This window comes from Ruegeria sp. Alg231-54 (assembly GCF_900143525.1).
In the GTDB taxonomy this organism is placed as follows: Bacteria; Pseudomonadota; Alphaproteobacteria; order Rhodobacterales; family Rhodobacteraceae; genus Ruegeria.
Genome location: NZ_FREZ01000016.1, coordinates 1 through 90625, shown reverse-complemented (window position 1 = coordinate 90625; position 90625 = coordinate 1). Strand labels below are relative to the sequence as shown.

84 protein-coding genes and 2 pseudogenes are annotated in these 90625 nt (G+C 53.5%); 56 read left to right on the top strand and 30 right to left on the bottom strand.

The window, feature by feature from the left end:
- Positions 1 to 445, top strand: a pseudogene (locus DHN12_RS21210) (transposase); the annotation flags it as partial.
- A gap of 499 nt (positions 446 to 944) precedes the next feature.
- Here the strand turns inward: DHN12_RS21210 and DHN12_RS21200 are convergent.
- On the bottom strand, positions 945 to 1805 hold the full coding sequence (locus DHN12_RS21200; protein WP_108861960.1) for an ImmA/IrrE family metallo-endopeptidase: 861 nt from the start codon (positions 1803 to 1805) through the stop codon (positions 945 to 947).
- A 44-nt stretch (positions 1806 to 1849) separates the two neighbouring features.
- Here DHN12_RS21200 and DHN12_RS21195 point away from each other — a divergent pair, with 44 nt between their 5' ends.
- On the top strand, positions 1850 to 2182 hold the full coding sequence (locus DHN12_RS21195) for a helix-turn-helix domain-containing protein (RefSeq protein WP_234416723.1): 333 nt from the start codon (positions 1850 to 1852) through the stop codon (positions 2180 to 2182).
- Positions 2183 to 2713: 531 nt separating this feature from the next.
- On the opposite strand, the gene DHN12_RS21190 is transcribed toward DHN12_RS21195, so the two are convergent.
- The 6 genes from DHN12_RS21190 to DHN12_RS21165 form a co-directional block, all read right to left on the bottom strand.
- Positions 2714 to 3523, bottom strand: a complete 810-nt coding sequence (locus DHN12_RS21190; protein WP_108861958.1) for an NAD(P)-dependent oxidoreductase — start codon at positions 3521 to 3523, stop codon at positions 2714 to 2716.
- The gene (locus tag DHN12_RS21185; RefSeq protein WP_108861957.1) at positions 3511 to 4410 is read right to left on the bottom strand and encodes a hypothetical protein; all 900 of its coding nucleotides are present in this window, start codon (positions 4408 to 4410) and stop codon (positions 3511 to 3513) included. Before DHN12_RS21185 ends, DHN12_RS21190 begins: the two co-directional genes overlap by 13 nt.
- 51 nt (positions 4411 to 4461) lie before the next feature.
- Entirely contained in the window at positions 4462 to 5457 is a 996-nt protein-coding gene (locus tag DHN12_RS21180; RefSeq protein ID WP_085823832.1) for a substrate-binding domain-containing protein, read from the bottom strand.
- Between the two features lie 56 nt (positions 5458 to 5513).
- Entirely contained in the window at positions 5514 to 6500 is a 987-nt protein-coding gene (locus tag DHN12_RS21175) for an ABC transporter permease (protein ID WP_234416726.1), read from the bottom strand.
- Between the two features lie 2 nt (positions 6501 to 6502).
- On the bottom strand, positions 6503 to 8056 hold the full coding sequence (locus tag DHN12_RS21170; RefSeq protein ID WP_234416722.1) for a sugar ABC transporter ATP-binding protein: 1554 nt from the start codon (positions 8054 to 8056) through the stop codon (positions 6503 to 6505).
- A gap of 148 nt (positions 8057 to 8204) precedes the next feature.
- A complete protein-coding gene (locus DHN12_RS21165; protein ID WP_108861954.1) occupies positions 8205 to 8876 on the bottom strand; it encodes a GntR family transcriptional regulator in 672 nt (223 codons plus the stop codon).
- Between the two features lie 106 nt (positions 8877 to 8982).
- Between DHN12_RS21165 and DHN12_RS21160 the strand changes: the two genes are divergently transcribed.
- From DHN12_RS21160 to DHN12_RS21100, 13 genes are all read left to right on the top strand, one after another.
- Entirely contained in the window at positions 8983 to 9852 is an 870-nt protein-coding gene (locus DHN12_RS21160; protein WP_108861966.1) for an SMP-30/gluconolactonase/LRE family protein, read from the top strand.
- A gap of 26 nt (positions 9853 to 9878) precedes the next feature.
- Positions 9879 to 10913: a sugar ABC transporter substrate-binding protein gene (locus tag DHN12_RS21155; protein ID WP_108861953.1), complete on the top strand. Its 1035-nt coding sequence runs from the start codon at positions 9879 to 9881 to the stop codon at positions 10911 to 10913.
- A gap of 84 nt (positions 10914 to 10997) precedes the next feature.
- The gene (locus DHN12_RS21150) at positions 10998 to 12521 is read left to right on the top strand and encodes a sugar ABC transporter ATP-binding protein (RefSeq protein ID WP_108861952.1); all 1524 of its coding nucleotides are present in this window, start codon (positions 10998 to 11000) and stop codon (positions 12519 to 12521) included.
- Positions 12518 to 13519, top strand: a complete 1002-nt coding sequence (locus DHN12_RS21145; protein ID WP_108861951.1) for an ABC transporter permease — start codon at positions 12518 to 12520, stop codon at positions 13517 to 13519. The genes DHN12_RS21150 and DHN12_RS21145 overlap by 4 nt, the downstream gene beginning before the upstream one ends.
- Position 13520: 1 nt before the next feature.
- Positions 13521 to 14309 (top strand): SDR family NAD(P)-dependent oxidoreductase, encoded by a 789-nt coding sequence (locus DHN12_RS21140; RefSeq protein WP_108861950.1) that lies wholly within the window; start codon positions 13521 to 13523, stop codon positions 14307 to 14309.
- Positions 14310 to 14331: 22 nt separating this feature from the next.
- Entirely contained in the window at positions 14332 to 14826 is a 495-nt protein-coding gene (locus DHN12_RS21135) for a lactoylglutathione lyase family protein (protein ID WP_108861949.1), read from the top strand.
- On the top strand, positions 14819 to 15850 hold the full coding sequence (locus DHN12_RS21130) for a C-terminal binding protein (protein ID WP_108861948.1): 1032 nt from the start codon (positions 14819 to 14821) through the stop codon (positions 15848 to 15850). The genes DHN12_RS21135 and DHN12_RS21130 overlap by 8 nt, the downstream gene beginning before the upstream one ends.
- Before the next feature lie 12 nt (positions 15851 to 15862).
- Positions 15863 to 16552 carry an RraA family protein gene (locus tag DHN12_RS21125; protein ID WP_108861947.1) on the top strand — a complete coding sequence of 230 codons (690 nt, stop codon included), beginning with the start codon at positions 15863 to 15865 and terminating at the stop codon, positions 16550 to 16552.
- Complete coding sequence (locus tag DHN12_RS21120) at positions 16533 to 17453, top strand: 2-dehydro-3-deoxygalactonokinase (protein ID WP_108861946.1); 921 nt, start codon at positions 16533 to 16535, stop codon at positions 17451 to 17453. Before DHN12_RS21125 ends, DHN12_RS21120 begins: the two co-directional genes overlap by 20 nt.
- Positions 17450 to 18076 (top strand): 2-dehydro-3-deoxy-6-phosphogalactonate aldolase, encoded by a 627-nt coding sequence (locus tag DHN12_RS21115; protein WP_108861945.1) that lies wholly within the window; start codon positions 17450 to 17452, stop codon positions 18074 to 18076. The genes DHN12_RS21120 and DHN12_RS21115 overlap by 4 nt, the downstream gene beginning before the upstream one ends.
- Positions 18073 to 18774: an SDR family NAD(P)-dependent oxidoreductase gene (locus DHN12_RS21110; protein ID WP_108861944.1), complete on the top strand. Its 702-nt coding sequence runs from the start codon at positions 18073 to 18075 to the stop codon at positions 18772 to 18774. Before DHN12_RS21115 ends, DHN12_RS21110 begins: the two co-directional genes overlap by 4 nt.
- A 9-nt stretch (positions 18775 to 18783) precedes the next feature.
- Positions 18784 to 19302 (top strand): 2,4'-dihydroxyacetophenone dioxygenase family protein, encoded by a 519-nt coding sequence (locus DHN12_RS21105; RefSeq protein WP_050606110.1) that lies wholly within the window; start codon positions 18784 to 18786, stop codon positions 19300 to 19302.
- A complete protein-coding gene (locus DHN12_RS21100) occupies positions 19283 to 19696 on the top strand; it encodes a methylglyoxal synthase (RefSeq protein ID WP_108861943.1) in 414 nt (137 codons plus the stop codon). The genes DHN12_RS21105 and DHN12_RS21100 overlap by 20 nt, the downstream gene beginning before the upstream one ends.
- 24 nt (positions 19697 to 19720) lie before the next feature.
- Here DHN12_RS21100 and DHN12_RS21095 read toward each other — a convergent pair whose 3' ends face one another.
- From DHN12_RS21095 to DHN12_RS21080, 4 genes are all read right to left on the bottom strand, one after another.
- Positions 19721 to 20866, bottom strand: a complete 1146-nt coding sequence (locus DHN12_RS21095; RefSeq protein ID WP_108861942.1) for an alpha-hydroxy acid oxidase — start codon at positions 20864 to 20866, stop codon at positions 19721 to 19723.
- A gap of 45 nt (positions 20867 to 20911) precedes the next feature.
- Complete coding sequence (locus DHN12_RS21090) at positions 20912 to 22195, bottom strand: TRAP transporter large permease (RefSeq protein ID WP_108861941.1); 1284 nt, start codon at positions 22193 to 22195, stop codon at positions 20912 to 20914.
- A gap of 10 nt (positions 22196 to 22205) precedes the next feature.
- Entirely contained in the window at positions 22206 to 22691 is a 486-nt protein-coding gene (locus DHN12_RS21085) for a TRAP transporter small permease (RefSeq protein WP_108861940.1), read from the bottom strand.
- A gap of 78 nt (positions 22692 to 22769) precedes the next feature.
- Positions 22770 to 23768 (bottom strand): TRAP transporter substrate-binding protein, encoded by a 999-nt coding sequence (locus tag DHN12_RS21080; protein WP_108861939.1) that lies wholly within the window; start codon positions 23766 to 23768, stop codon positions 22770 to 22772.
- Positions 23769 to 23885: 117 nt separating this feature from the next.
- Here DHN12_RS21080 and DHN12_RS21075 point away from each other — a divergent pair, with 117 nt between their 5' ends.
- The 7 genes from DHN12_RS21075 (at position 23886) to DHN12_RS21045 (ending at position 32139) form a co-directional block, all read left to right on the top strand.
- Entirely contained in the window at positions 23886 to 24557 is a 672-nt protein-coding gene (locus tag DHN12_RS21075; RefSeq protein WP_108861938.1) for a GntR family transcriptional regulator, read from the top strand.
- Between the two features lie 918 nt (positions 24558 to 25475).
- Positions 25476 to 27098, top strand: a complete 1623-nt coding sequence (locus DHN12_RS21070) for an Eco57I restriction-modification methylase domain-containing protein (RefSeq protein ID WP_108861937.1) — start codon at positions 25476 to 25478, stop codon at positions 27096 to 27098.
- Positions 27095 to 28270 carry a DNA (cytosine-5-)-methyltransferase gene (gene dcm, locus DHN12_RS21065; RefSeq protein WP_108861936.1) on the top strand — a complete coding sequence of 392 codons (1176 nt, stop codon included), beginning with the start codon at positions 27095 to 27097 and terminating at the stop codon, positions 28268 to 28270. Before DHN12_RS21070 ends, dcm begins: the two co-directional genes overlap by 4 nt.
- 3 nt (positions 28271 to 28273) lie before the next feature.
- Positions 28274 to 29581, top strand: coding sequence for a DUF3883 domain-containing protein (locus tag DHN12_RS21060; protein ID WP_108861935.1), 1308 nt, complete (start codon positions 28274 to 28276; stop codon positions 29579 to 29581).
- A gap of 33 nt (positions 29582 to 29614) precedes the next feature.
- Positions 29615 to 30343 (top strand): hypothetical protein, encoded by a 729-nt coding sequence (locus DHN12_RS21055; RefSeq protein ID WP_159090107.1) that lies wholly within the window; start codon positions 29615 to 29617, stop codon positions 30341 to 30343.
- 285 nt (positions 30344 to 30628) lie between these two features.
- Positions 30629 to 31096 (top strand): ABC transporter permease, encoded by a 468-nt coding sequence (locus tag DHN12_RS21050; protein ID WP_306418421.1) that lies wholly within the window; start codon positions 30629 to 30631, stop codon positions 31094 to 31096.
- Positions 31096 to 32139, top strand: a complete 1044-nt coding sequence (locus tag DHN12_RS21045) for an ABC transporter ATP-binding protein (RefSeq protein WP_108861933.1) — start codon at positions 31096 to 31098, stop codon at positions 32137 to 32139. The genes DHN12_RS21050 and DHN12_RS21045 overlap by 1 nt, the downstream gene beginning before the upstream one ends.
- Positions 32140 to 32254: 115 nt before the next feature.
- Here the strand turns inward: DHN12_RS21045 and DHN12_RS21040 are convergent, their stop codons facing one another.
- The 4 genes from DHN12_RS21040 to DHN12_RS21025 all read right to left on the bottom strand — a co-directional run bounded on the left by DHN12_RS21040 (position 32255) and on the right by DHN12_RS21025 (position 36645).
- Entirely contained in the window at positions 32255 to 32962 is a 708-nt protein-coding gene (locus DHN12_RS21040) for an IS6 family transposase (protein WP_108861932.1), read from the bottom strand.
- Positions 32963 to 33078: 116 nt separating this feature from the next.
- Entirely contained in the window at positions 33079 to 33969 is an 891-nt protein-coding gene (locus DHN12_RS21035; protein WP_159090105.1) for a DUF2950 family protein, read from the bottom strand.
- A gap of 1 nt (position 33970) precedes the next feature.
- Complete coding sequence (locus DHN12_RS21030) at positions 33971 to 35299, bottom strand: DUF3300 domain-containing protein (RefSeq protein WP_108861930.1); 1329 nt, start codon at positions 35297 to 35299, stop codon at positions 33971 to 33973.
- Positions 35300 to 36390: 1091 nt separating this feature from the next.
- Positions 36391 to 36645, bottom strand: coding sequence for an SH3 domain-containing protein (locus DHN12_RS21025; protein WP_234416724.1), 255 nt, complete (start codon positions 36643 to 36645; stop codon positions 36391 to 36393).
- A 502-nt stretch (positions 36646 to 37147) separates the two neighbouring features.
- On the opposite strand from DHN12_RS21025, the gene DHN12_RS21020 reads away from it, so the two are divergent.
- From DHN12_RS21020 to DHN12_RS21000, 5 genes are all read left to right on the top strand, one after another.
- Complete coding sequence (locus DHN12_RS21020) at positions 37148 to 37408, top strand: hypothetical protein (protein ID WP_058279031.1); 261 nt, start codon at positions 37148 to 37150, stop codon at positions 37406 to 37408.
- A 12-nt stretch (positions 37409 to 37420) separates the two neighbouring features.
- Complete coding sequence (locus DHN12_RS21015; RefSeq protein ID WP_058279030.1) at positions 37421 to 38737, top strand: site-specific integrase; 1317 nt, start codon at positions 37421 to 37423, stop codon at positions 38735 to 38737.
- A gap of 237 nt (positions 38738 to 38974) precedes the next feature.
- Positions 38975 to 39178 carry an AlpA family transcriptional regulator gene (locus tag DHN12_RS21010; RefSeq protein ID WP_233493500.1) on the top strand — a complete coding sequence of 68 codons (204 nt, stop codon included), beginning with the start codon at positions 38975 to 38977 and terminating at the stop codon, positions 39176 to 39178.
- Between the two features lie 65 nt (positions 39179 to 39243).
- Positions 39244 to 41910, top strand: a complete 2667-nt coding sequence (locus DHN12_RS21005; RefSeq protein WP_108861929.1) for a hypothetical protein — start codon at positions 39244 to 39246, stop codon at positions 41908 to 41910.
- A gap of 482 nt (positions 41911 to 42392) precedes the next feature.
- On the top strand, positions 42393 to 43025 hold the full coding sequence (locus DHN12_RS21000; protein ID WP_108861928.1) for a hypothetical protein: 633 nt from the start codon (positions 42393 to 42395) through the stop codon (positions 43023 to 43025).
- Positions 43026 to 43066: 41 nt separating this feature from the next.
- On the opposite strand, the gene DHN12_RS24515 is transcribed toward DHN12_RS21000, so the two are convergent.
- Together DHN12_RS24515 and DHN12_RS20995 are read right to left on the bottom strand one after the other, a co-directional pair.
- A complete protein-coding gene (locus DHN12_RS24515) occupies positions 43067 to 43729 on the bottom strand; it encodes a hypothetical protein (RefSeq protein WP_058279027.1) in 663 nt (220 codons plus the stop codon).
- Positions 43730 to 44346: 617 nt separating this feature from the next.
- Complete coding sequence (locus DHN12_RS20995; protein WP_165821544.1) at positions 44347 to 44874, bottom strand: HdeD family acid-resistance protein; 528 nt, start codon at positions 44872 to 44874, stop codon at positions 44347 to 44349.
- A gap of 321 nt (positions 44875 to 45195) precedes the next feature.
- On the opposite strand from DHN12_RS20995, the gene DHN12_RS20990 reads away from it, so the two are divergent.
- Together DHN12_RS20990 and DHN12_RS20985 are read left to right on the top strand one after the other, a co-directional pair.
- Positions 45196 to 46737: a phospholipase D family protein gene (locus DHN12_RS20990; RefSeq protein ID WP_108861926.1), complete on the top strand. Its 1542-nt coding sequence runs from the start codon at positions 45196 to 45198 to the stop codon at positions 46735 to 46737.
- A gap of 94 nt (positions 46738 to 46831) precedes the next feature.
- On the top strand, positions 46832 to 48421 hold the full coding sequence (locus DHN12_RS20985; RefSeq protein WP_058271949.1) for an MFS transporter: 1590 nt from the start codon (positions 46832 to 46834) through the stop codon (positions 48419 to 48421).
- 437 nt (positions 48422 to 48858) lie between these two features.
- Here the strand turns inward: DHN12_RS20985 and DHN12_RS20980 are convergent, their stop codons facing one another.
- Positions 48859 to 49815 carry an ROK family protein gene (locus tag DHN12_RS20980; protein WP_373455769.1) on the bottom strand — a complete coding sequence of 319 codons (957 nt, stop codon included), beginning with the start codon at positions 49813 to 49815 and terminating at the stop codon, positions 48859 to 48861.
- A 60-nt stretch (positions 49816 to 49875) separates the two neighbouring features.
- Positions 49876 to 50058 (bottom strand): annotated as a pseudogene (locus DHN12_RS25270) (winged helix-turn-helix domain-containing protein); the annotation flags it as partial.
- A 186-nt stretch (positions 50059 to 50244) separates the two neighbouring features.
- Here DHN12_RS25270 and DHN12_RS20975 point away from each other — a divergent pair.
- The 15 genes from DHN12_RS20975 to DHN12_RS20905 all read left to right on the top strand — a co-directional run bounded on the left by DHN12_RS20975 (position 50245) and on the right by DHN12_RS20905 (position 64785).
- A complete protein-coding gene (locus DHN12_RS20975) occupies positions 50245 to 51264 on the top strand; it encodes a sugar ABC transporter substrate-binding protein (RefSeq protein WP_108861924.1) in 1020 nt (339 codons plus the stop codon).
- A 116-nt stretch (positions 51265 to 51380) separates the two neighbouring features.
- Positions 51381 to 52451, top strand: coding sequence for an ABC transporter permease (locus tag DHN12_RS20970; RefSeq protein WP_108861923.1), 1071 nt, complete (start codon positions 51381 to 51383; stop codon positions 52449 to 52451).
- Positions 52451 to 53233: an ATP-binding cassette domain-containing protein gene (locus DHN12_RS20965; protein WP_050605881.1), complete on the top strand. Its 783-nt coding sequence runs from the start codon at positions 52451 to 52453 to the stop codon at positions 53231 to 53233. The genes DHN12_RS20970 and DHN12_RS20965 overlap by 1 nt, the downstream gene beginning before the upstream one ends.
- Before the next feature lie 338 nt (positions 53234 to 53571).
- The gene (locus DHN12_RS24920; RefSeq protein ID WP_159090102.1) at positions 53572 to 53901 is read left to right on the top strand and encodes a hypothetical protein; all 330 of its coding nucleotides are present in this window, start codon (positions 53572 to 53574) and stop codon (positions 53899 to 53901) included.
- 93 nt (positions 53902 to 53994) lie between these two features.
- The gene (fsa, locus tag DHN12_RS20955; RefSeq protein WP_108861921.1) at positions 53995 to 54648 is read left to right on the top strand and encodes a fructose-6-phosphate aldolase; all 654 of its coding nucleotides are present in this window, start codon (positions 53995 to 53997) and stop codon (positions 54646 to 54648) included.
- Positions 54649 to 55137: 489 nt separating this feature from the next.
- Positions 55138 to 55950 (top strand): hypothetical protein, encoded by an 813-nt coding sequence (locus DHN12_RS20950; RefSeq protein ID WP_108861920.1) that lies wholly within the window; start codon positions 55138 to 55140, stop codon positions 55948 to 55950.
- Positions 55951 to 56251: 301 nt separating this feature from the next.
- Positions 56252 to 57652 (top strand): selenium-binding protein SBP56-related protein, encoded by a 1401-nt coding sequence (locus DHN12_RS20945; RefSeq protein ID WP_058278337.1) that lies wholly within the window; start codon positions 56252 to 56254, stop codon positions 57650 to 57652.
- A 3-nt stretch (positions 57653 to 57655) separates the two neighbouring features.
- On the top strand, positions 57656 to 58324 hold the full coding sequence (locus DHN12_RS20940) for a hypothetical protein (protein WP_058278338.1): 669 nt from the start codon (positions 57656 to 57658) through the stop codon (positions 58322 to 58324).
- Between the two features lie 558 nt (positions 58325 to 58882).
- Positions 58883 to 59269: a Fur family transcriptional regulator gene (locus DHN12_RS20935; protein WP_058278339.1), complete on the top strand. Its 387-nt coding sequence runs from the start codon at positions 58883 to 58885 to the stop codon at positions 59267 to 59269.
- A gap of 27 nt (positions 59270 to 59296) precedes the next feature.
- The gene (locus DHN12_RS20930) at positions 59297 to 59941 is read left to right on the top strand and encodes a DUF2796 domain-containing protein (protein ID WP_058278340.1); all 645 of its coding nucleotides are present in this window, start codon (positions 59297 to 59299) and stop codon (positions 59939 to 59941) included.
- Positions 59942 to 60640, top strand: coding sequence for an ABC transporter ATP-binding protein (locus DHN12_RS20925; RefSeq protein WP_058278341.1), 699 nt, complete (start codon positions 59942 to 59944; stop codon positions 60638 to 60640). It abuts the gene before it with no gap.
- Positions 60637 to 61887 carry an ABC transporter permease gene (locus tag DHN12_RS20920; RefSeq protein WP_058278342.1) on the top strand — a complete coding sequence of 417 codons (1251 nt, stop codon included), beginning with the start codon at positions 60637 to 60639 and terminating at the stop codon, positions 61885 to 61887. Before DHN12_RS20925 ends, DHN12_RS20920 begins: the two co-directional genes overlap by 4 nt.
- A gap of 239 nt (positions 61888 to 62126) precedes the next feature.
- Positions 62127 to 63362 (top strand): hypothetical protein, encoded by a 1236-nt coding sequence (locus tag DHN12_RS20915; protein WP_159090101.1) that lies wholly within the window; start codon positions 62127 to 62129, stop codon positions 63360 to 63362.
- 4 nt (positions 63363 to 63366) lie between these two features.
- The gene (locus tag DHN12_RS20910) at positions 63367 to 63906 is read left to right on the top strand and encodes a DUF3299 domain-containing protein (protein WP_058278468.1); all 540 of its coding nucleotides are present in this window, start codon (positions 63367 to 63369) and stop codon (positions 63904 to 63906) included.
- A gap of 171 nt (positions 63907 to 64077) precedes the next feature.
- On the top strand, positions 64078 to 64785 hold the full coding sequence (locus DHN12_RS20905; protein ID WP_058278344.1) for an IS6 family transposase: 708 nt from the start codon (positions 64078 to 64080) through the stop codon (positions 64783 to 64785).
- A gap of 136 nt (positions 64786 to 64921) precedes the next feature.
- Here the strand turns inward: DHN12_RS20905 and DHN12_RS25265 are convergent, their stop codons facing one another.
- Both DHN12_RS25265 and DHN12_RS20895 read right to left on the bottom strand, forming a co-directional pair.
- Positions 64922 to 65542 carry a class I SAM-dependent methyltransferase gene (locus DHN12_RS25265; RefSeq protein WP_108861918.1) on the bottom strand — a complete coding sequence of 207 codons (621 nt, stop codon included), beginning with the start codon at positions 65540 to 65542 and terminating at the stop codon, positions 64922 to 64924.
- A 224-nt stretch (positions 65543 to 65766) separates the two neighbouring features.
- The gene (locus tag DHN12_RS20895) at positions 65767 to 67353 is read right to left on the bottom strand and encodes an alpha/beta-hydrolase family protein (protein WP_234416720.1); all 1587 of its coding nucleotides are present in this window, start codon (positions 67351 to 67353) and stop codon (positions 65767 to 65769) included.
- 409 nt (positions 67354 to 67762) lie between these two features.
- On the opposite strand from DHN12_RS20895, the gene DHN12_RS20890 reads away from it, so the two are divergent.
- Both DHN12_RS20890 and DHN12_RS20885 read left to right on the top strand, forming a co-directional pair.
- On the top strand, positions 67763 to 68470 hold the full coding sequence (locus tag DHN12_RS20890) for an IS6 family transposase (RefSeq protein WP_108861917.1): 708 nt from the start codon (positions 67763 to 67765) through the stop codon (positions 68468 to 68470).
- Between the two features lie 1003 nt (positions 68471 to 69473).
- Positions 69474 to 71108 carry an amidase family protein gene (locus tag DHN12_RS20885; protein ID WP_159090100.1) on the top strand — a complete coding sequence of 545 codons (1635 nt, stop codon included), beginning with the start codon at positions 69474 to 69476 and terminating at the stop codon, positions 71106 to 71108.
- A gap of 116 nt (positions 71109 to 71224) precedes the next feature.
- Here DHN12_RS20885 and DHN12_RS20880 read toward each other — a convergent pair whose 3' ends face one another.
- Positions 71225 to 71674: a MerR family transcriptional regulator gene (locus DHN12_RS20880; RefSeq protein ID WP_234416719.1), complete on the bottom strand. Its 450-nt coding sequence runs from the start codon at positions 71672 to 71674 to the stop codon at positions 71225 to 71227.
- 31 nt (positions 71675 to 71705) lie between these two features.
- Here DHN12_RS20880 and DHN12_RS20875 point away from each other — a divergent pair, with 31 nt between their 5' ends.
- Positions 71706 to 72029, top strand: a complete 324-nt coding sequence (locus DHN12_RS20875) for a hypothetical protein (protein WP_108861915.1) — start codon at positions 71706 to 71708, stop codon at positions 72027 to 72029.
- Positions 72030 to 72033: 4 nt separating this feature from the next.
- Complete coding sequence (locus DHN12_RS24915; protein WP_108861914.1) at positions 72034 to 72252, top strand: GDCCVxC domain-containing (seleno)protein; 219 nt, start codon at positions 72034 to 72036, stop codon at positions 72250 to 72252.
- A 93-nt stretch (positions 72253 to 72345) separates the two neighbouring features.
- On the opposite strand, the gene DHN12_RS20865 is transcribed toward DHN12_RS24915, so the two are convergent.
- From DHN12_RS20865 to DHN12_RS20855, 3 genes are all read right to left on the bottom strand, one after another.
- Positions 72346 to 74271, bottom strand: coding sequence for a DUF3604 domain-containing protein (locus tag DHN12_RS20865; protein ID WP_108861913.1), 1926 nt, complete (start codon positions 74269 to 74271; stop codon positions 72346 to 72348).
- Between the two features lie 436 nt (positions 74272 to 74707).
- Complete coding sequence (gene gntH / locus DHN12_RS20860; protein WP_234416717.1) at positions 74708 to 75829, bottom strand: guanitoxin biosynthesis MBL fold metallo-hydrolase GntH; 1122 nt, start codon at positions 75827 to 75829, stop codon at positions 74708 to 74710.
- A gap of 220 nt (positions 75830 to 76049) precedes the next feature.
- Positions 76050 to 76619, bottom strand: a complete 570-nt coding sequence (locus DHN12_RS20855; RefSeq protein WP_108861911.1) for a TetR/AcrR family transcriptional regulator — start codon at positions 76617 to 76619, stop codon at positions 76050 to 76052.
- Between the two features lie 114 nt (positions 76620 to 76733).
- On the opposite strand from DHN12_RS20855, the gene gntH (DHN12_RS20850) reads away from it, so the two are divergent.
- The 3 genes from gntH (DHN12_RS20850) (at position 76734) to DHN12_RS20840 (ending at position 81085) form a co-directional block, all read left to right on the top strand.
- Positions 76734 to 77930 carry a guanitoxin biosynthesis MBL fold metallo-hydrolase GntH gene (gene gntH, locus DHN12_RS20850; protein WP_108861910.1) on the top strand — a complete coding sequence of 399 codons (1197 nt, stop codon included), beginning with the start codon at positions 76734 to 76736 and terminating at the stop codon, positions 77928 to 77930.
- 127 nt (positions 77931 to 78057) lie between these two features.
- Positions 78058 to 79809 (top strand): hypothetical protein, encoded by a 1752-nt coding sequence (locus DHN12_RS20845; protein WP_159090099.1) that lies wholly within the window; start codon positions 78058 to 78060, stop codon positions 79807 to 79809.
- Positions 79802 to 81085, top strand: a complete 1284-nt coding sequence (locus DHN12_RS20840) for a HupE/UreJ family protein (RefSeq protein ID WP_108861908.1) — start codon at positions 79802 to 79804, stop codon at positions 81083 to 81085. The genes DHN12_RS20845 and DHN12_RS20840 overlap by 8 nt, the downstream gene beginning before the upstream one ends.
- 123 nt (positions 81086 to 81208) lie before the next feature.
- Here DHN12_RS20840 and DHN12_RS20835 read toward each other — a convergent pair whose 3' ends face one another.
- Positions 81209 to 81841 (bottom strand): tyrosine-type recombinase/integrase, encoded by a 633-nt coding sequence (locus DHN12_RS20835; RefSeq protein WP_108861907.1) that lies wholly within the window; start codon positions 81839 to 81841, stop codon positions 81209 to 81211.
- 297 nt (positions 81842 to 82138) lie between these two features.
- On the opposite strand from DHN12_RS20835, the gene DHN12_RS20830 reads away from it, so the two are divergent.
- Positions 82139 to 84190, top strand: a complete 2052-nt coding sequence (locus DHN12_RS20830; RefSeq protein ID WP_234416716.1) for an amidohydrolase — start codon at positions 82139 to 82141, stop codon at positions 84188 to 84190.
- Between the two features lie 493 nt (positions 84191 to 84683).
- On the opposite strand, the gene DHN12_RS20825 is transcribed toward DHN12_RS20830, so the two are convergent.
- Both DHN12_RS20825 and DHN12_RS20820 read right to left on the bottom strand, forming a co-directional pair.
- Positions 84684 to 85256, bottom strand: a complete 573-nt coding sequence (locus DHN12_RS20825) for a hypothetical protein (protein ID WP_159090098.1) — start codon at positions 85254 to 85256, stop codon at positions 84684 to 84686.
- Between the two features lie 188 nt (positions 85257 to 85444).
- The gene (locus DHN12_RS20820; protein ID WP_108861905.1) at positions 85445 to 85891 is read right to left on the bottom strand and encodes a GFA family protein; all 447 of its coding nucleotides are present in this window, start codon (positions 85889 to 85891) and stop codon (positions 85445 to 85447) included.
- Between the two features lie 109 nt (positions 85892 to 86000).
- Between DHN12_RS20820 and DHN12_RS20815 the strand changes: the two genes are divergently transcribed.
- The 3 genes from DHN12_RS20815 to DHN12_RS20805 all read left to right on the top strand — a co-directional run bounded on the left by DHN12_RS20815 (position 86001) and on the right by DHN12_RS20805 (position 87719).
- Positions 86001 to 86303: a nuclear transport factor 2 family protein gene (locus tag DHN12_RS20815; protein WP_108861904.1), complete on the top strand. Its 303-nt coding sequence runs from the start codon at positions 86001 to 86003 to the stop codon at positions 86301 to 86303.
- Positions 86300 to 87007 carry an IS6 family transposase gene (locus tag DHN12_RS20810; RefSeq protein ID WP_108861903.1) on the top strand — a complete coding sequence of 236 codons (708 nt, stop codon included), beginning with the start codon at positions 86300 to 86302 and terminating at the stop codon, positions 87005 to 87007. The genes DHN12_RS20815 and DHN12_RS20810 overlap by 4 nt, the downstream gene beginning before the upstream one ends.
- 169 nt (positions 87008 to 87176) lie before the next feature.
- Positions 87177 to 87719: a hypothetical protein gene (locus DHN12_RS20805; protein WP_108861902.1), complete on the top strand. Its 543-nt coding sequence runs from the start codon at positions 87177 to 87179 to the stop codon at positions 87717 to 87719.
- Positions 87720 to 88203: 484 nt separating this feature from the next.
- Here DHN12_RS20805 and DHN12_RS20795 read toward each other — a convergent pair whose 3' ends face one another.
- A complete protein-coding gene (locus DHN12_RS20795) occupies positions 88204 to 89742 on the bottom strand; it encodes a hypothetical protein (protein WP_159090097.1) in 1539 nt (512 codons plus the stop codon).
- A 295-nt stretch (positions 89743 to 90037) separates the two neighbouring features.
- Positions 90038 to 90208 (bottom strand): hypothetical protein, encoded by a 171-nt coding sequence (locus DHN12_RS24505; protein ID WP_159090096.1) that lies wholly within the window; start codon positions 90206 to 90208, stop codon positions 90038 to 90040.
- Positions 90209 to 90298: 90 nt separating this feature from the next.
- On the opposite strand from DHN12_RS24505, the gene DHN12_RS20785 reads away from it, so the two are divergent.
- A partial coding sequence (locus DHN12_RS20785) for a DDE-type integrase/transposase/recombinase (RefSeq protein ID WP_159090095.1) occupies positions 90299 to 90625 on the top strand: 327 nt, incomplete at its 3' end.

Genomic DNA, 90625 nt, shown 5'->3' with positions numbered 1-90625 from the left:
TGAAGAACAATGGCGATACGCACGACCTATGGCGGCTGTGGATCACGAAGGCGAGGTGCTGGAAAGTTATGTGACCAAGCGCCGTGACCGCAAAGCTGCGTTGAAATTCCTCAGAAAATCAATGAAACGCTACGGTCAACCTGAATCCATCGTGACGGACAAACTGCGGTCTTATGGCGCGGCGATGAGAGTTGTCGGGAACGGTAGTTGGCAAGAGACCAGCCGCTGGCTGAACAATCGGGCCGAGAATTCCCATCTGCCATTTCGACGACGAGAACGTGCGATGCTCCGCTTCAGGCAAATGCGATGTTTGCAGAAGTTCGCCGCAGTTCATTCTTCCGTCCACAACCATTTCAATCAGGAACGCGCCCTCTACAGCAGAGACAATTTCAAGCTCACCCGCGCCGCTGCTCTCTCCGAGTGGCGCCAACTTTGTTCAGCATAAGTTCCGGCATTTAGGGGTAAACAGAGACTGGTTCGAATTGGTCTGACAGCACCGCCACTTGGTACTTATGTGGCGACAAATAGTTTTGCCTTTTGCGACAGGACTTTTCCTTTGCGCCGCATAGCTTTTCCTTCTGCCAAATGGTTACGTTGAGCATGTTTCCCCATAAAAACCGGTTTTGTGCGAAGCCCTTCAGGGCGCTCTTCTCCAAAACCTGCTCCCGGCGAGGGTTGGGGGTAGCAAGTGCAATACAATTCGACAGGGTGGTGCGGCCCACAGGAGTTCGCCGAGGACACGGCCCTATCTAATTGTATTGCGGGCGCGGGGGGACGACGTCCCCTAGCTCTGATGTTCTGCAGGTCCGGCGGGAAGCAGACATTCGATGCGCGTGCAAAAGAATCCGCGTCTTACTGGCAAGACAGACCTTGAGAACATTTGAGCCAGGGGCTCTTCAATTCGTCAGTCAGCTACGCCGGTCACACTACTTGCAATGACATGGCTATCGCCGGAAAGATTCTGATAGCTTATCGAATGCGTCCTCTTCAACCTCATCAGCGTGGTAAACCGGCTCTTTGCGTGGAAGATGAAGTAGCGTCATCTCTTGTTCATAGCACTTGGACGAAATGCACATTTCTATGACCGGTTCATCAAACCAAACACCTGAGGGCTGGCTAATCCCATCAACCGCCTCTTGGCGATAGTCCTGAGTTACAGCGGTTGCCGACGCTGGGAGTTCGTACATGGTTTTCCGAGTCTTGATGAAATGCCCTGTCTTTAGCGCCGCCTTACTGGTCTTTGCCCAATGTGCATAACCCTCGTTGGAAACGACAAGCAGGGCACGTGTTTCCGTGTATTCAAGCCACCGAAGTGTGGCTGCCGTGAGGGAAACGCCATATCTGTCAGCGATTGTCCCCAAGTCGTCGAAACTCGGAACTGTCTTTGATGAAATCTGTCTGCGAAAGTCGTGGAATGGCATCAACAGGTTGGCAGCAAACTCATCTGCTTCATGCTCAATGTCTTCGCCTTCCCGCCGCAAAACACTACTTTCATCACAATAGATCCCACCGTCAAATCTGTCGTCTTCATCGATCAGCTTTCTATGGAGAACGTAATGGCCAAATTCATGACCCAGGGTATAGGCTCGACGTCCTTCTGATTGATCTTTGTGAGATACAATTGTCCATTCACGGGGTTTGCTTTCCCCATATACGAGTGCTCCCATACATCCCGGGATATCTCTCTTCAAAACCTCACGGATCGGCGATTCAGGCGCGGTATGAGCAGAGTATTCTAAAGCAAGATTGGCGATGTCGACGGGACCGCGGTCAAACCTGTCAGTGCCGAGAACCTGGTCCAACATCAGAGTGATCTGATTGGATTGCTTTATTGCTAAAGACTGCGTGTTTGGAGGCACTCTCAGTCTTTCTTTTCGGTCAGTGTTTTTGCGATTGCCCGCAATTGGTCATCTCGCTGGCTCAATACGGGACCATGCGCTTCAACGAGATCAAGCGAAACCTAGGCATTTCGCAGCGAATGCTGAGCTTGACGCTGAAGGAGTTGGAACGGGATGGGCTTGTGAACCGGACCCAATATCCAACGATCCCGCCCAAGGTCGAATATAATCTGACTCAGATGGGGCAGTCGTTTCGCGAGCCGGTCAGCGCCTTAAGCTATTGGGCATTGGAACACTTGAGCGAGATTGATGCCGCACGGGAAGCGTATGACAAGTCTGACTGAAGCCAGACAATTTCCCGAGAACCACTGTTTTTTGATAGGAGACATTGATGCTCCCGCAGCGAATTGCCCCTTTGTCCGCTACTTTATCTTCGCCCTCTAAGTAGCTCACCGCGCCCCGAACGAATGGCAGGTTTTTCCGCTGCCTAGCAGCGCCGAGAACCACGCAGGCGCAGCGATTTTCGCGCTGCGTGTGCGCACAGCACAAAATCACTATGACTGCCTTGGGCTCTTCGCTGACTTTCTCTGCAAACAGGATCAATGACTGCAATTCGGCGATTGAAGTAGTGGTTCGTTTGGTCCGCTTGGGGGGCTGAGCACTCAACCAGAGATCGCTTCACATAAAACCGCTTCAACGATGTGCGCAAGTCGTCATCGAATCATCAAACATCCAATGGTTGCGGAATCTGGTGCTCGTTATGTCGCTCTCCGTCTACCGCGAAGCAGACAAAGCTGACCTTTTCAGCGCTTACTTCGATGCGAGGTTTCGTAAACTGGTTGCGCAACGCAACAACAATGCTCGGATCTTGTACTCTACCAATCCGGGAAACGTGTCGCGAAAAAGCTGGGGAGTCGGACTGTAAACAGCCGCTGCAGCATGGATCTCAAGGAAATGCCCACTGTTATTTTTGCGGGGCTTCCATCCTCTGGAGAGTAGCCAATCGTTTGTCGTGTTTCGGTGATATCCCAGCGCATACCTGGGTTATCTGACATTAGGTTTAGGGCTGCGAAGGAAATATCCTTGGCATCTATTGCGGCGCGCATTCCGCTTAGAAAGTCCCGATCACTCAACCACATTTCCTGACCCCACCGGCCCATCGCCATGTGTGTGCCGGGTTGGTTGCCGTGAGTCCATTGCGTCCAGCCGATGCGCAAGCAGATGACCGACAGTCCGTGATGCTCAGCGAAATAAGCCCCTGTCCGTTCACAGAATAGCTTTGACATGCCGTAGGCGTTTACTGGCCCTGGTGGTGTCGTGCTGTTGAGCACCTGATGCGTGAACCTTTTGTCGCCGTGAACCCAGTTGGAGCTGGCAAGAACTACTCGGCTGACGCCCATGGCTGCCGCATGGTGATAGAGAGAAAGAGTTGCATCCATATTGTGTTTGATCGCGGAGGCCCAGGTGGCGGCTGGCTCTCTATCACCAGCAAGATGCACGATAACATCCACACCCTTTAGCAAACTGACCCAACTGCTGTTGTCGGAGAGGTCTGCGGTGTGAATGTCGGGATGGTCAACGGGACGGATGTCGATGCCAGAAACGATATAACCGGGGTCGCTTTCTAGCGTGTCGAAAAGTTTGCGGCCGAGATGCCCACCAGCGCCTGTGATCAGGACATGCATGACATGAATTCCTTGTTGCTTGTGAGACTCGCTGGCATTTGCTGTGTATCGTCTGTCAATAATAGGAACGTCTGCCGAAAACTCATTGTTTCATTTGGTTCGAGGTCGTGCACGGGTGAGTGCCATTCAGCTTCGCAGTAGGCGTAATCGCCCGAATTGAAGACCTCGAACGGACGGTGATGCGCAAATCGGTCACCCTGTTGAGGTTCTGGTACTGAGCACATCAGCAAGGGGCCATCGGTTCCGCACCGTATCAGCGTTCGGTTGTTGGGGTTCTGTAGCCCGATCTTGAATTCCTGCAGTCTTCTACAATCTGCGACCGTGCCGCTGCCGCGCGTTTCAACCATCCCTTCTGAAGAGCCGAAAACAGGGTAAAACGCAGGGTGATCCATTTCGACTCCGATCTTGGCTGGAGTGTTAAGCATCATGACTGACCAAATGCCGGTCAGGCGAGAGGAAGTGCCGCGATTGGCAACGATATGTTCAATGTCCCAGCTGTTTTCAGAAGTCAGTGTGATGCGACGCGAAACAGATAAGTGAGATATGGGACAGACGGCGCTGGTCATGTCGATGCGAGTGCTGGTTCTAGAAGTGATCTGATAGGAGCCGCTGTCCAGCACGGGAAACGGAGCGCCGTTTTCCCAAGACGAGTCCGGGGCGATCCATGTCTTCTCGCCTCCCCAAAGTGGAAAGCCAAATTGTGGAGAGCGTGTAGGCAAATCGGCGAGCCGGGTGTCGTCCACCTCCACTCCGTCAAGATCTGGGTTTTGAAAGAGGAGTGAGCGCCCTTGAATACTCACGTCCCACAGACGGCCTCCGATGTCTGGCAGGAGTGTCAGCCTTAAATCGCCCTGCTGTAGCTGCAGAACACTCCATCTGTCTGGCATGTTTGCTCCCTGACTATGTCCCAGCGCGACAAGCCGCGCCGGGATGACAATTTAGACGTGCTTAAACTGTGCAACATTCTCGGATGTGATCGGCATCACCCCGGTTTCGACGCGCTCAGGCAGCGGGTTGATCCCGGCGGCCTTCCAATCCGGCAAAACCTTCAACGCATCGGTATTTTGCCAATGCATCATGTGGAAGGCGAGAAAGATCTCCAGATAGGATTTCTGAGCCACTGCGCCGTGAATTGTGCCGTCTTCGATATAGGGAAGCATATCATCATTTCGGTCCATCGCGACGATCTTGATGTCCTTGCGACCCGCCTCGTTGACCGCTATCGCAGCGCCTTTGCCACTGTCACCGTCTGTACCGCCGATGCCAACAATATCGGGATTTGCCTGAATGGCCTGAAGATAGGCTGTCGGAGCATAGGACGGGTCGGCTTTGTCGTTCACAACATCGACGACTTCGATATCCGGGTATTTCTCAGCGAAGACTTGTTTGTAACCCTCGACCCGTTCCAGCGTGGAAGGAGCAGGGAACGTGCCGAGAATGACCTTCCCCTTGCCGCCAATCGCTTGTGCCAGCATCTCGCCGCCGACACGTCCTGCCTGAACGCCGTTGATCCCAAGGAAAGTGGACCGGGGGCTGTCAGGAATGTCACCGATACAGCATGTGACTGGAATCCCGGCCTCGACCGCGCGTTCTACGCCTGGGGCCAGAGTGGCCGGATCACCGGGGAAGATAAGGATGCCTGCGGGACGTCTTGCGATCAGTTCATCCAATTGGCGTGCTTGTGCGGCCGTGTCGAAATCCAAGGGGCCCGTGAATGTGGCCTTGATGCCCATCAGTTCCTCAAGGTCTTCCATTGCATTTCGATAGTCCACCCAGAACGGCACCTGCGTGACGATGGACAGGAACACATACTCCTTGCCGGCCGCTTGCGCCATGGCTTCTTTGGACAGCATGGGCAGTCCGAACGCTGCGGCCAATCCAGCGGTGGTGCCCGCTGTCAGCAGCCTGCGCCGATTCACGTTCAATTCAGTCATCGTAGTCTCCCTGTTTTGGATCTTTGGTTGTTGTTGAGTTTTGGAAAGCTTCGGGATTAGCCCCGTTTGCTTCGGATCAGCATGTCCAAGGCGACCGCTGTAACGAGTACACCGCCGATGACGATCATCTGCCAGTAGATCGATACAGCCAGCATCGTCATAGTGTTGTTGATCAACGCAACGAAAACGACGCCGAGGAAAGCACCAAGAATAGTACCTTCGCCGCCGCGTAGAGATGCGCCACCGATGACAGCCGCTGCCAGAACCTGAAGTTCGATACCGTTTCCTGCCGTGGGCGTGCCGCTCATCAGGCGGGAGGCCAGCAATACACCCGCCAAAGCAGCCAGAATACCGGTCAGTGCGTACAGAATGATACGCACGCGTGTGACATGGATGCCTGACAACATCGCGGCCTTTTCATTGGCGCCGATGAAATAGACCTGACGGAAAAAGCGCGTATGGCGGACGGCCAGATCAAACAGAACGACGAGCAGAATGGTGAACAAGACGATTACCGGAAAGCCGCCTATGTCAGCTTTGCCGATCCAGGCAAATGATGCCGGCAGGCTTGAGACAGAAAAACCTTCGGTCAGGACAAGAGCGATGCCTCGCGCGATCGACATCGTGCCGAGGGTCGCGATAAGCGGATTGATCCCGAGGCCGGTCACGAGCAAACCGTTCACTACCCCGACAAGTCCACCCAACACTAATCCGCATACCACAGCGAGCGGAATTGGCATGCCAGTCAAAAGCAGCATGGCTACGACGGTAGAAGACAAAGCCATAACCGATCCAACGGAAAGATCGAACCCGCCGGATGCAAGTAGGATCGCCATACCGATCACGATGATCGCGGTGGGGGCCATGCCCACGGCCACGGCTCGAAAGTTCGAGAAGCTGAGGAAATAGGGATTAACGTTGGACATCACGATGATGATGGCGGTGATCAGAACGATCAGCGTCAGTTCACGAATATCGACAAAAGCTTGTAAAACACGGCGCAGCAGCGGACGCTTCATGGGCAAGTTGGCTTGAGCGGTCATGGTCACGTCGCGACTCCTGATTGATTGGTTTGGGGTGCGTCCACAATTGGAACGGAATTTCCGGCGGCCATTTGAAGAAGCGTGGTTTCGGTTGCCTCGGCGGCTGCGATGTCTCCCATGAGGCGACCGTCGTGGACGACAAGGATGCTGGTTGAGAGAGAGACAAGTTCGGGAAAATCGGATGACACGACGAGGATGGCCATTCCCTCGGCTGCTCGACGCAAAAGTTCCGTGTGGATCTGGAATTTGGCTCCGACATCGACCCCTTTTGTGGGCTCCTCAATGATCAGAAGAGCTGGCGCGCGTTTGAGCCACTTGGCCAACATAATTTTTTGCTGATTGCCCCCTGAGAGATCACCAACAAGTTCGTTAATCCCGCTGGTTTTGACACTGAAGGCGTCAATGGCTGTTTGGCTGGCTGCTTTGATCGAGCCCGAACGCATGAACCCAGCAGACGCATGATCGGAAAGACTGGCCGCGATCAGGTTGTCGCTGAGTGATTGTTCCAGAAAGAGGCCTTCAGTCTTGCGTTCTTCGGGAACAAACCCGACCCCAGCACGCATCGCCTGCCGCAAGGACGCAAAGTTAACAGGCTTGCCGTGAAGTCTGATCTCCCCGGTCGCGCCATGCATCAACCCGACAATCGATCGAACAATCTCGCTGCGGCGAGCGCCCATCAACCCTGCCATCCCTACAATCTCTCCGGCTTTAATGGAGAAAGAAATGTCTTCGAATTCATCTGGATGGGTTAATTCTTGGACATGCAAAACCTCTTCGCCGTTAACCTTACCTGACCGCGTGACATCACCGGGGTGAGCGCCGCCGATCATCTCGGCGACGACTTGTTCCTGAGAAGTTTCCGAAACCGGTAAAGTGCTGATGTGGCGCCCATCTCGCAAGACGGTAATGCGATCCGAGATCTGGAAAATCTCGGCCATATGGTGGCTGACATAGACGATGCCAATCCCTTTTTTTGTCAGGGACTTTAGGACTTCAAATAGTGCGTCTACTTCGTCGGGTGCCAATGCCGATGTCGGTTCATCCAGCAAAAGGACGCGGGAATTCAACGACAGAGCCTTGGCGATTTCAACAATCTGGCGGGAGCTGATCGGTAAGTTTTCCACGGGTGTTGAGACGTCGATATCCAGACCGAATTCCGCCAGCAACGCCTCCGCTCGGCGGCGCAGTTCGGGCCAGTCAACTACGCCGAACCGGGTGGGTACGCGGCCCGCGTAGATGTTTTCCGCAACAGAGAGCGCGCCAGCGAGGCTGAGCTCTTGGAAAACACAGCCGATGCCCAGGGATTGCGCATGCGACGGGCTTTCGACCCGCTGTTCCTTGCCGTCGCACAGGATACGCCCAGCAGAAGGTTGGTGAAGTCCATAAAACAGGCCGAGACAGGTGGATTTTCCGGCGCCGTTTTCCCCGCATAGCGCGTGAACTTCGCCGGGTCTCAATTCAAAGTCGACGCCATCCAAAACAATGTTCGTGCCGAAGCTTTTGCCAACCCGATCCAGCTGGATCAGTGGCTGTAGCCCCGGTGAGTCAGGTTTCATTGCTGGCGTCATACAAGCTTCCTCCCGCCTTTTGATTGGCATCTGATATCTCAGATGTCAACTGAAAAAGAAAAGACCGTGAGGTGCCCAAAAAGAAAGGGGCGGCGCCGTTCTGGCCCGCCCCCGTCACAACGAAGCTACGTTTTTGCTAGGATGCGGTCGCTCCTTCGAGGACGATGGCGGCGCTTTTGTAGGCTTGTCTGGTGCGGTCAATATGCGCTGTGAGAAGAGATTTGATTTTGGCCATGTCGCCTTCGCGTACGGCAATAGCGATTTTCGAATGCTCATCGAAGGAAAGCTCAGTATGCTGTGGAAGCTTCGCCAGATGGGTCCGCAATGCGGCAATCTTACCGATGTAGCGTGTATAGCTGGCCGTCAGATAGTCGTTCCCGGCATGTTCGAAAATCAACTGATGAAACGCCGTGTCCAGTGAAAGGTAGCCCTTTTCATTGCCTCGACTGCGTTCCTTTTCCATGTCCTTCACGACCCGCTGCATGTCATCGGCAAGACCTTCTGGGTTCCTCGATAACGCCAGTTCAAAGGCGGCAGTCTCGATAGCCTGTCTGAAGTCGCAGATCTGAGTCACTTCCGGCTCAGACAGCGAAAAAACGCGTGCGCCTTTTTGAGGCTCGATACTGACCAACCCTTCGTCACGTAGTTGAGCGAGTGCTTCGCGGACTGGCGATTTCGATACGCCCAGCTCTTCGGAGATTTTTCGCTCCGACAAAACCTGACCCATTTTCAGGGAGCCATCGATAATACTATTCCGCAAATGTTCCAGTGCGAGTTCACGCAAAGACTTGGGTCTCTCAAGCGCCATCTGAGGATATCTCCAAAAAAAGGTGTTGCCAGATGCAAGATATCTGATACACCAGATTAGGCAAGCTGGTATATCAGATATCAGAATGTACCAAGGAGATCAAAAAGTGCGCGCAGAGTTGGTCGTCGATTGTAGGAACCAGCACGGGGAAGGGATTTTCTGGAATCCCGTCGATGGTCTTGTCTGGTGGGCCGACATTGAGGGCTGCGCGCTTTGGTCATTTGATCCTGCAACGTCAGAGACAGCATTTCATGAGATGCCAGAGCGCGTGTGTTGCTTCGCGCCGCGCGCGTCTGGCGGTCTGATTGTTGCTTATGCGGATCGAGTTGTCTTGTTCAATTCGCCCAATAGCGAGGAAACCCTCGTGACGCGATTCGAGCCGAACAATCCGGAGACACGGCTGAACGACGGGCGAACCGATCGCCAGGGGCGATTGATTGTTGGAGGCATGAACGAAGTTTCTGGCAAGGCCGACTCGTCGGTCATCTGCGTCGATACAGATTTGAGTGTACAGACGATCATCGAAGGAGTGTCTTGCGCTAATTCGACTTGCTTTACTTCCGACGGTGAGACGATGTTCTTCGCGGATACCCCGGATCGGGAAATCGTCGCATTTGATTACGACACCCGTAGTGGAACCGTTTCGAACCGTCGGCAGCACGCTTCTTTCAATGATGAGCCTGGCTTGCCTGATGGGTCCTGTGTCGATGTCGAAGGGGGCGTCTGGAACGCCGAATGGGAAGGCCATCGCGTTGTTCGCGTCGCATCTGACGGCACGATAGATCGCGTGATCGAGGTGCCGGTTTGGAAGCCCACCTGTTGCGCTTTCGGTGGCCCTGATCTCGACACGCTGTTCATCACGACCTCAAGGCTGATGAGTGACGAAGCAGCTTTAACAAAAGAACCGGAATCCGGCGGCCTCTTTGCTGTGACACCTGGCGTTCGTGGCGTGATCGACGCGCCATTCAAAGGATAACCAACGAAATTCTGGAGGAGAAAACTATGTTGAAAACGCTTATGACCACTACGCTTGCTGCGGGGTTCGCCACGCTGGCAACGGTCGCTCTGGCGGAGAATTATCCGGCACCGGTTCCACTTGAGGACGGGGCACAAGCGCCAATCGATGCGATAGAACCCAAGAACGAAACGTTCCGGATCGCGTATATGCCGCCGGCGACTGAGTTCAACTACTACATCGCCATCGGTGAAGGCATTAAAGCGGTTGCTGCTGAGGCCGGGGTCGAAGTCTTCATGCTTGCGCCCCAGTCCGGTGCGGACATCAATGGCCAAATGGGTATGATCCAGGATGTACTGACGCAGGATGTGGATGCGATCATCTTTGGAACGCATGATGAATTTGCTGCGGCGCCGCTACTTAAGCAGGCCGTTGACAAGGGCATGGCTGTTTTGATGATCAACTCGGACATCCCGAACTTTCCGACTCCGATCCACGGTGTGGTCGGGTATTCTCAGCGCAATGGTACTCAGGCCATCGCTGATTGGGCCATCGAGACCTATGGCGATCAACCATTGAAGGTCGGCATCATCGAAGGGCAGCCAGGGTATCACTCAACCGAGCGGGTCGGTGGCTTTCTTGACGGCATTGAGGGCAACGACAACTTTGAAGTCGTTGTATCCATCGATGGCAAATGGAACGTCGAAGGCGGCAACACAGCTGGCATGGATATCCTGCAGTCGAACCCCGATCTCGACATGATCTTTGCTGCGAATGACTACATGATCATTGGAGCATCCTTTGCTGCGAAAGCACTCGGCCGTAATGACATCGTTCTATTGGGCAATGATGGCGACACGTCCGGCCTTGAAGAGATCGCGGCGGGCAACATCACGGCAACCGTCAACACCTCACCGTTTTTGATGGGTAAAGCGGCTATGCACGCAACCATTGATGCGCTCAACGGGTCCTATCCCGGCGGCTGGATCGAAACGCCCACATCAATTGAAGACAAAGACGGTGCAATCAGCGTGCTGCAAGAGCCAGAAAAGCTCTTCCCGCAGCCGTCCAAAGAATACTGAACTTTCTCCCCGCTTCCCGGTGGCGCGTGCGCGTGCTGCCGGGTCGCAATTCAACCGAGTTCCCCTTTTGTCGAGGCAATCGCAATGACACCCGCAACGCCACTTTGGGAATTTGTCGATATCACTAAGGCCTATCCTGGGGTATTGGCGAATGACAAAGTCTGCATCCGGCTTATGCCCGGTTCCATTCATGGGCTGCTGGGTGAAAACGGCTGTGGCAAATCGACCATGATCAAGACGCTGTCCGGCGTGCAGCAACCCGATAGCGGTCAAATCCTGCACCATGGCAAGCCGGTCACGATTAGCGACCCGCAGGCGGCACGTGAACTGGGTGTCGCAACAGTTTTTCAGGAATTCTCGATCGTACCCACCTTGTCGGTTGGCGAAAACATCTTCCTTGGCAATATGCCTCGGTCCCGCTTTGGCGTGATCGACTGGGCCAAGGTCCACAACGAAGCCGCTCGTGTTTTGGCGGAAATGGATGTCGATGTTTCACCCGAGGCCATAACCGGCTCGCTATCGGTGGGCGAGCAACAACTGGTCGAGATCGCGAAGGCAGTCGCGATGGACGCCCGCATGATCATCCTGGATGAACCGACGGCGGCATTGGGTGAAGATGAAATTGAGCGCCTGCACCAGTTACTGCGCAATATGCGCGAACGCGGCACAGCCATTCTCTATGTTTCGCACAGGCTGGATGAGGTTGAACGGATCGTTGATGAGGTGACGATCTTGCGCAACGGCTGTGTTGTGCGCGCAAGTGGCGAGACCAACATCAACGTCTCTGAGATTGTCAGCGCAATGGTCGGTGAGGACATTGGTGAGCATTATCCCAAGGAGCAAAACGCGACCAAGGATATTGTGCTGGAGGCGGCGGGTCTGGCCACCAATTCGGGCGTGAAAGATGTATCGTTTTCGTTGCACCGGGGTGAAGTTCTTGGCTTGGGTGGCGTATTGGGCAGTGGCCGCACAGAAATCGCTCGCGCCCTGTTCGGGACAGACGAGCTGACGGGCGGACAGATAACACTTAACGGTAAGCCGGTTCGCTTCCGCCGGGAAATCGATGCGATCCGTGCTGGATTGGCCCTTGTTCCGGAGAACCGTAAGTTTGACGGGTTGTTCTTCAATTTCCGCGCAAGCGGGAACGTAACCGCAGCCTCCCTCGGCGGGCTTAGCCGGTTCGGCGTGTTGAACCTTAAGGCGGAAGAGCAAGCTACCCATGACCTGATCCGCGATCTGGAAATCTCGACCCAGGCTGAGGAAAAGACGGTTAACTTCTTGTCTGGTGGTAACCAGCAGAAGATTGTGATTGCACGCTGGCTGTTCTCAGCCTCTGACATCCTGATCCTTGATGAACCGACGCAGGGGATCGATATCGGCGCCAAGATCGCTGTTTACAAGCTGATTAACAGGCTCACGCGGGCGGGAAAATCGATCATTCTGATCAGTTCAGACCATGATGAGTTGCTTGCGATGAGCGATCGGATTGCCGTCGTGCAGCACGGAACGATAGTGCGCACGGTCGATGCATCCGACCTTACTCATGACGACCTTGTGCGCGCGTCCGCCGACACTCCTCAATCCAAGCCTAAGGAGGCTTTCGCATGAAGCGGATCTTTGACACCCAGTTGATCGGACCATTTGCAGCAATGGTGATCGTCGCACTTATCGTGGCACTTACGACGGAACGCTTCCTGAACCCGGGCAACCTATCTAACTTGTCGCTACAGGTAAGCATCGTGGCCTTGATCGCAATCGGGTCTACTATCGTGATCTTCGCTGCGGGCATCGATCTGAGTTCCGGGTCTATGGTGGCTTTGCTGACCATGATCCTTGCGCAGATGTTGAAATTTGTCGGCATTCCACTGGTTCTGGCGTTGCCACTCATTCTCTTCATGGGCGGATTGCTTGGTCTGTTCATTGGGCTGATAACAGCCTACGGGCGTATCCCGTCTTTCATCACAACATTGGCGGCGTTGATTGCCTTCAGGGGCCTTGCGCTGACCTTCAACAATGGGTCTCCGATCTTCTCGCTGGATCCGGCGCTAGAGCCAATCTTTTACGGCAAGCTGTTCGGCGTTCCGATGCCTTTCTTCTACCTCGTGTTCTTCTACGTCCTTGCCGCGTTCACTATGAACTTCACGAAACTCGGCCGTGAGATCTATGCCGTGGGTGGTAACCCAGCTGCTGCCGTTCTGACGGGTATCAACGTACGTAAAGTTCAGACGACAACATTTGTCATCGCAGGTTTCATGACTGCGGTTGGTGCGATCCTGATGTCAGCGCGCCTCAACTCTGGTTCGCCCAACTATGGCCAGACGCTGGAACTGCAGGCCATTGCCGCTGCTGTTGTCGGCGGAGCCAGCCTTGCAGGCGGCCGCGGCAACATCCTCGCCACGCTGATGGGGGCGATGACAATCGTTATCGTCCAGAATGGTTTGAACCTAAACGCTGCGCCATCTTCGGTTCAAAACATCGTGTTGGGCCTGATCATTCTGTTGGCCGTCGGCATAGACATGTGGCGCGCGGAGATTTCGGGCTTGATGGGTCGAATGTTCGGCCGCACTTCATCGCAGCAGTCATCTAACGTCAAGAAGGAGGCCTGAGATGGATCTGGGGCTCAAAAATAAACTGGTCCTGGTGACTGGTTCAGGTTCCGGCATAGGCAAAGCCACTGCGCGGGTCTACCTGGAAGAAGGCGCGCGGGTCATCGTGCATGGCCTGACCGAGGCGGAAGTGTTCGACTGCGTCGACGACCTGTCATCACTGGGCAAGGTCGAAGGCATTGCGGCCGACTTAACCAAAACCACTGATGCGGAAACTCTGGCAGAGTTTGCCCGCGAGCGCGGTGCGGTGGACGTTCTTGTGAATAATGTTGGCATCTTTTCGGTCAAACCGTTCGAGGATCTCACGGATGACGACTGGATGCATTACTTCAACATCAATGTCCTGTCCGCCGTTCGGATGAGCCGGATTTTCCTGCCTGAAATGCTTGGCCGGGATAAGGGATCTATCATCAACATGGCCAGCGAAGCGGCAGTGAAACCACTACCTCAGATGGTGCATTATTCTGTCACTAAAACTGCCATGTTAGGTCTGACACGTGGCATGGCAGAACTGACAAAGGGGACAAAAGTCCGGGTTAACTCGATCCTGCCTGGTCCAACTTGGACCGAAGGTGTCGAAGCCTATTTTGACGGCCTCGCCGATCAAAAGGGTGAGCCGCTCGACACGATCGTCGACAATTACTTCAAATCAGATGAGCCCACATCGCTCATACAACGCTTTGTCCAACCAGACGAAGTCGCCCGCATGATCGTCACGATCTCTGCAAGCACAGCCTCCAATGGTTCTGCGCATCGGATCGAAGGCGGCATCGTTCGCAATATTCTTTAACTGCTAACTGGAGGAGCCCTACATGGCCGCTCTCACTTTCTCTCACATCGGCATCACAGTTCCCGACCTGGAAAAAGCCGTGGAGTTCTATTCCAAGGCGTTCGGCCTGTACGTGCTGATGGAACCAACTGAAATCCTGCATGACGAAAGCGCCATCGGTCAGATGTGCGACGATGTGTTTGGGGAAGGTTGGGGAAGCTTCCGCATCGCGCACTTGTCAATGGGCGACGGTGTTGGCATTGAATTGTTTGAGTTCCCGAAGACCGTCGAAGAAGAACGCCCGTTCGAATATTGGCGGCGTGGCTTGTTTCACTTCTGCGTACAGGACGAGGATCTGGAAGGCCGCATCAAGGTTATCGAAGACCTGGGCGGGCGCCAGCGCATGAGCCAAGTGCGCAAGTATTACCCAGGTGAAAAGCCCTATCGCATGGTCTATATGGAAGACCCGTTTGGCAACATCTTCGAGCTCTACAGCCACTCGTACGAATTGACCTATTCGGCGGGTGCTTATGACTGATCGCGCCGACTTTTCCCCCAGAACGGACAAACCCAAGGTCGTGATAACCGATTACGACTTTGGTGATGTTGCCGTTGAGACGGAAATCCTGGAAGCCGCGGGAGCCGAGGTGATTGCGCTTCAGGCCAAGCGCCAGGAAGACCTGTTCGATGTCGCGCCGCATTGCGCAGCGATGATGAACCAATATGCCCGGATCGGGAAGGAAACGATTTCGCGGATGCGGAACTGCGAGGTCATCGCGCGTTATGGCGTAGGCGTAGATATCGTGGATGTCGGCACAGCAACGGAAAAAGGCATCCTCGTTACCAACGTGCAAAACTATTGCACCGAGGAAGTTGCCGATCACGCGATTGCCCTTTGGCTGACCTTGGCGCGCAAGTTGCCCGACTATGATCGGGCCACTCATGCAGGGGTCTGGCAGTGGCAAAGCGGGCAGCCGGTCTATCGGTTGCGTGGGCGGACGATGGGTGTCGTTTCGCTGGGTAAAATCGGGCAAGCCATCGTTGCGCGGGCGCAATCTTTCGGAGTTACGGTCATCGCTTACGACCCGTATTTGCCAAGAGAAGTCGCCGCGAAGATTGGGGTCGAGCTGGTGAGCAAGCCCGAATTGTTAGCGAGGTCCGACTATATCCTGATGCAGGCGCCGATGACGCCGAACACGCATCACTTTTTGTCGGATGCCGAATTCTCGGTCATGAAACCCGGCGCGATACTCGTGAACACTGGACGCGGACCAACGGTCGACAACAAAGCCCTGTTCCGGGCGCTGACCGAAGGCCATTTGGCCGCTGCAGGGCTCGACGACCCCGAAGAAGAGCCGGCAAAGCGCGCCAACTGGACGCCTGATGACAACCCGTTGTTCACACTGCCCAACGTCCTCGTAACACCACATGCCGCCTACTATTCCGAGGAATCGATACACGCAGCGCGGGTTACCGCGGCTACGCAAGTGGCCAAGGTCCTGACAGGACAAAACCCCGACTACACAGTCAATGCCGACGCATTGGCCGTATCTACCGCATAACAGGAGACAAGAATGCCAGACGTCAGCACGGACCTTAGGGTTTTTAATGATTTTGAAAGAAACCCGGAACTTCTCAAAAAATTCGACAAGGTGTTGGAGGCGTACTCCGCTGCTGCCATTTTTGCGGATGTGCAGTACCGAACAGGCGTGATGGACAGCGCCATCAAGCCCGCTTTCCGCGCCAAGGTGACTGGCCAGGCCGTGACGGTCCAGCTTTCAAAAGGTGATCTGGTCGACCCATTGCGAGCGCTTGAAATGGGACAACCCGGGGACGTGATCGTCGTGGACGCGGGTGGTGATCGCCAAACGTCAGTCTGTGGCGGCCTCATGGGTGGCCTGGCTAAGAACCGTGGCATCCGCGGCATGATCGTTGATGGCACCGGGCGCGACACAGATGAGCTGGAAGACATCAATTGGCCAATCTGGACGCGCGCGATCACGCCGCGCGGAACGCACACGATGTTCTCGGAACGTAAAGAAGAACTTTCGATCAATGTGCCAATCGCCTGTGGGGGCGTCGTGGTAAACCCCGGAGATTTCATTGTAGCTGATCTTATGGGCGTCGTCGTGGTTCCACAGGAAATTGCCGAAGAAACCGTGCGCCTTGCTCAAGAGCAAGCTGACCGTGAGGAGGAAACCCGTAAATGGGTGGCCCAAGGCAAAACCGTTGAGGATCTGCTAAATGAATTCGGTCGCATCTGAGCCAGCGCTGATCGGCGTAGATTGGGGCACTTCATCGTTTCGTGCATTTCTAATTGGTGCGGAGGGCGACGTGATCGATGGGGTCTCGTCGCCTGAAGGTATCATGCAGGTTGCGGGACAAACCTTTGAGGCGGTCCTTGATCGTCTCATCGGCCCTTGGGTCGCCAAGGCTAACCTGCCGATCCTGGCATCTGGCATGATCACCAGCCGCAATGGCTGGGTAGAAACGCAATACGCTGAAATGCCGCTGGGTGCTGGCGGTCTTGCGCGAGCGTTGGTCCCGCACGAAGCGGCCAACGGAGCGCGCATTCATTTTGTGACAGGTGCTTCGACAGAACATGCCGGAGGACCGGACGTAATGCGCGGCGAGGAGACTCAGATTATCGGGGCATCTTCACTAGGCTTGAGCGAAGGTATGTTTGTGATGCCAGGAACGCACAGCAAATGGGTTAAGGTTGCGGATGGGAAGATCGTGGATTTCTCGACCTACATGACAGGTGAGATCTTTTCGGCGCTGAAAGAACACACGATCCTTGGCACCTTGATGAAGGAGGACGCCTTCAGCGAAGGCGCATTCGTGATGGGCGTCAAGGCGGGCCTCAGTGGTGAGTCGAACCTGCTGCACAGCCTGTTTCATGTTCGGACGCTTCCTCTCATGGGCAAAATCCCAAAGGTTGCCACGGCCGACTACTTGTCGGGCTTGTTGATCGGGACCGAGGTTGCTGCCGCGACCGGCGAAGTAAAAGACGTCGGCACGATCACTGTTGTTGGACGCAGCGACTTGTCCGACCGATACGAAATAGCGCTTCGAACTGCTGGTTTCGACAGCCGTCGCGCGCCAGATGATATCGTTGCGAAAGGGCATTTTCTGATTGCTCGCGCTGCGGGGTTGGTCGGATGATTGACCTCACCGCAGCTCTTGCTGAGAACCCGCTGATTGCGATTTTGCGGGGGCTGGCACCAGAAAATGCGCGCCCGGTGTCTGATGTGCTCTTCGATGCCGGGTTTCGGATTATTGAAGTGCCGCTCAACTCACCGGACCCGCAGGAATCGATTGCGCAGATCGTTACGAAACATGGCGCTCAAGCCATAGTCGGCGCTGGCACAGTGTTGACTACGGATCAGGTCGGGGCAGTCGCAGATGCAGGCGGGCGGATCATCGTGTCGCCTAATATGAACCCGAACGTCGGGCGCGCGGCTGTCGCACGGGGTCTGTATTGGTGTCCGGGCGTCATGACCCCCTCCGAGGCCTTTACGGCATTGGATATCGGAGCCTCGGTGCTCAAATTCTTTCCGGCGGAAATGGTGCCCCCCGCTGCCATAGCGGCTATGCGCGCCGTATTGCCTGCAGACGCAGTCGTCGCTGCGGTAGGTGGCATAACGCCGGATACGATGGCGTCGTATCATGCTGCGGGTGCAGATGGATATGGGCTGGGCTCCGCGCTGTTCAAACCGAGCTATACATTGGATGATATCGGCAGGCGCGCGCGCGCCTTCACCAGTGTATTGGAGGAACTTGGATGAAACAGGCCCTTGTAACGGGCGGTACGCGAGGGATTGGTGCGGGTGTTGCACGGTCGTTGGCAGACGCAGGTTGGTCCGTCATTGCCGCATCCGCCTCCCAATCCGAATTGGATGCATTCGAGCCTCAGGACGGGTTAAAGGTGCAGCTCTTGGATGTCACCGACCAGACGTCCATCAATGATGTATTCGGCGAACTCACGGGTTTCGATGCCTTGGTGAACTGCGCAGGTATTCTTTTGCGTGGCGAAGAATATGACATCGACGTCTTCGCCAAGGTGCTAGATGTGAATCTGACAGGCACCATGCGCTGCTGTCTTGCCGCGCATCCATTGTTGGCTGAAGCGAGTGGGGCCATCGTCAACACCGCCTCTATGCTCAGTACCTTTGGTGGGCCTTTGGTTCCGGCGTATTCCGCTTCTAAGGGCGGCGTGGCACAGTTGACCAAGGCGCTCGCAGGTCGCTGGGCCGAAGACGGTATCCGGGTCAATGCCATCGCGCCGGGTTGGATTGAGACAGAGATGACCCAGGGCCTTCGGGAAGACCCTGAAAGAACAGCGGGGATCATGGCGCGTACGCCTATGAAACGCTGGGGAAAACCCGAAGAGGTCGGCGCGCTTGTGCAGTGGCTTTTGAGTGAAAACGCCGGCTTTGTGACCGGATCGATCTATCCGGTCGATGGCGGCTATCTCGCTATGTGAGGAAAATCAATGAATGACGACGACACCGCCCGAATGCCTTATCAATTGCCGTTCCCCAAGGATGCGCAAGAAGAAATCGTTATCCCGAACGCGATGAGTGAGGACGACAGGCTATGGGTTCCGCAGGCCGAAAACGTCTGGTTCCGGCCGCTCTGTCTGAACCGCTCGCAAGGCTATTGGATGAACCTTCTCAAAGTGCGCAAAGCTGGAGTTCTTTCGCGGCACCGCCATCCGCAACCTGTCCACGGCTTTGTCCTGAAAGGACGTTGGCATTATCTGGAACATGATTGGGTGGCGGAAGAAGGGGGATATGTCTTTGAGCCGCCGGGCGAGACACATACTTTGGTCGTCCCGGACGATGTCGAAGAGATGGTCACATATTTTCAGGTCAATGGCGTGATGTGCTATGTTGATCCGTGGGGCAAGGTCACTGGCTACGAAGATGTCTTTACCAAGATTGATCTGTGCCGAAAACACTTTGCGGAAGTAGGACTTGGAGAAGACTACGTTGAACAATTTATCCGGTGACGCGCCGCGTTTCGCGCTAGTAGCTCATGATGCGCGAAAGGACGAAATCGTTGATTGGGTGGGTCTGCAATTGGCTCGCCTGTCCAGAGTACAAATCTTTTCGACTGGGACCACCGGCAGTCGCATCAAGCAAACCTATCCAGAACTGGATGTGACCTGCCTGAAAAGTGGACCACTCGGAGGCGACCAACAGATCGGCGCTATGATCTGTGAAGAGAAACTGGATGCACTGATTTTCTTCGTCGACCCTCTGTCGCCCATGCCACATGATGTCGACGTTAAGGCTCTGACCCGTCTCGCAACAGTGTATGATCTGCCAATGGCATGTTCGCGCTCAACCGCGGATCTGATCGTCAAGGGGCTGATTGACGAGGGTGACAACGCGCCTGCGTGATACGCCACGCGCCGCAAGCGCCGATCAGCCAGTTCTCAGAAGGTGCTCTGCCAGACTGCCGAGGTTTTCGCTGCCGAGCTGGCTCATGTTGGCCTCAATGTCAGCCTTCAGGATGTGAACGAGATGGTCGACCCCTCGTGCTCCGAACGCTGCAACGGCATATTGAAAGGCGCGTCCGACCATGACGAAATCTGCACCTTTCGCCAGTGCGCGCATGATGTCCAATCCCCAGGCCACGCCAGAGTCGTAGATCAGTGGCACATTTGTTCCGACTGCTTCGCGGATGTTCGGGAGTTGGTCAATCACAGCGGGTCCGGCTTCGAATTGACGCCCGGAGTGGTTTGAGACCCAGATGCAATCCACGCCGTCGGCCACCATTTTTTGCGCGTCCTCCGGCCGCAGAACACCCTTGACGATCAGGTGACCCTTCCATTCCTGCCGTAGTTCGCGCAGGTAGTCCCAATCTGGAATCCCACGGATCAGAGCGCCTGCATGGGTAAAACTTTCTCGTCCGCGGGTCGGGACGTAATCGTCAAAGAACCGCATACGTGGCATGATGCCCTCGCGCAGATGTGCAAGGCACCAGGCGGGTCGTGATGCCATTTCAGTCAGCGTGCGCAGGTCAGCTTTTGGAGGCACCGTCAGATTGGCGCGGCGCTGTCGTTCGCGCCGGCTCTCTTCTGGAACGTCCACCGTGATAATCAGCGTATGAAATCCCGCTGCCTTAATCCTCGGCAGCATCGCGCGGCGCAGATCGGCGGAGTTCACCGGGTAATGCTGAAACCATCCGTTTTTGCCAATGTAAGGTGCCACATCTTCCGGTGAAGCAACCGCCACGCTGGACAACGAAAACGGAATATTGTGAGCAACCGCTGCCTTTGCAAGCATCCGCTCTGCTCCTGCCCACATTAGGCCGGACATGCCTACCGGTGCTATCCCGAATGGCAGATCGTAAGTTTGACCCATCAATGTAGTCTGCAGGTCGGCCTTTGTTCGGCCGCATAGTACACGCGGCATGAATCCGATGGCATCAAGTGCGTCCCGGTTGACCTTCAACCCCAGCTCCCGGCCGGTCGCGCTGTCGAGGTATTCGAAGGCAAACTTCGGAATGCGCTTTTGTGCGGTTTTCCGAAGGTCTTCTATCGACGGGTGGGAAAGGTCCAGATCCATCCGGGTCCTCTGTTCGTTGTCTAACGTTTGAAGCTCCTCAGTCGGTCACCAAAGGGATGGCAGGGCCAAGGAAATTGCGGGCACATAGGTGATGAACATCAACAAGATCAGCATGCCGACAAAGAATGGCAGGATCGCCCGGCTTAGGCTTTCGATGGAAACCTTCGAAATGCTGCTGGCCACGAACAGGTTCACACCCAATGGCGGCGTGCAGAACCCAATGGCCAGGTTGACCGTCAAGATGACACCAAAAACGATCGGATCGACACCCAGCGCGGTTGCAACCGGCAGCAGGATCGGCGTCATGATGATGATCGACGAAATCGTCTCCATGAACATTCCGATCACCAACAACAGCAGATTGATCAGCAACAGGATGATGATTGGGTTGTCGGACAGGCCGGTGATCGTTGTTGCGAGTTCTGTCGGGATTCTTGCGAGCGTGATCAACCTGCCAAAGGCGGTCGCCATGATCACCAATATCAGAATGGTCCCGCTGGTCTTTGCACTGCCCGCCAAAACCTCTGGCAGGTCCTTGAGGGTGATGTCGCCATAGACGAATATGCCGATGAAAGCGGCATAGACTACGGCCACGGCACCGGCTTCGGTTGGGGTGAAGATACCGCTGTAGATGCCCCCAAGGATAATTACCGGTACCAATAGCGCCCAGATGGAAGACCGGAAGCTCTGCCAGACGCCCGGGCCTGAGAACGTAGTCGTCGATTGCTGAACAACCTCGTCCTTTCGCAGCAGAACACGAGCGACCAACATGAACATGAGGGCAAAAAGGATTCCGGGAACAACGCCTGCAAGAAACAGTTTGCCGATCGAAACTTCAGCAGTAACACCATAGATGATGAAGGGAATACTTGGCGGGATCATTACACCGATCATTCCTGAGGATGCTGTCAATGCGCCGCTGAATTTGCGCGTATAGCCGACCTTTTCCATCTCTGGGATCATGTTCGACCCGATGGCGGCTACGGTCGCAGGAGATGAGCCGGATATGGCGGCAAAAAACACACAGGCGAGCACGTTCACATAAGCCAGCCCACCCCGGATATGACCGATCAGCGCATTGGCAAATCCAACCAGTCGGCGAGACATTCCGCCGTGCTGCATTAGGTCGCCAGCGAGGATGAACAAGGGAACAGCAATCAGGGGAAATGAGTCCGCGCCTGTTACCACGGAGCGTGCCAAAAGAACCATGGGTGGCGTGCCATCCACAAAGACCATCACGATCATGGTGGCTAGGCCCAGACAGATGCCAATTGGCACGCTGAAGAGCAGAAGGGCGAAAAGCGTCAGGAAGAGCGTTGTTGCAAGCATGCCGGGTTCCTCACGCTTTGGTCCCTGCGATCTGGCGCAGGGTTCGGATCAGATGCTGAGTGACGCGGATCGCGGACAGGCCTGCGCCAATCGGCGCCGAAGCATAAAGGATTGGGATCGGTAGTCCCAAAACGACTGACGTCTGGCTGGCCACAAAAGGCTGTCGGATCAGCTTGATGCATTCAATTGTCAGAACGATCAGAAATCCAAGGACAAGAAGCGCGATCACAACATCCGCGTAAAGCCTTGCGCGCTCGCTCAGGACATCACGCAGGACCGTGATACGCACATGATCGCCTGTGTGGAATGCATAGCTGACGCCAAGCCAGACAAACCATACAAACAGCCAAAGCGTTAGCTCTTCGCCCCATGAAAGAGAGGCATTCAGAATGTAGCGCATGAACACATTGCCAAAGATCAACAAGACAATCGCGGCCAAAAGTGCACTGGCTAAGACCTTTTCGGCATTCATATCGATCCATTTGATAACCGACACCGTTCACCTCCCCTTGAACGAAAGGGGCACCCGAACCTTAATGGCACGGGTGCCCGTATTGGCTGAGTAGTCCGAGGGTCAGCTTCCGCTCGCTGCGGAAACCGCTGCTACCCAGTCGTCATAGGCTTCAGCGCCAACCTCGTCGCGATACTGCAGACGGACGCTTTCGGTTTTGTCGGCAAAGGCCTGTCGCTGCTCGGCAGTCAGTTCCAGAACCTCGACACCAGCAGCACGGATCTGTTCCAGCTGTTCCGCATCTTCGCTTGCGACCAGTTCCGCCTGATAGTCACGTGCGGCGGCCATCGAGTCCCGCACCAGTTGCTGATGCTCTGCGGACAGCGAGTCAAAGAACGGTTTGGAGATGACGGGCATATAGACCGCAAAGACATGGCCCGTGGTCGAAAGGTATTTCTGCACCTCGTAGAAACGCTGTGAGGTAATGATCGCCAGTGGGTTTTCCTGGCCGTCGATCACGCCTTGCTGGAGAGCAGAATAGACCTCACCAAAGTTCATTGGCGTCGGGTTGGCTCCGAGCGTTTCGAATGTCGCCACATGCGCCGGAACCTTCATGGTACGTAGCTTGACACCCTCGAGATCTGCGGGGGTTGCAACCGGACGGACATTGTTGGTCACATTGCGTACACCCAATTCAAGCCAGCCAAGACCTACCAATCCCTGGTTTTCGACCCGTGCAAGCATGCCATCACCAGCATCACCATCAAGAACATCAAAGGCGATGTCCTTGGAGGAATACATGTAAGGCAGTTCAATTACTGCAAAAGCCGGATCCCAGCCCGCGAAGAAAGAGGAAGGAGGAATGGCCATTTCCAGAACGCCGGTTTGAACACCTTCGATCATCTCGCGATCAGGGCCCATCTGCGACGAAGGGAATATCTGTACGTCGATCTCACCATTCGAGCCAGCTTCGACCAGTTCTTCAAATTTCAGTAGCGCGCGATGCATATGAAACGCTTCTGCTGCGCCATGCCCAACCTTAATGACTGTTTCAGCGGATGCTGCAAAAGCAAGCCCGGCTGACATGACGACGCCAAGCGCCAATGTTGATTTTTTGAACAAGGTATTCTCCCACGGACTTTATTTTTTACGATCTATTATCTGAGATATCAGATATAATATAGAAATCAAGCTTACATGTGTTATTGTGTTAGGGAGACGAAATAGGACGAAGTGAAAATGACCGAGATTTTGCAGATTAAGCGCCCGGATTCGTTGAGTAAAACTGCTGAAGAGCATATCCGAAAAGGCATAATCAATGGCACGTTTCAATTGGGTGAATCGTTGCCGGAAGTGAAGCTGTCAAATGCCATGGGCATCAGTAAAACTCCGATTCGCGAAGCGCTATCGGCTTTGAATCTTCAGGGGCTCGTTCAGATATTTCCTCATCGAGGAGCCTTTGTATTCTCTCTTTCTCAAAAGGACGTGGTGCAGCTTTGCCAGTATCGGCTCATCCTAGAATCCGCAGCTTTGGAGCAGTCGCTTGAAAAGAACCCGTCGGTTCTGATCAATGAGCTGGCTACAATTGTTTCTAAGATGTCAGAAGCGCAGGAAGCGGATGAATTCGAGCAGTACTTGGAACTTGACGCCGAGTTTCACGACGCGTTTTTCAGGTCCTGCGGAAACAGTTATCTGCGGGATGGATATCAAAAAGTCAGTGATATCGTCCAAACTATGCGGACACATCTGTCCAAGCGTTCCAATCGAACGACGAAATCTTTTAAGGAACATCAAGCGATCACATCGCTATTGGGCGAGGGTAAAGTAAAAGCAGCAACGAACACCCTCAAACGCCAAATCACTCGCGGTGAGCGTTCTTATTCTGATTTGGTTGGTGTCAATCAAACATAGAAGGCTCAGTTATAGAAGTAGCACTGAAGACTGGTCGCAGCATTTTGACCATTCTGATTTGATGGAAAGCCTTTGAGTCGCAAATGGCAAAGTTTGCGCGCTTCAGAAAACCAAGTTTGCATAAAATCAATTACTTAGATGTCGCCAAATGGCAAAACTATGTGTCGCCCGACAGTACTGAAAACATTGAATAAATTCTCGCCAATGTTTTCCTGCCCCTGATCTGCCACTAAAATCAAATCGCCTGCGGGTTCGCCCACCCGATACCCGATTGAGTCGGAATGTCGCACCCCACCCCCCGGCCTTACCCGGACGCAGCGCAATTTTGTTTATACCCCACGCATGCCAAGCGCGGGGTATCTGGACTTTTTGACTGTTGGGTCAGACGCGACGGTAGTGATTGATCGCAATAATCCATAGACGGTTGAAAGCTTAATCAATTTTGGCAGCCCTCAAGGAGAATTGCGTTATCAGAACTTCAAGCGGTCAGAGCTTCTGCAATCAACTATCACCCAGAATAGCCCCAAACCTACAGCCAAATTAGGTTATCCAACTGAACCGCCGCACGCGTGTACAAAACGGCGCAACAGCCGTAAGCAAAACACTCAAACCTCCAATTTAGTGCAATAGCGCGCTGGCGCTAATATGTACTGCAGCTATCAGTCGAACGTGCAAAAAATAATGGGGTCAGTGCAAAGGCACGGTTTTTTTTGAGCTGAGAGGTGATCAGATTGCAAGCGTCGCAGTTTTGAATCTGAGGTGGACCGACCTCAATATTAACTTGGAGTCAAACGTTGCCGACTGACCCATCTAATGTTCGCGCTGTGTGAGCGAATGCTGTGGCACACTTCTTCTTTAGCAGCTAGGCTGGGCCAGAGTATGGAAAAATCAAAATAGAACGCTCGCGAGCAGCTAATAATGAACGACGTCCTAACAAAGCTTAGAACCTCAGATAAGTCACCGGAGTATGCCAAGAAGACGCTCTCACAGAGACTGTCGGGCCGTTTCTACACTCCGAGCCACATCGGATCACCTCTTGCAAAGGCTGTATCGAAGAACGTTTCTTGGAAGAAATGCGCGGCAATCATTGATCCGTTTTGCGGAGACGGGCGCCTAATTTGCGCTTTCCTTGAAGAGAATGCCTGTCGATTAGCTAAGCTGGAAAAGCTTGATATTCATGTTTGGGATTGCGACGAAAAAGCGGTAGCCGATGCCCAGAAGAACATATCGCGACTTATCCAAACAAACAAACTTCGCGCCGACATTACGGCTGAAGTTGGAGATGCCTTTCGGATAGGCCTTAATTTTAAGGAAAAATTCGACGTATGCGTTACCAACCCGCCCTGGGAAGCACTAAAGCCAGATCGCCGCGAACTAGCTCATTTGTCCTCTGCAGAGAAGGCGCGGTTGATTTCTGCTCTACGCCGAGAAGATGAGTTTTACGCAACTGAGTTTCCACAATCTCAACCAGAAAGAAAGTTTTCTGGTTGGGGTACAAATATCTCAAGGGTCGGCACGGAATTGAGTATTTCGCTTCTCAAAAGTGATGGAGCTTTGGGGATCATTGTTCCTGCGAGTTTGTTTTGCGACCAAAACTCTTTGAGTCTCAGGAAGTGGATTTTTGAAAACGCCTCACTGCGGGAAGTGAATTATTTTCCTGCGGAACTCAAAAGCTTCCCCGACGTTGACCAGTCCTTCGTATCGGTGTCCGCGACCAAGTCAAAACGCGAAGTTCAGTTTGATTTGAGACTTTTCGACAGACACGGCGACTGCGAAACAGGAAAGATTTCTAATTCGAGCATCCAAAATAGAAGATTAGTCAACATACCATTTCAAATCGGATTTTCTGGAATGGAAATTGAGTCTATGCTGGATGGCCTACCCACGCTTGGAAGTCTTGAAAACAACGATCAGGAACTCGGCATTTGGATGGGTAGGGAAATTGACGAAACAGGTATCGCAAGTAAACTGGGCGACGCTGGCGTCCACCCCTTCATAAAGGGACGCATGGTAGACCGATATAAGTTTCCTGAATCGCCTCAAGCCTTTCTTAGAGAACTTGTAGTACCGAAGTCTTCGCAGTTTCCTAGAATTGTTTGGCGTGATGTTTCCCGTCCAAGCCAAATCCGCCGAATGCAGGCCACAATCATTCCGCCAGGTTGGGTGACCGGAAATTCACTGCACGTCTTACATTTGCGTCAGCATTCCAAAAAGTCTCTTCTGGGACTTTTGACATTGTTGAACTCATCAGTGATGGAGGTGCAAATCAGAGGGTTGTTGACAACGTCACATGTCTCTCTCGGCGTTGTTCGCAACACTCGAATTCCGCAACTTCAAATCAAAGACATAGAAAGGCTTGCCTCCTTCGCGACAGGTGTTTTTGAACAAAGGCAGCACGCGGAAACTCGAGCAGACATAGCCGTTGCCAAATTGTTCAAATTATCCGAAGACGCGTTCATTTCGTTTATGCAAGTGCTTACGCGCGCTAGCTGCAATGAACTTGACACCAACCTCATTCGCAAGCTGTGGAATGAGCAATGATCCCAAATCACTACAGCGCCACATTAAGTGACCTAGACTTGAAAATGGTACTTTCTGTTCCTCCTGGAGGAAATTGGAAAGATATTCCCGAAACGATACCTTCGAAGCGTCTTGATCAGATCCGGCTTAGCTACAAACAGGGTAGGGGTTCTAGATCATCTTACTATGGAAGAATGCGACACGATGAACCGGCGCACACAGTTTCCACGTATTTCAATCGTCCGGGCAACGGACGTTTCATACATTACTCCCAAGATCGGGTAATCTCGCAGCGAGAGGCTGCTCGCTTACAGTCTTTTCCGGATTCTTTCATTTTTTGTGGAAGCAAGACCTCAATAAACAAACAGATCGGAAATGCGGTTCCACCGTTACTTGCATATCAAATTGCTAGAAGTCTGGGAGAAGCTGGGGCTTTCGTTGATTTGTTTTGTGGTTGCGGAGGGTTGTCGCTAGGTTTCAAGTGGGCAGGATGGAATCACTTGTATGCGGTAGACATAGACAAAGCAGCCGTTTCCAGTTTTCAACACAACATATCGAACGATGCGTTGGTGGGGGATCTGCGAAGTGATGACGTTCGCGCTACTCTTGTCTCGCGTTCCTCAAACAGGCAAAAGGCGAATAAACCGCTGATAGTTCTCGGTGGTCCCCCGTGCCAAGGGTTTTCGACAGCTGGCAATAGGCGATCCATGGATGATGAGCGAAACCATCTGTTTCGTTCATACGCATCGGTTTTGCGAGAACTGCGCCCCGATATGTTTCTATTTGAAAATGTTCCTGGATTGAAGAGCATGGAAGGCGGACTTGTGCTCAAGCAGATCCGATATGAGTTGGAGAAAGTGGGCTATTCAGTGCAGGTGCATACAATTGGTGCGCATGAATATGGCGTTCCACAACGCCGAACTAGAGTTTTACTCTTGGGCGTCAGGTTGGACGCCAAATTACCAATTCTGCCAGTGCCGGTTACTGCTTGGGACAGTAAGCAGCTGAGCTTGGAGCTCCCTTCAACGCCAAGCGTTTCAGAAGCAATATCTGATTTGCCGCCAATTGAGCCTGCGCAGGATGGTAGCGACTTAGACTATATTTCTCGCCCGCTGAACCGTCTTCAAGCTTTTTTTCGCGACGAGATAAACGCAGCAGAGCTATATCATGGCTTCAAAGAGGAACTCGTCTGAACAATGCTGGATGTTTCAAACGCAGCGACTTATCAAATAGCGCTGAACGAGCTGGTGCAGCATAAATCAGCCGCCGGTGGACGCACATACAAAGGCCGGTTTGCTCAAATTTTCTTTGGGCTGAAATTCTACCAGAATGAGACACCTAGCATATTTTCTGGGATGTTTACGCCGACAGAAATTTTGCAAGCTCGGCTGGACCTACTTTATTCCAAAGCCAGCCAACCAGCGAACGATAGTGTTTTAATGCTATTTGAAGGTAGTTACCTTGCCAGAACGGGACTTATCCCGCCGGGCAGAAAGTATCCGTCGAATATCTGGCGCAATAACTTTAACCTTCAAAAAGGAGTTGGTTGTTATGCGACAGCTGCCGATTTGCAAAGCCCAAGTTTTTTGAACCAACCTCGCGAAAAATGCCGCTACCGGATTGGACAATCTTGTTCCCTAGCGCCAGCGGGAGCTGAGTATCGAAACGAAAGCCATCGCAAATGGCTTCGTATCGATCCAGGGGGCAATGGTTACGCTGTCGTGGATCTTCAGAATATCGACAACTTCGCTCCATACATTGCACCGAATGGTTCTAGAATTCCTATTTTTCCATTAATATCTGCTATTTACCATGATTCTGAGGAGGGGCTCTTCTCTGGCAAGGGTGCTTATGTGACCGTTTCAGATTTCCTACTTGATTTTAACTTTACCGCGGCCGAAGCGGATGCATATTTCATTCAAGATGAAAGCAATCCATCAAACATGAGAGTGTTGGCAACCCAAGATTCCATCGATTCAAAGATCTATTCCGTCGGCCGTCATGAGGTAATTCATGAAGAAAAGACGACTATTAAAAATCCGCGTCAGAATATTCGCAGGCGGAAGTTATCAGATACCATACCCGAACCAATTCTTGGAGGGACACCCGCTCGGCCGCCTCAAACTTCACACGGATGGGCTGCCGAACAATTTGTCGCTCAGGCTTTCCGAGACGCAAGCTGGGAAGTTCATGACGTAAGCGGTCAACGAGTTGGTTACGATCTACTTGCAAAAAAGGGGCGACGCACCATTCATGTCGAAGTAAAAAGCTCAGTCAACCAATGCTCTCCCAGCCTGACTGAACGAGAGTGGTTTCAAGCAGCGTCCTTGGGGAACTCATATGTTCTCGCAATTATCGAAAACTTCAAAACTGAAGAAACAAACAGTGTCTATTGGATCAGCGATCCAGCAGCGAAATGCAGGGCCACAAGATCCGTGACAACAAGCTACGGAGTACCTCGTTCGTCTTGGGTTGAACACGTTCAAACCTTGGACGATATTTAGGCGGTCTGAGTCTTTTTGAAAGCAACTATGAGAGTGCAGCAAACCTTTGTGGAAAATAAACTGAGCACCCAACGTCTTCCTGATGAGGCAACGTTGTTCAGCCCCAGCTTAGCTGTTGAACCATTGGTGCGAAACCCGAAGCTCCCAAAGTATAGTGTAGTTCGAAAGCTCCTCGGAATCTTACCGAACGTTGCTAAATCTGACGTTCGAGGACTTGTCGACGCTAAATTCCTTGAAGCCGGTAGCAAGGAGCGCCCGCTGAGTTGGAAAAAACCTGATCAATGGATAGCTGCAAGGCTTAGCGGCTCTGAGGCCGATATTGCTATTCGAATATGGCATGAATCAGAAAAGACAGTGAACCCAGCGATTATCTATGGTGCATATCTTCTGATCAATCGCTACGAACTGCTTTCACTGTCGGATGGAATTTACACCAAAGACAGTGGGACGACAGCTTTTTGCATGGAATGGTCCAACAAGGTTTTTGAAGTCGATTATTATGAGGGCCTATATCATGTTTTATCTTGGGCTTCCGAGCGAGGACAACTTGATCGGTCAGAACTACAAGCCGCATGGTGCGAGCTTTGCTACCTACACAGCCGGATGACTTCTCAGAAATCAATATTAACGTCTTTGTCGCAGAGAATCTCTAACTTAAAAGAGCGGGGGCTGTTAGAAGAAGTAAATGGCTGTATTTGTCTGACGAATAGCGGCAATGCTTACACGGATTGGCTCCATGGTCTGAAAATAAAGGCAGCGTGACAAATAGACGAAAGAAGGCTTGAATTCTGCTTCTCGAGGCTGGGAAACTCCAAGCCAACCTCGTTTGCGATCCGCTAAGTCTCAAACTTACCTGAATTTTCGATCTCTGGGCTGGGTCATCACCTACCGAGCCGATCCAAGAGAGTTCCTTGGGTGAAGTTCGCACAGACATGAAATATACTATCCCATGAACGCAACTGTGCGGATAAGGACGTTCTTTGAGTTTTCTCACACAAAAGCACAAGTTTTCTTTTCTCAGCGCGTCGAAAACATACAGACCCTCCGATCGCAATCCCATGGCTCATTACCGGTACCGCCATGCTAATTTTCTTCTTTGGCATTGGACTGGGCCGCGGAACACCATCCGTGATTATCGGACATGTAGCCTTGGCCATTCCCTATGTCATCGTCGTGGTCAGCGCACGCCTCGCGACGTTTGACGCCACGTTGGAAGAGGCTGCACGCTCCCTGGGTGCCAACGCTTGGACTGTGACGCGGCGCGTTACCTTCCCTTGGATCATTCCCGGGATCATTGCGGGCGCTCTTTTTGCCTTTGCCGTCAGCTTTGACCAGTTCGTCATTTCCTACTTTCTTTCCGAACCCGGCGACAGCACCCTGCCGGTTCTGATCTACACCTCGATCCGCAAAGGCTTTACGCCTGAGATCAATGCAATCTCGACCATCATTATATCGGTATCCATGCTTGTGATGCTGATCGCCGCACGCTTTTCGAACTTTGGAGGAGAACGCTAATGGCTGAAGTTTCCGTCAAAAACCTCACCAAGAAATTCGGGAAGTTCACCGCATTGGATGATGTGTCGATGGAGTTCCCCGACGGTGGATTTTTTGCCCTTCTCGGACCCTCTGGAAGCGGCAAAACCACCCTGCTGCGGACAATTGCAGGCTTTCTGTTTGCAGATCGCGGGTCAATCCACATCGGGGATAAATCGGTTGACCAGATCCCGGTTGAAAAGCGTGAAATCGGCATGATGTTCCAGAACTATGCGCTGTTTCCAAACATGAGCATTGCGGACAATGTCGGATTTGGGTTGCGGGTACGAAAGGTTGGCTCCGATGAAGAACGGCGGCGCGTCGGCGAAGCGCTCGAGCTGGTGCAACTGAGCAATCTTGGGGATCGCAAGCCACACCAGCTGTCCGGTGGTCAGCGCCAGCGCGTGGCCTTGGCGCGGGCCATTGTCACCAATCCGCGCGTTCTGCTGCTGGACGAACCGCTCTCTGCGCTCGACAAGTCGCTGCGGGTGGATATGCAGGTTGAGTTGAAGCGCATTCAACACGAAATAGGGATCACGACGATTTTTGTGACCCACGATCAGGAAGAAGCTCTGACGCTGTCCGACAAGATTGGCATTCTGCGCGACGGCCGGATGATTCAGTCCGGGCCACCGCGCTCTGTCTATAACAACCCGGTTGACCGGTTCACCGCCGAGTTTCTGGGCGATGCCAACATCATTGTTGAAAGTGATGGGAATGGAAGATTGAACGTGTCAGGCAACCAAAGTATCAAGATCCCCCGGGGCGCCGAAACGGCCAGCGCCTTGGCCGTGCGTCCCGAAAGCCTGAGCATTTCTGCAACTGAGCCTGAACAGGAGGGCCTGTACAAAGTCAATGGGACGTTGGTTCAGCGGATGTTTGCAGGGGCGACGTCAACCTGCATCGTGCAGTGTGACGACCACACCTACAAAATGGTCGCGCGCGATCAGGATGTTCCAATTCTGTCAGAGGGAGAAAACATCTGGCTCAGTTGGAAACCCGAGCAAACGATTGTCATACCATGAGGACAGCGTTCAAACCGGTGCAGGCCAAATGCCATTCGGACATAAAGCACCGGTCATGATGGGACCGTTGCATTAATCGGTTGAGGCTAGGGTTGCGCCGTTGGTTTGCAGCGGATTATGCGGCCTCGAAAAGCTGAGAGATGAACAGGATCTCTCCCTGAACACCAGCTTGTTTATGGTGAATGTGGCCGCGCTTGATGGTGCGTATAGTCTCTATCCCGCTCAGGGTTGCTTTGGCCGTTCGCAAGGAACGAAAGCTCTGTCGGTATCCCAATAGTCGTTTCAGGGCAGCGTGATCGCTTTCGATCAAATTGTTTCGCCACTTTCGGTCAATATGTCGAATACTGTCAAAATGCGGATCATAACGATAGTTGATTTCGCGAATAACGCGCCGATATGCCTGTGCCTGGTCGGTCACGATTGTGACGGGTCGGTGGAGACGAACACGCTCTATCGCTTTGTTCAGAAAGGCCTTGGCGGCTTTGGCATCCCGCCGCGCGGTGAGCCGGAAGTCGACCATCTGGCCGTTTGCGTCAACAGCACGCCAAAGGTAGCGCCCCTTTCTGCCGACACGGATGTAAGTCTCATCCGCGTGCCAATCTACACTGGCGTGGCATAGCTGCTTCTCGGTGCGCTTGGTTATCTCAGGGCCGAATTTCTGCACCCAACGGAATACTGTCGATCGATCAATGTCGATGCCACGTTCGGCGAGCAGATCAACAACATCCTGATATGACAGAGGATACCGCAGATACCAACGAACGGCACAAAGAATGACGTCGCGCGGGAAACGATGGTGCTTAAACGGAGATTTGCGCAGCATACTCAACCTCAAAAACCAAAAGCCGGCAAAGCAAACTGATTATTGCAACAGTCCCCTATCGATTAGTTGTTCGGTGTGATCAAATGGCGTCCCGAGAGACTGCTATCAATCAAGTATTACTCTGCTGGTAACCAATTTGCGTCGGGATCGTAGGTAGTGATTTCACCTATGATATTGAATGTCTCCGGGCCAAAATCCGCCTCGTAGATTATGCCGTTTTCGCTAACCAGAAAGGAATGGATGCCAGTTTTCCCATATTCAGAAGGTACTGCCAGCAAAGCATGTCCTGCTATGAAATGATCACCGACAAAGTAGGAATAGGCACCTCCTGGTGCATTCGGCCCCTGACCCTGCAAGATCGTGTAATAGTACCCTAAGAATGGTTCGGCTTCATAGTCGACCTCGCCGTCGCTCCACCCGTAAGCGGCGGCTCGGGCAAGTGCTGCACCAACGAAGCTGTCGTCTTCTGGCCAGAAAAGTCCGTTTCGCTTTCCTGGATCGGAAATGATTGTCTGTGCGAATTCCATGACGCCATCACCGTTGTGATCCTCAAGGCGGAATGCGGCTTGAAGATCAACATAGGCATCAAGCAATTCGATCACTTCCAATTCATTCAACCCGATTTCGCGGGCTGAGATTTCCTCGATCCCAGCTTCCAAGTCAAAGCGCCAACCGTCTTCTGCCCGAAGAATTGGGATCGGAAAGGGCCAACTGTCTTCACCCAGAAGAAGTACAACCCCATCACTCTCTGGCTGAAAACGGTACCCTTCAGCGTACATGCTGAGCACTTCTTGCCGTCTTTCTTGATCTTTCCCCGGATCACCCGTTCCAATCAAATCTTCGGCTTCGGGTCCGAAAATTGTGAGTAGCTTACTCTGATCACTGGCCTTCAACGCATCGACAAATGCGTCCAGTGCGGTTTGAGGAGTATCAAATTGCGCTCCATCCGACAGCGCCGGGCTTGTGGTCGCAGCTATCAACAAAACTGAAAGTACCGATCTAAGCATGTTACCTTCTCCGCTTACCCTTGGCGGCGTGCCCACGCTTGGACGCGCTATGTGTTCTGCTGCCGGACGCATTTTTCTTCATCGCTTGCCCCTTGGACGCTGTTGGCTTGCGCTGGGTGGTTGCGGCTTTCTTCGCTTGCGGCTTCTTTGCGGTCTGCGGCCTTTGTGCGACAGGTTTTTTCGCCGCATCCGGACGTTTGGTACGATCGATTGCCTGTTGCTTTGCGTCAGCTTTATCCCGATCGAAATTACCCCGGTTCACCTGAGGCAGCGACTTGTTCCCTTTGTTTCGGTTTGCCAGAGCACCGCCAGCAACAGCCCCTGCACCTGCGCCGACAGCGGCCGCACGGTCCCGGCTAATGTCTGTAGCACCAGACTCGCGGCTCAACTTGGCGCGCAGTTCATCCGTACGACCTTCAGGACGGTTAACCGGCAAATCGTCACGACCACCTTCAGGTCTTTTGTGATCGGCAATTTTGTCTCGGGCCTCCTGTTGACGGTCACGATCGGGTTTCCATCCGATATCCGTTCGGTCACCCAGATCTATATCATTTCCGATATTGACGTTGCCATCGACATCAATGTCGATGTCTGGATTTCTGTAAATCGGGCCACCACCCCAACCGCCGCAGTTTCGGCACCCCCAATAGTCATACCAATCGTCATCGTCGTCGAAAATCTCGTCGATTAGAGCCACGGCTCCAAAAGTCAGCAAAGCTGCGCCCACAACATCTCCGGTCGAGGGGCCCGTATAGACAGTCTCAGGATTATATTGCGGGACGTACACTGTTTCGGGCTGTGTCGGAGTAATTACAACAGTTTCCTCATCAGATACCTCGACAGTTTGCTCGGGCCCTGAAACAAGAGCGCCGCTGTCAATCGCCTGATCCCTCATTACTTGAACCGCATTCATCACATCATCGGATTGGGCCAGCATGGCAGTTCCTACCGTCTCGGTCCAATCGATATGAGTGGCCATTTGACCGACGACTTCCGGGAAAGCTGTCGCCAACACGGTGACGGAAGGATCCCAGCCCATGGCTTCGATTTCCGGTTCAAGTTCGAGGAGTTCGCGGTCGGCGTTGTCCAGCAAATACCGCTCTGCCTTTACAATCTCCAGTGGCTGTGTTGCTGCGACAAATATCTGTATGAGTAACGTGTCGGGGTAAAGAGCCACCGGAGCGACCAATGTCTGCAACTCTGCGTCAGTTAGTAGGTCTGATGAAGTCGCCGAGGCCTCTTCCGTCTCAATGGCTTCATCAGATGCCTCTTGCGCAAAAGGGGCAGTAGATGCGGCAAAACTGAGAGCAATTATTAGATATCTAAACATATTGCGATCCTTCAATTTATCCAAAGATCACCTAAGATTGCGATTCTGGCAACCGGACCGCAAAAGAGATGGTTTTGATCTAGTTATGACCTTCCAATGAAGTCTGGGCGAGCATTCACTTTGGCCACTGAACCGCCGTTCGCCGCATACGCGAAAAACCTGCTGCATACGCAAGGCGATCCTTCGGAACTGGCGGGGAGCGGTCGTTCGCTGCGGATAGTGTGAATGACCGAGATGCTCAAGTTCCCTCCGCCAAGTGTCGCAATAGAGGAAACACCAGTGCGTTGCATGCGCCCTTCATGCCCGATGCTTCTATGTGCTTTGTTATTGTGTCGCCGCACACTGAAAGACGCCGTGCTAGAGTACCAGCCTCTTTAAGGCATCTTGTACCCAACGAAACACGAAGGGTCCTACGTGAGGTTCTTGGTCTGGTGGGGTGTCTCGCTGTCGTATCTGGTAGGGGCCAACGGAAGTAAAATATGCTGTGTCTGGACAGTGAGAGATACGCATGCAGCTTCATTTTGTGTCACACCTGTGTGTCACACCGCTCTAATGCTTGCTATCTACTTGTTCTGTTGGCTCGACCCTCAAAGGTTTTCCTTTTTCGCCCGAAAAAGCACAATGAAATCAATGCGCGGTATCTCGATTGCTGCACCCAACATTCCTTTTTTGCAGCAAAGTTTTTCCTTCCAATGGCAAAGAAAAAGCCAGCGATACGCTGGCTTGCAAGAACATGTATGATCTCAGTGTAGATCGTGTCGGCGAAATACTATGTGGTTTCTTCCGTTTATTGCCAGTGGCTCGACACCCTGCCTGTAAAGCTCCATACACAAATTGGATACGTCCCGTTGCCCTTGAAATTTTGCATCTGCAGCGCGGGGCATTTCGTACCAGGTACAAAGCTCGGGAAAGGGCTGATAGCTGCCTTGGGCATTCGCAGAATACAAATTCAAGAGCAACGACTGCTCAGGTCTCTTCGTGGCTCTTGAGCCTGATGAAATCTATAAATGACGAGTGCAATAGAACTGAATGGAAGTTTCCAATCGGCATTTTATGGGTATAGCCAAAAGGAGGCGCTAACCACATTTATATCAGATTTTTTGCAAATATGCCCAGGAGACGTATCCCTTCAGGCCACGCGCGCGCTCCAAGGACACCCGGCACCAACGGGTTCCTCCGGTCTGCTCGCAACTGTGAACTCGTAAAGCGGTTCCATTTGGAAGACCCACGATCACATTGAAACCTATTCCAGGTCCTGCGCGCAGTTTCAGCATGTCTCCATCTTCAACGCCAAAAACCTCGTACCATCCAAGAGAAGCCGCCGCCGCAGTTTCAGCTTCGACAATGGCGCCAAGGACAAACGCCGTTAAGGGTAAAAAGACTGTACTGCGTATCACGTTAACCTGCCTGCTGCCTCGACCACTATCTTAGCGGCTTAGATTATCAAGCGGAACTGCATGACAAAAGAAATGCGCCCTTCTTGAACTGCCACTGAAGCAAGATTTTCAGTTGCGCTGGTGGCCCGGTGCGAGTTCTTTTTTTGTCTTCAACGACCTGCAAAAAGGAACGGTTCGGCCACAAAGGAAAATCCTGCTGCCAAAAAGGAAGAACTATGGGGAGCGTATCATCTGTTAGGTTTTGGTGGAGCCTAGGGCCACCTAACTAGTGTCTCCACTCGTCTACTGACGTCCATTTTATACTATAAAATAAAGGTAATGGCCCATTGTGCGGTGAGGTTTGTCTATACTTGTCTACTCAAGTCTATTGACTGCCCCCGATTTTCGGGGGCAAAACGGGGGCGCGAATAGGGGCCGCACCCAATGCCCCGGATTAGTAGAAAGAAAAGAAATGCAAACTATCGAACACGCTGGCAATTCCGCTCACACAAACGAAACCAATGTCGGGGAACCGCTGTTGGCGCAGGCAATGGCCCTTCTGCCGACGCTGCCCGACACAAGCTATTTTGGCATGCCAGAAAGCTGGCGTGACCTTGCGGACTTGCTCTGCACGCTGGTCAACGATCTTGGTTTTGACAACGAAAAAGCGGCGGCGGCAGCGGGCGTATCAACAGGCGTTGTTGCAAGTTGCCGCTCGGCAATTTCAAGCTAAAGGAGAAACCACATGGCGCGGGGGATGCACCGTCTATTAGCGAAGCAAGTTGAAAACGCCGCGCCCGGCACCGCCCTAAATGATGGGGGCGGTTTGTCTTTGCGCTGCACAGCCAGCGGGACAAAACGTTGGGTGTTTCGGTTCAGTTCAAAAGTTCCGCTTGTTGATGTGAAGGGTACAAAGAAAACGGACAATCGGTATGAAATGGGTCTTGGTTCATACCCCGGAACGACGTTGGCGCAGGCTCGAAAGAAAGCAACAGACGCACGAGAACTTGTCGCGCAAGGTTTGAACCCTATCAAAGAGGCACGCACTGCGTTAGCCGTAGCGCGCGCAGAAGCGGATGCCGCTGCCAACGCTACTACGTTCGGCAAATACGCCGACATGTTTGTTGAATGGAAAATCAAGGCGGATCGGTTCACCAATCCCAAGCACATTTATCAATGGCGTCATACATTCGACCACTATGCCGCCGAACTTCGAAAGATGCAGTTGGAGGATGTAACTCGGGAGGATGTACTGGCCGTCCTTCGCCCGATTTGGGACGAAAAGCACGTGACCGCCGCGCGCGTCCGCGCCCGTTTGGAAAACATGTTTGACCACGCGATACAAAATAACGCGTACCGCCGCGACAATCCGGCTCGATGGGAGTTATTCAACGCCACGCTTTCAAAGCCAAGAAAACTCACAAACGGCCATCGACCGGCAATGCCTCGGGCCGAAGTTCCAGCATTCGTTGCCGCGCTCAAAGAGCGTGAGGGGGCAGGCGCTTTAGCGCTGGAATTTCTTATTCTCACGGCGACGCGATCCAGTGAAACACGCGAGGCGCGGTGGCAAGAATTCGATTTCGTTAAGAAGCTATGGACTATACCCGCTTCACGCATGAAAACCCGGCAGGACAAAGCGCGGCGTGACCATTTGGTTCCGTTGACCGAACGAATGCTGGCTGTCCTCGAAGCAGCGCGCGCTCTGCATATCGAAAGCATCGAAAGCGATGGGTTTGTTTTTCTCGGCGCTAAGAAAGGATTGCCTTTGAGCGACATGACCCTTCGCGCAGTCATGCGCCGTATGGGTGTGGACCAGTACGTTCCGCACGGGTTTCGGAGTGCGTTCAGAGATTGGGCAGAAAACGACACAGAATTCCCTCGGGAACTCGCCGAAGAAGCGCTTGCGCACCAGTTGGGCGAAGTAGAGCGGGCGTACCGTCGCGAACAAGCGGTGGAGCGCCGCCGCGTACTCATGAATGTTTGGTGTGGCTTTCTCGACGGAATTCCAGCGGGTGGCGTAGACGACAAGGTGGTTAGGTTACGCGAAACATCGAACGGATAAATCTACTTTGCGACGAATAAAGCGCCCCTTCTGACACGCCCGTCAGAAGGGGCTTTTTTGACTAAGTGTGAGTCAATTTTTCTTACTTGCGTAAGCTCTTGCTTTTAGAAGAAAACTCAAATCGTTCTGACGAATTAGTCAAATGGAACAGTGTGTTAGGTCAATAATTCCATTGACCGCGACTGACGGCGATTGAATGCTATGCTCACGAAAACAAGATTTTTTCGGAGGCTAACCTTGAATAATCTCGCAGAGACTGACCGTTTTTTGACCTGCACATCCGTATCGGAAATTACCGGCTTTGGCCGGGCGGCTATCTACAAGAAAGTTGCGAGTGGTGACTTTCCTCGACCGATCAAAATTGGGCGCGCATCACGTTGGAGCCAACGTGAAGTGGGGCAGTGGGTAGAAGATCGAAAAGCTGTTCGTAAAGCAGCTTAAGCAACTCAAAAAAGAAAAACCCCGACCGCGACGGCACGCAGAACGGGGCAAAAGGCAAACTATCTATGAGCACAGAACCTACCAAACCTGCCAGTGGCGGGCAACATAACCTTGCAGCCCAACGACAAACAGCCAACGGCTGGCAGGTTATCACCGATTTTCTTACCTCGATCTATGGCCCCGACAAAGAGAACCAAGTTTGGTTGGCGGGCTTCCCTGACATTGAAACGCGCGCCAGTTGGTTCGGTATGCAAGGCGTTGACGCACTACAACGCCGCTTGCCTGACGTGGACAACGCCGACCTGTATTTCTGTACGGGTCTGCTGCGCGAGGGGGCGAACAACCGGACCCTGGGCGAAGTCGTTTCGCAACCCCTGCTTTACGCGGACGACATCGGAACGAAAGTGGACCCGGCTATGTGGGACGCCATGTTTGCGATGGGCTTCCCCGAGCCGACGTTCCGCATTGAAACATCCCCAAATAACGAGACGTGGGGCTGGGTGTTGACAGGGGACGCAGCGTCGCCCGAACGCTGGCAAGAACTGGCTCTGGTCCGCGCCTACATGATCGAACGCGGACTGACCGACGCCCTGCACGACGCCACGCGCTACCTGCGTCTGCCGTGGGGGCACAACTCAAAGCCCAAATACAAGGGCAGCAAGAACCGGGCACCCGCCGTCGGCTATACCGAGTGGCACCCCGAGAGGTCGGCCAGCATTGACCAGATCGGTCGCGTGTTGATCGGCGGCGAAAACTGGCGCGACGCTGCCGTGCCTTTGTCGGCGCAGACCTCGAAAGACTTGGCAGCAACCGGCGCAGGTGCGCGACCGCGCACCGCGTCTATGGACGATGCGATTGTGCGGATGGCTGAGATTGTCGACCTCGAACCCCGCTCACGGACAGAGGGCGTTGTTGACGCCATGTGTCCGAACTGGCAGGCGCACGGCGACCGGGCCGAGACGGGGTTCTCGTTCATCGGATCTGATGGGGCCTGTTTTTGCAACCACGCGTCTTGCGACAACATGCGGACCCCGGATTTTCTGGCGATGATCCGCACACAGTACGAGAACCATGTGTCGGCGCTGAACGCGTCGGGCAAGAACACCGAAAGCCTTCCGCCTTCCGCGTCCGCATTCTTGGCCGGGATCGCATTCGAGTCTGCGCAGCCTTATCCTGCGGACGTGGACGCAATGGCAGCCAAGCGGCAAGAAACAAACGGTGCCGCTCACGAACGCGCAGCAGCGTCCGTTCTAGCCGACGGGGCTTATCTGTTTCAGGACCGCAAAGGTACTGTCTGGTTGTCCCGCAATGGCAACCTGTATGACGTCTCGGGCAAGGATCGCGGTATTCTGCGGTTGGCAGCCAAGAAAGGGCATAACCTGACGGGGACGGCTGCCGGGAACCTCTTTGAACATCTGCTGAACCGTGTGGACGTAGACGCGCCGCGAGAGGACGTTTTCTTTCGTCAGGCTCAAACATCCGACGGTGCGGGCAATGCCGTCTTGTATGTGAACTGTATGGAAGCTGGGCGCGCGGTTAAGATTGACGCATCTGGTTGGAAGCTGGTGCCGCTGTCTGCCGTGCCGCTGCAGATGACAACTCGCAAAGGTGCATTGCCGCTGCCCGAACCTGAAACCGGCGTACCCTCAGCACAACTCTTTCCCTTGTTGGCGCGGCACTTGCCGCTGGCCTCTTTCAACCCGGGTGCAGGCGCGAGTGACCCCGGCGTGCAGCAACGGTCCGTGCTTCTTTGCATCCTTGCGTCTGCCCTCTATCGACCTGGAACCGTTCCGCATTTGATGATCGCCGGGCAGCAAGGCTCAGGCAAAACAACGATGGCACGGCGTCTGACGGACCTCACGGACCCGGATGCGGCGGCTGTGACGTCCACGCTGCCTCGTGAGCCGGAGAAAATGTTCCCAATCGTGGCTAGCCGTTTGAACATGGTCGTAGACAACGCCAGCGGCATCACCAAGGCCACATCCGACGTCCTGTGTGCAATCGCATCTGGCACGGCCCATGCCGCGCGCAAGCTGTACAGCGATGGCGACCGTTCAATTCTGCAAGCGCACGCGTCGGTGACGTTTACGAGCGTTCTCTCCGACATCGTGCGTCTGCCGGACATTGGGCAGCGGACGTTGCGCATCGAACCGCCAAGCATCAGCCGAGCCAATCGCCGGAGCGAAAGCGCGCTGGGCGCGGCTTGGGTGGCTGACTACCCTAAAATTCTTGGCGCACTGTACGCCGCGATGGCCGGGGGATTGAAGCAATGGGCTGCTGTCCAAACGGATTGTGACCAAGGGCGTTTGGAACCGCCGCGCTTGTCGGATGCTGCAATCACCGCAGAAGCCATTGGGCGCGGCCTAGGTTGGCCGTTGGGCCTGTGTATGGCGGCGCTGTGTGAAGGTGAACAGAGCGAGGCTGGACGCATCCTTGAGGGCAACCCCGTCGCTTGGCGCATTCGCGCGCTGTTGCAATCGTCGCCGGGCGGTGTGTGGCAGGGCACATACTCTGAGTTGGAAACCGCCATTGCGAACGTGCCGGCATTCGGTGCGCCGCAGTGGGATGTGAATCGTATGCCGTTCAAAGGGCAGTACGATCGTTTGTGGCCCGGACTTGCCGACGCTTGGGGTATTGACCGGGAATTGGCCCGGACAAAGAACAACCGCCAAATCCGCCTGATAATGAAAACAAGCACCACCCACGGCATGACAACTGCCTTGGCCGCGTGACGGCAGGGTGACGGCAACCGCGCAAGCCTGCTGTCACCCATAACTAATTGTTTAAGAATGACAAAATGAAATGGTGACAGCGGTGACAGCCAAATGCACGAAACTTCTACAATAATAGCCCTCTCTTTGTCTGGCCGTGGCGCATTGCGCTTTCCTCCCCCTTTTTCTTTTTATTTAGAAAAGAAGGGAGAACAGCTGTCACCGCTGTCACCCGAGGAATTTAGTGATTTAAAATAGACCGTTAAGGGTGACAGCCGAAACAATTCAAGCTGTCACCAGCCGTCACGTGCTGTCACCAGCGGCCCAATTTTGAAGAACGGAAACACATGATCTGACTGTTAGCCTGACTGTTTAGACATACTGACAGTCAGACCACATTGCAGCGATAAACACGCGGGCAACGCTGTCCCGTAGGACGACCGCAAACAGGCAACGTCCGGCCTACCCTGAAAGAACAAAACAAATGAAAAAGAGGCCTGACAATGACCAAAAGCCTTGCACCCCCTACCGCCCCTGCAACCGCAATTGACGCGGCATTCCCTAACGGCCCCGTGGCAAACACTTTTCCAGGGCAAAACCCCATTGCCGATACGGCATACTTGTTCGATACGCGCCGCTTGGCGCTGCTTGCGACCTTCCCCGACCCTGCGGCTCGCTCTGGTCTGGGCGCTGCCGTAGCCTTCCGTCATAAGGATAAGGACTTCGTCACTCGCGGCGGAATGCGCCCCGGCTGGCGGCTCGACTATGTGATCCTACCGCGAGAATTCAGCGATCATGCTTTGCAGCAGCGCCTTGAGGCGGCAAAACCGCCCCTGCTGGTCGAAGAAGAACAATTCGCCGTTGACCTACTCCGGGCATACGCTGAGCGTTGTTTCGATCTGGTGCCCGACCTCTGGCGCAAGTGGGATGAAATTCATGAGGGCCGGGGGTACAAAAAGGTCCTCCTTTATCCTCCCGCGCATTGGAAGCCTGAACCCAGCCGGAAAAAACACGCGATCCACTACGCCATTGCGCCCAACAGCCTTTGTGCCCAATGGCTGGAACGGCACGGAACAGCGAACATTCCTTCCAAACTTGAGCGCGAAATCAAACTTCTTGATTGGTTCAAGAAGTAAGCGGGCAAGCTGGCGGCGCGCATAGCGCCGCTGGCACCCCATTACGTCCGCGCGGCTGCAACCAATGTCAGCCAGCGTTTGCACGCCTCTGCGTCCGTAGGCCGGGCCAGATAGTCCCGAAGGGTCCGCAGCACCGCTAACTGTTTTTTTTCCTCTGCGACGCCCGCCATGATCGGTTCCAGAACGGCCGCATTCTCACGATACACCCGCGACAACTCTGCCTGTTCATTCTCACTGGCAGGTTGCGTCCGGGGGCGTCCGCGACGTCCGCAGCCTTTCCCGCGCTGGACTCGGGGCGCTTTGGGGTTGTCGGGCAGGGTTCGTTTAGACGCGCTTCCCCGTTCCAACGTATCGACACGCCACGTCCGGGGCCTCATATTCGGCTTTGCGTTACGTCCGCAGCCATTCACTGGACGTGGCCCAGCGTCCGCGACCCGCCGAGGCAAGTCCTGCGTAAGAGCCTTTTGCCAAGCAACGCAATTCTTCCGGTCGATTTGCCTCCGCCGGTACCGCCACCGAAGCCAATCCGCGACGGCAGGGGGCAAGGTCTCTACATCCAACCCGCCCAGCGCGTCACGAAACGCACATTCATGCTCGCCCAAGTCGATTGTGCTGCCCGATAACCAGGGGTTTTTCTTCCACTGATCCCCAAGCCGGTTGGCCGCACGGCGGGCTTCGGCCCGGTTCCATTCTTCAGCGGACACGCTGCCCGTTTCAAACCGGCGTTTCTGGCGCTGGCGGAAAGCGCGGGCAGCATGAGGCCCGCAATGGCTAAGGCACCGGCCTTGTTTGCTTTCCTTGATTGGGGGATTTGGACACGCCTCACCTGCTCTTAGCCGCGCGCCACAAGCCCGCACGTTTGGTTCACCCAAGCGGTAGGATGCGCCCCGTTCGTGGAATAGGTTTTCGTGTTCTGGCGACGTGAAGTTCACTGTTTATGACGATTGGTACTTTGGAGCTCATGGGATGTGTTATTTTATAACGAAACGGACGCCATGACACTACAAAACTTGTAATAATTGGCGTCGCAATTGATCCAAACGAACTCTTGAAGATGGAGGACACATCGGTGCCTGCCTTGTTCCGGACAGCGGTCATTTGCGTCGGGTGCAGCGAATGACCGCTTCGAGCCCAAAGCGGTCATAGGTAACCTGATGCTTTAGGTCTACGTGAGCTGGGTTGGTGTAAGGTATCTACAGCACAACGAATGTCGACCCGCTTAACAGATTTACGGCCGATGTTGCGGATGTGAATTACGCAACACCAGCCTGGCTATCAGAAACGAATTACCTGGCTAAGGAAAGCCGGAGCTAAGGCTTTCTCAGGTGGATTGCGCCTCTTCGCCGTCGTCGCTGAATGCCATCGCGAGAGAAGAGATGCCGTCAGAAATTAGTTCAACTCCCAACAAGATGCCAAGAGCGGAAACTGCGGAAACCGGCCAGTTCATGAATATGATGACCGCCAATGCAACAGATGCGATACCGGAGATCAGAACGGCCCAGAAAAATCTTCGGTCTTCCAGGGCGAAAGATAGAACGATTTTCGCCATACCTCCGAAGAGGAACAAAATTGCGAGCATCGTCGTCAGCGCCACCATACCCTTGAGCGGATGTCCAAGAATTGTGATGCCGAGGAATACTGCCAAGGCACCAAGTAAGACTGTCCAAACCTTTGCACCGGCGCTTTCCGCTCGAAATCCAGTGACGACTTGAACGACACCCAGTGCTACGAACACCCAGCCAACCAAAATAGTTGCGAAACCACTAGCCAGCACTGGGTTCGCCAAAGCATAGATGCCACCCAGAATCGAAATAGCCGCCAAAAGAATCCATAAGATTTTGTTTTTCATTTTCATGTCCTTGTTCGCTGCGCACCCCATATTGTCTTCTAAAATGCGGACGGAACAAGGAAATCCACACCATAGTCGTTGCGTTTTCTGTGCGATGTTGGTGCAATACATCACTGTTCGGAAATCAAAATTCTTTGCCTGGTACGAGGTCTATTGATGCGCAATTCTCTCGCAGACGAAGAGAGAACCTCGATTAATCTGATATTTGATCGGCTTGCTAGTCTACCTCTGAGAAAGCCAAAATGGCATTCTTGATCACTCAGGTTTGTGTATGGCACAGTTTTCGCGAAATTTCTTTCGTCTTCGACTCAGGGATGTTGCATGCGTCTTGTGAAAATTTTCGTTGTAGTTGTCGCAGCTTTCGCGTTTTGCATGCTACTTTTGAGATTGGCTTACCCTTTGCCGACATCCAATTTTTCGCATCAGACCTCAAAGGAGCCGCCATCGTGGCATGGTCCGCTTGGGCAGGTAATTAATGCTGCGATGTCTCGTAATCCTGGAAAAGATGGTGTCCGCCCATTGCGAAATGGCGGTGCTGCGTTTGCAGCGCGTGCAATTCTTTCTAGGGACGCGGTATCGTCAATCGATGCGCAGTACTACATATGGCAAGATGATATCACCGGTCTAATGCTTCTTGACGAACTTAGATCAGCTGCACAACGAGGCGTTCGCGTACGGCTACTGGTTGACGATAACGGGATAAGCGGACTCGACGAGCTGCTGGCTGAACTTGACGATATGCCGACGGCAAGCGTGCGCCTATTTAATCCGTTCACACTAAGACGTCCCAAATTGCTGTCTTACTTCTTTGACTTCAATCGACTGAACAGGCGAATGCACAATAAGTCAATTACATTTGACGGAGTAGTTACAATCGTCGGTGGTCGCAACATCGGGGACATCTATTTCGACTATGGATCTGGCACTCATTACTTGGATGTAGATGTAATCGCCATCGGACCTATTGTTGAAGAAGTCTCCGATGCATTTGATTCATACTGGAACAGCGGTTCAGCATATGATGCAGCAGTAATTCTGCCTCCATCAAAGGAGAAGAAGCTGGAAAATTTGGCAGATGCAGCAAGGGATTCCGTCGCTGGTGTTGGCTATCAGAAAGCCATAGAGGAAAACGCATTGACCGCGGGACTTGCCGAAAAGACATTGAAGTTTGAATGGAGCGACGTCACTCTTTTTTCCGATAGCCCATTAAAAGGTCTGGGTGAAGCAAGTGCTGAAGATTTGTTAGTGGAGCGTCTAATTCAAGTAGCTCAGCAATCCAAATCATCTATTGATCTCGTGTCCGCCTATTTCGTACCTGGAAAACGCGGAGCAGAGATTTTGGAAAGCCTAGCTCGATCGGGTGTAGATGTTCGCGTTTTGACAAACTCGCTTGATGCCACCGACGTAATGCCCGTTCACGCCGCATATATGGGTTATCGTGAAGATTTGTTGAAAAGTGGGGTTGAACTGTTCGAGCTTCGCGCTTTGAGGGAAGAACATAGCGACCGCAGCCTTCCCGAGATACTGGCTGGATCTGCATCGGGATTACACGCAAAGGTTTTTGGTTTCGATCGAAAAAGGGTTTTCATCGGGTCATATAACCTCGATCCACGATCAGCTCAGCTGAACACAGAAATGGGCCTTCTCATCGAAAGCCCGTCTATCGCAGCCACTCTTGGATCACAAATTCAACGGCCAGAAATTTCTTATCGTGTAACCCTCTCAAACGACGGCACACTTAAATGGACAATGGAGTCAGATTCTGGGGAAACGAAAAGCTACACATTCGACCCTGAAACTACCAAGCTTCAAAGAACCCTAACCATTTTTGCCAGATGGTTGCCTATCGAATGGATGTTGTAGGGAAGTTATTGGTCGTATCAGAAAATCCGTGCATTGTGATGGAGCACTCGGCTAGCCTTTAAAAATCTACAAAGAGTTTTGGAGTTCGGTTACTATGCGCAAGTGGATGGTGCTGTTAACACTTTCTCTGTCAATGTTCATAATTGTTATCGATACCACGGTTATGAATGTCTCGATTTCCGCTCTCGTGGTTGATCTGAACACTTCGGTAACTGGCATCCAAGCTGCAATTTCTTTGTATGCACTTGTGATGGCATCTTTCATACTCATAGGGGGCAAACTTGCCGATGTGATTGGAAAGAAACGGACCTTTGTGCTTGGGCTAGCAATCTTTGGCGTCGGCACAGCAATGGCGTCAATCAGCACATCGTTGATGATGCTGATTATCGGTTGGTCCGTGATAGAAGGTATCGGATCAGCCCTGATGATGCCCAACATCCAAACCATTCTTCGTGAGGCATATGAAGACAAAGACCGAGCAACGGCCTACGGTGTAATCAGCGCAGTAGGGGCTGTTGGGGCTGCTATGGGCCCCATTGTCGGAGGCTTCCTTACAACTTACTACAGCTGGCGGTGGGCTTTTCGATTGGAAGTCGCAATTGTTATCGTTGTGCTCGTTTGTTGCCGATACATATCAACCGAACTTCGTCAGGGAAGCCGCCCCAAATTCGACTATGTCGGTGCTGCGCTTTCGATCTTCGGATGGTCGACTATTGTGATGGCGGTATTGCTCGGACAAAGCTACGGGTTCTGGGTGGCAAAGCAGCCCTTCGTTATCGGTTCAATGAAGCTGGCTCCGCTGGGTCTCTCAGTGGTTCCCTTCGTGTTTCTAACTGGGGTTACACTAATCTTTGTGCTTTTCAGTTGGACAGCTGGACGGGATGAACAAGGCGACGTCGCGATCTTTCGACCATCAGTATTTCGCACCACAGGTTTGAAGGCGGGTATTGCTGTTCGGTTCATACAAATGGCTGTAATGGCGGCATTCCTATTTACAATGCCATTGTTGCTCCAACTCTCGTTCGAGTTCACCGCAATGGAAACTGGTTTGGCTCTCATTCCGTTTTCACTTGCCCTGTTGGTTTCAGCTCTCGGCGGTGCAAGGTTGTCAGCTCAATTTTCAGCTCGGCTAATCATTCGAACAGGGTTCTTGCTTGCTATCGTAGGACTTATTTTGATCGCTGTTACGGTTTCGCCTGACGCAGAGCCCTCTGATATGGCGACCGGAATAGTATTTGGAGCTGGGGTTGGCTTGATTGCATCTCAGATATTAAATTTGGTGCTTTCCTCTGTTGCCCCAGACCAAACCGCAGAAGTTTCTGGCTTGAATGGTACATTTGAACAGTTAGGAAACTCAATAGGTGTGGCTTTGGTCGGTACGATAATGCTTGGCACACTGACAACAGGACTGCAGGATCGCGTTATGGCTTACCCAGATCTCGAGGCCGAAGCAAAAGTCGAAATCACGCAAGCGCTCCAGAATAGTGTCGAGCTAGTTTCCAGCAGCCAACTGGCAGAAGCAATGCAAGATGCCGGAGCCAGCGTCGATCAAAGCGCGGTGATTCTCAAGGCCTACGGAGAAGAGCGTACTCAGTCATTTAAGATCGGTGTGTGGTTTCTAGTATTTCTATCTTTGTTAGGCTTGATTGTGACCCGAAGTTTACCAAACCGTAAACTCGTGTGATTTGCTTTCGCCCGAACACACTCCTGGTACAAAAAGTGCCAAGAAGCCGTTTGGACAAAAACTGATTGTCCGAGAAACGCAATCCACTGCTCTCTTTGTACGCATAGCGGTCACTCAGATAGATCGCAGCGAACGACTACTCCGAGCCCAAAGTTACCAGGTGCTGCAGTCCGCGCTAACGACAGTAATGCGCAGGAAGCGGACTTTGCAAACTCACGTTGGCCACGGCGGCGTAAGATGAGCAATCGGCCTGTTACCCACTTTCGACGGCAGGTGATAAGCTTGCGACATAGTATTTCAAAGCGGTCGTTCGCGGCTGGCATGCGGTCCAATCCAAGCTGAGCTCGCGCGTGCCAAAGCGGCGTTCAAAGGCCGCAACGTAAAGCATGACCAGCGGATAATTCCTGCTTTGAAAATTTGACTGCGATGAACTTCGGCTACATTCCAGAAAGCCCAGCATTGGTATTCAATAGAAACTGGCGGAAAATTGGGCTGCTAGCCGCCCCAATGCCGCGAGCGTTTTCCCCAACCGCAGCGGCCTCAACGACCGGAGGAATCAAGCCGCGTTTGTCTTGGTTGACTAAGTAACGGCGAACCCTTGACACCAGTTCTTCCCGAACCTCAGGCGGGAACGCGCCATCGATGAAAATGGCCTCAAAGTCGATGACAGCACAGATTGAAAGAGCGGCCTTAGCTAATTCTTGCGCCGTGGTGCCAATCCACGGCTCGACATAGCGAGAAATGCTGCTCCAATCCTGGGGCTTCTCCCATAGAATCCCCGGGTCGACTCCCGCTTCGATCAATCGGTCCTCGAGCAAAAACAGCGACGCCGTGTCGATCAGTTGTTGGCTTTCACCCAAAGGACCGGTCGTGCGCATGGCGCCCAATGCACCAGCATTGCCTTGGTTGCCTTCGAACACGGTGCCGTTCAGTGCAACACCGCCGCCGATCATTGAGCCAATATAGAAGTAGAAATAGTCACGGTATTCCGCCCCACGCCCATAGAGATGCTCTGCGTGACATGCGGCTGTCGCGTCGTTGACCACAAAAACCGGCAAGTCGCTGAACTTGGCGATCTCGGAAAAGAAGTTCACGTTTCTCCAAGACCGGAATTTTTTTGCAGCAAACCCAGACAGATCGTGCCATTTCCAAAGTTCGAATGGGGTTCCGATCCCGATCCCACAAACACGATCACGAAGCCTCTGAGGTTCGTGTGACAGAAGCGTTTCTAAACCAGACTCCAAAAACCCGAAAATGACCTCTGGTAACGGATAGTCATAAGTCGTGGAAAGTTGGCGGCGCGGCGTGCCCGTAAAGTCGATCAAGAGCAGATCGGCGCTACGCCGCCCGATCTTCATCCCAACCGACAAGATGCCTTCCGGGTTTAATTTCATAGGGATTGAAGGCTTTCCAACCTTCCCGCGTAGTGGGGTTCCACGCTTGAGAATCGAGTCCTTTTCAAGCTTGCGCAGAATGATTGATACAGTCTGAGGAGACAGGCCCGTTAATCGCGCGACGTCGGCGCCTGCGGCGGGTCCATGCCGCTGTAAAACCGTCAAAATCAGACGTTCGTTGTGATCGCGAACCCCGCTTTGACTTACCCCACCGGTCAGTGTGTTGAGCGCCTCTCTCTCCATAAGCCTGAACATAAACACCTTGTTTTCTTATGAAAAGGTGCTTGGGTTAATTAATAAATAAACTTTATTTATTTATTGACAAGAGAACCAGAATCACAGTTTCTTGAATCAGACCTTCATTGGAGGATGAGGGCGAGTCTCGTTGGTGCGCCATGCGGGGCATCAACAATTTTCTGGGAGGAATACATGAAAAATCTATTCAAGATTGCCGCGTCTGCTACCGCGCTTACGGTGGCTGCTGCATCTGCTCACGCGGCCGGAGAGACCGTTTGTCTAATCACGAAGACAGATACCAATCCATTCTTTGTAAAGATGAAGGAAGGCGCAACGGCCAAGGCAGAAGAACTTGGTATGACTTTGAAGGCCTTTGCCGGTAAAATCGACGGCGACCATGAAACTCAAGTTCAGGCCATTGAAACTTGTATTCTCGACGGCGCAAAAGGAATTCTCCTGACGGCCTCGGACACAAGCTCGATTGTCCCCGCTGTTCAGCAGGCGCGTGATGCTGGCCTCCTGGTTATTGCTCTGGACACGCCGCTAAGCCCGATTGATTCCGCTGACGCAACCTTTGCGACAGACAACTACAAAGCTGGCCTGTTGATCGGACAATGGGCGAAGGCAAAGATGGGCGACGCAGCGGCAGACGCAAAAATTGCGACGCTTGATCTGAACGTCAGTCAGCCAACCGTGGACGTTCTTCGCAATCAGGGCTTCCTCGACGGCTTTGGTGTGGACCTGGCAGACCCCAATGTCATCGGCGATGAATCTGATGCACGATTGGTCGGCAGTGACGTGACCGACGGCAACGAAGAAGGTGGGCGCCGCGCCATGGAGAACCTTCTGGCCAAGGACTCGGCGATCAACGTTGTTCACACGATCAATGAACCGGCAGCGGCAGGTGCCTATGAGGCTCTGAAATCCATTGGACGTGAAAACGATGTGCTGATCGTTTCGGTCGACGGTGGCTGCCCCGGTGTACAAAATGTGCAGGCCGGAGTTATTGGAGCTACAAGCCAGCAGTATCCGCTTTTGATGGCTTCGCTTGGGGTCGAGGCTGTCAAAAAGTGGGCTGAGGAAGGCGTAAAGCCTGAAAACACGCCCGGAAAAGACTTCTATGATACTGGAGTCGCGCTCATCACGGACCAACCTGTTGATGGCGTGGAATCGATTTCGGTAGCCGATGGCTTGGAGCTCTGCTGGGGCTAAAACAGACCTAATGTATGAGGCGCATGAGAGCGCCTCATCACTCCTTTCACCAGCAAACTGAAACTTCCTGTACACTCATCTCGTGGGCGTAACGCCGCCCGTGAAAAGGGGGAGATATGTCCGAAGCAAACCAAAGCGCCCAGGAATTTGAATCCGCTGCCAGCAGAACAGAAACTGTTGCGGCTTTTGAGGACCATCGGCGTGGCGTTCTGGGGAGGTTACAGCATCTTCTCCACGTCAACCCATCCTTTGTGCCGCTTATCGTTCTGGTCGGTGCGATATTGATTTTCGGACTGCTATTGGGGTCAAAGTTCTTCTCGCCCTTTGCCATGACCTTGATCCTTCAGCAGGTTCAGATCGTCGGTATCGTGGCCGCAGCGCAAAGCCTGATCATTCTGACCGCCGGCATCGATCTGAGCGTCGGCGCAATCATGGTATTTTCTTCTGTTATCATGGGGCAGTTCTCTTTCCGATACGGCATTCCAGTGCCAATAGCTGTAATGTGCGGGCTTGCAGTTGGAACCTTGATCGGAGCACTGAACGGCTGGCTTGTCAGCCGCGTTAAACTCCCCCCCTTCATTGTCACACTCGGGATGTGGCAGATCGTACTGGCGACCAACTTCCTGTATTCCGCGAACGAGACTATTCGCAGTCAGGACATCGAAGCCAACGCTCCCTTCCTTCAATTCTTCGGAACCAAATTCAGCATTGGTGGAGCGACCTTTACTGTTGGCGTCATTTTCATGCTGGCCCTGATTTTTGTGTTGGCCTATGCGCTTAAACACACGGCTTGGGGAAGGCATGTCTATGCCGTGGGTGACGATCCTGAGGCCGCCGAACTATCAGGTGTCAACGTCCATCGAACGCTCATGTCCGTCTACATGTTGTCTGGCTTGATCTGTGCCTTCGCGGGCTGGGCTCTGATTGGGCGCATCGGATCAGTCTCGCCAACGTCCGGCCAATTGGCCAACATTGAAAGCATCACCGCTGTTGTGATCGGAGGCATCTCTCTGTTCGGCGGGCGGGGCTCCATTTTGGGATCGCTATTCGGCGCACTGATCGTCGGAGTGTTTACTCTTGGGCTAAGGCTGCTTGGTGCCGATGCGCAATGGACCTTCCTATTGATCGGTCTTCTCATCATCGCGGCGGTCGCTGTCGACCAGTGGATCAGAAAGGTATCGGGCTAATGTCAGGCACAACTCCAGTCGTCCAAGGGCGCGGGATCGTGAAGCGCTACGGCCACGTCACCGCCATCGACCATTCCGACTTTGAACTGCGGCAAGGAGAAATCCTAGCCGTTATCGGAGACAACGGCGCTGGCAAATCTTCCATCGTCAAGGCGATATGCGGGGCCACAATCCCGGATGAGGGCGAGATCCTGATCGAAGGAAAGAAGGTAAACTTTAACTCTCCAATCGACGCCCGGAATATGGGTATCGAAATCGTCTATCAGCAGCTTGCCATGTCTCCTGCACTTTCGATTGCGGACAACATGTTCATGGGGCGGGAGATCCGCAAAAAGGGTTTCATGGGCAAATACATGCGTCAGCTCGACCGGCCAGCTATGGAGAAGTTCGCCCGCGAAAAACTGACTGAGCTTGGCCTCATGACCGTGCAGTCAATCAATCAGGCGATAGAGACGTTGTCCGGCGGCCAGCGTCAAGGCGTTGCCGTTGCGCGCGCAGCCGCCTTTGCGACCAAGTTCATCATCATGGATGAGCCCACAGCGGCTTTGGGCGTGAAAGAGAGCCGCAAGGTGCTTGAGCTGATCCAGGACGTACGCGCACGTGGTATTCCGATCATCCTGATCAGCCACAACATGCCACATGTCTTCGAAGTCGCTGACCGAATTCATGTGCACCGGCTCGGCAATAGGCTCTGCACGATTGATCCCAAGGACTACACGATGTCCGACGCCGTGGCCTTTATGACCGGTGCCAAAGAACCACCAAAAGAAGGCACCGCGTGATCGAGCAGGATGCAAAGCGCGTGTGCGACCTGATCTCCTCCCGGAAGCAGGTTGGGGTTCGGACGATTGTCGCAATCGCCGGCCCCCCTGCATCCGGAAAGTCGACCCTGGCAGAATCCGTTGTGAAATCGCTGAACGCACAACAGAACTCGTCGGTTCCGTTAGCCACGTTAGTGCCTATGGATGGCTACCATTTAGACAATCGTGTACTTGAAGCGCGAGGATTGCTGGCGAGAAAAGGCGCGCCAGAAACCTTCGATGCAGTTGGGTTTTGCAATGCAATACAAAAGTTGCAATCCGCGCAGCATGAATCCTTTCACCCCAGATTTGACCGTCAAATGGATCTCGCCATTGCCAACGCGATTGCGGTTCACCCGGACACTCCGACTGTTGTTGTTGAAGGGAACTACCTTCTGATGGATAGCGACCTGTGGAGAACATTGGCGGATGTCTATGCCGCAACGGTTTTTGTCAGCCCAACTTTGGAAGAACTCGAAAAGCGGTTGCAACACCGCTGGATCAAGCATGGATTTGATCCGAAAACCGCGTTGCAACGCGCGAAAACGAACGATCTGCCCAACGCTGAACGTGTCATCCGTGATAGCCGGAAAGCCGATCTTACACTGAACCAGAATTACACCGAATTCGGGATGCGCTACGCAATCTGAATTTGCGCATTAGATTCACCCATCCGTTAAAGCAGCACCTCTAGGCGGGTTCAGGTGCAACCAAAATCACTCCATTCACGATGAGGAAACCTCATGAAGTTCTTTGTGGACACAGCAGAAGTAGACGAGATTAAAGACCTTATAGGCTTTGGATTAGTAGATGGTATCACCACCAATCCAAGCCTGATTGCCAAGTCCGACCGCAATTTCAAAGAAGTTATCGCCGAAATTTGCACCCTGACAGATACACCCGTGTCGGCAGAAGTTGCAGCCCTTGATACTGCGGGAATGATTGCAGAGGGAGAGCATCTTGCAGCAATCGCCGACAACGTCGTTGTCAAACTGCCGCTGACACTGGATGGCCTCAGGGCCTGTGCTCATTTCAAAAAGGAAGGGATCAGCACGAACGTCACACTCTGTTTTTCAGCCAATCAGGCACTCTTGGCGGCGAAAGCGGGTGCGACCTATATATCGCCTTTCATTGGCAGATTGGACGATATCAATCTGGATGGGGTCGACCTCATTAGTGATATCCGGAGCATCTTCGACAATTATGACATTGAAACTGAAATCATTGCAGCATCCATCAGAAGCTCCAATCACATAACTGAGGCTGCTTTGGCCGGATCCGACATTGCCACGATACCCCCGTCCGTCATCCGCAAACTAGTCACGCATCCGCTGACGGACGCCGGCATTGAACAGTTTCTTTTTGATTGGAAGTCTACAGGGCAATCGATTCTTTAATGGCCTTTCATTTTGATTGAAACGGGATGACCTGAACCAAACCTTGAACGGCTGAGTAGCAAGGCCATGTTTCGGGAATTAAAACTAAATGAGACGCTCCTTGATTTGACGAACAGGCCGAGTTTCGTGGGAAACTGTCAAAACTCCTCTTCATTAGCGGCATGAACACTGCGGCAACAGCAGACCGCTCCAACGTCCGCTTTGTTGAAGTGACTGGAGACTTTGGCGCGGTCGCAGCGACACGTCCGCTTCCCGCCCCGAGCGTCGGACTCAAACGTCCGCTATGGGCTGAGACCGGTCCTCAGGAACCATTGAGCCAACGGTAAATTTGTCCGCTCAGCCGCCGTTTGAGCTAAGTGCGGCTAAGGTCTGGAAAGAGCCCAAACTGCTGAATGCTGCACTGCACACGATTGTCCGCTGTTATTTGGTCGCCAAAGCGCGTTGCTAGATTTTTCTTCCCATCAAGCTTGCTGATGCTACGAATAAGTTATGACAGATTTTTCGAATGAATTTTTTGGCCAGCCAGAACAGCAGGACCTGCAACGCAGGGCGGACCGTATTTGGACATTGGTCAAGAATGACCCGACTTATTCCTGCCATGGCCGCGCGGTGGGCCTTAGCGCGGAGAACGACATCGATTTGGTGAAGCAAATTGCGATGACTCGACTACAGGGCGTTTGCATGGCCGAAGGAACTCCTGTCGAAGCTGCCGATCGTAGGCGTGAAGGGCTTGAACAGCACGGTCTGAAAACGGATCAGTTCGTTGACTGGCAAGGGAGCGCAGCATCGCTTGAAGCCGCGGCCATGGTTTTGGCGTCGCGCAAGTTACCCGATGATCTCGAACTCATGCATGTAGATGCGCAAACACCAGGTGATGACTTGGCCAAATTGGATACGCTCACACAGGCATGCGGAGTCCTGCTTCCGATGGGCGCGTTCATCCGCAGGCTGAGACGCCCGAGCGTGTGTTTGCTGGCACGTGACCGCAATGGGAAAGTCGTCGCGGCAACAGCAGCCGTTGCGCAGTTTCATCCTGATCACCGGAATGCCGATCAGGCTTGGTGGGGTATGCTAGCGACAGATGAATCGCGGCGGGGCGAGGGGATTGCCCTGATCATGGGCGCAAATTCAATGCTTGCTATACGTGATCTCCATGGTCTTGGGACTTTTTTCACAGGGATCCGTGAAGGTAACGCGCCTTCTGAAGGTTTGTGCAGAAAATTGGAGATGGCACCAACTAATGACGTGCATCTCATGGCGATAGACCCGGGCGTGTTCGCAGCGGGGCGGTTGACCAAATAAGCCGTGTCCTAATTGCGTCCTTGGAGTATGCGACTGCTCCAAACTGAGCGACACAAGCCGACATTCCCAGAGCGAATTCAAACGGCAGCTTTGTCCGCGTGGCGGTCACTCAAACAGAGCCCCGCAAACGGCTGCTTTGAGCCCATTTCAGTCATTGGAAGAGCCGATTCAAAAGGGCAAATTCAAGTGCCTGAGTTTGGCCCGTTTTCGCGAATCTTGAATATGTGCCATTCTCAGTTCTGGGCGATACCAGACAAAACTTGATTTAGGTCTGGCGTCCACGGCCTGGGAGGAGCCAGTTATGAACTTGAGACCTGACCCGACTTTTCACGCCACACCGAAACTTGCTATGGAGGCACCGGCGGAAACGCTCGCCTTCACATTGATGCTCAGTCCGGACGGCTCACAGCCGGATGGCCTGGCCGTTGTGGATGTTGACCCGAAATCGAAGACCTACAGTCAGATCGTCCATCAGCTTATCATGCCCAACAAGGGTGACGAGTTTCACCACTTTGGCTGGAACGCGTGCTCTTCTGCACTTTCGCCCCTGACAGGGCATGCATTTCTGGAACGCAGGTATCTGATTGTACCGGGAATCCGGTCCTCGCGCATCTACGTGATCGATGTGAAGGACCCCCTGCAGGCGAAGATTCACAAGATCATCGAACCCGAAGAGGTGTTCGCCAAAACGGGCTATTCCCGCCCGCACACAATCCACTGCGGTCCCGAAGGGATTTATGTTTCAACGCTCGGCGGCGGCGGTGCCGATGGCACGAATGGCCCTCCGGGCATTTTCATCATGGACTGCGAGACGTTTGATATCCTTGGCCGCTACGAGATGGACCGAGGTGAACAGGACAAGCACTATGATTTCTGGTGGAATCTTCCGCGGGACTACATGGTAAGCTCGGAATGGGGGCTGCCGCCACAGTTTGAAAACGGGATCGTGGCCGAGGATTTGCTGTCCAACAAATACGGCCACAAGATCCATTTCTGGAACCTGCGCGAACGCCGCAACGTCCAAACCATTGATCTGGGTGCGAACCACCAGATGGCTTTGGAAATCCGGCCTGCTCATGATCCGGCAAAGGATTATGGTTTTTGCGGCGTCGTCGTGGACACCACAAACCTGCAGGGCGCAATTTTCACATGGTGGCAGAAGGATGACGGAACGTTCGAGGCTAAAAAGACGATCACGATTGATCCGCGACCTGAGAAGGCTGAGAACCTTCCACCCCTGTTGCAGGGATTTGAGGCCGTACCCCCATTGGTCACCGACATCGACCTGAGCCTGGACGACAAGTACCTCTACGTCGCCTGTTGGGGTCAGGGAGAAATGCATCAGTATGATGTTTCTGACCCGATGAACCCCAAGCTGACCGGCAAGGTCGAGCTTGGCGGGATTGCACGCGGGGCGAAACACCCGAACGGCAAGGATTTTGTCTACGGACCCCAAATGGTTGAGATCAGCCGGGACGGCAAACGAGTCTACTGGACCAATTCGCTCTATTCGACGTGGGATGATCAGTTTTACCCAGACGATGAGGGCGGGCAAATGGTCATGGCCAATGTCGGAGAAAACGGTGGTCTGGAACTGGACAAAGATTTCTATGTCGAGTTCCCAAAAGGCTATCGTAGCCACCAGATTCGTCTGGAAGGCGGAGACTGCTCAACAGATAGCTTCTGCTACCCGTCTGTCTGACGCGTGGACGGATTAGACACGGCAACAGCCCTGTGGTGGGCTGTTGTCGCCTCGGGCATTTATCACGGGGTCAATCCGGGTATGGGTTGGCCTTTGGCGGTATCAGCGGCTCTGATGGACAAAAGCAGCAACAGCCTTTTCAGGGCGTTGATCGCGCTGGCGACCGGGCATCTTGTTGCGATGGGCGCCATTCTGTTTCCCTTTACTGCGCTGCTGTTTCTAGCCGAGTGGCAGCGTGAGATTCAGATCTTCGCGGCCTGTCTCGTGATCGGACTGGGCGTCTATCTGTTGCTCAACCGGCGTCACCCGCGAATACTTGCGCGGGTACCTCCGTCGCGGCTTGCGCTCTGGTCGTTTTTGGCAGCGATGGCGCACGGAGCAGGGCTGATGTTGGTTCCTATCTATCTGGGCATCTGTCGCACAATCGCTACGGACCCAGGACATGCAGCGGCGGCTGATCTGATGACTGGAAACGCCAAAATCGCTGTTGGTGTCGCCTTGGCCCACACGCTGGCTATGACAATCTCAGGCGGGTTGCTTGCGTTCGGAGTATATCATTGGCTGGGCCTGAGGTTCCTCTCGAAAGGGTGGTTCAATCTGGACGTAATATGGGCGTTGAGCTTGATCCTTGTGGGGTCGATTTCGCTGCTGTTTGTTCATTCTGCTGGCTAACAGCAATGCCAGGCCGAAAAGGCCGAGGAGCCGTAGTTTGGGTTAAACAGCAGCGAACGGATGCTTTGTCCGCATGTGAGACATAGAACGGAAGCGCAGCGAACGACGGGTTCCAGTTTGGCAGCGTTCAATGACCGCTTTCGGGAAATCTCGCTGCAGCGCCGCAAGTAATTCCCCGATTGCGTGGATGCGCGGGCACGGAGTTCGCTGCGCCAGCATAAGGCGGGTTCGTCCGGAGGCTGTGTGAAAACTCTGACGGTCTGGCGAAATACGCCGAAAACAGCCTCTATGTGCATTCTCTCGCATTTCTGAGAGAGCTTTTGCGCAGGTGCCGAAAACGAGCGCGACGAGAGCGTGCTTGGGCCGGAGTTTTCACACATCCTCTCCGCACAGCGGTCATTGATGCACTACGCAGCAAAAGACTGTTTTGAACCCATTGTGACAATTGCTGCACTGCATTCAAATGCCCACTTTGATCGATTTTCGCCGACAATTATAGAGGCGCTTGGATGTTGTTACTTTATAAAGTAAAAACTACCGAACAAAGAGGCAAATCCCATGCGCAAACAGGCTGCAATCAGACAGGCAGACATTCTTGGCGTCCTGAGATCTTCGAAAGCACCTATGACGGCTTATCAAATTTTGGGTCGTTTGCAGAAGAACGAGCCGGATATTGCGCCACCAACTGTGTATCGCGCCTTGACTGCACTGACCGACCAGGGTCGGGCGCACAAACTTGAATCGCTCAAGGCTTTCGTGCCTTGCCGATGTGACCACGACAACAGCCTACCGGTCCTGACGATCTGCGATAATTGCGGGAAGGTCGAAGAGCACGATGGTGGATCACTTCTGTCGAAACTCACCGCTCTGATTTCGGCCAGCAAATTTGTGCCAGACCGCCACATCGTTGAACTCCACGGGGCCTGCAATACTTGCGCCGTTTAAGACAAATCCAATTCAAAAAGGTATGCCATGAAATATGCACTTCCCGCCTTAGTCGCCCTTACCACCGCTCCCGCCATCGCAGAAGATGCGCGCGAGTTGGATGCTCACGAACACGGTGTTGGCGAACTGAACATCGCGGTTGACGGCAGCACGATCGCGATGGAGCTCCATGCGCCGGGTGCGGACATTGTTGGCTTCGAATACGAGGCGACGGGCGCCGAAGATCGCGCTGCGATTGATGCCGCCGTAGCCATGCTGGCAAAACCGCTAGACCTTTTCGTTCTTCCCTCAGCGGCGGAGTGCAGCGTGACCCAGGCCAGCGCTGTGTTGGAAAGTGAAGAAGAACATTACGAGCACGACCACGAAGAGCATGCCGAAAGCGAGGCTCATGAGGGCCACGACGACGAGCATGGCCATGAAGACCACGCCGATGGCGAAAAGCATAACGATCACGACGACCATGCCGAAGCGGAAGCCAGCCACACTGAGTTTCACGCTGAATACGCACTGACCTGCGGAAATCCTGATGCGCTAACGGGGATCGAATTCGCTTATTTCGAGACTTTCGAGAACGCATTGGAATTGGAGGTGCAGATTGTGACGGCCTCGGGTGCGCAGGCATTCGAGATCGAGCGCGATGCACCGACGCTTGATTTGCGCGGCATGTTCTAATTGACGTCGCCTGAACTGATCCTTGATCTGAAGGACGTTCGTTTCCGATGGCCAGGACGGGCGTCTTTCGCGCTTTCGGTGCCGAATTTTTCAGTTCTGAGGGGCGAAGCCGTTCTTCTTCTGGGGGAAAGCGGATCAGGCAAATCCACGCTATTGTCTCTGATCTGCGGTACGGTCCACGCGGACGCCGGGATTGTGCGCGTTGCGGGTACCGATGTGTCTGACTATTCGGGCGGACAGCGCGACCGGTTTCGCGCCGAACAGATCGGAGTGATATTCCAGCAATTCAACCTGCTGCCTTTCGGCTCCGTCCTAGACAATGTCCTTTTACCGCTGCGCTTTGCCCCGGCGCGCCGTGGTCGGGTAGAAAACGGGCCCGATGAGGCACGAGGTCTTTGCGCCGCTTTGGGTCTGCCAGATCTTTTGGCCACGAAAGCCTCCACCCTCAGCGTCGGTCAGCAACAGCGCGTTGCAGTTGCGCGTGCCATGATAGGCCGGCCCCCGATCATCATTGCTGACGAACCCACATCTGCACTTGATGCCACCAGTCAATCGGCATTCCTTGACCTTCTTTTCGCCCAAGTGCGGGCCCATGGGACGACGCTTCTAATGGTCAGTCACGATCCCCGCCTTGGGGGCCGCTTCGACCGGGTGATCGCCATGGAAGACATCGCGCGCATAGAAAGGCAGGCGGCATGATCCTGCGGCTGGCAATCGGGTCGCTGAGCGCAAGGGCGCTGACGGTGGCTATGACGGTTCTGGCAATTGCGCTGTCGGTGGCCCTGTTCCTTGGCGTCGAAAAGGTGCGCACCGGGGCCAAGGCCAGCTTTTCCGACACGATCTCGGGCACCGACCTGATTGTTGGCGCGCGGTCGGGCTCGGTGCAGCTTTTGCTGTACTCGGTTTTCCGCATCGGCAACGCCACGAACAATGTCACATGGGAAAGCTATCGGGACATTGCCTCGCGACCCGAAGTGGACTGGATCGTCCCAATCTCGCTTGGTGACAGTCATCGCCAGTTCCGGGTCATGGGCACCACCGTCGACTTCTTCGAGCGCTACAAGTACCGGCAAGGGCGGAGGCTTGAAGTGGCTTATGGCGCGCTGATGTCTGATCTTTTCGACACAGTGATCGGCGCGGACGTTGCCACATCGCTTGGCTATGACGTCGGCGATCCGATCGTTGTGGCGCATGGCATCGCGTCTTTCAGCGAACACAAGGATCAGCCGTTTCGGGTCTCCGGCATTCTTGACAAGACCGGCACACCGGTCGATCGCACAGTCATCGTCAGCCTAGAGGCCATTGAGGCGATTCATGTGGATTGGCAGAACGGCGCACAAGTGCCCGGTCAATCCACGCCCGCCGATGTGATCCGGCAGATGGAGCTGACGCCCAAGGCGGTCACGGCGGCCCTGATCGGCGTCGAAAGCCCATTGCAGATCTTTGCCCTTCAACGCGCGATAAATGAATACCCGGAGGAGCCGCTTCTGGCCGTCCTGCCAGGTGTCGCCCTTCAAGAACTCTGGGGCATTGTCGGGGTTGCAGAAACCGCTTTGTTGGGTGTGTCGGCTATGGTTGTGGTCACAGCCTTGATCGGCATGATGGCGACAATTTTTTCAAGTCTGAATGAACGCCGCCGCGAAATGGCGATCTTTCGGGCCATGGGCGCGCGACCCGCAACGATCATGGGTCTTTTAGTGTTGGAGGCGGTTCTGACCGCTGCTGTTGGTGCGCTCCTTGGTGTATTATTCCTTTACCTCGGTTTGACCGTCGCGCAACCGATGATCGACAGCGCGTTTGGCCTATGGTTGCCCATAGAAGCACCCAGCATTAGGGAACTTTGGGTCTTGCTTGGCGTGGTGGCCGCTGGCGCAATTGTGAGTATGGTTCCGGCTTTCAGAGCCTATCGCTTGTCACTGGCCGATGGTATGATGGTGAAAACATGAGACAGATTGATCATACTCTCTTTGTGAGACACGCGGTCCTGGCCGAGCGATGAACTCTGGGATGCCAAGATCATGCGAACCCAGCTGCAATCGAAAGTGCTCCCTTAAACCGGTTACAAGCTAACGGCAGAGCGGATGGATCCTTACAGTGGTAAAGCCTGGTCCTTGTATTCCGGGCTGCAAAAGCCTGTATTCGGTCGATCCCCTCAATCATATTTGAAAAGAGAATATGCGTCCCTTTGTGCACCATTATTGTTCCTGTACCTGAAAAACACTCCTGTGTACTCTTGAGCGGCAATCCGAGCGAGGATCATTTAATGTTTTCGAGTACCTGTTCCGAGAAGGCTCCCAGATTGACCAGCAATACCATCACAGTTTCGGTCAGCCAGCTTGTGCGGATGGCAGCTGCCTTTATAATTACGGTGACGATTTCGATCGGCTCGGTAGCGGCCTGCGGTTTTGACCTCGTCAAGCCCGAGCGATCCTCAATCGACTGGATTGTCGACGCCGAAAAGCTGGTCATCGCGCGACCGAGAGCCGACAACGCATTCGCTTATGGGGTGTCCGAGTTACTTGTCGGCTCGACATCAGACATCGAGCTTCCCGGCCTCGTAAGCAGCACGGTCCGGCGTCAATTGGCGCTTAATCTGGAAGACGGCATTCTTTTTGCGCATGTGTCGGGAATTGACGATGGCATTGCAGGAAGCGGCTGGAGGATCGTGGCTCAAGTCGACAATGTATTCAGACCGGTACTGAACACCGCTCTTGCCCACAGAAAAGAATGGCGTGCTGGATACGAACAATCCCGGCAAGATTTCGTGGACGGCCTTCAAGGCAATAGTGATCCTAATATAAGGGCTCTCGTGATCTCCGAGTTTGACAAGATGCCGTATGAGAGGCTGCGAACGATGGATATTCGCATACCGCCTCAAGAATTGCTCAAAGAGCTATGGACTAAGCAAGGCTACCCCTATCAGGCCATCCGCGTGTTGCTGCTCGGGTTGAGCGACGACTACGCGGCGCGCGAGGAGGTCCATGCCTTCATCGATCGCGCCGAAGACTGGGATTGGGCGAATAATCTAGGCGCTTTCTCCGCAGCGCTGGTGGAGCTGGATGGTGCCAAAGGTGCACAGAAACTTGCAGATCGTCTACTTTTGGACCCGTCGCAGCCGCTCCAAAAGCTGGAAGAGGTGATCATGGCCTTTGCGGCGATAAACAAGTTGGCCGAGCCAGACGTGCAAACGGCCATAGGACTTGCTATCAGCGATTTCGTCGCCTTGCGTCCCGGTGCGGGCGAGATCGTGGCGCGGCAATTCGCAGCCGTGTCCGACTGGTCTCAGGCAGCGACACTCCAAACACTTGTTCGCCAACGGTCTATTTCGGGTCTGACAGGCGTGCTGACAGTGTCCGTATATTTGGCGCAAGCCCGAGAAGCGAACTTGTCAGCGGGAGTGGGGGGTCAGCCAGATGGATAACTGCATGCCCAGAAGCGAACGTGCGAACGCAGACATAAAAAATCCATTGCTCCGACGCGACGTCTTGCTCGGTCTGACCGCGGCTATCGCGGTACCAAGGGCTTCCTTTGCCAACGCTGATGAGATCATAAATCTGAATTGGGAGGACCTTCTCCCCAAAGGAGAAAGTCCGCTACCTGAGCAATTGCGCGGTCTCGTGCAACACGAAGCCGCACCTCTTGTGACTCAGCAGCCTCAATCATCTGGTCTACGATCCGATTGGAATGGCAAAATCGTTCGACTGCCCGGATACGTCGTTCCGCTCGAATTCGATGGTGCGGCCGTCACTACATTTATTCTGGTTCCATTCGTCGGCGCATGTGTGCATGTGCCACCGCCACCAGCAAATCAATTGGTTTTGGTCACAACAGGCGAGCCTTACGCTAGTAAGGGATTGTTTGAGCCCGTGAGTGTCACCGGAACGTTTGGAACAGCAGCAGAATCGACCCAACTGGCCGAGATCGGTTACTCCCTTTCTGCCGAGAAGATTGAGCCGTACCCATAGTAGGCATTGCTGACAACACATTTCTTTGCTGAAGCATTAGCATGCTTTAGCCAATCTACTCTAAACGCCCGCAATGCGAGGGCGGTTTCAATGGGTCGACGCAACACTTTAGTCGGTCTTGTCAGAAGAACTTGGCTTCAGGCGGGCAGGGCGGTTGCATAGCTTTTGCCCATGACCAGCCCTGTCTCTTTCAAGTACTTCAAAACCAGTCCTGAGATTATCCGCCTTGCGGTGATGCTGTACATCCGTTTTCCACTCTCGCTTCGGAATGTCGAAGATCTGCTGCATGAGCGCGGCATCGACGTGAGCCACGAAACTGTCCGATATTGGTGGAACAGGTTTGGCCCTATGTTTGCTGCTGAGATCAGACGGAAGCGTATTCAGCAGCTGCGCGCATTCTCTAAATGGAAGTGGCACGTGGACGAGGTTTTCGTAAAGGTGAATGGCAAGAGACACTACCTCTGGCGGGCCGTCGATCATGAGGGCGAAGTGCTGGAAGCAATCGTTGCCAAACGTCGAAACAAGCAAGCGGCATTGAAATTCCTCAGGAAATTGATGAAGCGACACGGTAAAGCTAAAGAGGTAGTCACCGATCGCTTTGCGTCGTATCGGGCTGCTCTCAGAGAGCTCGGCGCTACCGAAAAACAGCAGACGGGCAGGTGGCTCAATAACCGCGTCGAGAATTCGCACCTTCCTTTTCTACGACGTGAACGCGCGATGCAGCGTTTCAGGCGCATGCGAAGTTTACAGAAATTCGCCTCCGTCCATTCCTCTGTCTACAACCACTTCAACCAGGAAAGATCGCTCACCAGCCGGGACACCTTCAAGCTGACCCGCGCCGCCGCTCTTAGCGAGTGGCATCAACTCTGTTCCGGATAGGTTCGCGGTTTCCGCGGCAAACTGAGACTGGTTCGAATTAGTCTGACAGCACCCGGCCGCCGGATGAGTAAAGTTGCACCGAAGGCATGAGCAAGGCCATTGGATGTCACAGTCGTGCCGAAGCGCATTAGCAGCGCTACTGGCCCACGCGTAACAAGCTGAATTGGAAGGACTGAGAGCTTCCCCAGGGAGTATGGTGTGTGTGCTTCCGATGCGTGACCAGGGAAATACGATCGCCTAATACCTCGCATAGCTCCTCTGGATCATAGCGAACGATTGGCAAACCGCTGCACTTCTCCGGACCGTCGAGCGCAAACGTTGCGATAATCGCATGGCTACCTGGGAGAAGGCAGCGGTACAACTGGTCCCGGTAGGCGGAACGGTCGTCCGCATCGACAAGGAAATGAAATACGGCGCGATCGTGCCATAGATCATAGCTTCTCTCCGGGCTCCAGGTTGTGACATCGGCTGCGATCCATTCAATCTGCTCGCCTACGGCGCSAAGTTGTCCACGAGATCGATCAAGCGCAGCTTTGGATACATCGAGCACAGAAACGTCGCTYAGTCCTCTTTCGATCAGGCGTTCTGCGAAGCGTGAAGTGCCTCCGCCTATGTCTATCACRGAGGAGGCATTATCGACGCCGACCAMGTCGCAGAGCTCCAACGAGATCGAGGGATCATCCTGATGCCAACTCAGCTGGGTATCGTCTTTCTCGCGGTAGGCCTCCTCCCAGTGGCTCACTCTCTCGTCTGCCATGGTGTCTCCACTAAATCCCGTCAGGTGGTGATCATGTATCTTTAGGTCAATGACTGCAATGTCCTCAGAGCAGACGATCAGTCAAATTTGTCGAGTGTCCGCTCTGAGCCCAAAGCAGACTCTCGCCTTGTGCGCCGCTTCTCAGGAATGCGGATTAATCTCTCAGCTTCTAGCGACGGCTTGTGCCGAGTTCGCCAGACAGATTAAGGAACACCAACACTGGCTCACCGGTTCTGGCATCCAAGCTGGTACCCGATATCGCAATGCGCTTTCAGCCGTTTGGTGTCAGTAGCATTCCAGTCCGCTGGTGCCGTGACCTCGACCCAGGGCGAGATGTAATCCTGCGCAAAATAGGCGTGGCCATGTCCTGGTGGCGTGCCAAAAGATAACGCCATGTCGAGGGCCAACTGAAACTGCGTGACTACCGGGATGAAGACGAGATGCTTTGAAACATCTTCAGCTGGAGGTTCGTTCATCCAGGGCGGTGCCCGCCAAAGCGAACTCGGATCGTAGAAGACGATCGGATCGCTGGAATACTGCAGGAATACGATCCGCATCTCCCCCCAGTCCGCGATAGCTTGAGAGGCATCCGAGAAGTGCGACGCAAATCGGACGAACGATCCGTCCCCAATGATAGGGAGCACCCATGGACTGCTAGGTTCGCGCGCGTTCTGCGCTTGCTGCCAGAACCGTGACGGAAACGGCGGACCTGTCCAAAAAGCCCCATCGATCGGGTCGTCGGCAAGGCGGAAGAGGTTTGTGGCGTACATCGACGACCAGGCACCAAGGCTCAGACCGTGCACGTAAAATCTTGGGCGGCGATCCTTTGGCAGCGTCCGCCAATAGGAGTGCACCACGTCGAGAAGCGCGGTCGCTTGATTAAGGCCGGTCCGGGTTTCTAGAACCAGTGCCAGAGGCGATTGTAGATAGGAATACTGGGCGCTTACCGTCGCGATGTCGCCATTGTGCATGTATTCCACCGGATCGTGAGAACCCGGGTCCATCCAACCGGTTCCTGTGGGGCTAGTAACGATCAGAACTTCCCGATCAAAAGCCCTCAGCCGTATTAGCTCGGCAAGTGCCAGTTCGGCCCGCTCTTGCGGTGACTCGCCGTTTGCCCGGCCGACATAGACCCGTATAGGGTCCAGCGCTGGTTTGCCTGTGAAAGCGGAAATCGCGTCGGCGTCCGGGCCATCCAGGACGAAATCTCGGCCGGGTTGACCCATCGCGGCCCAGTCAATCAGAGACGCTTCGGAACCGGCCTGATCCGGACTTTCGGGCAGGTCAGGCGCGATATCAAAAAGCATCTGAGCAGCCTCGAAGCTTTCATCGAGGCCCGTGACCACCCGGTCGAAAATGCCGTCGCGAGTGACGACGAAGAGCAGCAGGGCGACCGTCACAACGCCCAGAACATTGGCTCGGCGCGGCGGCATGAAGCGATAGAAGCGGTCCCTGACCCATCGGAACAGGGCCGCCACGAGCGCGCCGATCAGAAAAAAGAGCGCAAAGGTTCCGGTCCCTGCCAAGAGGATCTGCGCCAGGTGCTTTGCATCTGCAAGCTCCATCCCCATTTTTGCGCGTAGCTCATTCTGCCATTCAAAGCTGAAGGTCAGCGTCCATATTGAAAATCCGGCAACAAGAGCCGCAAAGACAATGTTGCCGACAAGCGCTAGACGTCCGCGCATGCGCGGCAGATCAGCGGCCTGCCAAATCAGTTCGAGCACACGCCCCAGAAGATAGCCAAGCGCCACCAAGATCCCGCCTAATAATCCCTGAACCATCGGCTCGCGTGGAATGAGGGAGGGGGTCAACGAGGCCGCAAAAAACAGAAGACCCAAAAGTAGGCACGGGAGGGATACTCCGGCAATCAGTGGTCTTATCCACCGCACATTCGTTCCTCCACGAACTAGGAAAACTCAACCAGCTTAGTGAAACGCAGCGCGATGGACCATGCTTAATACGCAAGTTCTGGGGTATCGCAAGCACCAGAGCTTTTGCGGTCCCTCTCCCTGAGGAGGCACATAATGTGTGAAACGGACATGTCCGCTTTGGGCTAACCGCGGTCATTACCTGCTCATGATGCAATAAGCGTTTGTCGGCATAGCAGCCGTTCGTCAGATCGGATCGCATGACAGCGCCGCGCCCGAAGCGGATACTTCAAGCGGTCTTGTCAGAAGAACTTTGCTTGAGCGGGGCAGGGCAGTTGCGTAGCTTTTGCCCATGACCAGACCTGCCTCATTCAAATACTTTAAAACCAGTCCCGAGATCATCCGCCTTGCGGTGATGCTGTACATCCGTTTCCCGCTCTCGCTTCGGAATGTCGAAGATCTGCTGCACGAGAGAGGCATCGACGTGAGCCACGAAACTATCCGATATTGGTGGAACAGGTTTGGCCCGATGTTTGCATCAGAGATCCGAAGAAAACGGGTTCAGCAACTCCGAGCCTTTTCAAAATCGAAGTGGCACGTTGACGAGGTTTTCGTGAAGGTGAGTGGCAAGCGGCATTATCTTTGGCGAGCCGTTGATTATGAAGGCGAGGTGCTGGAAGCCATTGTCACCAAACGCCGAAACAAGCAGGCTGCACTGAAATTCCTCAGGAAATTGATGAAGCGGCACGGAGAAGCGGAAAACGTCGTCACGGATCGCTTCGCCTCATACAGAGCCGCGCTCAGAGAGCTTGGCGCTACCGAAAAACAAAGGACGGGCAGGTGGCTCAACAACCGCGACGAGAACTCGCACCTGCCGTTTCGACGAAGAGAACGGGCCATGCTGCGTTTCAGGCGTATGCGAAGCTTGCAGAAATTCGCCTCCGTCCATTCCTCCGTTTACAACCACTTCAACCAGGAAAGATCGCTAGCCAGTCGAGACACCTTCAAGCTGACCCGCGCCGCCGCTCTTAGTGAGTGGCGTCAACTCTGTTCCGGATAGGTTCGCGGTTTCCGCGGTAAACTGAGACTGGTTCGAATTAGTCTGACAGCACCATTCGATTTACACGAGACACTCTTGCGTGCTTTGCGTTTGCTGCGACCATTGGCTTGCCCGAAGTTACAGCCGCTGAAATTTACGATGCGTCTACTTTCCAGCCATCGCCGTTCATTTGCCCTTCGGATCACTCGACCAATCTAACTGTTTCTCTTGAGTTGCAGCCGGGCGCAGAGAAAGTTCGCCTTAGTATTCCACGCGGGTACTTTGATCCACGACTTAAGTTCCGAGACAACACTACGCGAAGAGGTCAGGTTCTGCGGATTCACGGTGAAAGCTTCACGCCTTGGCCACCTGAGCTTCTACCAAAATGTCAGGAAGGGCCTTATGTTGGTATTCTGTTGACGGACTACAGGCCGATGAACTCTGTCGCTGAGCATTTCGCCAAGCGCATTCGAGGATACAGAGTAACTGATGTACCCGAGTTTTACGCCGTCGAGTCGATACTTGGGCTGGAAACACTGGTTTCAGATGCTCCACCCTTCAGAGATCCAGAAACCAGCGTCTCCAGTGATACAGACCTGCATATTTCCCGCGACTCCAGCGGTCAAATCACCGACGTGATAACGTGTAAAAAGCCCGGATCAGTACCTTATCCGGGCTGTCAGCATTATATGGAATCATCATGGGTCGACTTAAAAATCCATTATTCCCTAGACCTTCTTGCGCACTGGCAAGACATGTCGCGCAATGCACGAGCGTTTGTGTCCTGCATAACCTCAAATTCCTCATAGAAGGATTCCTGTGAAGGTCCGTTTTGTCCGTAAAGCGGATGCTCATGCCGAGTGCAGTGAATGACCGCTATAAGCCCTAAGCCGCCGTTGCATTTTGGGGTCATGCCAGACTTGACACCGCGAAGCAGACCTTCGTCACGGAGAGATTCACTGACTCGAGGCTAAGCAAGATATTCGACCAAATCGCCACCTGAAACGCGCTCTGTATTTGTCGGTTGCTATCCCAAAATAGAGGCTACCAAGCTGCAAACTTGTCGACGTTTCGAGCAGATGCTCCAAGTATTAAAAAATGTAAAGATACAAAGCATCTAAAAGTGCAAGGAGCGATCCTAATGGTTGGACAAACTCGTAGATCTTTTTTGAAGGGGTCCGCTGCCGCGGCGTCTGTTATTGGTATGCGGCCAGTTGCAGCGCTCGCACAAACGCGTCGCATGGACGAACTGATCGACGAAGATGCGACGGGGCTCGCGGAGCGTTTGCGCGCTCGTGAGTTTACTCAAGCAGAACTGGTCGAGACGTTCATCCGCAGGATCGAAGTCATGAACCCAGCGCTGAATTTCATGACAAACTCGGCCTTCGACCGAGCCCGCTTGAAGGCTAACACAATCCCGCTTGATGCTCCCTTCGCCGGTGTTCCAATCCTGATGAAGGACATGATCGACATCGGTGGTTTGCCCCGTACGGACGAGTCACGGTTCATGTTGAGTAACGTTCCAGAGCGGAACGTAGAATATGTTGACGGTGTCGAAGCCGCTGGGTTCAACATACTTGGGCAAACCAACGTGCCTGAATTGGCAAGTTTCATCATAACAAACAATGATGTCTTTGGGGCCACCAAAAACCCGTGGAACCTGGGTTATTCGGTTTTCTCTTCCAGTGGTGGATCTGCTGTCGCGGTTGCGGCCGGGGTTGTTCCGATGGCGCATGGAACAGACGGCGCAGGGTCCAATCGGCTTCCTCCTTCAGCGACTGGCATTTTCGGCATGAAACCGAGCCGCAGGCGTATGCGGTCCGGTGAAGCGAATGGCACACACGATGTCGCAAAAACAAACCAAATGCTGAGCCGCACGGTCCGCGATAGCGCACTTGCGTTTTCTCTTACGGAATCTCTTTCAGGCGATCCATTCCCGCCAGTGGGCTTCGTCTCAGGGCCGTCAGGCCGACGGCTGAAAGTCGGGCTGGTTGTTGACGATGGTAAATTGATAACAACGGACCCGGAGGTTTTGGAAGCTCAGCGCAAGGTGGCGCTCCTGATGCAAAACCTTGGTCATGAAGTGGAAGAAACACCCTGGCCCGTCGACGCAAATGTAATGGCTAACGCTTATTCAAATTTCTTTGGTGGCAAGCTCGGCGCCCTAAAATCAGCAGTCGAGGGGGCCACTGGAAAATCGGTCATGGAGTCGGGTCTGCTGACGCGGTTTCTGGCGTCCAATATCGAGGCATCATTAGAAATATCGCCCGAAGAAATCGCGGAAGGCCGTGCATTCCTCGACAATCTGGTGCCCTTGTTCGCTGATGTTTTCCAAAAATATGACGTTCTTCTGGCACCTGTCGCCCCCGTGGTAGCTCCGCCCTTGTATGAGCATACCCCGGACGAGTTGTTTTCTTATGAATTATCTCAATATGTTGCCGCGCGCTTGAAATTCACATCGCCAATCAACTTCGCTGGATGCCCAGCCATGTCCGTGCCGCTCTCTTGGAGTGCAGACTTGGGTATTCCGATAGGTTCACACTTCATCGCAGCAGAAGGGCAAGACCGCCTCCTATATGAACTGGCCTATGAACTGGAGGAGGCGCGCCCCTGGAGAAACATCTGGTCGCCGTTTTCATTAAAATACGTGCCTGTCTAATTCCGCATCACTTAGTTTCAGGAGCGGACATTCGCGCTTTAGATACCTACGGCGACTTCGTCCGCAGTGCGGTTAATCACGACAATTCGACGAACGACCGCACCGAGCCCAAAGTTTCACCAGTCGGTACGCAGTTTTGAGAGCATGGGGCAAGAGACATTCCCGCTGTCGCAGTTGGCCGTGAGTTCGTTCAAGGCGGCTTCCAAGCGCCTAAGTTCGGCTATTTTCGTGCGGACATTTAAGATATGAAGCTCAGCTAGCTCTTTCACGGATCGGCAATCCTCTCCGTCGCCTTCGGACAGGCTGAGAAGCGTCTTTGTATCGGCGAGTGGAAAGCCCAAATCACGGCATTTTTTCAGGAAACGAAGCCTTCCAACATCGTGCGCGGAGTACATCCGCCGGTTATTAGTTGCCCGCTCTGGTTTGGGCACGATCCCTTCGCGTTCATAGTAGCGGATCGTTTCAATGCCGACACCGCTTTGCCGGGATGCTTCCCAATCGCAAACATGTGAGTTTTCGCTTCTTGATCCTGTAGCGATTACAGAAGTTATACGAGAGGCTGACACTTCGACAACTCCAACTAATCAAGGGAATGAGATGCAGAAGTACCTTAGCCTTAGTTATCTGGGATCACTGTCAGCGCTTGGCGTCGCGACTTGCTGTGTATTGCCCATGACAATGATGTTGCTGGGACTAGGGGGCAGTTGGCTGGCCATCTTCGGAAAGATCGCGGCGGCAAGCTACTACGTATTGGCGATTTCGACGGCGCTTGTCGCGATATCGTGGCTTGTATCTTATCAGCGCGGTTCCCTACCAAAGTTGAAATGGTGGCTTTCAGGGACGACGGCAATCACAGGCTTGGCTTGGGTCGTCGTCTTTAATGAGGCCCGGATCAATGATTACCTGATAATGCAGATGTGAGACTATGACAGAACAAACCGTAGTGCTTGAAAGCACCCTGACTTGCCCGAAATGCGGTCACAGCGAAACCGAAATAATGCCGACGGATGCTTGCCAGTGGTTCTATGAATGCAAGTCTTGCACAACGGTCTTGAAGCCGTTGGAAGGGGACTGTTGTGTCTACTGCTCCTATGCCACGGTGCCTTGCCCGCCGATCCAGAATGGCGATAGTTGTTGCGGATGACGAAGTCAGCTTTGTCCGCTGAGCAGTCATTTCACGAATGACCGCATTGAGCCCAAAGCGGTCAGTCAAAAAGCAAGAATAACGGGCATTCTACTAATTATTTGGCGAATACCAGATCGGTGACGTATACGCGCGCTCTTGTCCGATCAACGTCGCTTCTTCGGGAATGTCAGCGCCTAGACGCACTTTGTCATAAACGACCCAGCGTGGCGTCGGGATTTCAATTACGCGCGCGTAGTAAAACGCGTGTTCGGAGGCATCAAAGTCTGGGTCTGCCCAGACCGTTCCCAGCTCTGAAGCGCCAATGGTGTTGACATAGTTTGCCGCTTCCAGATCGACCGTATTGCCTACTGCTGGCAGTTTCCCGTCAGCACCCAGTTCACGGTCATCCGACCACGCCACATCATAGACTTTTTCCGACAAGTTCCCGCCGCTGTCCATCCAGCCTTTGACGATCTGGATGCGATCAAGATTTGCTCCGATGGGATCGCGTAGAGCATAGACCATGAAAGTTGGCGCATTAGACGTTGCCGCTCGCAGATCACCACCCATCGGAACACCCTTTTCGTATCCAATAAAGGCTGGAGCGCGAGACCTCATGTCATCCTCGTCGAACTCCCATCCCCCAAAGAACCGCACGGCCATGCGCGGACCCGTTGTGGCATAAACCTCGCGGCGCACCATGGCATCCCATAGACTGGCGCGCGTGTTCTCTTCGGCCCACACACCTGTGTAGCCTGACGCCACCAATGACCAACCGGGAAAAGTACCATTTTCTGTTTCGGTGAACGGATGCGATGCGCGGGTCAATGATGGTTCGGCATTTGTTGCTTTACCAAAGTAATTGTCGCTGTCAGCGGTTGCCAGCGATGTATGGCTGTCGGTAGCGCCGGACAAGCCAAATTTGTATGGGTTTACGCCCGTGCGCGCCTCGATAGCGAACCCCTGCTTTAGCGCCTCGCGCGCATATTCGCCTGCAAGCATATCTGGCGTTTTGGCTTCAGTTAGATCGAGGTTGCCCGCATCCCAAGTTTCGTAATTCGCAAACTCGTCATCGGGACTAAGTGCGGGGTGCGCCTCGCCGTCTCCCTTGATCTGGGTGATTTCGTACAGCGGTTCCCATCTCATCCGTGCCATTGCATAGGCTTCGTCCACGGGTTCGCCATTGTAACGTGTTTCAGATGGGAACATGATGCCGTTTGACAGGTTTCCATTGTGCGCGAGTGCAAAAGCTTGTCCACCCGTATCGGCCTCATAAGCCTCCAACCATTTATACAAGTCCATCGGGTCTGTAGAGCCGATGGGCGCCTGCGTCGTCATAGGTTGGACCTGTTTTACCCGGTCTGCATTGTCACGAAAAATGATATTGCGGTGCATGTTGTTGCCCCGGATCAGCGACGTCCACTCAAAGCCGTGGAAAGCTGTGAAGTCTCCCGGATCGTTGAACGATTCCACGGTAGCGATCATGTCTTCCCAGACCGAGGCATAGATGGGCGATCCGGGAGAATAATCTGCGATCAAATCCGGATCCATGTTCCCTTGAGAGAACGTAGTGATCAGGTCCAGAGCTGCTGCAGCAGACGCCTCACCGCCTTCTTGCAGACCTTTTGCCCAGCGGGAGCCCTGTTCTGACTCCGTGATGTTGGGAGAACCTTTAGCCAAGTCGGTGATCATGCCCATTCCATCAGAGTGTTCCGTTGTYACGATCCAGTCTAGCGRTCGCGCCAGCTTAACACGCTGCCCTGTGGCCGAGACGACCTCTTCGCCTCGCGCAAACCGAAGCATTGTGTCCAGATCGGTCGTGTTCCCGAAAAGACCGGCGTCCATGGAAAGACCCGTGTGAATATGAGTGTCGCCCCAAAATACACGCGATGGAAAGCTGCGTTGAGCATTGGGTGAATAGGCTTTGCCGGGGTAAAGGTCTTGAAGGGACTGTTCAGAGGGTAAGAACTGCGCGTTGGCTGCGCTCGAAACTACAAATATGGAAGAGAACAAAGCGGAATTTAGGTACCTGAGCATAATAAGCCTCCCAAGACTTGCTGAAATCAAAACGCGTTTCTTCACGAAAGCCGCACATTCAGACCTGATGATAATACGTCATTATTTCCATGTCTTCGAAATTCCGCTTTGTCCGCAGAGTTGCCGTTCAAGCAAGTTGCAGCGAAAGACCGCTCTGCGGACTTTGCTGCCTTTTGCCCGTGCAGCTAATGCCTTCGCAGAAAACCTTCGCGTTTGCGGTAGCGATCATTCGGCGGCGCAGCAGATTTCCCCAGACCGGTCGTTTAAAAATCCGACTACCGCTGAATCCAAACCGACCATTCGCCGCGATCAGGCCCAGAAATCGAGGAGTAGACAACGCGAACTCGTTCCGAGCATCGACAAAAGGAATTCACTTCAAGTATGTGGGGTTTGCCGATCTCTCAAACCCAATTTGGCAAGAATTGCTTCTCGCCGATTAATCCTGGCTAAGGTCGAGGCGGCCTGCGTTGAGCCAATCTGACAATTCTGTTCGTTCGCTTGGGTCAGGAGGTCCGGCGGGTGTCGGGGGGTCAACTGGCAACGGATTGTCTGATCCTATTACTTCTCTAACGGTTACTGACTTTGCCGAAATGTTCCAGACGAGCATATCCTGAGCCAATGTGAGCGGCCCGTCATAGGTCATTCTAATTGCCGCGATTGTATCTGGGGCAATGTCGAAATCGGCAAAAGTATGATAGGCAATCGCGTGTCGCGGCTCGATTGTCGAGAATAACTTGCCGCATGCATCCGGTGGCGTGTGAATTACCGTTGCAATCAAACGGGCACGTTCGGGATCATAGTTCTTTATATCAATAAACTGTTGTACCGTAAGGTAACATTCGTGGATGACGAGATCAGCCTCTTTGGCGTTCTCTACGAACCATATGTTTGGGTTGGTGTCACCCGAATAGACAAACTTAAGCCCGTTCCATTCCAAGCTATAAGACACAGAACCGTCAATGCCGTGTATCGCGGGCCAAGAACGTATAACCACACCGTCGTTCTCATAAACCACCTGCGTCTTCGAATAGTCGAACTCAGTCACCTTCAGATGCCCGCCTGCCGAGGGCATGTTCCCGCGACGACCTGCGACGTCCCACGCCAGCATTTTTTGAAGTCCGTCCATTGCCGCTGCGGTTCCGTACTCCGGTTCCAATCCACTTGGCCCCCAGACCTGTAAAGGTACTGTCCGGTTGGAAACCCATCCGCCGACAAAAAGCGCATCCAGGTCTCCGATATGATCTACATGCAGATGGCTGATGAACACTTTGTCGAGATACGTGTACGGAATCTCCAAGGCTGCCAAATTAGCTAGCGAACCAGTCCCGACATCGAATAGAAATTTGTCACCGTTTCCAAGTTCGACCAACCATGATGCTGACGCCTGGGAGTGTCGAAAATTGGGTGTTCCAGTGCCCAGCGAGACAACGCGCATCTCCGCTTCACCAAGTGGTTCAGTATTCGGATAATAGAACTTTCGTGTTTCCGACGCACTATCGGCAGCCGCTGTGGAGCATATCGAAGCAAAAGCCAGAACGAGAGTTGATATCAGATTCAATCGCACACGTAGTCCCCCCAAAAACCTTCTTGTTTCAACAGGGATACTACGAAATGCCTTCAGTCCAAAATCGAACGCCCGCCTTTGGTCTCGGAGCGGACGCACGGAGGAGCTTTGCGTGTGACAACAATGCGTGCAAAATCAACGTTTCAATCAGTTCGGAGGCAACAGCTAAGAAACTGACCGAAAATGGTGTTTGATCAACTCAACTGGCGGGAAGCTATTTGTCTACCAAAACTCGCCAGTGCCGATCAATTACATCTGGCCAATCTTCTTGCAGATGCAGGTTGTTCGTTGTCTCACCCATCAGGGTCATGACCATCATCCGGCCTCGAATCTCAGCATCAGGGGGCGCAAAATCGAGCTCTTCGAATAGCCATGCAGAAAACTCAAATCGCCGTTTCATAGCGCGCCTATAACATTGTGCGGCATCGGTATCGGATTTTGCCCAGACCGCGATAGCTCCATCCGGCCTGGAAGCATCTTCGCGGATAACCTGGTTCATTAAGTGCCGTATCCGCTCTTCAGGCGGTCCCTGGAACTGAAGTGCGTCTTCAATAATATGTCCAGTTAGAGCGTCTTCCCAAAATAGCAGAACCGAGTCCAGAAGATCCTTTAGGTTTCGAAAATGCCAGTAAAAACTCCCACTGGTCAGGCCAAGCCTGCGGGCAATAGCAACAACTTTTACACCTTCGATTCCTCGCTCTCTCAGAACGTCCAGCGTCGCAAGAAGCCAGTCTTCCCGTGACGCTTTTTCCCGTTTTTCAATTATCCTTGGCTCAGCTTCCATAGACACCTCTATTGACATAGACCAGTCTATGGACCTACCGTAGAGATGTCTACGGAGAATAGGGGGCTCACGAATTTGTGTGCTGAATGAATATTTCAGAATGGAGGGGGAACTATGAATAACTTGCTCAATTCCGCAACGGTCTTGTTTTTTGCAATGGGGATTGCAGTGGCAGGAACCGCCAAAGCGCAGAACATGTTGCCCACAGGTCGAACGGCCGCCCCCATCGAAGATGGTGTTTATCCAGCATCCTATTTCCCCAATACTGAAATACTTGGCGAAGACGAGATGCGGATAACCGCGTTAGGGACAGGGATGCCAAACCAGACAAAGGCCGCCGTCTCAATTTCGTTTTATGTGGAATTGGGCAACGGTGACGTTTTTCTGTTCGACGTCGGCACCGGATCAACGGGCAACTTGTTCTCGCTGCGCCCCGATTTTTCAAAAATAGACAAAGTTTTCTTCAGCCACCTGCACGTTGATCATGTCGGGGATTTTATGGGGCTGCATGTTGGCGGGTGGTTATCAGGTCGGTACACACCGCTTCACATCTTTGGCCCCTCGGGATCAGAAGATGAGCTTGGAACCAAAGCCTACGTAGAGGGTATGTCAAAAGCCTATGCGTGGGACCTTGCTACGCGTACGGGCGCGTTGCCGGATGAGGGCGCCAAACTCGAAGTCACCGAATTCGACTACATGCAGGAAAACGAGATCGTTTATCAAGACAACGGTGTCACCATTCGTTCCTGGCCTGCGATTCATAGCCTCGACGGTTCAGTCAGTTATTCCCTTGAGTGGAATGGGCTGAAATACGTTTTCGGCGGAGATACCTACCCGAACAAGTGGTATGTCGAATATGCCAAAGGTGCTGATATCGCATCGCACGAGGCTTTCCTACCACCAGAAGCGCTTGCGCCGTATTTCGGCTGGGACATGACGCAAGCGACATATGTCGCTACGCGAATTCATTCCGAGCCTGCGGCATTCGGAAAGGTCATGTCTGCCGTCGAACCGCGTATGGCTTTGGGATATCACTCCGTGCTTTCGCCAGAAAACTATCAAGCAATTCTGGAAGGAGTGCGGTCGACCTACGATGGGCCGCTCACGCTGGCTCGTGATCTTCAGGTGATCAACGTTACCAAAGACCAGATTGTTGTACGCGAGGCGAGCGTGGATGACTATGTGTTGCCGCCCGCGGTAAGCGACGAGTACATCAATGCCCCGCGTTCCGAGGAAAAAGAAACCTCCGACAAGGTCCAAGCAGGTAAATGGGACGGTTACACGCCTCCACCTATGCCGGATCAAAACTGACGTAATGAAACGTTTTGGCGCGGCTCGATTATGAGCCGCACAAGACGGAAATGACACAGTTTCCATAATTAGGATGACGCCGCGAAGGACGCTGGCCAAATTGTTGATCCAAACCCGATGCTTTCTGATGTTGTTCATTGCTTTAGTAATGGGCAGCTCTGCAAATGGTGACATCATCCCGTATAGCGGGGCGGAGGTTGCCAGAAACATCGCAGTCTTTCGGGTGGAAAACGACGGCGTCCGTCTTGAGCTGGAAGTCTACCCCGAGGATTTTGAAAGTTTTGCGGCATTTATGCCTGCCGAGCTTTTGCAGGATTACCACCCAACAGTGGCCGCGCATAAAGCTGCGTTTGGCAGCGTATCCGAAAGCATTTCGGTAATCCGCGCCGGCGGATCACCACTTTCTTTCGAATTTGTGACTGCCGAGCACCGTGAGAGAATTTATCGTGCATCCCCCCTGGCAGGAAGAAGCGATCCAATTACCGGTCGCACAATTCCTGCTCCTCCTGAAAATCCGCAGGTTATCTACATCGAAGCTTTCTTTGGCTTTGACGGCGTGCGCCCCGAGACCCTGATCTTTCGCCCGCCGGCACCCAAGGAGGATAAGCCCGTCACATCAATCGGTTTCATGGTTTTTGATCGCGCCGTTCCAGTCACCAGGTTCAGTTACTTCGACAGTGACGCGCGACTTAAGATCGACTGGTCCGACCCATGGTTCAGCGCGTTCACTAACGCGAATCTCAATCGGTCAGTTCAAAGCGGCACAACGTCTTTTCTGTACGTGGCACCACGCGAAATTCGCCACGAGATCCTTATCCGGCTGCGGGAACTTGCACCCTGGATAGACATGGACCTGAGCACGGGTTCCTGGCTGAATCCATCTCAGCAGGGAGCAATACTCAACGCCGCGCTGGACGCGTTCGAAACCCGTAATCCGGTTACCATCGGGGGGGAGCAAGTTCAGCCCACCTCTGTCCGGGGCGCATTTCTGACGCTGGGCGAGGGAGGAGTTCAGGTTGCTGAGGGCGTTCCGACGCTTCTGGCCGATACGACTTTTGCAGGCTTGATATTGTCCTATCCGATTTCGACACTGCCCGAAGAGGCGTCCATCACATGGGATATGTTTGACCATACCATTCAGCATGTGCCCGTGACGCTGACAGATGTTGCCGGTCCTTTCCTGGATTGGGCCGTTCCGGACGATCCAGAGGTAAGTTGGATCAACCATTTGAAACGCTACGTCGACCCCGAAGTTAAGACGGTACAGGTGGCGGGGGTTGTCTTTCTGCCGATCTGGACCGCACTGGCTGTCGTTCTGGCGCTTGGCGCAGCCTTGGCTGCGCTTTTGTCATCCCGGGCAAGCCGGCGGATCGGGTTCGCCCTTCTATCGGCTGGCGGCTTGGTTGCAGGGGTCGCCCTTCGACACGAAATGCAAGTTCCTTTTCAAAACCCAATAGCCGGTCAATCCAGAGAACAGATGGTCTCTGAAACTTTTTCCCAGCTTTTGGCGAGCTCGTATGTGGCCGCGCTTGAGGTCTCACCGGAAGCGCGTAGCAAAGCGCTGGAGCCAATTGTTACGAACGCGGCCCTCGCAGACGTCGCTGCTGAACTCGAAACAAACCTTGCCATCCGAGTGCCTGGTGGGAGCCGCGCGCACATCGCCGAAGTAACCGATGTCGCAATCGTGGAAGGCGACATGAAGGCGACCGGAGCCTTCGAGGGTGTTGCCAAGTGGATTGTAGACGCCCGAGCGGGTCATTGGGGCCATGATCATCGTCGTCGGGTGGAGTACCGGGCAAGGGTCGAGTTCCGTCCCGAAAGAGGAATTTGGAAGCTTACGGGTATCACTGTAATGGAGGCGCGCGCACCGGATGTTTAACCGACTGAACAAGGTGTTGTTGATTTGGGTGACGGCCGGTTTGATCCTGGCTGCTGTCGCTAGCCAGGCGCATTTTCTGCTGAACCTCAACGTTCGTATTTTTCACGTAGAACACACAAGCGACGGTCTGCGCATCTATTTGCGAACACCCATGCCCTATCTTGTGGCGGACAAAATCGGCAAAAAGGATGAGGACGGCCTTCCTGAAGCAGCTCCTTTCACGACAAATGCCCTTGAGGATGGTCAGGTGGTTCATTTTGTCGACACCTCACAAATCGCTGAAAACCCGCTTGGCCTTGGGCACATCGCGGAAACCGGTACGATCATCGAAATCTCGGGGACGCGCGTTCAGGGCGACATTGAATCCGTGACCATCCACAAAGTAGGTGAGGAGCCGGGTTTTGCGACGCTGAGCGAAGCCCAGCAATCTGTGTCAGCAGGAACGACCATACAGGATGACCCACCAGTTTATGTTGGTAACGTTATTGTGGATGTCACACTCCGGTATGAATTGGGAAGTGCGCCGACCTCCTATGCCATCTCCAGTTCTTTGGACCCAGGCCTGCCTGATCAGGAAATGACCGCCAATCTCATTCTGGACTATAGTTCCGGCGATCCGCTTGTCTTTCGAACCCGAGGCCTGATGGAAGAACCGGTTAAGGCTTCCAGGTCCCGGTTCTCAGGAATCGTAACTTTCGTATGGGAAGGCCTGCGACACATCCTGGAAGGCATCGACCACGTACTATTTGTTGTCTGCCTGGTGATTGGCGCCCCCGGATTAAGCGCACTGCTGTGGCGAGTCACCGGCTTTACGGTAGGCCATAGCGTAACCCTGTCCCTTGGGTTTTTCGGATATGTGCCGTCGGGAGCCTGGTTTGTTCCATTTGTCGAAACCGGGATTGCCTTGTCCATCGTCTACGCGGCATTTCTGGCCGTTAGGCGGGATGAGCTAGCAAAGAACTCCAACAAAAAGGTCTTTGTTGTAACGGTGCTTATGGGACTTCTTCACGGCTTGGGCTTCAGTTTTGTTTTACATGAAATACTTCAGGTGACGTCGCCCAATATCTGGGAGAGCTTACTGGCGTTCAATGTAGGCGTCGAAGTTGGTCAGCTTGCTATCGTTCTTGTGATCTGGCCATTGCTGCACTTCTTCGCGAAACTAGGCCCGACACCCGAAATGACGTTGAGAGTTTCGATTGCAATCGGATGTGCTGCCATCGCAAGTTGGTGGACTTTCGAACGTGGAATAGATTTTCTATCATTGATTACGATTTAGTAAGGAATACTGCTTCCAATCCTATGAAAGCGTCCAGTTTGGGCTCTGACCGATCATCTTTTGCGATACAGCTGTAGATCTGATTTAAAATGGCGAACGGCAAATGCCGTCCGCCAACTTGGTTCAGATGTCGATCTTTTCTGCGATGCTCAGCGCATCTTCCAACTCGACGCCGAGGTAGCGCACAGTGCTATCGACCTTCGTGTGTCCAAGAAGAAGCTGTACAGCTCGGAGATTTCCGGTTTTTCGATAGATCTCCGCCGCTTTGGTTCGGCGGAGTGAGTGGGTGCCGTATCCGCTTGGTTCCAGACCAATCGCGGTCACCCAGTTACGAACCAGCCGACCATATTGGCGCGTTGAGATGTGGAGGCGGTCATGGAACCGGCTTGGAAACATGAAGCGGCAGCCGATCATTTCGGGCGAACGGACCCAAGCGGAAACGGTATCCCGCGTATTTTCAGTCAGTTCGAACTGAACTGGTCGCTTTGTTTTTCTTTGGATTACCGAAACCCGTTCACGAACGCGATCATCCTTGACCAGATTAGTCACAGCAAGTCCCACGAGATCGCAGCCACGCAGTTTACTATCGATGGCAACATTGAATAGTGCCACGTCGCGCAAATTGCCTGCGAGTTCGAGCCGCGCGCGGATCGCCCAGACCTGCTTCGGAAGCAACGGTCGCCTCTGACCGATAATCCGACCTTTGTTCCATGCTCGGCTTTTTGGAGTGATTGCGGGAAGTTGGACTCTTGGCATGATTTGCCCTCCAATCCTCCCTCCATGCCCAAGCATCAGCACCGCGCTGACGTCTCAAGACTATCGCTGGATCGAATGGCCGTTACCCGCAGGCATCTTTGTGCGTTATCTTTGCAGATGCATCAGGCAGCTTCGAGCCCAAAGCCGCCGCGATGTAGTGCCTTGCATGCATTCGGAATTGATTTTTGAACAGCGTATTGAAGCCAACGGAACGATAGTGGCTTTCCGCTTCCCACTTAGCGTTATCCAGTGCTAGCCTTACGAGTAGTTTGCTCTGCCGATAGATTGTGAGGAACCATGAACGATACTCGGTTTACGCGCCGGAATGCACTGGCATTACTGGGCGGCGCATCAATGATCACCATCTCCAGCGCAAATTCATCTCTTGCCGCCTCATCCTTTCAGTACTTTGGAAGCCAACTAAAGGCGCTGCCGGAAATCAAACTGTACGTAGCTCGACGCGTGATCACGATGGAGAGAAATGCACCTGAAATCGATACCGTTGCTGTTGTAGGAGACCGGGTGCTCGCCGCAGGACCACGCAGTGAAATAGTGGAGCGGATCGGGCAACAACCGTATCGCGTCGATGAACGCTTCGCGGATAAGGTCATCATCGCTGGCCTCATCGACCAGCATGTCCATCCCTTCCTCGCAGGTTTGACGCTTACCTCTGAAGTTATTGCTATTGAAGATTGGGATCTTCCAACCGGTTTGTCGAAGGCCGCCAAAAACGCGGAAGACTACCGCGCCCGGCTTGAAGCGGCAGAGGCTTCTATGAAAGACCCCAATGCTTTGTTGCTCACATGGGGCTACCACCATTTCTTCCATGGCGATGTCAGGCGTCCGCAGTTGGATGAGATCAGTGGGACCCGCCCGATACTTGTCGTTCACCGCTCGGCCCACGAGTTCATTCTCAACACCGCAGCGATGGATTTTCTGGGGATCACTGAGGAATATGTAAATTCGTTTGACGGCCTTGCGCAGGAGCAATCCAGCTTCGCCGATGGTCACTTTTTTGAGGCAGGCATGTTTGCGGTTCTGCCCGCGATTGCGCCCGTTCTGGCAACGCCAGAGCGCCTCGATACGGGCCTCAAGCTTGCGCGGGAATACATGCACCGCGCAGGCGTTACCGTGGCTGCCGAACCGGGCGGTGTGCTGTCAAAACCGCTTCAGGATGCGACCAATGCGGTTTTCTCTGGCCCTGATGTACCACTTCGAACGTATTTCATAGCAGATGGAAAATCGCTTGCGGAATTGCATCTTGATGACGGCACGATGCTTGAAGAGACGGCGAAGTTGCTTGAATGGGGTGAGGGCAAAACTGCATTTCTGCCCAATCAGGTAAAGCTGTTCGCGGATGGTGCGATCTACAGCCTCGCCATGCAGGTTTCCGAGCCCTATGTCGGTGGCGACTTCCACGGCGAATGGATCATGGAGCCGGATGCTTTTGATCCGGTGTTTGATGAATATTGGCAGGCTGGCTATCAAATCCATGTCCACCAGACGGGCGACCTTGCCGTCGACATGATCTTGAACGCCGTTGAGCGAAACATGCGGCGGATGCCACGGGCTGACCATCGCACGACACTGGTTCACTTTGGCTACGCCCGGGAGGATCAAGCCAAGCGTATCGCCGATCTTGGCTGCATCGTAAGTGCCAATCCCTACTACGTCACTGCCTTGTCGGACAGATACGGAGACATTGGCCTTGGGCAAGAGCGTGCCGACGACATCGTGCCGCTTGGTCCAATCAAGGCGAATGGCACTTCAATTTCGTTTCACTCCGATGTGCCGATGGCGCCTGGCGAGCCGCTTTTCCTTGTCTGGGCCGGGGTGAACCGCAGCACCGTTTCGGGCCGCGTCGCCGGGCCTGAGCACAGACTCTCGGTCGAGGAATGCCTGCGCGCCGTGACCATCGATGCCGCTCAGTCATTGCGACTGGAAGCCGACATCGGGTCGATTGCTCCGGGTAAACTCGCTAACTTTACCATCCTTGAGGCAGACCCGTTCGAAGTCGCGCCGGAGGCTATCAAGGATATCGGCATCTGGGGCACTGTTCTGGAGGGAGAGGTTTTCCCGGTGTCCGACACATTCGATCTGGATCACGCGTCGCTCCTCTCGCCAAAGGAAGCAATTGAACCCATCAAAGCGTCTCTCTACGCTCTCGCCGATGTCCCGCGGGTCGCGCAACGCGGAACGCTTGCAGGATGTTCCTGCTGTGCGTCACCAGCGTCCGGTGTGTGCACACCCTCAGTTGCTGGTCAGACATCCACCGTCAGTTGCTGTGGGACCAACGCATTGGGATGGGCCGTTGTTGCAGAATGGGCAGCGGGAGCTTTGCCTACGTAGATTTGACCCCCAAATGCTTAGTCCCTTTATTCGGTGATGAAGGACGGCATTGTCCGCGACCTGTAAATTCGACCTCCGATGTATGCCGCGGCCTGCATGAATGGCTGGTTTTTTGCTGCGCGGCGGCACCGTGACTTTCGCTCATGCCGCATTTTTTTTGTGCTGCGAGCGCACGCAGCGAGGATCCAAGACTTCTGTTTTGGGCTCGACTCGGTCATCTGAGTCTTTTTGTCGGATGACTTGTTAGGTCCGAGTAGCCGACATTCACGGCAAAATTTTTGCGATTCATCCAGTGAACAGCCGCTTCCGGCAAAAGCAGACACTCGCGGAAAATGGCGCTATGACCGAGTCGCGGACGAAGTCGTCGTTCACCGTATCGTTTACCAGTGTCCGCCTTGCGGACGAAGGGTGCTTTCGCTGCAATTGTGCAAATGAGCGTAGACGGCGCATAGCGACGCTCGGGCGGCGTTCAAATGTTAGAGTTCGACAGAGATTATCGGCAACGCACTCCGGCAAGTGAAATGCTCCGCTCCAGCCCAGACATTGCGGTGTATGCATCGGCCCTGGCCTCGTTAAGCGCAACCACAGTCGTGCTTGCGTAAACGCGTGTTGCCTCAGCAGTGTCACCGGATTCCAGTTTGCCAAGAACTGCGTATCCTGCAGCAATGATTTGAGCGGCGTTTTCCTGCATATCGCGGTACTGCGGTTCAACTGCCTCAAATGTCGCCAGACGCCGGATGGCCTTGTCGAAGTTATTCAGTAGGGTCTCATTTTTGTCTGTAGCTTTGCGTAATCCGCCCAGCGGCCCGTAAAAGCCGCTTTCATGATTATAGAGCTCTAATGTGTGAACTCCGGTCGCGATATCCGCAATCGCGTCGATTTGCGAAAGAGCCAGAAAGTTCAACGAGTTTTCAACCTGTCGAAGAATACTCACTGTCTTCACCATGTTCGCAATGTTTGAAATGTCGCATCCATCGCTGGCTGACGCCGTTCCTGGCGCATATAAATGTAGGAGAGAAGCCAGTAGAAGCTGCTTCTTCAAGCTCGCCCGAATTCCGTCTTTCATGAAATGGCCCCCTCAGGAAGCGACTATAGCTGTAAATGGTTCTTCTTGCGAGGAGCTGTCATGCAACACGTATGAGATCGCCAACAACGGCAAAATCTCGTGCGGCTGTAATGGGCAGATCAAGCCGCGAGGTCTTCGCTGCATGGCTGCCAACGCGAGCGAACTCGATGTTGGGTTGTAACCCAATCTCACTCCGGACCAACTCTGTCAGGTTTCTGAACGGCACCGGGAAATCCGAGAAACCGTGGTAATTCATCGGCGGCGTCGAACCAGCTGATCCGATCCCCGTGGGCCACATGTTTCTGAGGTGGAAAATTGTCAGGTTCATCCAGGGTGCTGATGAAGAACCCGATGACGATGTCGCCATTCCATTCGGCTTCGTAAGAGATTGGCGTGCCGCAATCTCCACAGAATGTACGGCTAACGCCCGGCGAGGAGGCAAAGACGCTTCGCTTTCTTTTGGTGAACTGTACATCCTTTTCGGCATAGGTCGCATAGACGGCAACGGGTGCACCGGTGGCCTTTCGGCATGACGTGCAGTGGCAGTAAGCTACGAAGTCGGGTTCTGCCGTTGCCTGGTATCGAACAGCGCCGCACAGGCAGCCACCCGCCGCTGAATTTGGATATTGGCTCATCGTTGTTTCTCGCTTTCTGCTCGGTTTGGGAGCACTGGCGTGCGATCCGACTTAAACTCGGTATACTCGAATTTCCATTGAACTGGGGCTTTTTCAGAGAGGGATTGTGATGAAAGACCGGGACGCCGTGTTGGCGACGCTGGAAGAGTATGCCGTCGCCTATTGCGCCAAGGACCTAAAACGCCTGATGGCGATCTTTGTGGGTGGTGAGCATATTTCCCTCATCGGAACCGGGGCCGACGAGCTGTGTTCCGGTCGGGAAGCGGTCGCGTCCGTTTTTGAGCGCAACTTCAGAGACGCCACGGCAACGCAATTCGAATGGCAGTGGACAAACATCGCCATTCACGGGGAGGTCTTGTCAGAAGAACTTGGGTTGAGCGGGGCAGGGGTGTTGCGTAGCTTTTGCCCATGACCAATCCTGCCTCTTTCAAGTATTTCAAAACCAGTCCCGAGATCATCCGCCTTGCGGTGATGCTGTACATCCGTTTCCCGCTCTCGCTTCGGAATGTCGAAGATCTGCTGCACGAGAGAGGCATCGACGTGAGCCACGAAACTATCCGATATTGGTGGAACAGGTTTGGCCCGATGTTTGCTGCTGAGATCAGAYGGAAGCGTGTTCAGCAGCTGCGCGCATTCTCCAAATGGAAGTGGCACGTGGACGAGGTTTTCGTGAAGGTGAATGGCAAGCGGCACTATCTTTGGCGGGCTGTTGATCATGAAGGCGAGGTGCTGGAAGCCGTTGTCACCAAACGCCGAAACAAGGCTGCAGCACTGAAATTCCTCAAGAAGTTAATGAAGCGACACGGCAAAGCGGAAACCGTCGTGACGGATCGCTTCGCCTCATACAGAGCCGCGCTCAAAGAACTGGATGCACTCGAAAAACAAAGGACGGGCAGGTGGCTCAACAACCGCGTCGAGAACTCGCACCTGCCTTTCCGACGAAGAGAACGGGCCATGCTGCGTTTCAGGCGYATGCGAAGTTTACAGAAATTCGCCTCCATCCATTCTTCCGTTTACAACCACTTCAACCAGGAAAGATCGTTAGCCAGTCGAGACACCTTCAAGCTGACCCGCGCCGCCGCTCTTAGCGAGTGGCGTCAACTTTGTTCCGGATAAGTTCGCGATTTCCGCGGCAAACTGAGCCTAGTTCGAATTAGTCTGACAGCACCGTTCGAATTCGTCTGACAGCACCCCGACAACAGTTGCACTACTGTAGGACACCTCCAAAGAACGCTGAACTCTTCACATTTTCGTTTTGCATTAACGGGAAAGGTGGAGAAAGAAAATGTCACAATTTGATCTGCTAACTACGCTGCGAAACCAATACCCGGCCACAACGGCTGCGTCACATAATTTGGTCTTACGTACGTCTGAGCTTTTGCTTGCCAGAAAGCACCAAGTTCAGATTGACTTGCAAAAGGCTCCTCGAGCGCAGGTCGCCTTCGAAAATGGACTATGGGAAACCTTACTTTGGGCAGCACGAGAATCCGATGCGACGAGTTCGGAGCGGTTGTTCAAATTCACGGCAAACTTCTTTGCTCAGTTCGCTTTGGCTTGCCCAACGTGGAACAACGTCCTGCCTGAAATCACTGATTACTTAATTGCAGCAAGCAGCGCAGAACACTCCCTGCTTTCTGACGCTGTCGATCAAGTCAAAAGAGAGCAATCCATAGTGATTGGTATTGGGCGCAAGAACCTATCGAACCAAACCTGCAAGCAACAGTATGCCGCTTGCGACCCTCACCGGGTCGCCACAATAAGAGGCACCCGGTGTCTCAGGGGCTCTAAAGCAAACAAGTTGAATGGAGGAGAAAATGGAAAACGTTGACTCACGAGCTTGGGATATTGTCCTTTCGACACCGCCCAAAGACTTAATGAAATTCTACCAAGAGACTGATGAACTTAGTGATCTACACCGAAGGATTTACACAGAGTTTCTGGTCAATGGGCGGTTTGTTTGCGTGCACCATGAGTTTTTCTTTTATTACGATGCTGCTGAGCAGCTAGCCGATGCACTGCATGTTCAGAAACTTACAGGGACCCAACCAGGCTCCTTTCGACAATAATTCATGGGATTGCGAAGGTTCGGCCAGGTAATACAAAAAAGCTTCTTCTACCGGACGCAAGAGAAGCCTTAAATCTCACGATTAGCTTCCGATTTCTGGACGTTTCATGAAGAACAAAACGGTCGAACCTTCGAAAAGCACGCTGTGTAAAGGTAAGAATAAATTGAGTTTTCATCTGCCCGCGGCTGTGCGGAAATCAACACAGCAGTTTTGCTTTCTTCCGTTACTCTTCAGAACTCTACCGATTCAAAGGCGGTCCAACCCCGCACGGATCATTTCAGTAACGCCGGGTGCGAAGGTTAGATCGCTTAAGTATTCGTCAATCGTGAAGTCGCCATTTGTCTCAGGCAATTGTGCCCGGGCTAGCCCCGTTTCACCGGCGAGGCTGTACACCGCGGAAATAATCAAACGATCAAGGAAAGAGTCTCGCACATTTATTCGGCGTACTTTTTTGGCAGCCGCTTTGAAGTCTCCTTTCTCAACGTCATCCAGGCAAAGTGTAATCTTGGTCCAGGTTGGCAACATGGGGTTCGCATCTGTCGCTTGTCGTACCAATTCTGCGCCTTTATGAGGATCGCCAGCAAATGCAATCCATCCTCCGGCCACAGCGAGCAGAAGACCGCCATTTGGATTGGCCCGTGTTGCCGCATCAATTAATTGAAGAAACTTTGGTTTATCTTCATCCAATTGGGCATAAATTGCTGCGGCAATCAGAGCCTCCTGGCATTGTGGCTCAAAAGCCAATGCTTTCTCTGCGTGAATTCGGCCATCTTCGACAACGGACTTCAATCTTTTTTGTCCAACACCTACCTCTTCAACATATCCAAATGATAAAAGAGCATGCGCCAATCCACTGGTTGGGTTCTCCCTGACAGCAGCTTGCGAAAGTTCCATCATTTGCGCCAAGCTGCTGACCCTATTTGCGCGAAGATGGGTGTGAAATGCCAGTAAAGCCTCATACACGTTCGAGTCAGAGGCAGGCCGCGTTCGCGCATTCCTCCCAACGTCGGTTGCAACAAACCCATATGCATCTGCAATGTAGGTTGCGCAGCGCTTTGCGATGTTTTCCTGCGCTTTGAAAACACTGGCGTTGCTCAAATGGATATCTTTGCGTTCCGACCAAACTAGGTCACCTGTTTCTCGACGTTTGAATTGAACAATAACGCGCAAACATTCGCCATCTTCGCGAACCGTCCCTCCCAGAACATAGTCGCAGCGCTCAAGAGAATTATCCCCCTCATGAGTTTCAGTTTTCGAGTCTTCCGCCCGAAACCCTGTTAGCACCCGAATGTGAGCGAAACGGGCGAGTTCTAATGCAATTTCTTCCGGCAACCCATCGCGAAAAAAGATTGCGCGCACAGACTCTGATCCTGAGAACGATCTGATGCCCAGCGTGGGCAACCTTGGCGTTTGCTCATCAGTCAAATTCGTATCTGTTGCTTGCAGTTTTCGAAAGCGAAAGGTGGGTCGATACCGACCTTTTGGAACCGATATTTCTACCCTGTCTTGTCTACCTGAGGTCAAATAATAGTAACTTAACGCCTTTCGTAGTTTTACCGCTTCAGTTCGCACGACGGGATCAGTGTTGGGATCAAAGTCCGCGCCTCTTCCAAACACATCTATTGCTAACGCAGTGCCATGAAGTTCTTTACCCTTGCCGTCAATTTCACTTCTGACGAGATGCTCAAAAAAGGTTCTGGTACGTTTACTAACCGCGAAGTCACTCGAACCAACAATACGTTCCAGTTCTTCCAGGATCTCTTCTTTACTCACTTCGAAGGGCAAGAGTCACACCTTAGGGTTAGCCGCGCCAGAAAAACTAAGTAGCATACTCTGGATAGCGCAACAAAGAAGACAGAACCTTTTGGATGTGAGCGCCATCCCTGAGATCGGCATTTCAGATTCAGTTCGAAAGTTCACAACAACAGCAAAAGTTACAAACAAACTGAAGGCCATTTTGGGCTCGGTCGGTCATTCTTTCAATTGCTATGTTTGACCGTTCAAAAGACGCGGATGAGGACACTGATGCGCGTCGAGCCGGTACCCAATTGCCCTCTCCTCAGAACATCACCGAAAATCATTATTTTTGGTCTGCGTGTTCGTATTCCGGGTTGGATGGCACCCGGTTCACGTCATCGACCTCCTCGGCGGGGACTGCAGGAAAGGGGGTCGGGTCGAGGAACCGGGTGATGACATTGCGGGTGATCTGCGCGACGTCATTGTCATACCCGTTTTCGGGCGTCGAACTCATCCAAGTAATAGAACCTGCCGAGAAAACCGCGCCGGGCACTGTCAGAAGAAACTTATTGAGGCGGGCAGGGCGAGCACTTAGCGTCGCAGGATGACAAGACGCAGCCCTTTTCGCTACTTCAAGACGAGCCCCGAGATCATCCGTCTGGCCGTCATGATGTATGTTCGGTTTCCGCTTTCGCTTCGCAATGTTGAAGATCTTTTGCACGAGCGCGGCATCGAGATCAGCCACGAAACTGTGCGTTATTGGTGGAACAGATTTGGCCCGATATTCGCGGCAGAGATCCGCAGAAACAGGGTCAATCGGATGCGATCTTATTCGAACTGGCAGTGGCATCTGGACGAGGTCTTCGTGAAGATCAATGGCGAGACGCACTACCTATGGCGGGCTGTGGATCACGAAGGCGAGGTGCTGGAA

Excerpts from the sequence above, each read along its gene's own strand:
- DHN12_RS21200 (WP_108861960.1), bottom strand. The coding sequence starts at position 1,805 with ATGTTGGACCAGGTTCTCGGCACTGACAGGTTTGACCGCGGTCCCGTC.
- DHN12_RS21190 (WP_108861958.1), bottom strand. The coding sequence starts at position 3,523 with ATGCATGTCCTGATCACAGGCGCTGGTGGGCATCTCGGCCGCAAACTT.
- DHN12_RS21185 (WP_108861957.1), bottom strand. The coding sequence starts at position 4,410 with ATGCCAGACAGATGGAGTGTTCTGCAGCTACAGCAGGGCGATTTAAGG.
- DHN12_RS21180 (WP_085823832.1), bottom strand. The coding sequence starts at position 5,457 with ATGACTGAATTGAACGTGAATCGGCGCAGGCTGCTGACAGCGGGCACC.
- DHN12_RS21175 (WP_234416726.1), bottom strand. The coding sequence starts at position 6,500 with ATGACCGCTCAAGCCAACTTGCCCATGAAGCGTCCGCTGCTGCGCCGT.
- DHN12_RS21170 (WP_234416722.1), bottom strand. The coding sequence starts at position 8,056 with ATGAAACCTGACTCACCGGGGCTACAGCCACTGATCCAGCTGGATCGG.
- DHN12_RS21165 (WP_108861954.1), bottom strand. The coding sequence starts at position 8,876 with ATGGCGCTTGAGAGACCCAAGTCTTTGCGTGAACTCGCACTGGAACAT.
- DHN12_RS21155 (WP_108861953.1), top strand. The coding sequence starts at position 9,879 with ATGTTGAAAACGCTTATGACCACTACGCTTGCTGCGGGGTTCGCCACG.
- DHN12_RS21150 (WP_108861952.1), top strand. The coding sequence starts at position 10,998 with ATGACACCCGCAACGCCACTTTGGGAATTTGTCGATATCACTAAGGCC.
- DHN12_RS21145 (WP_108861951.1), top strand. The coding sequence starts at position 12,518 with ATGAAGCGGATCTTTGACACCCAGTTGATCGGACCATTTGCAGCAATG.
- DHN12_RS21140 (WP_108861950.1), top strand. The coding sequence starts at position 13,521 with ATGGATCTGGGGCTCAAAAATAAACTGGTCCTGGTGACTGGTTCAGGT.
- DHN12_RS21135 (WP_108861949.1), top strand. The coding sequence starts at position 14,332 with ATGGCCGCTCTCACTTTCTCTCACATCGGCATCACAGTTCCCGACCTG.
- DHN12_RS21130 (WP_108861948.1), top strand. The coding sequence starts at position 14,819 with ATGACTGATCGCGCCGACTTTTCCCCCAGAACGGACAAACCCAAGGTC.
- DHN12_RS21125 (WP_108861947.1), top strand. The coding sequence starts at position 15,863 with ATGCCAGACGTCAGCACGGACCTTAGGGTTTTTAATGATTTTGAAAGA.
- DHN12_RS21120 (WP_108861946.1), top strand. The coding sequence starts at position 16,533 with ATGAATTCGGTCGCATCTGAGCCAGCGCTGATCGGCGTAGATTGGGGC.
- DHN12_RS21115 (WP_108861945.1), top strand. The coding sequence starts at position 17,450 with ATGATTGACCTCACCGCAGCTCTTGCTGAGAACCCGCTGATTGCGATT.
- DHN12_RS21110 (WP_108861944.1), top strand. The coding sequence starts at position 18,073 with ATGAAACAGGCCCTTGTAACGGGCGGTACGCGAGGGATTGGTGCGGGT.
- DHN12_RS21105 (WP_050606110.1), top strand. The coding sequence starts at position 18,784 with ATGAATGACGACGACACCGCCCGAATGCCTTATCAATTGCCGTTCCCC.
- DHN12_RS21095 (WP_108861942.1), bottom strand. The coding sequence starts at position 20,866 with ATGGATCTGGACCTTTCCCACCCGTCGATAGAAGACCTTCGGAAAACC.
- DHN12_RS21090 (WP_108861941.1), bottom strand. The coding sequence starts at position 22,195 with ATGCTTGCAACAACGCTCTTCCTGACGCTTTTCGCCCTTCTGCTCTTC.
- DHN12_RS21075 (WP_108861938.1), top strand. The coding sequence starts at position 23,886 with ATGACCGAGATTTTGCAGATTAAGCGCCCGGATTCGTTGAGTAAAACT.
- DHN12_RS21070 (WP_108861937.1), top strand. The coding sequence starts at position 25,476 with ATGAACGACGTCCTAACAAAGCTTAGAACCTCAGATAAGTCACCGGAG.
- dcm (WP_108861936.1), top strand. The coding sequence starts at position 27,095 with ATGATCCCAAATCACTACAGCGCCACATTAAGTGACCTAGACTTGAAA.
- DHN12_RS21060 (WP_108861935.1), top strand. The coding sequence starts at position 28,274 with ATGCTGGATGTTTCAAACGCAGCGACTTATCAAATAGCGCTGAACGAG.
- DHN12_RS21045 (WP_108861933.1), top strand. The coding sequence starts at position 31,096 with ATGGCTGAAGTTTCCGTCAAAAACCTCACCAAGAAATTCGGGAAGTTC.
- DHN12_RS21040 (WP_108861932.1), bottom strand. The coding sequence starts at position 32,962 with ATGCTGCGCAAATCTCCGTTTAAGCACCATCGTTTCCCGCGCGACGTC.
- DHN12_RS21035 (WP_159090105.1), bottom strand. The coding sequence starts at position 33,969 with ATGCTTAGATCGGTACTTTCAGTTTTGTTGATAGCTGCGACCACAAGC.
- DHN12_RS21030 (WP_108861930.1), bottom strand. The coding sequence starts at position 35,299 with ATGTTTAGATATCTAATAATTGCTCTCAGTTTTGCCGCATCTACTGCC.
- DHN12_RS21020 (WP_058279031.1), top strand. The coding sequence starts at position 37,148 with ATGCAAACTATCGAACACGCTGGCAATTCCGCTCACACAAACGAAACC.
- DHN12_RS21015 (WP_058279030.1), top strand. The coding sequence starts at position 37,421 with ATGGCGCGGGGGATGCACCGTCTATTAGCGAAGCAAGTTGAAAACGCC.
- DHN12_RS21005 (WP_108861929.1), top strand. The coding sequence starts at position 39,244 with ATGAGCACAGAACCTACCAAACCTGCCAGTGGCGGGCAACATAACCTT.
- DHN12_RS21000 (WP_108861928.1), top strand. The coding sequence starts at position 42,393 with ATGACCAAAAGCCTTGCACCCCCTACCGCCCCTGCAACCGCAATTGAC.
- DHN12_RS20995 (WP_165821544.1), bottom strand. The coding sequence starts at position 44,874 with ATGAAAAACAAAATCTTATGGATTCTTTTGGCGGCTATTTCGATTCTG.
- DHN12_RS20990 (WP_108861926.1), top strand. The coding sequence starts at position 45,196 with ATGCGTCTTGTGAAAATTTTCGTTGTAGTTGTCGCAGCTTTCGCGTTT.
- DHN12_RS20985 (WP_058271949.1), top strand. The coding sequence starts at position 46,832 with ATGCGCAAGTGGATGGTGCTGTTAACACTTTCTCTGTCAATGTTCATA.
- DHN12_RS20980 (WP_373455769.1), bottom strand. The coding sequence starts at position 49,815 with ATGAAATTAAACCCGGAAGGCATCTTGTCGGTTGGGATGAAGATCGGG.
- DHN12_RS20975 (WP_108861924.1), top strand. The coding sequence starts at position 50,245 with ATGAAAAATCTATTCAAGATTGCCGCGTCTGCTACCGCGCTTACGGTG.
- DHN12_RS20970 (WP_108861923.1), top strand. The coding sequence starts at position 51,381 with ATGTCCGAAGCAAACCAAAGCGCCCAGGAATTTGAATCCGCTGCCAGC.
- DHN12_RS20965 (WP_050605881.1), top strand. The coding sequence starts at position 52,451 with ATGTCAGGCACAACTCCAGTCGTCCAAGGGCGCGGGATCGTGAAGCGC.
- DHN12_RS24920 (WP_159090102.1), top strand. The coding sequence starts at position 53,572 with ATGGATCTCGCCATTGCCAACGCGATTGCGGTTCACCCGGACACTCCG.
- fsa (WP_108861921.1), top strand. The coding sequence starts at position 53,995 with ATGAAGTTCTTTGTGGACACAGCAGAAGTAGACGAGATTAAAGACCTT.
- DHN12_RS20950 (WP_108861920.1), top strand. The coding sequence starts at position 55,138 with ATGACAGATTTTTCGAATGAATTTTTTGGCCAGCCAGAACAGCAGGAC.
- DHN12_RS20945 (WP_058278337.1), top strand. The coding sequence starts at position 56,252 with ATGAACTTGAGACCTGACCCGACTTTTCACGCCACACCGAAACTTGCT.
- DHN12_RS20935 (WP_058278339.1), top strand. The coding sequence starts at position 58,883 with ATGCGCAAACAGGCTGCAATCAGACAGGCAGACATTCTTGGCGTCCTG.
- DHN12_RS20930 (WP_058278340.1), top strand. The coding sequence starts at position 59,297 with ATGAAATATGCACTTCCCGCCTTAGTCGCCCTTACCACCGCTCCCGCC.
- DHN12_RS20920 (WP_058278342.1), top strand. The coding sequence starts at position 60,637 with ATGATCCTGCGGCTGGCAATCGGGTCGCTGAGCGCAAGGGCGCTGACG.
- DHN12_RS20910 (WP_058278468.1), top strand. The coding sequence starts at position 63,367 with ATGCCCAGAAGCGAACGTGCGAACGCAGACATAAAAAATCCATTGCTC.
- DHN12_RS20905 (WP_058278344.1), top strand. The coding sequence starts at position 64,078 with ATGACCAGCCCTGTCTCTTTCAAGTACTTCAAAACCAGTCCTGAGATT.
- DHN12_RS20890 (WP_108861917.1), top strand. The coding sequence starts at position 67,763 with ATGACCAGACCTGCCTCATTCAAATACTTTAAAACCAGTCCCGAGATC.
- DHN12_RS20875 (WP_108861915.1), top strand. The coding sequence starts at position 71,706 with ATGCAGAAGTACCTTAGCCTTAGTTATCTGGGATCACTGTCAGCGCTT.
- DHN12_RS24915 (WP_108861914.1), top strand. The coding sequence starts at position 72,034 with ATGACAGAACAAACCGTAGTGCTTGAAAGCACCCTGACTTGCCCGAAA.
- DHN12_RS20855 (WP_108861911.1), bottom strand. The coding sequence starts at position 76,619 with ATGGAAGCTGAGCCAAGGATAATTGAAAAACGGGAAAAAGCGTCACGG.
- gntH (WP_108861910.1), top strand. The coding sequence starts at position 76,734 with ATGAATAACTTGCTCAATTCCGCAACGGTCTTGTTTTTTGCAATGGGG.
- DHN12_RS20845 (WP_159090099.1), top strand. The coding sequence starts at position 78,058 with ATGTTGTTCATTGCTTTAGTAATGGGCAGCTCTGCAAATGGTGACATC.
- DHN12_RS20840 (WP_108861908.1), top strand. The coding sequence starts at position 79,802 with ATGTTTAACCGACTGAACAAGGTGTTGTTGATTTGGGTGACGGCCGGT.
- DHN12_RS20835 (WP_108861907.1), bottom strand. The coding sequence starts at position 81,841 with ATGCCAAGAGTCCAACTTCCCGCAATCACTCCAAAAAGCCGAGCATGG.
- DHN12_RS20830 (WP_234416716.1), top strand. The coding sequence starts at position 82,139 with ATGAACGATACTCGGTTTACGCGCCGGAATGCACTGGCATTACTGGGC.
- DHN12_RS20825 (WP_159090098.1), bottom strand. The coding sequence starts at position 85,256 with ATGAAAGACGGAATTCGGGCGAGCTTGAAGAAGCAGCTTCTACTGGCT.
- DHN12_RS20820 (WP_108861905.1), bottom strand. The coding sequence starts at position 85,891 with ATGAGCCAATATCCAAATTCAGCGGCGGGTGGCTGCCTGTGCGGCGCT.
- DHN12_RS20815 (WP_108861904.1), top strand. The coding sequence starts at position 86,001 with ATGAAAGACCGGGACGCCGTGTTGGCGACGCTGGAAGAGTATGCCGTC.
- DHN12_RS20805 (WP_108861902.1), top strand. The coding sequence starts at position 87,177 with ATGTCACAATTTGATCTGCTAACTACGCTGCGAAACCAATACCCGGCC.
- DHN12_RS24505 (WP_159090096.1), bottom strand. The coding sequence starts at position 90,208 with ATGAGTTCGACGCCCGAAAACGGGTATGACAATGACGTCGCGCAGATC.